A 115,343-nucleotide genomic window follows, 5' to 3' on the forward strand; every position below is an offset into this window, starting at 1 on the left:
CAAAATAAAATGAATGTAATGAATAGTATAATATATGACATAAGGATGAAGATTATAGAAGGCTATTCATTTTCAGATTCACTTTCAAATTTTTCAAATGTTTTTAATCCATTATATAGGTCAATGATCACTGCTGGTGAACTATCGGGGCATTTAGGTATGGTGTTGTCTCGACTTGCAGACCATATAGAACAAGCGCAGAAAGTGAAACGAAAACTTGGACAAACACTTATATATCCGATTATTCTAATTTTAATGTCTCTCAGTATGATTATTATCCTTTTATCGGTAGTTGTCCCTAATATAGTAGAGCAGTTTTACTTAGAGAGTAATGCATTGCCTTTTTCTACACAAGTTCTCATGACAGTTAGCAACGTGATAAAAAATAACATATTGACTATTTTAATGTTAATTTCTTCTGTGTTAATTGTAATTAATAGAATATTGAAAATAAAGAAGGTAAATAAACTCTTTGAATATTATTATTTGAAGATCCCTCTGGTTGGAGAGGTAATTATTAGGTTGAACATATCCCGTTATTTAAGAACATTAACTATTTTAAACGGCAATAACGTTGATTTAATCCAGGCAATAAAAATAAGCAACTCTGCATTGACAAATGAATATATTAAATCACAGTTAAAAAGCACCGCTAAGTTAATTAACGAAGGCAGTAGTCTATCGTCTTCTTTAACTATTAGCCGAGTATTCTCACCTATGATAATACATATGATTGCATCAGGTGAACGAACTGGGACATTGGATGTTATGTTGGAAAAAGTGACTGCTGTCCAAGAAGATGAACTGATGGTTAAGATAAATATATTTATAACAATACTAGAGCCAGCAATAATGATTTTCATGGCTGCATTTATCTTTTTTATTGTTGTGTCAATATTTCAACCAATATTGCAGATTAACAGCCTAATTTCATAATATATATCGAGGATGGATGATGAAGGAGACGAAATCGGATGGATTTACATTGCTGGAAATTATGGTGGTTATCATGATTTTGGGTGTTTTGGCTAGCTTAACGATACCCAGTCTGATGTCTAATAAAAACCGAGCTGACCGGCAAAAGACATTAAGCGATATTGTTGCTTTAGAAAATGCATTGGACATGTATAAGTTGGATAATGGCCATTACCCTACAGAGTTACAAGGTATTCATTCATTGGTTGTCAAACCAACAGAGGTACCCATCCCGAGAATTTATCCTCAATATGGTTATATTCGGCGATTACCGCAAGATCCGTGGGGAAACGCTTACCAAATGAGTAATCCCGGAAAGAATGGAGAGATAGATATATTTTCTGCAGGACCGGATAGAGAAATAGGTAGTGAAGATGATATTGGCAACTGGAGTGTATCATCATAATTAAAACAGATATACGTAGTAACTTGAGTCCCGACAACGCATAGGTAATTACTTGCGATATTATACAGGTTTTACATTGTTAGAGGTTATGATCTCATTAGCTATTTTTGCTATTGCGGGTATCAGCATTATGAAAAATATTAGTGAACAATTAATTTTGACCAAAGCGTTAGAAGATAAGATGGCATCTTCTTGGGTTGCAGATAACGTTTTAGCTGAAATTAAAATAATGAATGTTACACAAAGCGGAGATTTGGCGAAGGGACGTCATTTTATGCTTAACCAATTTTGGTATTGGCAAACGAAGGAAGTATATAATCATAGTAAAGGATATCATGAAGTTATCGTTGAAATTCGTAGTCAGGAAAATAACGAACATCCTAATTATATAGTGCAAAGACACCGGATTACTAATGACTAAACGTTTATCTTATGGCTTTACATTGTTAGAGGTACTACTTGCTGTTATTATTTTTACCATGATGAGTTTAACTATCTATCAGGCTGTTATTGTTATTGCGAAAGGAAGTGCCGCCGCGAGTAGTAAGGCAAAAGTATTATATAGAATATACCAAGTAATAGAAAAACTTCAAGATGATATATCTCACGCGATAACATATCAAAATCTTATTTCAAATGATTACCAAGGCGTTTCCTTCCAAATAGGGAAGGGGCTTTTGGGAAGTGATGATTTTGGGGTTTATTTCTTACTAAATAATAATTATAATTTAAAATACGATTTTGACTATATGCCAGAAAGTATAGGCTATAGGTTGAAAAATAAAGTTTTACAAAAATTATCTTATACTAAAATTGGTTGCATAGCAGATCCGGAATACAAGATTTTAGATGCTATAGATGGAGTCTCAGCATTTAGAATGCAGATATATCATGAAAGAAAATGGCTAAATGAGTGGCGGAGCGACGTTGTCTTACCTCACGCCGTTGAATTTACCATAGAATTGGAAGGTATTGGCATGGTAAGACGAGTTATTATTTTATTGAATAGTGGAGTTTTATAATTGTGGATAGTTTAGAGACACAGCATGGTGCTGCACTATTGCTAGTATTATCTATTCTATTATTGATTAGCGCAATGGCTTTCACATCACTTTATCACTGGTCTGATTTGTATAATCTATTTAAGATAAGTGAAATAAGAAAGTCACAGAAATGGATATTATTAGAAAGTGAAGGTGAGATGTTAAACAGAATCATTGGGCCTCTATTAAATTCTAAATATGTAGGTGATGAGTTAGGTCACAGTTTGCCCCATCCCAAAACCATTAAAATAAACGAGAATGATATATATTATAATTTGATTGATAGAACTAACTGCTTAAACATTTACTCTATTAAATATAAGTCATGCAACAATACAGTAGAATCTTATGCCAGGACGGTTTTTAAAAATATGTTAATTAACTCAGGGGGAGGGGAAAAAGAAGTAAATAATATTATGGAATATATCTCTGGCTTTATTAACCGTGATTGTTGCGAAAATAACAAGTATAATATCTATACTGGTTCAATACTTAGGCCAAACTATACTAATTCCAATGATTATTTAGCTGTTTTTTTACCCGATAATAGTAATAAGTTACTTTTACAACTGACACCACTGATCTGTACTAGAAATGACAACGTATTATTAGTTAATATAAATACGCTTGAAATACAACATGCCAAGCTCGTTCAGGCAATGCTCATGAATACTCTTAGTGAAGAAGATATTGTCAGGGTTATATTATCCAAACCAGCAACTGGCTGGGGTAATGTTGAAATTTTCTTTGATTCGATGTTAAATAATTCAGTGGTGGCAATCAATGATAGACAAAAGATAAGAGATATTTCCATGTCAAACTTTGCAACAGATGAGTATTTTATCTCATTATCATTTGGTCTTGATGGTAAGGATGAATATTATCAATTAAGTAACTTTCTTCATATTAAAAAGAAACAAGTTACGGTATTGCAGCGGATGTATGGCATTGGCGAACCATATAATGAATAGTGTTGCCTCTCGGGCTACTCTATTGATTAGACTCGGGAATTATGAGCGCGATTCTGTTTATTGGTATATCAAAACGCATGATGGTAAAAAGAGTAGTTATGGTAAGCTCAAGAGTCATACTGAAATTAAAAATCTAAAATTAGATCCTAAATATACTGTTAAAATATTAGTTCCAGCAAGTTGTATAATATTCAGACGAATTGATATCAAAGGAGTGGCAACAAGTAAAAATATGAAAGTTATTTCTTTTTTACTTGAGGAATCAATTGTGGATGATATAGATAAATTTCATACTATTAATTTAAAATGTGATGATGATTTCTGTTATGTAGCCGCTGTCGAACATCAATTAATGAATCGCTGGATAGGATGGTTAAAGGATGCTGATATCACTGCAAAAACTATTGTGCCTGATGTATTGGCTCTACCATTTAGTCTTGGACAATGGTTTGCGGTAAAATTAGACCATGAATGGTTGATCAGAGATAGTGAAATGTCAGGCTTTTCAATTTGTAGTGAAATATTAGAAAAAATATATGCTTCAAGGTTGTCATCTGTTCATATAAATACCTTTTATCCGGCTAGCAGTAAAGCTATCAATTGGCAATCAACACAATATTGCGATGTGCTCCGAGTTATGGCTGAAAATGTCGCTCATACTGATGTTAATCTTCTCTGCGGTAAGTATAATGACTTCTTTAAAAGAATTATTAATTGCCAACCTATTTTTAAACCTGTTTTTCTGTGTTTGCTTCTATCTATTTTTGTATGCCTAAATTATGGGGTTGATAGATATAAAATAATGAAGGATATTGATATGCTAAATGTAGAATCTACATATTTTTATACTAATTTTTTTCCAGTTAATGAAAGTGACATTGATGATATAAGTCATTTTAATGATTACATCGGTCATCATAGAGATATGTTATCAAAAACCAGCTTTCTTGATTTAATGCACAAATCAGGTGTTGTTATTGATAGGTTTAATTTGCATGTAAATAGTGTTAATTTTAATAGAGATACACAAATGATGTCATATAATATCTCCACAAGTGAACCTGATGCTATAGCACTTGAATTAAACGAAGGAAATGAAAGTCTTAAAGGAGTGATTTTAAATAAAATAGCCAATGGCCATAGTACGCATGATATTATTTTTAATAATACACCATGAAGTTAAATTCACATTCTATTCTATACTATTTTTGGCAATTAAGAACCATCCTATCATTCTTATTGATGGTTATTGTGGTACTTTATTCAATTAAAATTTTGGTGGATTGTAATATATTACGGCAGAAACAGGTGCTATTAAGGGATGAAATTCTTCATTATTCTACAGAATCTAAAAATCTAAATCTACGTCGGCAGTATAAGGTATGGCATGATTATTATTCACATGACAAATTTGATAAAGAGATTATTAATATTTTTAACGGCGGGAATAACATCTTGCAGATATCGACATTATCCGATGGAACTGCTGCTATAAAATTTGATGGGGTTAAATTTTCTAACGTACTAGATGTGATTCATTTTATGTCTCACTACTATAATATTTATATTAGTGATGTGAATATTTATCGTAATGACAGTGAAAGTGGTGAGTATGTAATGGGGAATATTTATTTTGTAAAGCGAGAATCAAAAGGAATATAATTAAATTATGATTGATACTTATAGTCTGGTCGGTGTTTTATTTTATACTGTTGTTGGGCTATGCATAGGGAGTTTTTTGAATGTTGTTATCTATCGGCTACCAATTATGCTTTCTGCTACTGCACCCAAACATAGGGTCGTCAGTCGACGAATTAAGGATGATAGCCTCAAAGACAACATTAATTTATGTTTTCCAAAATCATTTTGCCCAAATTGCAATAGCCAGTTACTTATTAGGTACAATATTCCCGTAGTCAGTTGGTTATTATTATGTGGTAGATCCCGGTGCTGCCATCAGAGAATTAATCCTCGTTATCTAATTGTAGAGTTATTGACGGCTATTTTAACCTTACTTGTTGCCTTTTGGGCTGAAAGCGATTATTCAACAGTTGCCTGTTTACTTTTAATTTGGTCGCTGATTACGTTGTCTTTTATCGATCTTGATTGTTACTTACTTCCAGACTGTATTACATTGCCATTATTATGGATAGGACTTGTTTTTAATATAAACAATGTTTTTTGTTCTCTGTCATCTGCAGTGCTAGGTGCTGTAGTGGGTTATGTTTTTTTGTGGTTACCCTATTGGTTATTTAAGTTATTTAAGGGTGTCGAGGGAATGGGATATGGTGATTTTAAATTAATGGCAGCTATGGGAGCTTGGTTTGGTGTATCAGCAATACCCATGTTGATATTGTTATCCTCTAGTTTAGGTATCATTATCTCTATGGTGATTTCTCTCTTGTCAAAGAAGAAAGTAAAACACATCGCCTTTGGCCCTTATATTTGTCTGGCTAGTGTGGCTCATCTATTTCTAGGGGAGGTTATTAGCTTATTTTAATAATGAATTTATTTAATATTTCGCTCAACTCTTTACATTTGTAATCGTTATTCATACCGTCATTTTTTAATTTTTCATATCTTACCTCTGTTAGTTCTGACCGCGAATGACTACTCTGCTGTAAACTGAGAGAGTTATCAGAATTCATCATAGTTATGGCATTACTCACTATTTTCTCTTCACTTGGTAACTTTTCCATACCACATATTTCTTTTAGATAACGCATCCCAGCCGTTAATGCAGTTAATTGTTCTATTTTTACTTTTTGAGTTAAATTTTCATTTTTGTGTGTTTGGCATCCAAAAATAATTGGTGTGAAAAATAAAATCACCCTGAGTTTCATTATGATCATTCACCTTCTTGATTTTTCATTGTTACTAATAATATCTCAAAAATGTAATTTTCATGGTGGATATTTTTTGTTGGTTATCAATATTTATTGATAGACTTTCACCTTTGCTATTGATTTTTATGTTCTCTATCATTTTTCGCTTAAAACTAATGAATTTAACTTTATTAATGTTTGAAGGAGACTGTCAGGTAACACTATTTCTGCTATTTTATTTAGTGATGACTACCATGTGGGGAAGGAAATGGATGAAATAATGATTGGAGATATTCTCTTTACTCCACAAAAGAGAATAATCAATAAAGGGGGTTCTTTCATAAAAATGAGGAATAAAGAGTCTGAAGTGTTATTTTTATTATGCCATAATTATCCAGACTCTCTCACCCGCGATGATATTGAGAAGGAGATATGGGGAGGTAGCTATGTAACAGATAACACACTAACACAAACAATTAGTAACTTGCGTAATGCATTAGATGATAAAGCACATGAATTAGTGACGACTATCCCCAAAAAAGGATATTGCATTGGTATTAAACCGATTTTTATTTCAAGTAAAGAAAAAGAAAAAGAAAAAGAAAAAGAAAAAGAAAAAGAAAAAGAAAAAGAAAGAGGTGGTGGGGGAGGAGTAGATTGTCTTGATGTTGTTAAAAATAATAAATATATTTTATCCGGCGTTGGTTTTCGTTATAAAGTTGTTTTACTGGCAGTGTTTATAAGTTGTTTTTTTACTTCGTTATATGTGACATTAAATTCCCATACAATTAAGATATTACATCCTACAATCATGCCTATATTGATAGGTTTGGATAACACGCTAGATGAAGTTTTCTTATCCACATACCGCAAGGCACCCTACGTTTACTTAAAGAAAACAAAACAGGGGGAGTATATTGCTTGTAAATATCAAACTGGGGAGCTGATATGCGAGCGAAAATAATATTTATTTTGATCTTTAGTGTTTTTATATCAATAGGGCTAGGGTATGGCGCTGGGCGTATATATTCTTATATTCACCCAATGAAAGAGATTGAAGGCTATTGGGAGGTTAACTATTGTTTTAATCATTCACCTAACACTTATCATGTTTACTCCAGAGTTAATATTATGGGAAGAGAGATAAACTCATCTGCCGATGTGTATGGTGAAAATCATGATTTGAAAGCACGGCGTAATATTGTCTTTCGTGTGGTTGATGCGAGTAAAGGGGTTTTTATCGGTGATGTGTTATCTCTATCAATATATAATAATGACGATAATTGTTTATATGATTTCCTTAATACACCCTATGCAATAAGTTACCCTGTTTTCTATAAATTAGATGAAAATACTATTTTGATTGAACAATCCCAGGGGCATCCTATTCATAATTTTCGCTTATTAACACGCAGTGATACATGATGTAATCTCCTGAAATATACTTGTAATGTTTGGCGAGTAATGTTGGTATATTAATTATCGTCGGTGTAAAAATAATGTTATATCACATCAGGTTGTTTGTTATAAGGCTTCTCTCGCATGTTAAAGGATTAGGCCCAATCTCCGATGGAAAAATCGGTATATTGTTTGGTCTAATACTCGTTATTAGCCTTTTCTCCTTATTGCAGTTATTTTCCATCGGGTATTTATCTCATATATTGGATAGTACCACCGTTAATGTTGAAAAAACGCACTATAGCCATCAGCAAGAAGTGTTGATGGATCGCGCCAGAATGGAGCTATTAATTGCTAGCGACAAATTCAATCGGGCCGGTATCTATTATATGGAGGACAAAGAGACCGGTTCTGAGGGGAGCTGGCATAGTCTTTTGAATGAAGCACTGCAATCTATGCAGCAGTCACAGCAAAATTATCGTGAGTTATTACTTCTTTCTGTTCACGATAAACGACCAGAATTCATTGCATTAAAGGAAAGTTATCAGCAGTTATATCAAGGTTTGACTGAGCTTGGGCAGGGGTTGTCAAAGAACAGTAATATTGATCGGTTTTTTGAAGTCCCGATACAAGGCTTTCAAAGTGATTTTACCGAAAAGTATTACCACTATTTGCAGCAAAGTGAGAGTAATCGGGCTGTAATGGATAGCCAGCTATTATCGTCCTTATCGTCAGCAAAGCAGGGGGTTATTACAGCATTGGCGGTATTGCTGTGCCTTGCCTTTTCGGTTTGGCTCGGTGTTACACGCTTAATTATCCGGCCACTTAATGACCTTATTTCCCATATTAACATTATTGCCGCCGGTGATTTATCACGCCAGATTACATATTCATCGTTTACCAGCCGCGAGGCTCGTCAATTGGCTGATAGCATATGCCAAATGCAACAAGGCTTAATTGTCTTGGTGAGTCAGGTTCGCGCAGGTGCAGAAATCATCCTGACAGGTGTTAATCAAATCGCCGCAGATAGCCATCGTCTTGCTGAGCAAACACAGTCGCAAGCACAATCACTGGCCGCAACAACACAAAGCATGTATCAGCTCACTACCCGGGTAAAACAGAACACGATGAGTGCCGATCAAGCCAATCTTCTGGCTAATGAAACCGGCGTTATCGCCCGTGAAGGCGGGGAAATGATGTCTAGCGTCGTGGTATCAATGGCTGATATTTCTGCCGGTTCGCAGGAAATAACGGCAATTATTACGCTCATCGAATCGGTGGCTTTTCAGACCAATATTTTAGCATTAAATGCTGCCATTGAAGCAGCGCACGCCGGTGAGCATGGGCGCGGTTTCTCCGTTGTAGCACGAGAGGTTGGCTTGTTGGCACATCAAAGTGGCAATTCCGCGCTGAATATTAAGCGGCTTATTCATAATTCATCCAGCTCTATCTCCACAGGGAGCGGTTTGGTAGCGCGGTCAGGTGATAACTTACGGGCTATTATTGATGCAGTTAAAAAGGTGACTGATTTGATGGCGGAAATATCTGCTGCATCACACGATCAGAGTCAAGGTATTGAGGGGATAACCACACAAGTGGGGATGATTAATGAAGTGACAAAATTGAATGCTGAGTTAGCCCAGCAATCCACCGGTGCATCGGAGGTATTACAAAAACAAGCATTCCAGCTCAATCAATCTGTTGCTCGTTTTTGTTTACCGACTACTGGGCGGTCGGCTCAAGGTTGTTATGAAGCGGCCCCTGCCAACTTTTAGTGCACCAGCATGCTTTTCAGCATCTTGGTCCATCCAATTGGATCACCGTAATATTCATTTGCGGGTAGGGCGGACAGTTTTCCCTGCCTATCTTGTAGCACAAAGGTTGGGAAGCCGTGTCCATGCACCCTCGCCAGTAAGGCGCGGCTATCAGCAATATGCTGAGTCGATGCTGTCTGGGCGGAACTGAATGCGTTGATAAATGCTGTCCGGCTTAACCCAATATCAGTGGCAAGTTCAATTAATACCGAGGTGTCGGCGATACGGCGGCCCTCTACGTAATGAGCTTGCTGGATGTGATGGAGCATATCCGCGCCTTGTCCGGCCAATTGTTCAGCCGCTAAAATGGCGGCAATAGGTGGCGTGGAATCCATAATCGCTGAAGTATCATTCAGCAAGTGATTAAAATAAGCCTCACCAAACGTTTGTCCGGTGAGTTCGGCAATACGTTTGTCATGAGGCATCACATAACCACGCCATTGGCTATCTATCTGGCGACGATTCGGTCCAGACATCATCCCACCACCGTGCAGTACCAGTGTCAGATCAGGAATGCTTTGTGCGGCTTGCACCAATGGCGCTGCGCCATAGCACCAACCGCATAAAGGGTCGAAAATGTAATGTAAAGTTAGCGGGGTCATTATGTTCTCCTCTTAGTCCCCGTCACCATTCAAGTTACCGCCTTCTGGCACTTTGGTTGATGACAGGGTAATGCCGTACTGATTCATTTTAAGCGCCGCTTATTGCGGCCATTTCATCTCGTTTTTCAGTACCTTAGCACTTAACTCCAAGCTAGATTCATCTTTCAACTCTGGATAGTGTTTTTTCATCGCCGCAATCAGTGCTGCGGAATCCTTCGCCTTAGGAATCTCTGTATTCAGTGTGGTTAAATAGTTCTGAGTAAAGGTCACTGATGCCAATGTTTGTGGCGCGTTATCGAGATAATGCCCAGGAACCACGGTCACTGGTTTGAGTGCTTTAATCTTTTCCAATGTTGTTAGCCAGTGCTGGCGTGATTCTGCGGTTTGAGTATCCGCGACCCATAAATGGATATTACCGGAGACAGCGACACCGCCAACAACAGCTTTCAAGGATGGGATCCAGACAAATGTCTTTTCAGGTGATGGGCCGTCTAGCCCTTCAACATCAATGTTTTGCCCATCGATAGTGAAACTCTTGCCCTGTAGTGCTTGCGGAACAATTATCCGGGTAGGCGCATTTTCTTTTAGAATCGGTCCCCAATAGGCCATTTTGCCGTCTTTGGTCGCTTCTATTTCTTCAATGGTCTGGGGTGTGGCTAGTACCTTGGCTTGTGGGAATGCTTTTGTGATGACATCCAGACCGAAATAGAAATCAGGATCGGCTTGGCTGATATAAATGGTGGTCAGTTTTTTGCCACTTTGCTGGATTTTCTTCACCAGTGCTTCGGCGTCATTGCGCTGAAATTGCGCATCAATCAGAACCACTTCGGTTTTGCCGCTGATAATCTCAGAAGAGACTGGGAAGATGCTCTTTTCGCCTGGATTATAGACTTCCATTTTGAGTTGTTCGACAGCACTTGCGTTTGCTACGGCTGCGAAGGTTGCCAGGCCGGCAAAGGTCATTTGTAATAGCGTTTTGTTAAACATATCGGTTTTCCTGAGGATGACTGGGGTATGGGTTAGATAATAGATTGCATCGTTCGATAGAAAAACCTGATAATGAGCAACTGTTTGTTGCTTAAATCGAGCTAATAATGGATAGGATCACTGCTGCTGAGGTTTTTGTCGCGATTGTCGAGCGTGGCAGTATGATTGCTGCCGCCGAAGCATTAGAGATGTCACGGGCGATGGTGACACGCTATCTGGCTGAGATGGAGCAGTGGGCGGGGGCGCGGCTGTTACATCGGACAACACGAAAACTGAGCCTGACCCATGCTGGCGAAACCACCCTTGAACGTTGCCGACGTATGCTTGAGTTTGCCCAAGAGATGGATGTGATTGCAGGGCAAGGCAGTGATGAATTGCGCGGTTTATTGCGAATCAGTTGTTCTCAGTCTCTTGGGCAGAGTGCTTTGGTGATTGCTGTCACTGACTATTTACGCCGTTATCCCCAGGTCGCGGTTGATTTACAAATCAATAACCGGGCAGTCAATCTGGTAGAAGAACGCATTGATTTAGCATTGCGTATAACCAATGAGTTAGACCCGAATTTAATTGCACGGCCACTTTCCATGTGCCATTCCGTTGTCTGTGCCTCTCCGGCCTACCTGTCAGCCAACGGAATACCCAAAACACCCTATGATTTGGCAGTACATAACTGCCTGACATACTCATATTTTGGCAAAAGTTTGTGGCATTTTGATTTACAGGGCGAAAAATCAGCCGTTGCAGTCAGTGGCAATTTGAGTGCCAATGAGTCAGTAGTTTTGCTAAGTGGTGCGTTGGACGGGGCCGGGATTACTCTGCAACCCAGTTATTCTGCCGCCCCCTATATCGCCCGAGGCGATTTGGTCAGCTTATTACCGGGTTATCAGCCGCAAGCAATGGGTATTTACGGTATCTATACTTCACGGCGGCACATGCCAGCAACATTAAGGACAATGTTAGATTTTCTCGTGGAGTGGTTTGCAACCAATCCCCATTGGCTTAACTCTGCTTTCTTGACGCTATAGCGGTGAGTTACATTCTCAAACATATTTTTGTGATCGGTGATGCCTATAAATTACTTTTTATTTCATAGCATTATACGTAGCAAATGCTGCCTTTTTAGTTACTCCGCTATTTATAACCTTGTTCACTACTAGTCAGTATTCCTCAACTCATGCTATTTCTATTTAGTTAGTTAAGAAAATAAACAATTATAATTTATAAGGTTATTACTGCGTTTTTGGCGATGCTCACGGTTTCGCCTCTTCTGTGACTCACTACATGGTGCCGGTTAATTAACCATTATCGGCAACAATTTGTTTTGCCCGCTATCTACTGCGAGCTGATATTGTCTGACTGGGAGCTGGTATTATGCCTGTTGCGCTGCTGGCATTGGCACTGAGTGCTTTTGCTATTGGTACCACCGAATTTGTCATTATGGGGCTGCTACCTCAGGTGGCGGGTGACTTACATATCTCGATTCCAACTGCCGGTTGGTTAATCAGTGGTTATGCGCTGGGAGTTGCAATTGGCGCACCTATCATGGCAGTTCTGACCGCAAAGTTGCCACGTAAAAAGACATTATTACTATTAATGGTGATCTTTATTATCGGTAACCTGATGTGTGCTCTGGCATACAACTATGATTTCCTGATGCTGGCCAGAGTGATAACGGCGCTGTGTCATGGTGCTTTCTTTGGGATTGGTGCCGTGGTTGCCGCCAATCTGGTGGCGCCGAATCGACGAGCTTCGGCGGTGGCACTGATGTTTACTGGCCTGACGCTGGCCAATGTGTTGGGCGTGCCCCTAGGGACCGCGCTGGGGCAGGCCTTCGGTTGGCGCTCAACATTCTGGGTGGTTTCAGTCATCGGTTTATTCTCACTGGCCGCCCTTTACAGCAAATTACCTTCTTCTCAGGAGGAGGCCCCGACCGAACTGCGTAAAGAGATAGCCGCATTGCGCGGAGGGGGAATCTGGCTATCTTTATTGATGACGGTCTTTTTTGCCGCCGCTATGTTTGCTCTCTTTACTTACATCGCCCCCATTCTGACAGAAGTGACGCAGGTTTCAGAACATGGTGTCAGTTGGACATTGTTGCTGATGGGGGTTGGTCTGACATTGGGCAATATTGTCGGGGGGCGGCTGGCCGATTGGCACCTTTCCGTCAGTCTGACGATGACTTTCCTGTTAATCGCGCTGTTTTCTGCCTTGTTCAGTTGGACCAGCTATTCATTATTGGCAGCAGAAGTGACGCTGTTTCTATGGTCAGCGGCAGCTTTCTCAGCAGTACCTGCACTACAAATCAATGTGGTTACCTATGGTAAAAAAGCACCTAATCTGGTGTCGACCCTGAATATTGCCGCCTTTAATGTCGGCAATGCTTTAGGGGCATGGGTTGGTGGTGTGGTGATTGCTCGTGGGTTAGGTTTAACCGCAGTGCCCTTTGCCGCCGCAGCACTGGCGGTGATGGGGCTGCTACTGTGTCTGTTTACCTTCTCCCGGGCGCGGGCCGGTAAGGTGAAAGCTGTTTAGGCCCGTTGCGAAAACTTAATATTGTTGGGTAATCACTTGGGTTAGGCGCTGCTGGAAAGTGATGGCCTGCTGCTTTAAATGCTCGATAAACGTATCTACCAAAGTAGATGATGGGCGATGTTTCGGTTGTATCAAACTGATAGTAAAAGGGATTTCGACGCTGAATGGCCGCACGCACACACCTTCAGCGCCCCCTTTGCTAATATAGTCTAATGCCGTGAGTGGATTGACAATCGATACCCCCACCCCTTCCCGTACCATGGCGCAGACCGATGCAGCACTGTGGGTTTCCAGCACTAACCTTCGGCTAACGCTTTGTTCAATAAATAGTTTATCCAATAATTGGCGATAACTGTCGGTAACGGACAAGCTGATAAAGTTTTCACCCTGGAAGTCTTGTGGTGTCAGTAGTGATTTATCCCGCAACGGATGGTCACTGGGCAATACGCAAATCTCATTCACGGTCATCAGAGGATGGCGCAACGTACCGGCAGGAGTCTGGGTGTTTTCTGTCAGACCAAGGTCATGACGCTGAGCTGAAAGCCACTCTTCCAGTAGGGGCGATTCCTGCGGGATGATGCTCAGACTGACTTCCGGGTAGCGGTCAATAAAGGGTTTGCACACGGCGGGTAGCAGCGATTGAGAAAAGACCGGTAGGCAGGCAATAGAAAGCTGCGCCTGTTGGAATTGACGAATACCCTCAGCAGCTTGTCGGATGCGATCAAGACCGTAATAAGAGCGTTGTACCTCTTCAAATAGCCGCAAGCCTTGTACTGTGGGATAGAGGCGGCCACGTACACGCTCGAAGAGTGTTAATTGGACTAATTGCTCAAAGCGGGCCAGTTCACGGCTAACGGTGGGTTGGGATGTCTGGAGTAATAAGGCGGCTTCAGTCAGGTTACCGGTGGTCATGACACCATGAAAAATCTCGATTTGTCGTAGGGAAATGGTGGGCATCACAACACTCCTGAAGTGGCGACGGTTTACTGAAAGCCATATCATAAATGAATAGACTCACGGTAAATAGATATTTTCCTAACAGGTATTCAGTTGCTAATAATGAGGTATCAGCGAAATCATTTTTTTCGCCCAACATATTGATGAACAATTATTAGGAAAAACCTATGCCGCGCACACTTTATGACACCACTTCGGCACTGACTGCCCACAATCTGCTGGCTCTGCCTGAGCAATTTGGCTGCCCGGTGTGGGCGTATGATGGTGAGATTATTGTTAAACGAATCAACCAATTACGAAACTTTGATGTTATTCGTTTTGCCCAGAAAGCCTGTTCGAATATTCATATTCTCGGTTTGATGCGTGAGCAGGGTGTCAAAGTCGATTCAGTCTCGTTGGGTGAGATAGAACGTGCGATACATGCTGGCTTCCAGCCGGGGCAGGAACCGGCCGAGATCGTATTTACCGCAGATCTGCTGGATCAGGCCACGTTATTACGGGTGACTGAATTAAACATTCCGGTCAATGCCGGTTCAATCGACATGCTAGATCAACTGGGGCAACATGCCCCAGGGCACCCCGTTTGGTTGCGGATAAATCCGGGTTTTGGCCATGGTCATAGCCAAAAAACCAATACTGGCGGTGAGAACAGCAAACACGGTATCTGGCATCAAGATTTACCACAAGCTATTGAGAAAATTAAAAAATATGGTTTAACGCTGGTGGGTGTTCATATGCATATTGGTTCTGGTGTTGATTATCAACATCTGGAGCAAGTTTGTGATGCCATGGTTCAGCAGGTGATTGCACTGGGGCAGGATATCAGCGCTATCTCTGCCGGTGGTGGGTTATCGATCCCTTATCAATTTGGTGATGATGAGATTGATACCGAACATTATTATGGCTTATGGAATAAAGCCAGAGAGCAAATTGCTGCCTATCTCGGTCATCCGGTTAGTCTGGAAATTGAGCCCGGCCGCTTTCTGGTGGCAGAGTCAGGTGTTTTGGTGGCGCAGGTGCGGGCTGTTAAAAATATGGGCCGTCGCCACTATGTGTTGGTGGATGCCGGATTTAACGATTTGATGCGGCCAGCAATGTATGGCAGTTATCACCATATTTCGTTGCTGCCTGCTGATGAGCGCGACCTCACATCGGCACCGTTGATTGATACGGTAGTTGGCGGCCCGCTGTGCGAGTCAGGTGATGTATTCACCCAGGAAGCGGGTGGTGGATTGGAAACCCGCGCATTGCCAGCCGCTAAAATTGGTGATTATTTGGTATTCCACGATACCGGGGCTTATGGTGCGTCGATGTCTTCGAACTACAACAGCCGCCCATTATTGCCGGAAGTGCTGTTCGAACAGGGGCAGCCACGCTTAATTCGCCGTCGGCAAACCATTGAAGAACTTATTGCATTAGAGCAGATTTAACGACTTTGTTATCAAAAGGATAGGTTGAATTAGCTTATACAAAAAAGTCCTCAGCCGATAGCCAGAGACATAACTCAAGGCTATCGGTTACCTGCATTTGATCCTATTTGCATTTGATACAAACGTCCTCAGCGGTAATAGGGCCCTGGTACCACCGAATCACGTAATTTTAACTCACCGATGAAAGGGGGCAGCGGTAGCACCGGTTTGCCCGCAATCAGCTTCAACGCCTGAGTAATGGCGGCTTCAATCATCGCATCAATTGGCAGATACACAGTTGAGAGTGCCGGTTGCAGGTAAGGTGCGGTAGGTTCGTCATCAAAACCAAATAACGAAACATCTTGTGGTAGCTTTTTCCCCGCCTGATTAAGGGCTTTCATCGCCCCGATAGTCATATCATCATTGTAGATAAACAGCGCGCTGAAGCTAATATCGCGTGCCAATAGCGCCTGACATCCTTGATAACCGTCAGGTACGCCACTATCGCCATGGATAATCAGATCTTCATTCAGCGCGATTCCGTGCGCCTCCAGCGCTTGCTGATAACCGGCAAGGCGGGATTGGGCCGTGGAGGTGGTGATTGGCCCGGTAATATAGGCAATATCACGATGCCCTTGCTGTATCAGATAATTAACCGCATTAAATGCAGCTTGTTGCTGTTCGAAGAACACACAGCGCTCACGGGCTTGGGGTAAATCACGATTAATAACCATCAAGGGGGCGGCAACGTTGGCAAGCAATTGCATTAAATCAACTTCAGACATTGAGCGAGTGTAAAGAATAATGGCATCACAGCAACGGTCAGCCAGTAACTGAACTGCCTGCTGTTCGCCTTGTGGCGTATCGTGGCCATCTGTCACGATCAAATGCTTACCACTGGCTTCAATCAGTTTCGCAGCCTGCTGGAGTAAACGGCCAAAGTAGGGGCCTTCAAAGTTCGAAACCACTAACCCGATGCTGTTGGAGCTTCTGTTGGCCAGTGATTGTGCTAGAAAATTAGGGCGGTAACCCAGTTCGTCCATCGCCTTAAACACCGCCTCACGGGTGCTTTCCTTCACCTGCCCGGTGCCGTTTAATACCCGGGAGACAGTGGCCTTGGAAACACCGGCGCGCAAAGAGACATCCAACATGGTAATCATCAATCGTAAACCTCTTGGCTGGGTAGCTATTGCCCCAGTCGGCCCGTGTCATAACACGATAACTGCCGTGCGTGGCACTCTCGTTGGGTGCGGCGTAGTGGGCGATTTTTGTGGCATAACTGCCGGATATCGCGGCAGTTTAGCATAGCGCAGGCGGGTTGCAGCTCTTTGTTATCGACAGTTCTCAGTCATCTGCGGGCGTTTGCGGGCTGGCGACAGAATGGCGGCGGACCAGCGTTGGGCTGAACATATTGGTGATTTCTGGCAACGGGGTATGGTTGGCCAGCGCCAGCGCCAATTCTGCGGCCTGTGTCGCCATCGCAACGACCGGGTAGCGGATGGTGGTCAGCCGGGGGCGCAGATAACGAGAAATTAATACATCATCAAAACCAATCAGTGAGATCTCTTGCGGCACTTCGATGCTGTTGTCGCTGAGAACAGACAATGCGCCAGCAGCCATGGAGTCGTTATAACAGGTAACTGCCGTGAAGTGTCTACCACGGCCGAGCAGGTCGGTCATGGCCTGTTCGCCGCCAATCTCATCTGGCGTACCGTAGGATATTAAGCGGTCATCAACCGGAATCTCAAACTCTTTTAGTGCGTCCAAATAGCCTTGTAGGCGATCAATGGCATCGGAAATTTGGTGATTAGAGCAAATAATAGCGATGCGTTTATGCCCTTGCTGAATCAGATGGCGGGTTGCCAACCAGGCACCATAACGGTCATCTAATGCGACACAGCGGGTTTCGAAACCCGGTAATGTGCGGTTAATCAACACCATACCGGGGATCTGTTCCATTAATGATGTCAATTCTTCATCGGACAGTTTTTTGGCATGAACCACCAGGGCGGCACAACGATGGCGAATCAGTTGTTCGATGGCCTGACGCTCTTTCTCTTCGTCATGGTAACCGTTACCAATCAGCAAGAAATTTCCGGTGGCATAGGCCACTTGTTCGACAGCTTTGACCATCGATCCAAAGAATGGATCTGACACATCAGAAACAATCATGCCTACCGTTTCAGTTGATTGCTGGGCCAGTGCCCGCGCATTGGCGTTTGGGTGATATTGCAGTTGTTCCATGGCGTTACAGACCGCCATACGTGATGTCTCACTGGCCTTGGGAGAATTATTGATAACACGAGATACCGTCGCGACGGAAACACCCGCCAGCTTGGCAACATCCTTAATAGTGGCCATTTTTCTTCCAGAGATTTTCAGGGTAATCGCTTACATCCCTCAGTTTTGCGGAAAACGGTGTTGCCCGCAAGGGGGGAAGATCGCAACTTGGTGAGAAAAAATCACAGAAACAGCAATTAGCACGATTACCTGTGGTTTTCGCAAGCCACAGGTTTCGATTTGACCTGCCTTGGTTAACCCAGCGCATCAAATGAAACGGTTAGTACAAAACGATTATGTTTAGTCTAAATTGTGCTTTGGTCTTACTGCCCGCTGAATGTTATTTTTATGATCTATTTAATTGCCTGAGATAGCCATGTCCATCATCCGTTACCCCCAGCTTGCCCACTGGGGCGCTTTTACCGCTGTTGTTGAAGATGGCAAACTGATCCGTTGCGAGCCATTTGCCAATGATCCCAACCCTTCTCGGTTGTTGGAATCCATTACACCCATGGTTTATTCCGATAAACGTATTCGCAAACCGGCGATACGCCGATCGTGGTTACAGCAGCGAGAGAAAAGTGATCGAACTTTGCGTGGTCGGGAAGACTTTGTTGAGGTGGAGTGGGATGTCGCGCTGGATTTAGTGGCGCAAGAGAATCGCCGGGTCAGGGACCGTTATGGCCCGTCAGGGATATTTACCGGCTCCTATGGTTGGTCTTCTGCCGGGCGTTTACATCACGCGCGTTCATTAGTCCGGCGTTTCTATTTCAGCGGCGGCGGCGGGGTTGATCAACTGGGCAACTACAGTTGGGGCTCGGCACAGTTTTTTCTGCCTTATGTGATTGGTACTTTTAGCCCGTTGACCGGCAGGGTGACATCATGGCCGAGTGTGGTTGAGCATTGTGAACTGTTTATTGCGTTCGGCGGGTTGGCACTGAAAAACGCTCAGGTCTCTTCCGGTGGCTCGGCGGAACATTCATTAAAACCCTGGTTGGAAAAACTGGCACAAAAAGGCACGCCAGTGATTAACATCAGCCCGATGCGGGATGATTGCCCGGCATTTGTGAATGCCGAATGGATACCGATTCGTCCCAATACAGATGTAGCACTGATGCTGGCGCTGGCTTATGAAATCCAACGTGTTGACGGGCAGGATGAGGCTTTTCTGGCTACTCATTGCGTGGGCTATGAGCAATTAGCTGATTACATTCGTGGGGTGAATGACGGTATTGCTAAAACCCCTGAGTGGGCCAGCGAGATTACCGGTATTCCCGCACCAAGAATTACCCTGTTAGCCCAGCAACTTATCGGTGTTCGCAGCTTTATGACCTGTTCCTATTCAGTACAGCGCGCGCACCGTGGTGAGCAACCTTACTGGATGGTGATTGCCTTATCAGCCATGCTGGGGCAAGTGGGGCTGCCCGGCGGTGGCTTCTCATTTGGTCATGGATCGATGAACGGTGTGGGTAACCCGCGGATAGACACGCCGGGGCCAAGCATGCCAGTGGGTAAGAACCCCTCTGGATTGGCTATTCCAGTGGCCCGCATTTGTGACATGTTGCTGCAACCGGGGCAGCCGTATCAGTTCCAAGGGGAAACCCATACCTACCCCGATATTCATTTAGTGCATTGGGCTGGCGGCAATCCATTCCACCATCATCAGCAATTGAATCGGCTGGTGGAGGGGTGGCAAAAGCCGGACACCGTGATTGTGCAGGATATCTGGTGGACACCTGCGGCTAAAATGGCCGATATCGTGCTGCCAGTGACCAGTTCGCTGGAACGTAATGATATTGGTGGCTCGTCACGGGATCGCTATGTATTGGCGATGCATCAGGCGATTGCGCCACAACATCAGGCCCGTAACGATTTTGATATTTTCGCTGATCTGGCCGAACGACTGGGTTATCGCAGTGAATTTACCGAAAATAGAGATGAAATGGCCTGGATTCGGCATATCTACCAGGAGTGCGGAGTGGCACAACAGCCACACGGGGTGGAATGGCCTGATTTTGAATCTTTCTGGCAACGGGGCCATGTTGATTTACCTGCTCCGCCAAAGGAGTTCGTGTTCTTTGATGCTTTTCGCGAAAACCCACAGACTAATCCGCTGCAAACGCCAAGTGGCAAAATTGAGCTGTTCAGTGAGAAAATCGCCAGCTATCACTATGAGGATTTTGCGCCCCATGCCGAGTGGCAACCACCGGTTGAGTGGTTAGGGGCACCACAAGCTGAGCAGTGGCCGCTGCATCTGATCTCTATTCAACCCGAGGATCGTCTGCATAGCCAACTTGATCCGGCACCATTGGCGCAAGGGAATAAAACTGCCGGCCGTGAAACGCTGTATATGCACCCACAAGATGCAGCCAAACGTGACATTACTGAGGGCAGTCAGGTTCAGGTCAGCAACTTACGGGGTCATTGTCTGGCGGGAGTGCGTATTACTGATGGTGTTACTCAAGGGGTAGTGTTAATGGCAACAGGGGCCTGGTTTGATCCCGGTTTCGGCGGCAAGCAGCATAAAGTTGAACAATCAGGTAACCCCAACGTTCTGACGCTAGACATTGGTACCTCGCGTTTAACTCAAGGCCCGAATGCAATGAGTTGTCTGGTTGAGGTGGCGCGGTACTAATTTTATCTTAGCCAGGCTTAGGGTGTTGCCGGTGGGATAGCGGCAGCACCCATTATTTTGGCAATGCACCTCAATGAATTACAAACCTATTTCGTCTTTCTGACAATGTTCACTACTGGTTACACTTTGCACGTAAATGTTGCGATTGCTTGCTGGCTGTGGCTTCACTGAAACGGATACAGTGTTCATCCCAGAGGTATTAATTGGTGAGTAATCAACATACGCTGTGTGTTAAAAGCCAGTTTTTTATTTGCACCAACCTACGCAGATGCGTAGGTTTTTTTTTATTTCTTCCTGCTGTTGCGATTATCAGCCCCCTCTTAGCAATATTTTAGCCACTATTATAGTATTCTCTCTTTTTCATATTCATTGTCTTATAGGGAAATAAACATGGGTTATCGCTTATTGCGTGCTCTTTTTCGTCGATTATTTCGTGTCACCATTGATGGTGTGACGGATCAGTTTACCCATCAAAAACTGATAATTACGCCGAATCATGTCTCTTTCCTTGATGGGGCTTTGCTCGCATTATTTCTGCCGATCAAGCCGGTTTTTGCGGTCTATACCAGTGTTTCTGAGAGCTGGTATATGCGCTGGCTAAAACCTTATATCGATTTTGTCGCACTTGATCCTACCAAGCCAATGGCTATCAAACATTTGGTCAGGATGGTGGAACAAGGCAGGCCAGTCGTGGTGTTCCCTGAAGGGCGTATTACCGTGACCGGCTCATTGATGAAAATCTATGATGGTGCTGCATTTATTGCCGCCAAATCAGGCGCTACGGTCGTCCCAATCCGTTTGGAAGGGCCAGAATTTACTCATTTTGGGCGTTTGGGTGATGTGCTCAAACTCCGCTGGTTCCCAAAAATCAGCATTCATGTTTTGCCTGCGACCACGTTACCCATGCCGCAAGCGCCGCGTGCCCGTGACCGTCGGGTGTTGGCGGGTGAACACTTACACGCCATTATGATGGCCGCGCGTATGGCTATCGTGCCACGGGAAACGCTGTTTGAAGCGTTGTTATCGGCACAAACTCGTTATGGGCGTTTTAAACCCTGTATTGAGGATGTTTCATTTAAAGAAGACAGTTATCAAACGCTACTGAAAAAAATCCTCGGTGTCAGCCGTATCCTGCAACGCTTCACCGCGCAGGGCGAGCATGTTGGGATGTTATTACCGAATGCGACGATTACTGCGGCGGCGATCTTTGGTGCTTCTCTGCGTGGCCGTATTCCGGCAATGCTTAATTATACTTCGGGTGCCAAAGGGTTGAAGAGTGCAATTACTGCGGCGTCGTTGAAAACCATCGTCACCTCGCGCCAGTTTTTGGAAAAAGGCAAACTGACACATTTGCCCGAACAGGTTACTGAGGCAAATTGGGTCTATCTGGAAGATTTAAAAGACACGGTTACGCTGACCGACAAATTGTGGATTTTATTCCATTTATGTTGTCCGCGCCGGGCGATGTTGCCACAACAGGCGGATGATAGCGCACTGATTTTGTTCACTTCCGGCTCGGAGGGGAACCCAAAAGGCGTAGTACATTCTCATGCAAGTATATTGGCTAACGTTGAGCAGATCCGCACCATTGCTGATTTCACCCCGCGTGATCGCTTTATGTCTTCGCTGCCGCTGTTCCATGCTTTCGGCCTGACGGTGGGGTTATTCACTCCGCTGATGACCGGTAGCCGAGTATTCCTTTATCCCAGCCCGCTGCATTATCGGGTGGTGCCAGAATTGGTGTATGACCGTAACTGCACCGTGCTGTTTGGCACGTCAACTTTCTTGGGCAACTATGCTCGCTTTGCTCATCCTTATGATTTTGCTCGGTTGCGTTATGTGGTGGCTGGGGCTGAAAAACTGGCTGATAGCACCAAACAGATTTGGCAGGACAAATTCGGTATTCGTATTCTGGAAGGGTATGGCGTCACCGAATGTGCGCCGGTAGTGGCGATTAACGTGCCGATGGCAGCGAAAGTGAATACCGTTGGGCGCATTCTTCCTGGTATGGAGGCGCGCTTGATAACTGTGCCGGGAATCGAGCAAGGTGGGCGTTTGCAATTGCGCGGCCCCAATATTATGCGCGGTTATCTGCGCGTAAAGCATCCGGGGGTGTTGGAACAACCGGCGGCGGAGAATGCTCAGGGTGAGCGTGAGGAGGGTTGGTACGATACCGGTGATATTGTCACCCTCGATGAGCGGGGGTTCTGCGCCATTCGCGGGCGGGTGAAGCGTTTTGCCAAATTAGCTGGTGAAATGGTATCACTGGAGAGTGTCGAACAACTGGCATTACGTATCTCGCCCGAGGGGCAACATGCCGCAGCGGCTAAAACCGACAGCGCCAAAGGAGAAGCACTGGTGCTGTTTACCACTGACAGTGAAATTACCCGCGAACGGCTGATTAAAGCCGCACGTGAGGGTGGGGTGCCAGAACTGGCAGTTCCACGTGATATCAGAGTGGTGAAAGCATTACCCCTACTGGGGAGTGGTAAACCTGACTTTGTTACGTTAACTAAAATGGCACAAGATGCGGAGATGAGCGAATGAGTCAGCAAGCATTGTCAGATAAGCCTTTGCTCTCCAGAGGAATGATCGCTGTACTTGGCGCTCAGTTTTTCTCAGCTTTTGGTGATAATGCACTGCTTTTTGCCACCTTGGCATTAATTAAGCAGCAGTTATATCCCGACTGGAGCCAGCCTATCTTGCAAATGGCCTTTGTGGCCACTTATATCATCTTGGCTCCGTTTGTCGGGCAAGTGGCTGATAGCTTTGCCAAAGGGCGTGTGATGATGGTCGCGAATTGCCTGAAGTTGGCTGGTGCATTAGTTATCTGTTTTGGTCTGAATCCATTTCTTGGTTACAGCCTGGTTGGAGTCGGGGCCGCGGCTTATTCACCAGCTAAATATGGCATCTTGGGAGAAATCACTTCCGGCGAGCAGTTGGTTAAAGCCAACGGTATGATGGAGGCATCAACCATTGCGGCTATTTTACTCGGTTCAGTCGCCGGTGGGGTGCTGGCTGATTGGCATCTGATCGCGGCATTGAGTGTCTGTGCGCTGGTGTATGCCATTGCGGTGGTGGCTAATCTATTTATCCCACATCTGGCTGCTGCCCGAACCGGCAGCTCATGGCGGCCACGGGCCATGACCGGCAGTTTTTTTGCCGCATGCCGCATTCTGTGGCGGGATGGCGAAACTCGCTTCTCACTGGCGGGGACCAGCCTGTTCTGGGGCGCAGGGGTCACGTTGCGCTTCCTGCTGGTGCTATGGGTGCCGGTAGCATTGGGGATTGCCGATAACGCCACCCCGACGCTGTTAAATGCCATGGTGGCGATTGGGATTGTGATTGGCGCGGGTGCTGCGGCACGTTTCGTGACACTTAAAACAGTAAAACGCTGTTTACCGGCGGGGGTATTAATTGGTGTGGTGGTGGCGGCATTCTCACTGCAACACAGTATGCCAATGGCCTATTTACTGTTGATTATTATCGGGATCTTAGGCGGTTTCTTTGTCGTACCGCTCAATGCCTTGTTACAAGAGCGCGGCAAACAAAGTGTGGGCGCCGGGAATGCCATTGCAGTGCAAAATCTGGGTGAGAATACCGCAATGTTGTTGATGCTGGGGCTGTACTCGGTGGTAGTAAAGCTGGGCGCGCCGGTCGTCGCGGTTGGCGTTGGTTTCGGTGTGCTCTTCGCGCTGGCGATTGCGTTGCTATGGGGCTGGCAGTGGCAGCAACTGCGCCGTAAAGCGGCTAAGTGATGGAATAATAGTCAATATCAATGCCGCCGAGTGCGGCATTATTTATTGTCAGTAGTCTAAGGCCGCATTAGCGGCCTTTTTGCTATTTGAACTCAACTGAATTTAAGGTGCAGGGAAGGTAAAGCGGGTGTGGATTTCTTCCAATGCATTAAGCACCTCCTGCTCCAGAACGACATTCTGGCTATCAATATTACTTTTCAGTTGTTCCAGTGTGGTTGCACCTAACAGTGTACTGGCCACAAACGGTTGCTGGCGAACGAAAGCCAGCGCCATCTGTGCGGGGTCCAGCCCATGACGTTTTGCCAGTGCCACATATTCCGCTACCGCTAACTCGGATTGTGGCCCGGTATAACGTGTAAAACGGCTGAACAATGTATTCCGTGCGCCGGTAGGTTTTGCGCCATTAAGGTATTTGCCGCTCAGGGTGCCGAAGGCCAGGCTGGAATAAGCCAATAGCTCAATGCCTTCATGTTGGCTTATCTCGGCCAAACCAACTTCAAAGCTGCGGTTAAGCAGGCTGTAGGGGTTCTGTATTGAGACAATACGCGGTAAATCATGTTTTTCTGCCAGTTGCAGATAGCGCATCACCCCCCATGGGGTCTCATTTGATACACCGATATAACGGATTTTCCCTGCCCGCACCTGCTCGTTCAGGGCTTCCAGTGTTTCAAGCAAGGTGACCACTGCAGTATGTTCGCTGTAGCGATAATTCAATTTACCAAAACAGTTGGTTTCACGTTGTGGCCAATGTAACTGATAAATATCGAGATAATCAGTATTGAGGCGTCTAAGGCTATCTTCCAACGCGATGCGGATATTTTTCCGGTCCAGTGCCATATTGGGGCGAATCGGTTGATCGCTGCCGCGTGATGGCCCGGAGACTTTACTGGCTAAAATGATTTTGTCACGCTCACCGCGTGCTTTTATCCAGTTACCAATGTATTGCTCAGTTAACCCTTGGGTTTCTGGCCTTGGGGGCACTGGGTACATTTCTGCGGTATCGATCAAGTTAATACCGGCCGCAACGGCGTAATCCAGTTGCGCATGGGCATCGGCTTCACTATTTTGTTCACCAAATGTCATGGTGCCCAGACCCAGCAGGCTGACTTCTAATGAACTGTGGGGGATACGATGATATTGCATTGCCGACCTTCCTTAATGTCTGAAATTATCAGGCCATACCTTTGGTAGTTGGTATTGCAGCGTCGTTAGCTACGCCCACGCACCCGAATTTTCTATTTGAATAACTGCTTCAGGATGTGTTCGTTTGGCCTTACTGAAACACCAATTTTTTGGGTATAAGTAAAACTTGCCTTATTCGACTATATCGAAGCACCGCAGTTGGGGGAAGCGTGTAAGGGAAAAGTACAGAAAAAAGTGGGAAACGGGGCCGTGAACTGCTCCTGGAAGGTGTTGAACCCGCTATCTTGCAAGTGTATTGCTCGGCCCATCCTTGGGCCTCTCTATTGCAAGCAGCCTTCTCGCACCTTTAAATCTATTGAGTAGATGTTTTTTTATCAGTTGGCTTACTCTTTTTTCCGCGCATCAAATTCAGGGTTTCAACCCCCATTGAGAAGAACATAGCGAAGTAAATGTAGCCTTTTGGAATGTGGATCTGGAAACTTTCCAACATCAGCGTGAAGCCGACCAATATCAGGAAAGAGAGCGCCAGCATTTTGACTGATGGATGGCGATTAACAAACTCACCAATTGGTCTGGCAGCAAACATCATCACGCCGACAGAAATAACCACGGCAGCCATCATAATAAACAGATGATCTGACAGCCCAACTGCTGTTATCACTGAATCCAGACTAAAGATGATATCCAACAGCATAATTTGCACGATAGCCGCAAAGAAAGAGCTGACATTACTGGTGTGTTCAGTATCGCTCCCCTCAATGGTTTCATGAATTTCCTTGCTGGCTTTCCAGATAAGGAACAGCCCCCCTAACAACAGGATCAAGTCCCGCATAGAGACACCGTGGCCTGCCACTGTAAACAGAGGTTCGGTCAGGCGGATAACCCAGGCAATAGAAGCAAGTAATGCGAGACGCATTAACATGGCCCCAGCCAAGCCAATACGGCGGGCTCTGTTTTGTTGCGCTTTAGGTAATTTTGCGACCACCAAAGAGAGGAAAATAATATTGTCTATCCCAAGAACAATCTCCAGGATAGTCAGCGTGCCTAGCGCCAACCAGGCATTTGGATCGGCAACCCATTCAAACATTGCGCCTATACACCTTACGGAAACACAAAAATACAATTATACGCTTTTATTTATTAATCGGAACAGAGTCAAAGTAATTGGTGTTGTAGTAGGGAGTCTAGCGCACTGGTTACAACAAGAAATGACGGGCCAGCATCGGGCCAGTAAAGGTCTTTTTCAGATAAAAACCACGGGGTAGTGTCATGATCGGTTGCCCTTTTTCACCGATGGCTTCAGTTAACGCACGGCTATTGGCGGCCTTCGGGCGCAATTGGAGTACCTCACCGTGGCGAGCGGTGATGGTTTCTACTTTGCCAAGAACGATAAGGTCCATTAACTCTTCCCAGTCACGCCGCAGTAGTTCTTCTTCTTGCGCATTCGGGCTCCATAATAAAGGCGCGCCGACTCTACGTTCCGCGAGCGGGATCTGCCGCTCTCCTTCTACGGGTACCCACAATACTCGGGCCAGTTTATGCCGCACATGACTGCTTTCCCAAGTGATGCCACTGTTGCCGGTCAGGGGGGCGACACAAACAAAGGTGGTCTCCAATGGTTTGCCCTGAGCGCTGATAGGTATGGTTTTCAGCTCAATGCCGATGTCGGCAAAGTCCTGTTCAGGTTTACTGCCAGCACTGGCCCCCAAATAAAACTCCAGCAACATACCAACCCAACCTTTTACCCGCTTTAAGTCCGCCGGAATAACCCATTGAGCACGCGCTGCCAATTCGCCAAGGGTAAAACCTGACAAAGCTTGAGCACGTTGAAAAAGTTGATGTTCATCAGTGGGTGGTGCCGGTGGCAGTGAATAAACAGACATGGGGATAAACCTGCTAAAGTCGGTTAAAAAACAAGCTGAATTAAAAGTGACGCTAGATGTATTGTTATGCATTGTGGATGGAATGAATAATAGCATGATTTAACGGAAGTTTTCTTTCCTCTCATGGATGAAATACTTTTATTCTAATTATCTTGTGCACCTACTGACAGCGATAATGAACAGGATCTTACACCTATTTATCCACAGATTTATGGGATAACCCCAATAAATCCCGATCACTGGTTCAATTTACAGCCTTGACGACGGCTTTTTTTGCGAGTTTTACTCTTTTTTGCATAACTTTGACGCATTATCTGTGGATAAAAACTACATTGATGGATCTTTAGCCAGCTACAGATCCAAAACGGAGATAGATCACATATTACTGCCGTGAAAACCTGTGGGAAACCTGTTATTTTGTTGAAATTAATCATTTATTTTTTTAGATATTTTTGTCGTATAATTGCGTTAAAATGAGTTGTACCTACTTTTCCCTAGAGTTCTACACACCTATATCCACAGAAAAAGTGAATAAAATGTCGTGCGTAGCCCTGAGGGTGTTCATAACTTTGCTTATATCTGTGAGTTATCCCCGAGTTATCAGGTTTAGCTGGCTGATAAGCAGTGGTTTACCGCCTGTTGCTAGTGTGAAACAATCAGAGCATCTTTGAGTTTTAAGCTTATCGAGGTAGTCCGGTGATCGATGATGATGGCTACCGCCCGAACGTGGGTATCGTAATTTGTAATCGGCAGGGAGAAGTGTTGTGGGCCAGGCGTTACGGTCAGCACTCTTGGCAGTTCCCACAAGGGGGAATAAACCCCGGTGAAACACCAGAGCAGGCAATGTATCGCGAACTTTTTGAAGAGGTAGGACTTAACAAAAAGGATGTCCGAATTCTGGCTTCAACCCGTAACTGGTTACGTTACAAATTACCAAAGCGTTTGGTGCGTTGGGATACAAAGCCGGTGTGCATCGGCCAAAAACAACGATGGTTTCTACTACAGTTAATGTGTAATGAAGCCGATATCAACATGCAACGTAGCAGTACCCCGGAGTTTGATGGCTGGCGCTGGGTCAGTTATTGGTATCCGGTGCGTCAGGTGGTCTCTTTTAAACGTGATGTTTATCGTCGTGTGATGAAAGAATTTGCTGCAACCGTAATGCCTGTGCAGGAGGTTATTCCACCACGGGTACCGCCCGCTTATCGCCGTAAAAGAGGTTAAGTTAAGCCGATCATGCTCATGCGTTTGCGAGAAATAGTTGAGAAAGTGGCGATGGCAACCAGCCTGACGGATGCGTTAGAGCTGTTGGTCAATGAAACCTGTCTGGCGATGGACACGGAAGTCTGCTCGATATATCTGGCAGATAATGACCGCCGTTGTTACTACCTGATGGCGACACGGGGTTTGAAAAAGCCCCGTGGTCGCACCATTACGCTGGCTTTTGACGAAGGTATCGTCGGGCTGGTGGGGCGTTTGGCCGAACCCATTAACCTGGCCGATGCTCAGAGTCATCCCAGTTTTAAATATGTACCACAAGTTAAAGAGGATCGCTTCCGGGCGTTTCTCGGGGTACCTATTATTTATCGTCGACAGTTGCTGGGTGTATTGGTGGTACAGCAGCGCGAGCATCGCCAGTTTGATGAGAGCGAAGAGTCGTTCATGGTTACGCTGGCCACACAACTGGCGGGGATCCTCTCCCAATCGCAACTGAATGCGATTTTTGGCCAATATCGTCAAACACGAATCCGCGCGCTGGCGGCGGCTCCTGGCGTGGCAGTGGCGGAAGGTTGGCAGGATACTTCACAACCGTCCCTTGATTTGGTTTATGAGGCCTCAACGCTCGATACTGTTCAGGAGCGTGAACGCCTGACTCAGGCATTGGAAGAGGCTGCGGCAGAATTCCGTCGCTTCAGTAAGCGTTTTGCTGCCAGCTCACAAAAAGAGAGCGCGGCAATTTTCGATCTCTATTCGCACCTGTTAAATGATGCTCGCCTGAAGCGTGAGCTTTTCGCGCAAATTGACGCCGGTTCGGTGGCTGAATGGGCCGTTAAACAAGTGGTTGAACAATTTGCCGCCCAATTTGCCAGCCTGCAAGACACCTATATGCGTGAGCGAGCCAGTGACCTGCGGGCATTAGGTCAGCGCTTGTTGTTCCACCTCGATGATAGCACCTCTGGGGCCAGCCAATGGCCTGAGCGTTTTATCCTGGTTGCCGATGAGTTAACCGCCACTCTATTAGCCGAGGTGCCACAAGATCGTCTGGCGGGGGTGGTGGTGCGTGATGGTGCCGCTAACTCGCATGCCGCGATTTTAGTGCGCGCCATGGGCATCCCAACGGTGATGGGCGCTGATATCCAGCCTGCTTTGCTGAACCAGCGGCTATTGATTGTTGATGGCTACCGTGGTGAGGTGCTGGTTGATCCCGAACCGGTACTGGTCAAAGAGTATCAGCGGCTGGTTACTGAAGAGATTGAGCTCAGCAAGCTGGCTGAAGACGATGTCGAACAACCTGCGGCCCTGAAAAGTGGTGAGCGGATTCAGGTGATGCTGAATGCGGGTCTTAGCCCGGAACATGAGCAATTGCTGGGTGGGCGGGTTGATGGTGTTGGTCTATACCGCACTGAAATCCCTTTTATGTTGCAAAGCGGCTTCCCATCGGAAGAGGAACAAGTTGCGCAATATCAAGGCATGTTACAGCTTTATCCCAACAAACCCGTCACGTTACGTACCTTGGATATCGGTGCCGATAAACAGTTGCCCTACATGCCCATCAGCGAAGAAAACCCATGCCTGGGTTGGCGCGGGATCCGTGTAACGCTCGATCAGCCAGAGATCTTCTTGATCCAGGTTCGAGCGATGCTGCGTGCCAATGCCGGAACCGGTAATTTGGGTATTCTATTGCCAATGATCACCAGCCTGGAAGAAGTCGATGAAGCTAAACGCCTGATCGATCGTGCTGGGCGTGAGGTTCAAGAAGTCTTGGGCTATAAATTGCCACAGCCTAAATTGGGGGTAATGATAGAAGTACCCGCGATGATCTTTATGCTGCCCTACCTCAAGTCGCGAGTAGATTTTATCTCAGTTGGCACCAATGATCTGACCCAATATTTGCTGGCAGTAGATCGCAATAATACTCGCGTTGCGTCGCTGTATGACAGCCTGCATCCGGCGATGCTACAGGTGCTTAGCCATATTTTGACGCAGGCGACACAAGCGGGTTTGCAGGTGAGCCTTTGTGGTGAAATGGCGGGTGACCCGATGGGCGCATTGTTGCTGGTCGGGCTGGGTTATCGCAATCTCAGTATGAACGGTCGCAGTGTGGCACGAATTAAATACCTGCTGCGCAATATCGATTTAGCAGATGCGGCAGCATTGGCCGAACGAGTATTGAGCGCCCAAATGACCACTGATGTGCGTCATTTAACAGCCGCGTTTATGGAACGCAGGGGCTTAGGCGGCTTGATCCGCGGCGGGAAGTAAGCGTATCCCGTTGGCCCTTGGCGCTATAGCGTTGTTAGTGCCAGTCACTGGCGACTATTCCAAGGCTTTTTGGTTTGTTTGCGAGTGACATTCACTTTCTGGGGTTGTGTTGTTTACAGAACTTTTCTGTTTGGTGCAGCCCAGACCGGCCTAAGCCTATGCTATTATGCGCAACCTGTAGCCCTAACCGGGCAAGAACATTAATTTTCTCAAAATATGAGACATTTCGTGGTGATAGATGAGCAATAGCTATCTGGCGTTTCCTAAATTTGATCCGGTCATTTTTTCCATTGGCCCGGTTTCCCTTCATTGGTACGGTTTAATGTATCTGGTGGGTTTTGTCTTCGCCATGTGGTTGGCGGTTCGTCGGGCAAATAAACCGGGTAGTGGCTGGACCAAAGAAGAAGTCGAAAACCTGCTGTATGCGGGGTTCCTCGGGGTATTTGTCGGTGGCCGTGTCGGTTATGTGCTGTTTTATAACCTGCCGATGTTCCTCGATAATCCACTGTACCTGTTTAAGGTATGGGATGGCGGTATGTCATTCCATGGCGGTTTGATTGGTGTCATCTGCGTGATGTTGTGGTTTGCCCGCCGCACTAAACGCAATTTCTTCCAGGTCGCTGACTTTATTGCTCCCCTTATTCCATTTGGTTTAGGCGCGGGCCGGCTCGGTAATTTTATCAACGGCGAGTTGTGGGGCCGTGTGACTACCGATACCCCGTGGGCGATGTTATTCCCAACCTCTCGTGGCGAAGATATCGCCATCGTTGCTGCTGACCCGGCGAAATGGCAGGCGATATTCAATCAATACGGTGTACTGCCGCGTCATCCTTCGCAACTGTATGAAATGATTCTTGAAGGGGTGGTGTTATTTATCATCCTGAACCTATTTATCCGTAAGCCGCGTCCTATGGGCAGTGTTTCTGGCCTATTCCTGATTGGTTATGGTGCGTTCCGTATTATTGTGGAGTGTTTCCGCCAGCCAGATGCTCAACTCGGCTTGTTCGATGGCGTGATCAGCATGGGGCAGATACTCTCTGTACCTATGATTCTGGCCGGTATCATTATGATGATTTGGGCGTATCGTCGTCCTGCGCAACAACTTTCGTGAGGTAACATGAAACAGTATCTGGATTTGATGAAAAAAGTGCTGGAAGAAGGCACTCCAAAAGCTGACCGTACCGGTACCGGTACTGTGTCGATTTTCGGGCATCAGATGCGTTTCAATTTACAAGACGGTTTCCCACTGGTAACCACTAAGCGCTGCCATTTGCGCTCCATCATCCATGAGCTGTTATGGTTCCTCAATGGCGATACTAATATTGGCTATTTGAAGGAAAATAATGTCTCAATCTGGGATGAATGGGCTGACGAAAACGGCGACCTTGGCCCGGTTTACGGCAAGCAATGGCGGGCTTGGGGGGCTGCAGATGGTCGTAAGATTGACCAACTCAGCAACGTGGTAAAACAGCTTAAGCAGGATCCCGATTCACGCCGTATCATCGTCTCAGCATGGAATGTGGGTGAACTGGAGCAAATGGCACTGGCGCCGTGCCATGCTTTCTTCCAGTTCTACGTGGCAGATGGCAAGCTTTCTTGTCAACTGTATCAGCGCTCTTGTGATGTATTCCTCGGCTTGCCATTTAACATTGCCAGCTATGCTTTACTGGTACATATGATGGCGCAGCAATGCGATTTGGAAGTGGGTGATTTTGTCTGGACAGGGGGGGATACACACTTGTACAGCAACCATATTGAGCAGACAAATCTGCAATTAAGCCGTGAGCCACGTGCATTGCCGAAACTGATTATCAAACGGAAACCTGACTCTTTGTTTGATTACCGTTTTGAGGATTTTGAAATTGAGGGGTACGATCCTCACCCAGGAATTAAAGCGCCGATTGCTATCTAATCTTTAGACCGGAGCCGCAATGGCTCCGGTTTTATACCCGTCACCTTTCAAGTTTCAGGGGGCTGCTCCTGTTTACTCGGTCCATTCCCATTCCCATTCCCATTCCCATATCCAGCTCTTGCCTCTGCTTGTTGCCTCCCTGCATCTGGAAAGCTATTGGGTATATTTTCGTCAACCCCTTTTCTTTGCTACCAGCATCCTTCCTGCAATAAAAATGCGAGCTGCGCCGCACTCTTTTCTGCATTTATGTCGTCGTAGATAAAATTTTGCGCACCGTTTCCAGCCCTGATAATTCGTCACTCGACCTCAAATTTCAGCCACGTAAACTTACGCCATGGACACCAATATAAGATTAACGAAAACTTACCTGACTCGTAGGAATTCTCTTAAAAAACAAAAAGGTATCAGCCTGATTGAATTGCTGCTGGTGATTGTATTAGTGGGTATAACAGCACTTTGGGGGGCGCAAAGTTGGCATCATTACCGGCAGCGGGAACGGCTCGCAGACAGTGCTCGTCAGTTACTCGCCTTCTTAACACACTTACAAGCACAGGCTAATCGTCGCAATGACACAGAATTGCTGTGGATACAGCAGAATGGCCAGGGGTGCCTGGGAAGTGGTGATAAACCTACGGCTCGCTGTTCGGCACTTACCGACGGCGTGTTTATTCCACCTTACCCAGATGTCGCTATTGCGACTTCATTGCAAAAAGAGATGGGCTTCTTTGGTGTGAGGAATACGGCACAGGCAGGAAATATCATGCTCAGTAACCCGGCAGGGTCTATCCGGTTAGTTATTTCCAGTCGAGGGCGCTTAAGACTGTGTAGTGAGGGCCAGCCAATGTCAGGTATTCATATATGCTAATAATGGTCAAAAATATGCCAGCATCGGTCTGTTCTGGGCGGAAACGTATAACAGGTTTTACGCTACCGGAAATGATGTTGGCATTGAGCATTGGTAGTTTGATTATGCTTGGTGCCGCAGAGGTTTTCCCTAAGCTACGCAAACAAATATCAATTTTGCAGCAGCGCTATTATCTGGAGTTGGCACTGAGTCAGGTTATGGTTGTGCTAGAAAAAGATCTGCGGCGTGCAGGATTTTGCCATGGCGAGTGTCAGGGAAAAGCGGTTACAACCCATCATTATCCCGCAGAAGCGACAAATTCGTGTCTGATAGTTGCTTACGATCTCAATCGAAATGGTCGATGGGAAGGGGAGAAACATCAGGAGTCCGAATACTTTGGCTACCGCCTGCGTAATAAAGCATTAGAGGGCCAACGTGGTGAACTGAATTGCGCTGGCCGTGGGTGGGAAAAGCTGCTTGATCCACAAGAGATAACGATAACCCATTTTTCTATTAGTCGGTTACCTCAGCAAACATCAAATCAGGTTTATCGGGTGCAATTAGCGGGGCAAAAAACAGGTAATCCGGTAATCCATCATCAGCTTACTTATACGATACGCGGGAACAATCTATGAAGCTGAATCATCAACGGGGGACCAGTACATTGGCAGCCGTCGCTACACTTTTCGCTCTTGGTTTATTTCTGCTGTCAGCACTACACCGTCAATTGGATAATATTCAACAGATTACATCTGAAGAACAGCACTATTTACGTGCTTTTAATCAGGCAACATCATCACTGAACTGGGGGATACGTCAGGATTGGTCGTTCAGTTTGCCATGGCGGACAGGTTCAACATGGTATTGCATTCAGCAGCAGCAATATGGCTTAAAGGCCTGTGTTAAACCAGCATCACTAAGCGGTTTTTTTATTCTCAGAGGGGAGAGTTACCTCCTCGGTTCACAGCCACCCTTGATGCTATATCAACGGGTCATGCTGAATATTGGCAAAGGGTCTGTGGGTCACTATCAACTGGTTAAGGCAGCTCATGGCTGGTTGGATTTCTGTCCTGATAAGGATGCACAGTTTTGCGATTACTAAAATGCTGCAATAGGTGCTTGTTGATGAAACGGAGTGACCAATGCGATCCTCGCAACCAACGAGGGTTTAGCCTGCCTGAAGCCTTAATTGCGGCACTGTTTTTCTCTGTCTCGTTACTGGGGTTGTTGCAATACCATCAGACTCTTTTACAGGGTTTCTCTTCTGTGTGGCAACAGCGTCAGGCTTGGTTTCTGCTTCATCAACATATTGACAGCGCAGGGGAGGCTAGACCTGATAGGGGATTCATATCGGGAATGAAACCTAACTGGTTATATCGTCAGTCCATTAGCCGAATTGAAGGGGAATGCGCCGAGCTTAATTTCACTCTTGCGGTACGGAAAAACCTGTCAGCAGAGTTAACCCGTTGGTTTTGCTCTACGAATGGAAGTGGCTAACGGCATAGTTATCCCCCATAGATACGACGTTGCTGAGGCGGCAAACAAGGGGACCCTGATTGATGAACCGCCGAGGTATACAGATGAGCGACTATATCGGTCTTATAATAGAGATAACCTATTGCGCTCATTCATTATCAAGTTAGAGTATTAAGCCTCAGGATTTACCCACAAGTGATAATAAACTGGTTTAATCACTTATGGCTATTTTCCATAGTGCCTTAAGGGAGTAATCATGTTCACGGTTTATCATTCTAATCAATTAGATTTACTCAAAGCGCTAACGACTGCGCTGATAGAACGAGAGCCGTTGGATAACCCTTTCCAGCAAGAAGTGGTGCTAGTTCAAAGCCCAGGAATGGCACAATGGTTACAAATGCAACTGGCACAACAATTTAGTATTGCAGCTAATATTGAGTTTCCGCTGCCCGCAACCTTTATCTGGGATATGTTTACCCGTGTTTTGCCCGGAATCCCAAAAGAAAGCGCATTTAGCAAAGACGCCATGACATGGAAACTTATGTGGTTGCTGCCAGATTTACTGGAAAGCCCGGTATTTTCTCCCATGAAACGCTATTTAAGTGACGATAATGATAAGCGCAAAATCCATCAACTTGCAGCACGGGTTGCTGACCTTTTCGACCAATATTTAGTGTATCGTCCTGAATGGCTTGCCAGTTGGGAACGGGGCCAACTCATTGACAATCTGGACGATGCTCAACTGTGGCAAGCCAAGTTGTGGGTGGAACTGACCAATTATACCCGCCAATTGGAACAGCCCGAATGGCACCGTGCCAATCTCTACCAGCGGTTTATCCGCACCCTGCTTGAAGCGAATGTCTGCCCCGTTGGGTTACCCAAGCGGGTATTTATTTGCGGCATATCGGCATTACCTCCTATCTATTTACAAGCTCTACAAGCGCTGGGTAAACATATTGATATTCATCTGATGTTTACGAATCCTTGCCGCTATTTTTGGGGCGATATTCAGGATTATGCTTTTTTGGCTAAATTGCAAAGCCGCAAACGTAGACATTATCGCGAATCAATTGAAGTCAATCTGTTCCGCCAGCCAGAGCAGGCTGAACAGCTCTTTAATGCGAATGGTGAACAAGAACTCAGTAACCCATTATTAGCCTCGTGGGGGCGGCTCGGGCGGGATCATATGTATTTATTATCTCAGGTTGATGATATTCAAGAGGTCCACGCTTTTGTTGATATTGACCCTGACAATCTACTACATGGTATTCAGCACGATATGTTGGAGCTGGAAGACCACGCAATTATTGGCACCACGGCGGAATCCTTAGCGCGTAGCGACCAAAAGCGTCGATTAGATCTCAGTGATCGATCTCTTAGCCTGCATGTTTGCCATAGTCCTCAGCGAGAAGTTGAGGTTTTGCAAGATAACCTATTGAATTTATTCTCAACTAATCCTGAACTTACTCCACGCGATGTCATTGTGATGGTTGCCGATATTGACAGCTATACCCCTTATATTCAGGCCACATTTGGTAATGCGACAGGGGAGCGCTATCTGCCGTTTGCGATTTCTGACCGTAAAGCCAGTCAGGCCCATCCGGCGCTACAGGCTTTTATTACCTTACTTGATCTCCCCCAAAGCCGTTTCACCTCTGAGCAAGTGTTGGCGCTGTTGGAGGTACCTGCTTTAGCCAGTAAGTTTGGTATTACTGAAGGTGGCTTGCGCCGCTTACGGCAATGGGTGGGGGAATCGGGTATTCGTTGGGGGCTGGATGATGACAATGTACGGGAACTCTCCTTACCCGCAACGGGTCAGCATACCTGGCACTTTGGTATCACCCGCATGTTGCTGGGTTATGCCATGGATAGCACCGCCGGAGATTGGCAGGGTGTTCTGCCATATGATGAGTCGAGTGGCTTAGCTGCTGAACTCGCAGGGCAATTGGCAGATATGTTGATGCAACTAAGCCAATGGCGGCAGCAATTAAGTGAACCCCGAGCACTCAGCGAATGGTTACCCCTGTGCCGCCAATTATTGGATACCTTCTTTGAACCCGATAATGACACTGAAGCGGTGTTGGTGCTGATTGAACAACAGTGGCAGAAGGTTATCAGCTATGGTATTGCTGCCCAATATCCCGATGTGGTGCCACTTAATCTGTTACGGGATGAACTGGCTTCGCGTTTGGATAATGAGCGCATCAGCCAGCGTTTCCTTGCCGGGCCAATCAACTTCTGTACTCTAATGCCTATGCGCTCGATCCCATTTAAAGTTGTTTGCTTATTGGGGATGAACGATGGCGTTTACCCACGAACGCTGCCGCCGCTGGGATTTGATTTGATGGCAAAGCAGGTTCGCCGTGGTGACCGTAGCCGCCGTGACGATGACCGCTATCTGTTCCTCGAAGCGCTACTTTCGGCTCAGCAACAGCTCTATATCAGCTATATCGGGCGCTCTATCCAGGATAACAGTAAGCGTTATCCATCAGTGTTGGTCAGTGAACTGATTGAATATATCTCACAAAGTTATCATTTACCGGGTGACGAAATGCTCAATGCTGATGAGAGCGCTCAGCGGGTGATTCAGCACTTACTCTGCTGGCATGCGCGGATGCCGTTTGCGGCAGAAAATTTTATTCAGCATAGCGAGTTACAGAGTTACGCTGCTGAATGGCTACCCTCTGCTGAGTCCAAAGGGCGACCGCATCCAGAGTTTAATCAGCCATTATCGCCTGAACCTTTATCTGAAATTACATTGGATGAGTTAATCCGCTTCTATCGCCACCCTGTGAGGGCATTCTTCCAACTCCGGCTAGGAGTGAATTTTGTTATTGAAGAAACAGAATTACCTGATGAAGAGCCATTTACTTTAGATAACCTCAACCGCTATCAGTTTAATACTCAGTTACTGAATGCATTGATAGATGAGGGAGACATCAATAGCGTGTTTACCCGAGCTCGAGCGGCCGGTAGCCTGCCTTATGGATCGTTCGGTGAGCTTTATTGGGAAAGCCAGCAAGAGGAAATGGTGCCATTAGCTGAACAGATTCGTAGCGAGCGCCTTGAGCATCATAGCATTGAGCTAAATATCGAATTGGGTGACATCACCCTTACAGGTTGGATTCATCAGGTTCAGGAAGATGGATTAATTCGTTGGCGTCCCGCGGCATTAACGGCGATAGACGGGCTTTTATTATGGATTGAACATCTGGTCTATTGTGCTGGTGGAGGTGATGGGCAAAGCCGGATGTATGGTCGCAAAGGAACTGCATGGCGCTATGATTCTTTGGGCCGTGATGAGGCTCATCACTATTTACAACAGTTAATCAGTGGGTATCAGCAAGGAATGTGTGAACCACTGTTATTGCTGAGCAAAAGTGGTTGGGCATGGCTGAGCCAGTGCTTTGAACGCGAGTCAGGTCAGATTTTGTGGGATGAAGAAACACAAACTAAAGCCCGCATGAAACTTTTACAAGTTTGGCAGGGTGATCAGCGAGTTGCAGGTGAAGGTGAGGATAGCTATGTGCAAAGGGTGTTCCGCCTGATGGATAATCCACATCTCGACAAGATATTACATGAAACGGAACGTTATTTATTACCGATTGCCCGCCATAATAAGGCGTGAGAACTGCTGATGGCCAAACCAGGCTTTCATACATATCAATACCAGAAAGTTGGCTGCGGCTTTAAGCGGTAATTTTTAAGGGGTTAGGGGAGAAACGGAATGCATAAACAGTTTGCTCGCATCATGGGTATATTTTTCTTATTAGGTTTGCTGGCACCTCTCAGTTGGGCTGCTGCGCCTGCGTGGCAACCTCTGGCAGAAGCCATTCACAAAAGTGAACATGACCTGCGTAAATACCAGGCAATAAAGTTGCCTAATGGTATGACGGTATTGCTAGTTTCTGATGCGCAAGCACCTAAATCCTTGGCAGCACTGGCGTTGCCTGTCGGATCATTGGAAGATCCCAATAACCAGTTGGGTTTAGCTCATTATCTGGAACACATGTTATTGATGGGTTCTACGCGTTTTCCTGAACCAGGCAGTTTTGCCGAGTTTCTGAAAAAGCATGGCGGTAGCCATAATGCGAGTACGGCTTCTTATCGAACCGCTTTTTATTTTGAAATTGAAAATGATGCATTAGCTCCGGCAGTTGAGCGTTTAGCCGATGCTATTGCACAGCCTTTGTTAGACCCTATCAATGCTGATCGTGAACGTAATGCGGTCAATGCTGAATTGACGATGGCCCGCTCGCGCGATGGGATGCGCATGGCGCAGGTTAATGCTGAAACGCTTAATCCAGCACACCCTAGTGCGCGTTTTTCGGGGGGTAATCTTGATACGCTGAAAGACAAGCCTGATGGCAAATTACATGATGAGCTGCTGAGTTTTTATCATCGTTACTATTCTGCCAATTTGATGGTGGGGGTGCTGTATAGCAATCAGTCTCTGGAGCAGTTGGCACAATTAGCGGCTGATACCTTTGGCCAGATTCCGAATCGGGAGGCAAAAGTCCCTCCAATTACGGTACCTGCTGTAACACCGGACCAAACCGGTATTATTATTCATTATGTTCCAGCCCAACCGCGTAAACAGTTAAAAATAGACTTTCGCATTGAGAACAATAGCGAAGAATTTCGCAGAAAAACAGATACCTATGTTAGCTATTTGATTGGTAATCGCAGTAAAGATACGTTGTCCGACTGGCTACAAAAACAGGGGCTGGCAGATGCTATTAATGCCGGTGCCGACCCAATGGTAGACCGTAATGGTGGGGTGTTCTCTATTTCGGTATCACTTACGGATAAAGGTTTGGCCAAACGTGACGTCGTGGTGGCCGCTATCTTTGATTACATCAAAATGTTGCAAAAAGACGGCATTAAACAGAGCTATTTCGATGAGATAGCCCATGTTTTAAATCTGGATTTCCGTTATCCCTCAATCACGCGAGATATGGATTACATCGAGTGGCTGGTGGATATGATGTTGCGAGTACCTGTCGCACATGTGCTTGATGCGCCCTATCTGGCGGATCATTATGATCCCAAGGCCATTGCTGCCCGGTTGGCTGAAATGACGCCAGAGAATGCGCGGATCTGGTTTGTCAGCCCTGAAGAGCCTCACAATAAAGTGGCCTATTTTGTTGATGCCCCTTATCAGGTCAATAAAATTAGCCCACAAGAGATGAAAGACTGGCAACAACTTGGGGAGAATATCACTCTGAGCCTACCGGCACTTAACCCCTATATCCCAGATGACTTTACGCTGATCAAAGCAGATAAAAATATCACCCGGCCACAGAATGTTGCGGAACAACCGGGGTTACGGGTGTTTTACATGCCAAGTCAGTATTTTGCTGATGAACCGAAAGCCGATATCGCGCTGGCTTTCCGCAATCCTCATGCGTTGGATACCGCCCGCCATCAGGTACTATTCGCCCTGACTGATTATCTGGCCGGCCTTTCACTGGATGAACTGAGCTATCAGGCTTCGATCGGCGGAATCAGCTTCTCAACCGCCCCTAACAACGGTTTATATGTCAGTGCTAATGGCTTCACACAGCGGATGCCACAATTGCTAACCACGCTGGTTGAAGGTTATTCCAGCTTTACGCCAACAGAAGATCAATTAGTGCAGGCTAAATCTTGGTATCGCGAGCAGTTGGACGTGGCTGAGAAAGGCAAAGCTTATGAACTGGCGATTCAGCCAGCGAAATTGCTGTCTCATGTTCCTTATTCTGAACGCAGCGAACGGCGCAAATTGCTTGATACTATCAGCGTGCAAGATGTGCTGACTTATCGTGATAGCTTGCTGAAGCAATCTGCGCTGGAAGTATTGGCAGTGGGTAATATGACTACCCAGCAAGTTACCACTCTGGCGGAATCGTTGAAAAAACAATTGGCTTTGACGGGAACTACTTGGTGGACCGGCGAGGATGTTGTTGTTGATAAGGCACAACTGGCCAATATGGAGCGGCTTGGCAGCAGTTCTGATGCTGCGCTGGCGGCAGTCTATGTTCCAACCGGTTATACGGAAATTGATGGTATGGCGCGTAGTGCTTTGCTGGGGCAAATTGTTCAACCGTGGTTCTATGATCAATTACGAACCGAAGAGCAACTCGGCTATGCAGTATTTGCCTTCCCGATGTCGGTTGGCCGACAGTGGGGCTTGGGGTTCTTGCTGCAAAGTAACAGCAAGCAACCTGATTACCTTTATCAACGCTATCTTGCCTTCTATCCACAGGCAGAAAAGCGCCTGCGTGAAATGAAACCTGCTGATTTTGAACAATATAAACAAGGGCTAATTAACCAATTACTGCAACGACCACAAACTCTGGATGAAGAGGCTAGTCGTTACAGTAATGATTTCAATCGTAATAATTTTGCGTTTGATAGTCGCGAAAAAATGATTGCTCAGGTGAAGCAACTTAATAGCACTGTATTAGCTGATTTCTTCCAGCAAGCGGTTATTAAACCGCAAGGTCTGGCACTGCTTTCTCAAGTTAAAGGTCAGGGGCAAACGGCTGGCGGATATGCGGTGCTTAAAGGATGGACGACCTATCCGACAACATCTGCCTTGCAGGCTACCCTGCCGCAGAAGGTATTAGCTCCATGACATCAATGACTCCCCAGCGGCTGGAGCCGCTGACGCTCCCCTTATACGGTGAGAGGCTGATTGAAGCCTCTGCCGGTACTGGTAAGACCTTTACCATTGGGGTTCTTTATCTGCGATTGCTGCTTGGTTTGGGAGGGGAGGCAGCATTCAGTCGTCCCCTGACAGTAGAGGAAATCCTGGTGGTGACCTTTACTGAGGCGGCAACTGAAGAGTTGAGGGGGCGAATTCGCGACAATATCCATGGGTTGCGTATTGCTTGCGTACGGGGAGTCAGTGATGACCTAATGCATAAGGCTTTATTAACTGAAATTAGTGATCTGGGCGAGGCCGCAGCACAGTTACTTACTGCTGAGCGTCAGATGGATGAAGCCGCAATTTATACTATTCACGGTTTTTGTCAGAGAATGCTGACGAACAATGCTTTTGAATCTGGCATCTTGTTTGAACAAACATTGGTTCAGGATGAACAGCCCTTACGCAGACAGGCCTGTGCCGATTTTTGGCGGCGTCATTGCTATCCGCTTCCGTTGGCTGTTGCACGCGCAGTCAGCCAGGAATGGAGCGGGCCGGAGGCATTGCTCAAAGACCTTGCTGCTTATTTACAAGGTGAAACACCAAAATTTCGGCAAGCACCAGGTGATGATGAAACGATACTCAGCCGGCATCAGCAAATAGTTGTGCAAATTGATGCTGTCAAAGCGCAATGGCGTGCGGTGGCTCATGAGTTGGAAGCTTTAATTAGTGCATCTGGCGTTGATAAGCGCAGCTATAGCAGCCGATATTTACCTAACTGGCTAGAAAAGGTCGCTATATGGGCAGAGCAGGAAACCGGTGATTATCAGTTACCTAAAGAGCTAGAAAAGTTTCGCCAATCGATATTATCTGAGAAAACCAAAAAAGGTGCGATCCCCCAACACTCGGTGTTCAGTGCGATAGACCGCATCTTCGAACAACCTTTGACACTAAGAGATTTGATTTTAGCCCGCGCAATTAGCGAGATACGAACTTCCGTCCAGCAGGAGAAACGGCAGCGGGCAGAATTGGGTTTTGATGACTTGCTCAGTAAATTGGATGTGGCATTACAGCAGCCAGGTGGTGAGTTGTTAGCTCAATCTATTCGTACCCGTTATCCAGTTGCAATGATTGATGAGTTTCAGGATACCGATCCTCAGCAATACCGTATTTTCCACACGCTTTATGGTAACCAAGGTGAGTGTGGTTTATTACTGATTGGCGACCCTAAACAGGCTATTTATGCTTTCCGTGGCGCAGATATCTTTACCTATATTCGTGCTCGTTCAGAAGTAAGTGCCCACTACACGTTAGAGACCAATTGGCGTTCCTCTTTCCCGATGGTTCAATCAGTAAACAGGCTTTTTAGTTCGGTTGAGGTTCCTTTTCTGTTTGAACAAATCCCTTTTATCAAGGTGGCGGCGGCTGAAAAAAATAGCTGTCTATCTTTTGAAATTAAAGGGAAAAAACAGCCAGCCATCTCTTTTTGGCTGCAACCGGGTGAAGGGGTTGGGGTTAGTGAATACCAGCAATTGATGGCCAGGCAGTGCGCCAGTCAAATCCGTGACTGGCTGGTGGATGGGCAGAATGGGCTGGCGCAATTAGTGACAACGACAGGCTCAAGGCCGGTTCAGGCATCTGATATTACTATTTTGGTTCGTAGCCGGGCAGAGGCTGCGCTGGTTCGAGATGCACTGAGTGCCTTAGCTATTCCATCGGTTTACTTATCCAATCGCGACAGTGTTTTTGATACTGCAGAAGCCAAAGATCTATTGTGGTTATTGCAAGCTGCATTGGCCCCTGAGCAGGAAAGAGCCTTACGCAGTGCGATGGCTACCGGGATGCTAGGGTTGGATGCACAGATGCTGGATGCATTGAATCACGATGAACGGGCTTGGGATTCTCTGGTCGATGAATTCGATGGCTATCGCCAACATTGGCAGCGCCGTGGTGTGCTTCCTATGCTGCGAGAAATAATGGCACAGCGTCATTTAGCTGAAAACTTGTTGGCGACCCCTGGTGGGGAGCGTCGGCTGACAGACTTACTGCATTTGGGAGAGTTATTACAAGAGGCCGCATCACAGCTTGATAGTGAGCACGCACTAATCCGTTGGCTGGCACAACAAATAGCACAACCAAATCATCAGTCAGATAATCAACAATTGCGTTTGGAAAGTGATCGCCATTTGGTTCAGGTGATTACAATTCATAAATCAAAAGGGTTGGAGTATCCGTTGGTTTGGCTCCCTTTTGTCGGCAATTTCCGTCAGCAGCAGGACGTGCTATATCACGATCGTCATAGCTTTGAGGCTCTGCTTGATCTGAATGCTGATGAAGAGAGCCAGGCTTTGGCGGAAGAAGAGCGGTTGGCAGAAGACTTACGGTTACTCTACGTTGCGCTGACCCGCGCGGTTTATCATTGCAGTATCGGTATTGCGCCGCTGATTAAAGGCGGGCGGAAAAAACAGGGCGAAAGCGACATGCACCTTAGCGCTTTAGGCTATTTGGTTCAACATGGACAAGCTGGCGACGCGCAATATCTGGCGGATAAGTTGGCGGAGCTAACCACATTTTCGGGCGGTGATATTTCGGTCTCACTGGCGGAACGTCCTGACGCTACAGCTTGGCAGCCACGGCCTGAAGTTTTGCCAGAACTCGCCGCGCGCCAGTTTAACCGACAAATGCACGACTTTTGGCGGGTTACCAGTTATTCCGGCCTACAGCAGCATGGTGCCAAATCGCAGGTTCTGAATCTCCCTTTACAGGAGCTATTGCCACGGCTAGATAGTGATGCCGTCGGTGAGCAGGCACTCATCACCGCAGCTGATTTAACGCCCCATACCTTCCCGCGGGGGGCGGCACCGGGGACTTTCCTGCATGATTTACTTGAGCCATTAGATTTTAGCCAACCTATTGAGCCAGGCTGGCTGGCGCAGCAACTACAGCAACAGGGCTTTGGTGAACAATGGTCGCCAATGTTGTATCAATGGCTAAGTGACATTATGCAAGTCCCCCTTAACGATGCGGGCGTAACTCTGGCGGGATTGACGCCGGAGAGTAAGCAGGCGGAACTACAGTTTTATTTGCCTATCGATACTTTGTTACGCGCTAATCAATTAGATGCCTTAATCAAGCATTATGACCCGCTCTCACGTCAGTGTCCGGTGTTAGATTTTCAGCAAGTCAGAGGGATGCTTAAGGGCTTTATTGACTTGGTTTTCTGCTGGCAGGGTAAGTATTACTTATTAGATTACAAATCTAACTGGCTGGGAGAAGACAGTAGTGCTTATACCGTACAATTGATGGCCCAAGCGATGGCTGAGCATCGTTATGATCTGCAATATCAGCTTTATACCTTGGCTTTACACCGTTATTTACGTCATCGCTTGGGCGATTATGACTATCAACGGGACTTCGGGGGTGTCATTTATCTCTTCTTGCGTGGTGTCGATAAACAACATCCGGGTAATGGTATCTTTAGTTGTCGCCCTGAACAGGAGCTGATTGAAGGAATGGATTGTTTATTCAGTGGCAATGAGGTCGTTCTACTTTCAGGTCATGAAAGTGGTACAGCTCAGGCAGATGAGGATTCATCAAGATGATGGTTCTACTGGACCAAGCGGTTCGTGACCACTTACTACGCCCTCTGGATGTTCAATTTTCTCGCATGATTGCAGGGGATGATGAGCCTATGCTGCAATTGGCGGCGGCTATTCTCAGCGCCGAGGCGGGAGCCGGGCATGTGTGCCTGCCATTAAGTTATCTGCAACCAGAACAACTGTTTGGTGGGCGGCAGGCTGGGTTATCTCAAGCATTATGGCTGGCTGCTGGTGCTCCAGAGCTGTCGCGTTGGATACAAGGATTAAATAATTCTCCAGCGGTCAGTGATGGCTCATTACCAACGCCGTTGGTGTTGCAAAATGAACGTTTGTATCTCCAACGGATGTGGCAGTACGAGGGTGATGTGGTGCGGTTTATTGCCAGTGACAATACCGCTTTATTCGTTAATGAGGCCAGGGGGATTAACGAAAGCCTATTAACAGAGACACTGGACCGCCTATTTGGTCGATCAGACACGGAGATTGACTGGCAAAAGGTGGCCGCCGCAGTAGCCGCTACTCGCCGTATCTCGGTGATTTCTGGTGGGCCGGGAACGGGGAAAACCACCACAGTAGCCAAGCTATTAACTGCGCTGATACAGCTTAGCCAAGGGCAGCGTTTACGTATCCAGCTTGCTGCCCCAACGGGTAAAGCCGCTGCGCGGCTGACTGAGTCATTGGGGAATGCCATCGGCCAACTTACACTTACAGACGCCGAGCGCAAGTTATTCCCAGATCAAGCATCCACTCTGCACCGTTTATTAGGTGCTCAACCAAATAGTCAACGTTTGCGTTATCACCGAGGTAATCCACTAAATCTTGATGTGCTGGTGGTAGATGAAGCGTCTATGGTGGATTTACCCATGATGGCGCGGCTAATTGCCGCTTTGCCCGCTAAAGCTCAAGTCATTTTCCTCGGGGACCGAGATCAGTTAGCTTCGGTTGAGGCCGGGGCGGTATTAGGGGATATTTGTCGCTTTGCTGAGTTGGGTTATAGCAAGGCTCGTGCAGAACAGTTAGCACGGCTGACAGGATGCACATTGGCCGGAAATATACCGATTGGAGCAGTCTCTACGGATACGGTCAATGTGCGTGATAGCCTGTGTTTATTGCGTAAGAGCTATCGGTTTGATGAGAAATCGGGTATCGGGCAGCTCGCTTTAGCGGTTAATGCAGGCAAGTATCGGGATGCATTATCAGTATTAAAGGGGGCCTATTCAGATGTTGAACATTTTTCTCTGACGGATTCAGATGACTACCAACGGTTGCTGGAGGATTGCGTTGCGGGCTATCAGCATTACCTCCAATTGGCAGCTACAGGTGCGCATGCTGTGGATGTGCTGGCGGCATTTGGTCGTTATCAATTGTTGTGTGCATTGCGAAGTGGGCCATTTGGTGTCAGTGGCTTGAATGAACGGATTGAGCAGTTGTTGCATCGCAAGAGGTTAATTGAGCGCGCACCTGGCCCATCTGGGCGTTGGTATGCCGGTCGGCCGGTGATGATTGGGCTTAATGACAGTGCGTTAGGTCTCTTTAATGGCGATATTGGTATCGCGTTATATGACGATGAAGGAGAGCTACGGGTGCATTTCCAGTTGCCGGATGGCAACATAAAATCGGTGCAACCCAGCCGTCTTCCCAGCCATGAAACGGCTTATGCCATGACAGTTCATAAGTCGCAAGGATCAGAGTTTGAACATACCGCCCTGGTATTACCGAATACTTTTATGCCGGTATTAACGCGCGAATTGGTTTATACCGCGATCACTCGCGCCCGCCAGCGTTTAACTCTGTATTGTAGCGATACGATATTGGGCAATGCGATACGCACACCGACTCTTCGTCTGAGTGGGTTAGTGGATCGTTTGAATGCATTGACGTGAGTTATACGCTGCTGCTTGAAGACACAAGGAACACGTTACACGGACCATTCCTTGGTCTGGCAAGGGGGGCCGCTGCTTGCGGCCTCCCTATAACGCTAATTATGTTGGGAATAAATTAAATAAAACCCTGATAAAGCATTTGGTCGCAATATTTATAATCAATACGGCTACAAATCAGCCAACAGAATCTTTGAGCGCCGCTGATAGTTATACAGTTCCTGCTTCTGAATCGGTAAAACCTCTACTTCGGCAGGTGTAAAACCGCGTTCTTGGAACCAGTGAATACTGCGGGTGGTGAGTACAAACAATTTTTTAAGCCCCATCTGTCGCGCTTGATTAGCAACGCGCTTTAATAGCATTTCTCCCCGAGAAGAGCTGCGATAGTCAGGATGTACTGCCACGCAGGCCATCTCACCTATTTGTTCTTCAGGGAACGGATAGAGCGCTGCACAGGCAATCGTCAAATTATCCCGTTCAATAATCGTGAATTTGTCGATTTCCATTTCAAGCTGTTCCCGCGAACGACGCACCAGAATGCCTTGTTGTTCCAGCGGGCGAATCAATTCAAGTATGCCACCAATATCATTGATGGTAGCGCGGCGCACTTGTTCAGCACTCTCCATAACAATCTGTGTACCGATACCATCGCGGGAGAATAGCTCTTGGACTAGCGCTCCATCCTCCTGATAACTCAGTAAATGGCTCCGGCGCACACCGCTACGGCAAGCTTTCACTGCACCACGTAGGAAGCGTACCGTACCGGAGTTGTAATCACCCTCTTGTTCCAGATCTTCAATCCGTTTTTGAGCATCATTTGGGAACAGCTCTGAAATAATGTCACCTTCACTGTCAGTCACCCCTTGGGATGAACAGAAACCGATCATCTTTTCTGCTTTCAGTTTGATAGCTAACTGGGTGGCAACTTCTTCTGATGTGAGATTAAAGCTCTCGCCGGTCACCGATACAGCAACCGGGCCTAGTAACACGATTGCGCCATTATCTAATTGACGGTGAATTGCCTCTTCATCGATACGACGAATACGCCCGCTATGACAATAATCCACACCATCATCCACCCCCAGCGGCTGAGCAATAATGAAGTTGCCACTGACTACATTAATATGCGCGCCTTGTAGCGGGGTATTATTGAGACTCATTGATAGTCTTGCAGTGATATCCAACTGCAATAGGCCGGCTGCTTGTTTCACCATTTCCAGAGTTCGGGCATCTGTTACCCTGGTATGCTTGTGATAAATAGGTTCGTAATGATGCTGTGCCAAATTGCTGTCGATCTGTGGGCGCGCACCGTATACCACGACCAACCTGATCCCAAGGCTATGCAACAAACCGATATCATTGACGATATTCGCGAAGTTTTCATGCTCAATCGCCTCGCCACCCAACATGACAACGAATGTCTTGCCACGGTGCGCGTTGATATAGGGAACTGAGTGGCGAAATCCCTGGACCAGTTCAGTACTACGTTCCTTCACGGCAGACCCTCTTTGAATTTTTATTCGGTATTTTTGTATTTTTATTCTTTTTTGACCAAGATGGCAAGCACCAAATTACTATCAAATGCATATGTATGGCGTATCTGTATTAATAAATTGAATAACATAAAAATGTTTTTCTAATGACAGCGTGGGATTGATTCGTTAAAGTTTTTGCACATAAATTTTTTTGTGCGCTTTTTATTCATATTTTGGTAGTTACTTTGGAGTTACATGGCAGATTCAAATCATAATCCTGGGCGTCGTCGTCTGTTGCAAGGTGCTGCGAGCGCCTGGATGCTGAGTGTTAGTCGAGTTGGATTTGCTGCTTCCTCACATATTATTGCAGTCCGGGTTTGGCCCTCTTCAACCTATACCCGAGTCACGCTGGAATCCAATACTCCGCTGAAGTATCGTCAGTTCGCTCTTACCAATCCTGATCGTATTGTGGTTGATATTGAAGGGGTACATTTAAATAGCGTCCTGAAACAGATAACTAATCAGGTTCAGTCCGGTGACCCTTATCTGAAGCAAGCCCGAGTAGGGCAGTTTGATAAAAATACCGTCCGTTTGGTTTTGGAGTTGAAGCAGAGCATCAGCCCCCAGCTATTTACTCTAAAACCTTTTGCTGAATTTCGAAATCGTTTAGTGGTGGATTTATATCCCGCTCAGGGCAACAACTCTGCTGAGGACGATCCATTGTTGGCATTATTGGAAGATTATAATAAAGGCGACGTGGAGCGTAGCTTACCCGCAGAGACACCAAAAGCAGGCAAAGCAGGGCGCGATAGACCGATAGTTATCATGCTGGATCCTGGTCACGGCGGAGAAGATCCCGGTGCTATTGGTAGAAATAAAACCCGTGAAAAAGACATCGTGCTACAAATTGCCCGTCGGTTACGGGCGTTAATTCAAAAAGAAGCCAATATGCGGGTGTTTATGACCCGTAATGAAGATGTTTTTATCCCGTTGAAAGTGCGGGTAGCGAAGGCGCGCAAACTGCGAGCAGATTTATTCATTTCAATTCATGCGGATGCATTTACCAGTCAGGCGGCCAGAGGTTCCTCCGTTTTTGCGCTATCAACCAAGGGCGCAACCAGTACCGCCGCGCGTTTCCTGGCCCAGACACAGAATGAGGCCGACCAGATTGGGGGGGTTAGCAAAAGTGGTGATCGCTATCTGGACCATACCATGATTGATTTACTGCAAACGGCGACGATTAATGACAGCCTGAAGTTTGGTAAAGAAGTGCTGAATCGCATGGGGAAGATTAATACGCTGCATAAGAACCGTGTCGATCAGGCGGGGTTTGCTGTATTGAAAGCACCTGATATTCCTTCAATTTTGGTTGAAACAGCATTTATCAGTAATCTGGAAGAAGAGCGCAAACTACGTACCAGCCGTTTTCAGCAACAAGTCGCAGAATCTATTTTTGCTGGCATCAAAGCCTATTTTGCTAATGGTGGGGCGATGGCCCGACTTTAACGCGTAGGGCATTGTTATTGATTGAGATATATACCCTAAATAATTCGAGTTGCAGGAAGGCGGCAACTGAGATAATCCCGCTGAGTTGACGTTAGTCAATTATTCGGGTGAACGAAAGCAACCAACACACATGCGGTTTGAAATATGACGGGTATAAAGCCAGAAACAAAAAAACACCCTTGAGGGTGTCTGATGTTGATATGAAAATGATTAAGAATTGGTTGCGGGGGCCGGATTTGAACCGACGACCTTCGGGTTATGAGCCCGACGAGCTACCAGGCTGCTCCACCCCGCGTCCGTCTTAATACTATTTTCTATCTTACTACTTAGTCGTGTAATTGGTTGCGGGGGCCGGATTTGAACCGACGACCTTCGGGTTATGAGCCCGACGAGCTACCAGGCTGCTCCACCCCGCGTCCGTCACTACACTTTATTTGCTTCTCACTACTATTCTACCTAATTCGTCTTAACTTTCAAGACTATCGAACGACATTTGATACTGCTGGTAGCCAGTATCGGTTGGTTGCGGGGGCCGGATTTGAACCGACGACCTTCGGGTTATGAGCCCGACGAGCTACCAGGCTGCTCCACCCCGCGTCCGATTGAGCGCACTATACTCTGGATGAGATCTGTTGCAAGTATTTTTGCCACTTAATTAGGGTAAATAGGTTTTTTCGATTAATTTATCAACTATCTGTTTCCTTTTTCCCCATAACGGGGTCAGGAGGATTTTTTTCCACCTGCCGATTCCTTTATCTATAGGCGTTTGTTATCGTTCGCCAGTAGATAAAATGAGTAAAAGAAGGCGTGAAATGACAAGTCGTTGGGGCAAATACCTACTAAGTGGAATAATGATTGCTGTTCTGGCGGGGTGCCAATCGCGGCCAACCGATCGTGGGCAGCAATATAAGGATGGGCGTCTGGAGCAATCACTGGAACTGGTGAATGAACCAAATGCAACAGGTAAGCCAGTTAACGCAAAAGATTATTCTGATCAGGTGAAAGTGATTAACCAATCTTCACCGGGTCTCTATAACCGCAATAGTAATACATTCAATGCGGTCGAAAACTGGATGTTGGCAGGGGCCGATACCAGCAAGCTAAGTTTATTTGGTTTGAATGCCTATCAGATGGAGGGGGTCGATAATTTCGGTAACGTACAGTTTACTGGCTACTACACTCCGGTGCTTCAGGCCCGTTATACGCCACAAGGTGAATTCCGCCACCCACTTTATCGGATGCCTGCTAAAGGAAAGCGCCGTTTACCCGATCGCGCTGCTATCTATGCAGGTGCATTGGATAACCGCAGTTTAGTTATCGCATACACCAATTCGCTGGTGGATAACTTTATGATGGAAGTGCAGGGCAGCGGCTATGTTGATTATGGCGATGGGCGACCACTGACCTTCTTCGGTTATGCAGGTAAAAATGGCCATGCTTACCGTAGTATTGGCAAAGTGCTGATTGATCGTGGCGAAGTCGCTAAAGCAGATATGTCGATGCAAGCCATCCGCCACTGGGCTGAAACCCATAGTGAAGCTGAGGTCAGAGAGCTTTTAGAGCAGAATCCGTCCTTTGTGTTCTTTAAACCAGAAATGTACGCGCCGGTGAAAGGGGCCAGTGCGGTTCCATTGATTGCCAAAGCGTCAGTTGCATCTGATCGTTCCTTGATTCCGCCAGGCACCACATTACTAGCTGAAGTGCCTTTGCTGGATAATCAGGGCAAATTCACGGGTCAATATCAGATGCGCCTGATGGTGGCATTGGATGTTGGTGGTGCGATTAAAGGTCAGCACTTTGATATCTATCAGGGGATTGGCCATGAAGCTGGGCAGGCTGCTGGGTACTACAATCATTATGGTCGGGTTTGGGTACTGAAAAATGCCCAAAGCAGCGGACCGCTATTTACCGCTTATCAAGGTGGCAAAACAGTCGCGCCAGCGGGTAATGGTTCATCATTACTGGTAAATAATCAGGGTCAGTAAGTTTCCTTATTACCTGCAATTGCCGGTATACGGTCGGTTTCACTCTTTATCAGGCGGCCAATTGGCCGCTTTTGTCTTCATATCATCGATATTATTAACGTCATTTCGAAGCAATTAAGGTAACACATTGATGAACACAGCCTTTTCCGAAGCTTACCAACAGCGGTTTGGTGGCATAGCGCGTCTATATGGTCAGCAGGCGCTGGAACTGTTTTCGCAGGCGCATATCTGTGTCATTGGTATTGGCGGTGTCGGCTCTTGGGCAGCGGAAGCGCTGGCGCGCACTGGTATCGGCGCGATTACGTTGATTGATATGGATGATGTTTGCGTAACCAATACTAATCGTCAGATCCATGCCTTACGGCACAATGTCGGCCAAGCTAAAACCGAAATGATGGCGGAACGTATTCTGGCTATCAATCCTGAATGCCGCGTGACGTGTATTGATGATTTTATTACTGCGGATAATGTCGCGGAGCTTTTAAATAACAATTTTAGCTATGTCATTGATGCAATTGATAGTGTACGGCCTAAGGCGGCACTACTCTCTTATTGTCGCCGCTATAAAATCCCAGTAGTCACCACCGGTGGTGCAGGTGGGCAGTTCGATCCAACACGTATTGAGGTAGTAGATCTGGCAAAAACCATTCAGGATCCGCTGGCGGCTAAGCTACGTGAAAGGTTGAAAAGTGACTTTAATGTGGTGAAAAACAGCAAAGGTAAACTGGGGATCGATTGTGTTTTTTCCAGCGAACCACTGGTTTATCCCCAGGCTGATGGATCAGTTTGTGCTTCGCGCAGTACAGCGGAAGGACCTAAAAAAATGGACTGTACTTCAGGTTTTGGCTCGGTAACCATGGTTACTGCGACCTTTGGTTTTGTTGCTGTGTCCCATGCATTGAAAAAAATGATGGCGAAAGCAGCCCGTCAGATGAAATAACCCCTACTCTATATATTGGGCGGCGATAGCCTTTACACCTTGTGCCAGCGCCAGTAAACCGCTGGCGCGCGAGGTGCTTAGCTGCTGGCGTAGCCCTAACTGCTCAAACAGCGCCAATGGGTCTTCTGCTAATACCTGCTGTGGGGTTTTCCCCTCCACCGCAGTTAAAATAACCGCCAGTAATCCACGAACAATGCGGCCTTCGCTATCACCATAAAAATGTAAGCTACCATCCGGCAGGCGTTGATGCCCCAGCCACACTCGATTTTCACATCCAGTTAGCTCCAGTTCATTCTGTTTTAGTGGCTCCGGCAATGACGGAAGCTGTTTTGCCAGCAAAATCAACTGACGATAACGATCTTCCCACTGTTTATGAACGCTGAATGTCTCCAGCAGTTTAGCAGCAGTAATATCGTGACCAAAAGGGTGTGGGGCAATCATCATCTTCTCAATTAGACCGGTGGTTATTGGGCGAAATTATTATCTGTTAGTTCTTAATCTTGCAATAGTTCCAGAGCCTTAGCTATCGCGTTACACAATATATCAACATCGTTCGCGGTATTGTACGGTGCGAATGAGGCACGCAGGCTGCCACTCACCCCTAATGCTGCCATGAGTGGTTGTGCGCAATGTTGCCCGGCGCGCAGTGCGATGCCCTGTTCGGCCAATAACGTTACTAAATCGCTATGGTGCACACCATCGAAAGTAAACGCCAATAAACTGGATTGCTGGCAACGGAAGCTGCGAAAACCCGGTAATTTAGCCAGTTTATTCTCTGCCAATGTGGCTAAATCTTGGCTATAGGTTTCTGCTTCTGTCAGATCAATATGTTCGAGCCAACTAAGAACGGCAGAGAAACCAATGACGCCAGCAATATTTGGCGTACCAGCCTCAAAACGGTATGGCACCTCATGGGACGTAAATCCACCGAAGGAAGCATGAGTGAGCATTTTACCGCCACCGTGCCAGGCTGGCATCTCGTCGAGTAATTCAGACTTGCCGTACAGCACGCCTATGCCGGTCGGCCCATAAAGCTTGTGGGCTGAGAAAGCGTAAAAATCAATATCTAGCACTTGAACGTCTGCCGGGTTATGCACAACACCTTGCGCCCCATCTACCATCACTACACAGTTATATTGATGGGCAAGTTCGATTGCCTGAGCTAACTCGGGGCTACCACCCGTGACGTTAGACATCTGGCCCAGCGCCAATATGCGTGTTTTATCATTAAGCAATTGCGGTAATTGCTGTAAATCGGGGAGATGATCAAGGCCGATGGGTAATTTAACCATTCTGGCCCCTGTCTGCTCTGCAACCATAAGCCAGGGGATTAAGTTGGCATGATGTTCAGCTTCACTGACAATAATTTCATCACCCGTTTGCAGACGAGGGCGGGCATAGCTTTGTGCTACTAAATTAATGGCTTCGGTAGTGCCTTTGGTCCAAATGATATTTTCTGCTGCGGGTGCATTGATAAAGTCGGCCACTTGTTGGCGGGTTTCCTCAAAACGAACCGTCAATGACAATGCTGATTGATGTTGGCTGCGATGTACTGTTGCGGAGTCCTGCTGATAAAACTGTTGTGTCGCCTCAATCATGGCGCGGGGTTTCAGCGCAGTTGCCGCACTGTCCAGATAGGTTATCTCATCACTAATAGCCGGGAATTCCTGACGAAAATCCGTGGGATTAAAAGCTTTCATACTGTTGTTCTCATCCTTTGGGTTACTTCGGAACTGTCTCATTTTGACTCATTTTGTTCATAATTTGCCCGCTAATGGCTCGGTTCACTGGAAATATGTCATAAGTGAGTTATGCTAAATAGTAACGGACATAACCATTTGTCTGGTAATGAAAATGAGTTTTTTAGCATTTTAATCTGCAAGGAGTCACCCATGAAAAAGACAGCTGCCGTAATTTCTGCACTTATGCTCACTTTTACCTTAGCAGCCTGTTCAAGCAACTATGTTATGCATACCAATGATGGTCGCACTATCGTTGCTGATGGTAAACCTAAAGTAGATGATGAAACTGGGATGATAAGCTACACCGATGCCAACGGCACCGAGCAGCAAATTAACCGTTCAGAAGTAAAAGAAATGGCTGAGGGTAAGTAGTTTAACGCGAAGTCACCGTTCAAAAGATGCCTAATACGGCAATCAAACCCTCTGCAACAACTTAAATTTAAGCTCTGACTATGTGCAATGCAAAGTCGCGTTTAAATTTAAGCGCTGAAAATAGGGTAAAAAAAAGCACCGCTAAAATAGCGGTGCTGCATAAAATCACTATGGACAGACAGGGTAAATGTACAGGAAGTGAAAAAAAACAGTAGCTTAGCTACTATGTCTGGACTACCAGACCATTTGCAAACACAACATCACAACCACAAAGCCAAAAGCATTTCAGTACCTGGATACTAAACCTACTTTTCGTTCCGGCTTGGGAAGTGCCGCCACTATAGGTATTTGCTGGCGCATCATCAACGGACAATTTATAATGTCTCGGATTATAAAAACTAATAAGTAAACAAAGGGTTTCATCTAAGGATGAGCCGTTATAAAAAAGTATCCAATTCATGTCAAAACGATTACCACCCCTGAACGCCTTGCGGGTTTTCGATGCGGCCGCACGCCACTTGAGTTTTACTAAAGCTGCTGATGAATTATTTGTCACGCAAGCGGCTGTTAGTCACCAGATAAAGTCCCTGGAGGATTTTCTCGGGCTAAAACTGTTCCGCCGTCGTAACCGCTCGCTGTTACTGACTGAGGAGGGGCAAAGCTACTACCTCGATATTAAAGAGATTTTTACCTCCATCAATGAAGCAACTCGTAAATTGCAGGCGCGTAGCGCGAAAGGCGCGCTCACTGTAAGCCTCCCTCCTAGCTTTGCTATTCAATGGCTGGTCCCTCGTCTATCTGGATTTAATGCGGCTTATCCGGGGATCGATGTCAGGATTCAGGCGGTAGATCGGGAGGAGGACAAACTTGCTGATGACGTTGATGTGGCTATTTTCTATGGCCGGGGTAATTGGACTGGTTTGCGTACTGAGCGTTTGTATGCAGAATTCTTACTTCCTGTTTGTGCGCCTACTTTATTAACGGGTGAGCATGGATTAAAAGTACCGGCAGATCTGGCTAATCATACGTTGTTGCATGATACTTCCCGCCGGGATTGGATGGCCTATACCCGTCAACTGGGTGTTCCTCAAATTAATGTGCAACAAGGTCCGATATTCAGCCATAGTGCGATGGTGGTTCAGGCTGCCGTTCACGGCCAAGGTATTGCGTTAGTGAATAACGTCATGGCTCAGGCAGAGATTGAAGCAGGGCGCTTGGTGTGCCCGTTTAATGATGTTTTGGTGAGTAAAAATGCTTTTTATCTGGTTTGTCATGACAGTCAGGCAGAACTAGGTAAAATAGCCGCCTTTCGTCAGTGGATATTGGCAAGAGCTGCCAGCGAGCAAGAAAAGTTACGCTTTCGCTATGAGAACTGATTAATCACCCTATTCTGCGTAGTAATGACAACCCATTCACGATGGTAACCCGCTACGATAAAATGGGCTATTGTCGGGCGATATAACGATATACCCACGTCATTGGAATCGCAGCTAGCACTTCTGCAATGTCGAGTACGAAGGGTATAACTCTATCTAATTTAAGGTTAATGACGATGAATGGTCGTTTAATGCTGATATTTGCCGCACTGAGCGGTTTTTTCTATGTCGCTTTTGGTGCCTTTAGTGCTCATGTATTGAGCGCCTCACTGGGGCCGAATGAGATGGCCTGGGTTCGTTCTGGGCTGGAGTACCAAGGGTTCCATACGCTGGCGATTCTGGCGTTAGCTGTTGCGATGCAACGGCAAGTAAGTATTTGGTTTTACTGGAGTGGTGCCTTGTTAGCGCTCGGAACGCTACTCTTTAGCGGCAGTTTATATTGCCTGGCTCTATCGCACCTGAAACTGTGGGTATATATCACGCCAATCGGCGGCGTATGTTTTCTGGCGGGATGGATTTTGATGTTGATTGGCGCGCTGCGTCTAAGAAAAAGGGCAGAACGCCATGAATAATAAAATTGCTTTATATTGCCGCTCTGGCTTTGAGAAAGAGTGTGCGGCAGAAATTACCGCGAAAGCGGCACAGCTTGAAATCTTTGGTTTCGCTCGAGTAAAAGAAAACAGCGGTTATGTGCTGTTTGAGTGCTATCAGTTGGAAGATGCCGATCGCTTGATTCGTGAAGTGCCTTTTCGTGAGTTGATTTTTGCCCGCCAGATGATGGTGGTGGGTGAGTTATTAAAAGATTTGCCGCCGGAAGACCGTGTTTCACCGATTGTGGGGATGTTAGTCGGTGTTATTGAAAAAGCCGGTGAGTTACGTGTTGAAGTTCCTGATACCAATGAAAGCAAAGAGTTGCTTAAGTTTTGCCGTAAGTTAACGGTACCTTTACGCAGCGCAATGCGGGAACAAAAAATTCTTTCTGCCCGTGAAAATCCTCATCGGCCAGTGGTACACGTGTTCTTTATCGCGTCTGGCTGCTGTTATGTTGGCTACTCTTACAGCAATAATAACTCGCCGTTCTATATGGGTATCCCCCGTCTTAAGTTCCCATCTGACGCACCAAGCCGTTCAACCTTAAAACTGGAAGAAGCTTTTCATGTGTTTATCCCTGCGGATGAATGGGAGGAGCGTTTGGCCAGTGGTATGCATGCAGTTGATCTAGGTGCTTGCCCCGGTGGTTGGACCTACCAATTAGTGCAGCGCAGCATGATGGTTCAGGCTATTGATAATGGTGCGATGGCACAAAGCCTGATGGATACCGGACAGGTAACCCATCATCGCGTCGATGGTTTTAAATATGAGCCAACGCGTAGCAATATCTATTGGTTAGTATGCGATATGGTAGAAAAGCCGGCTAAAGTGACGCAACTTATCATCAAGTGGTTGGTAAACGGTTGGTGTCGTGAGGCAATTTTCAACTTGAAATTACCGATGAAAAAACGTTTTGAAATCGTTTTGGAAAATATGGAAATGATGGATGAACAGTTGAAAGAAAACGGTATCAATGCCCATATTCAAGCTAAACAGCTCTATCATGACCGTGAAGAAGTGACGGTGCATGTGCGTCGTATTTGGTCCGGTGTTCCGGGGCGTCGGGATGAGCGTCAATAGTCATATATATTTGGTACTTGCAGCCGCAGTGGTTTAGCGGTGGCTCCAATTACTGGAATATGAGTATCGTGTTATCCGCAAGGGGCCATTTGGCCCCTTAATTTTAAGGTAACCTAAGTTGTTGCAAATTACCGCTTAATGTCAAATCGGTTTTCAGTGTAGCGATTTGCTTACAGATAAATGCCATATCTTGGTGTTGCTGCAATTTCTTCCGCCATTTCTCCGGCACTGATTCCAGATCTTGATAAAGCACTTCAAGGTTGCTGGCATGCTGCAATAGCAGTGCGGCAGTTTTGGCACCTATCCCCGCGACGCCTGGAATTTTGCTGCTGCTGATGCCCGCAAGCCCCCAATAGTCAGGCAGTTGGTGTGGCAATACACCAAACTCTTGTTTTACAAATGGCATATCCAGCCAGCGTTTTTGGAAGTAATCGCGAATCTGTACATTTGGCGCTAACAGTTGGCAGTAACCTTTGTCGGTGGAAACGATCGTCACTTGATGGCCAGCTCTACCAATTTTGGTCGCCAAAGTTGCCGCCAGATCATCGGCTTCATTGCCAGGAGAATGCCAGCAAGCGACCCCGAGTGAACTAAACGCCTCACGGATCTGCGGCATTTCTTGTTGCAGGTTGTCCGGCATCGGTGAGCGGCCAGCTTTGTAATCAGGCAAGCATTGATGACGCCAACTATCGGAACGATCATCCTCATCAAACACGGCGACAGCGTGGGTGGGTAAACTATGTGAAATAAGCTGTTGCAACGCATGCTGGCAGGCATTAATGCAAGGTGAACCTTGTACTGCATGGATGCGACGAATCAGATTAAGTGCATCAACGATAAGAAGATGGATTTGCATAGCCTGTCTTATATAGTCATTAAGCCAGATTAATGTCGGGCAGCCACACGACTAAGTGCTGGCGCTGCCCGGTGAGGTATTACTATTTAAGGCTTAGCTGCAAATTTCGTAGCAAGGGGTATAAGCAGTGCCAGGCAGTTTCATTCGATGCTGTGCAATAAATCCTTGCAGTAAGCTATCCATTTGTTTCATCAATTGTGGATCGCCATGCAATTTATAAGGCCCATAGGCTTCGATGGCATGAATTCCCACTTCTTTTACGTTACCCGCAACGATGCCTGAGAATGCACGGCGTAGTGCCGCAGCCAGTTCTTCAGGGGGCTGGTTATGAGACAGATTGAGATTCGCCATATTTTCATGACTCGGTTCAAACGGATGCTGTAAATCTGGCTTGATACGGATAGACCAGTTGAAGCTATAAGCATCCCCCGTATTACGGCGGTTTTCTTTCACCAGTGGCATCGCTTTCTTCATTTGACGGGCGACTTCAGCCGGGTCATCGATAATTATCTTGTAGTATTTGCGCGCGCCATCACCCAGAGTGTTCATGATGAACTCATCCACCACTCGGAAATAATCCGCGCTCTCTTTTGGCCCGGTTAAGATAAGTGGCAGTACCTGCTCACTGTTCTCTGGATCCATTAATATGCCTAGCAGATAGAGCAATTCTTCCGCTGTCCCTACGCCACCTGGGAAAATAATGATGCCATGCGCGATGCGGACGAACGCTTCAAGCCGTTTCTCAATATCCGGCATGATAATCAATTCATTGACCAGCGGATTAGGTGGCTCTGCTGCAATGATGGAAGGCTCAGTCATACCAATAAAACGGCCATTTCTGTAACGTTGTTGGGCATGGCCAACGGCGGCACCCTTCATCGGTGCTTCCATCGCTCCTGGCCCACAGCCAGTGCAAATATTTAACTCTCGTAAACCCAGTTGGCTCCCCACTTTACGGGCATACAAGTATTCAGTTTCATTGATTGAATGGCCGCCCCAGCACACAATCATATTGGGGTCTTCATCAAGATGGAGGGCTCGGGCATTACGTAAAATAGAAAAGACCAGATTGGTCAAATGGCTGGAGCTTTCCATATCGAGATGTTGAAAACGCCCAGCGCTAACAATTTGACCATTCACAAACAAAATATCGCGTAACACCGCAAACAGATTTGCCTGTAATGAACGAATAATTTTGCCATCAACAAAAGCATGTTCTGGTGGATTTACCAGTTCGAGTTTTACACCTCGTTCACGGCGCAATACATTGATATCAAAAGTTTCATAACGCGATAAAAGCTCTTTGCTGTTATCGGTTAGGCTGCCTGAATTGAGAACTGCCAAGGAGCAGTTACGGAATAAACGGTACAGATCACTGCTGGCTGTACGTTTGAGCATATCCACTTCGAGCTGTGATAACAGATCCATTGAGCCGAGTGGGCTGACATGTGTAATCAAAGTTACTCCTTTACACCCCGGAGGGTGGTAGTGTCCGTGTATACCCTTCGTACTTAACGTTGCTGGGTGTTGGCTGCCTACCAGCAACACCAATTACTTTGGGTATATCAGAATGCTGCTTTCTATTTTGCCGTGGAATATCATAGAGATCTTTAAGTATCTATCCCTGATTTCTCTACTGAAAAATAGCGTGAAGATACGGTAATTAACCTTAACGTTGTCCCTCGGTTTTTGCCAATACTAACGTGCGTTGTGCTTAAATGTTGCGTACATGTACGCATATATTTATTGCCGGGCCATACGGCCAGTTGATGGAACAAAATCAGTATTGGAGCGCCAAGGGTTGATATCCAGTCCGCCACGGCGGGTATAACGAGCATAGACCGACAGTGTTTCAGGCTGACAAAAACGCATTATGTCGTTGAAAATACGCTCTACACACTGTTCGTGAAATTCATTATGGTGCCGGAAAGAGACCAGATAGCGTAGCAGTGCCTCTCGGTTAATCTGTGGGCCACTGTAGCTGATTTGTACTGATCCCCAATCTGGCTGGTGGGTAATCAGGCAGTTGGATTTGAGCAGATGGCTAACCAGGCTCTCTTCTACTCTGTTGGCCGTGGTAGCCCCTTGCAGATAATCGGCGCTAAATTCATAGCTATTGATACGAATATCCTGTTGGTCGAGACATTCGCCCGAGAAATCGGCAATGGATTGATGTGTTATTTCATTGAGTTGATATAGCGTGACACTGACATCACCTTGAGCGCAGGCCGCCAAATCGCGTTGCAATGTGGCGCGAACACTTTCCCAATCAGCAAACACGGTTTGGTTAAAACTGTTGAGATAGAGTTTAAAGCTTTTGGATTCAATCAGATTAGTACTATCCGCATTCAGGCTGATTTCACCCACGGCAACTTGTGGCAGGCCATTACTGTTTAGCCAAGACAATTCATAGAGCGTCCAGATATCTGCACCATGAAAGGGCAGGTTATCTGGATATAAACCGAGAGGTTCACGGTTCATGCTGCGTGGCACAGCTTGCAACAAGGTGACGTCATAGTGATCGCGATAAGCGGTTGGTTTGCCCAGCGTCAGTTCCGCCAGAGCCTTATGGTCTTGATATGAAGACATGCTGTTCCCATGATGAGAGAAAGGTACAATAGCTTTAGTTTATCAATTTATGCCGCGTTTAACTGCATTTCTGAGTGGGGGTAACACTCAGAAATGCAGCGCAAGCCGCCGCGATACTGAGAATCGAGAATGGACCAGAATGTTTCAACGGCACTGAATAGCTTTACCCAACGTTATATCAATCTATGGCAGCAGCAGACCGGGCATCTGCCCGCCAGTGAAGAACTTTATGGTGTTCCTTCACCTTGCATCGTGGAAACTCAGGACAGCCAGGTATTTTGGTTGCCACAGCCAGCGGTTGCCGATGCCACATTGGCTAATATTGAACGGGCGTTGGAGATTCAGCTTCACCCGGATATTCATGCGTTTTACACTTGCCAATATGCTGGCGACATGATGGCTGATTTAGGTGATCACCGTTTTACGCTGCTACAAGTGTGGAGCGAAGATGATTTTATCCGTTTACAGGAGAATCTAATTGGTCATCTGGTCACGCAAAAAAGGCTGAAACTCTCGCCAACGCTGTTTTTAGCAACCACCGAGTCAGAGATGACAATGGCTTCATTGTGCAATGTCACAGGTAATGTGGTGTTAGAGCAATTTGGTAGTAGTAAGCGCACCCTGCTGGCATCGACTCTCATACATTTTCTTGATGCATTGCGTCCAGTATTACCTGAATAAGCGAGTGGTTATTGTTTATTCTGGTCAAGTCGGTGTGCGAGATCTCTCACACCGGCTGTGAGACATCACTTCTATTCTTTAACTGTAAAGTTTTTGTGTCAAATTTATCTTCAATAAAATCATTTTGTTATAAACGTTCATTTTTTATATGTAAAAGTATCAGCATCATTATTCTTACAGTGCCTTGCCACCCTTTGTCGATTAAGCGATCCTTCTAATCGCCGGATAGGATCTGGCGGAGAAGGACGGTATCTGGATGCTACCACTTCAGGATGAAGAACACTGGGACTGCTTAGGACGAGTGAAGGGATGTTTCAGGATGGAACAAAGGACACCTCCAGGATGGAGATTGAGAGCCGGTTCAGGATGAATGGTGGGTTAGGATAACCTCAGGATTAGCATCGGGATGGTGTAGGACACTGCGACGGATTGCTGGTTAGGATAACCACACGGAAAAGTTTTCATGGATTGAGCAGGGAGCATCACTTTTAGCGGGATAGCTATGAAACGAATTGAGGGGTACTGGTAAAACAGTACCCCTTTTTTTATGCTTATTTTGCCCAATATCCTTCTGTTGTCTATGGCGTGAGTTTGGGCATCGCCTTCTTCAATGGTATGCTTGGCCGCCGTTGGACCAGCCCGGCGAATGGCTGTTTTTTGGTTGAGAGCATAATCATGAGTATAGAAAATCAGGTGCGTCAGAACTTACGGGATATTGAGCTTGCCATGCGAGCAATTGATCTTTGGCAAGTTGTTCCACCGCCAGCGGCAGCCTTCGAAAGTAATGAGCCTTTCAGTATCGATACCATGGATGCCGAGCAGTGGTTGCAATGGGTACTGATTCCCCGAATGTATGCATTGCTGGAATCGAATAACCCACTTCCGACACGTTTCGCCATTACGCCATACTTTGAAGAGGCATTAAGTGGTGATAGTCGGCCAGATTGCACCATACTGCTGGCACAATTACAGTGTCTCGATGATCTGTTGAATAAAGAAAGTAACTAATGCTGGAAATAATTTACCAAGATGAATATATAGTTGCGGTGAATAAACCCGCCGGTTGGCTGGTTCACCGTAGTTGGTTGGACAGTAATGAAACCGTATTTGTGATGCAAACGGTGCGCGACCAGATTGGCCAGCATGTTTATACCGTCCACCGTCTGGATCGCCCAACATCAGGTGTGCTGCTGATGGCGTTATCCAGTGATGTTGCCCGTGCTCTTTCGGCGCAGTTTGAACAGCACCAGATTCAGAAAATATACCATGCGGTGGTTCGTGGCTATGTGCTGGAAGGTGGTACGGTTGATTACGCGATGAGCGAAGAACTGGATAAAATCGCGGATAAACATTCCAAACAAGATAAAGCACCACAACCGTCAGTTACCCACTATCAGCCTTTGGCTCAAGTGGAAGTTCCTGTTGCTATTGGGCGCTATGACACATCACGCTTCAGTTTATTGGAGCTGAAACCGGAAACAGGGCGTAAGCATCAGTTACGGCGACATATGGCACATATACGCCACCCAATTATTGGTGATAGTGCCCACGGTGATTTGCGTCAGAATAGAGGCATTGCCCAACACTTTGATTGCTCACGGCTCATGTTGCACGCTAGCCATTTACAATTGAATCATCCAGTTACTGGTGAGGTGCTTTCGCTTACGGCGCGTTGGGATGAATCCTGGCAAGGCTTGATGTCACACTTTGGCTGGTTGGGTATTACCCCTCATCTTGAAAGGGTTGAGTTTCCGGCGACCGAAGGTCAGGATAGTGAATAATTTTTTCTGGTTAAAAGGGAATATCTTTTATGGCTCAGGTCGGGATTTTTGTCGGCACTGTCTACGGTAATGCGTTGTTAGTGGCGGAAGAAGCTGAAAACATACTGAAAGAGCAGGGGCATGAGGTAACACTGTTTGAAGAGGGGACTTTAGAAGCCTGGCAGTATTATCGTCAACATTATGCACTGGTTATCACATCTACTACCGGACAAGGCGACTTCCCTGACAGCATAGCAGCACTGTTCGTCGCTGTTCGTGATCAGGTAGGGTTTCAGCCAGAGCTACGTTATGGCGTCATTGCACTAGGTGACAGCAGTTATGATAATTTCTGCGGCGCAGGGCGAGCATTTGATGAACTGCTGCAAGAGCAAGGGGCGACCCGGATTGGTGAACGACTGGATATTGACGCGATGGAACACCCTGAGCCAGAAGTGGTTTCAGCGTTGTGGGTAGAAAAATGGGGCCGTTTGCTTAAGTAACATAGCTTCTGCTCAATGACGTATTGTGGCGTGCAGTGTGCTGCCACAATACGTGCTCAGCTAGATTTAGCGGCCGTTGGTCAGTTTTTCTAAATCTGATTCAATTTCTGAAATCTTATTGGCGACAACGCTTTCTAAATGGCGTAAGTCATCCAGGATTTTGCGTTTCAAATCCACTTCAATCTGATCGCGCTTACACAGTTGATCCAACTCATCAATGACGTAACGGAGATTAGGATTGATTTCATTGATTTCTTTGTAACCATGTCCAGCGTTATCCGCCACTACAGTTTTGCGTTGGCGTGGATATTTGAATTTCACACTCTTAGCAAAAAACTCGCCTTTATCTTTGCGGAAATAAATTTTCAGAATGTCGTTATTGGCCTCCTGACGCAGGCTATAGCGATCGACATCTTCTGGTTGTGTGATTCCTAAGCTTTTCAGATTGTCATACATAGCGCCACCTTTTTGATTTTATATTCCACAGTTTATGATTATGACGGTAAATTTCGCCAAAGTATGTGATTGCAGGCGATAACTTCACAAAGCAAAAAAATAGCGGGTGATTAGCCCGCTATATTCATCTTAGTCGATGGTGCGTAATAACTCATTAATACCGACTTTTCCACGGGTTTTCGCGTCAACTTTCTTCACGATAACTGCACAGTACAGGCTGTAGCTACCGTCTTTCGAGGGCAGGTTACCGGAAACGACAACAGACCCGGCCGGAACGCGGCCATAGTGAATTTCACCAGTTTCACGATCGTAAATACGGGTGCTTTGCCCAATAAATACGCCCATAGAGATAACGGAACCTTCTTCGACGATAACCCCTTCAACCACTTCTGAACGCGCACCGACAAAGCAGTTATCTTCAATGATGGTTGGGTTGGCTTGCAGTGGCTCAAGCACGCCACCAATGCCGACACCACCGGACAAGTGCACATTCTTACCAATTTGCGCGCAAGAACCGACAGTTGCCCAGGTATCGACCATGGTGCCTTCATCAACGAAAGCGCCAATATTCACATAAGAAGGCATCAGTACGGTATTACGAGCGATAAATGCGCCTTTACGTACGGTTGCTGGTGGTACGACACGGAAGCCTTCACGTTGGAACCGCGCTTCATCGTAACCGGCGAATTTCATTGGTACTTTGTCGTAGTAACGCGTTTCTGCGCCTTCCATGACCTGATTATCATTGATACGGAAAGACAGCAGTACCGCTTTCTTCAGCCATTGATGGGTAACCCACTGGCCGTCAATCTTTTCTGCCACCCGTAGTGCACCGGTATCAAGCAGATCAATCACGTGGTTAATCGCTTCGCGGGTTACGGTATCAACGTTGGCCGGCGTGATATCTGCACGGCGTTCGAAGGCGGTTTCAATAACGTTCTGTAGTTGCTGCATCCTGTTCCCTTCAAAATGGGTTGTAAGAAAAATTAATGACTAAAAAGTTATTTGTATCACAGTTTATCGTTCGGATTGAGGGTATCTGTCAACCGTTGTGCTAATTCGCGGCGGGTTTCAATACTTAAAGCGCGGCGATCTTTGTCTGCTAATACAAATAAATCCTCCACCCGCTCGCCAATAGTTGTGATACGTGCGCTATGCAGCGATAACCCTAAATCTGCAAATATCCCACCTACCCGAGCCAGTAAGCCCGGCTGGTCCAGTGCAATTAGCTCCAGATAAGTACGGCGCTCGTTATGGGTTGGCAAGAAATTGGTTTCAGTCGGTACACTGAAATGCCGTAATTTAGGTGATAACCGCCTGACGCGCGGATGTTGATAATTCGGCTGGGTCATCGCTTGTTCTAAGGCATGACTAATGATGGGATGTCTATCTTGAGCCAGTGGGCTGCCATCTGGCTCCAATACGATAAAGGTATCCATCGCCATACCATCGCGGTTGGTGAAAATCTGTGCATCATGAACACTCAGATTGCGGCGATCCAGCTCACCGACCACCGCAGCAAACAGTGATGGGCGGTCAGGGCTCCAGATGAATATTTCGGTTCCCCCCCGTGTTGCCTGACGGCTAACTAACACCAGTGGCTTGGTTGAGTCATGCTCTAATAAGTGGCGGGCATGCCAGGCTAATTGATTGGGTGAATGACGCAGGAAATAATCAGCCCGGCAGCGGCTCCAGATGCGGTGCAATGCTTCTTCATCGATATTATCCATCCGCAGCAGCGCCAGAGCTTGTAGCCGGTGGTGACGGACACGTTCGCGCAAATCCGGGCTGTTTTGCATACCACGGCGTAACTGTTTTTCTGTAGCGAAATAAAGTTCGCGTAACAGGCTCTGTTTCCAGCTATTCCACAAATTTTCATTGGTGGCGCAAATATCAGCCACCGTCAGACTGACTAAATAGCGCAAGCGAGTTTCGCTTTGTACTTCGGCGGAGAATTGCTGAATAACCGCAGGGTCCTGAATATCCCGACGCTGAGCTGTCACTGACATCAAGAGATGGCAACGAACTAACCAAGCCACAAGTTGAGCTTCGCGCGAGTTAAGGCCGTGCTGCTCGGCAAATTCCAATACGTCGTGAGCGCCCAGTATTGAATGGTCGCCCCCACGCCCTTTGGCAATATCGTGGAACAGCGCTGCTAGCAACAATAATTCAGGTTGAGGCAGGCGTGGGTAAAGCTCGACGCAGAGAGGATGGCGTGGCCGGGTTTTTTCATCGGCAAAGCTTTCGAGTTTAAGTAACACGCGGATAGTGTGCTCATCTACGGTGTAGGCGTGAAACAGGTCAAACTGCATCTGGCCAACGATACTGCCCCATTGTGGCATATAGGCCCACAGCACGCTGTGGCGATGCATCGGTAATAATGCTCGGGAAACCGCACCTGGGTGGCGCAAAATGGCCATGAATAGCTTGCGGGCTTCAGGAATGTTACATAAAGGCTGTTTCAGATGCCGCCGGGCATGGCGTAAGCGGCGTACTGTGGTGGAATATATGCCTTTGATATCCTGATTGCGCACCATCAGATAGAACATGCGCATAATAGCTTCAGGCTGCTGGATAAATAAGTTCTCATCACGCAGATCTATCAAATCCCCGCGTAACTGAAATTCATCATCCAGTGGACGTGGTTTTTCATTGGTACCCAGCGCCAATATGGCTTCGTCAAACAGTTGTAGCAGCATGTTGTTCAGTTCGCTGACCCGGCGCGTCATACGATAAAAATCTTTCATCATCCGTTCGACCGGTTCATTGCCTTCGCCCTGATATTGCAAAAGCTGAGCCACACTCAGTTGGCGGTCAAACAGCAGGCGGTTATCGTAGCGAGTTAATACCAAATGCAGCGCGAAACGGATGCGCCACAGAAAACTCTGGCTTTCAATCAGCTCATTGCGCTCAGCTTTGGTCAGAAAACCGAAATCAACCATCTCACTTAAGGATGTGGCACCAAAATGGCGGCGGGCTACCCATTGTAGGGTGTGGATATCCCGTAACCCACCAGGGCTACTTTTAATATCAGGCTCTAGGTTATAACTGGTGCCATGGTAGCGTTTATGCCGTTCTTGTTGTTCGGTGATTTTGGCATGGAAAAATTGCGGAGAGGGCCAGAAATTGTCGCTGAAAATGTGCTTCTGCATCTGTAAAAACAGGGCTACATCACCGCAAATCAAGCGTGACTCAATCATATTGGTGGCGACAGTGAGGTCGGCTAACCCCTCGAGCAAACACTCTTCCAGTGTGCGCACGCTGTGGCCGACTTCCAGTTTCAGGTCCCATAGCAAAGTGATCAACTGGCCGACGCGTTGCGCATCTTCATCGCTTAGACGCTGCCTGCTGAGAACCAATACATCAATATCTGATAAGGGGTGTAGTTCACCACGGCCATAGCCGCCCACAGCAACCAGCGCGGTTTCAGCCACATCATCAAAGCCATAGAAGGTCCACAGCCGCCGTAACAGGCGGTCAATGTAATCACTGCGCGCAGCAATTAATATCTCGGCACTGATTCCGCCATTGAATGCTTCCGCCTGCCAAAGTTGGAAAGTCTCAAGCCGCTGCTTGAGAATCGGGCAATTAAGGTCACTATCGAGATAAGTGCTTGGTGGTGCGGGCTGCTCAGGAATGACCTTCGGTACCGCAGGGGATACAGAGTGCTCGGTGTGATTGTCAGACATATGTTTACCCGATAAATGCGACCTGATAAAAAGACGCAGCCCATAAAAAAGCCGGCGGCTGCCGGCTTGTCATTATTACTCGTGCGTTATGATGTTGGGGATGGTGTCATCCTTTCGCAACGTCATTATTTCGCAGCCGTTATCGGTTACCACAATAGTATGCTCATACTGTGCCGACAAGCTGCGATCTTTAGTTTTTACCGTCCAGCCATCTTTCATGGTACGAATTCGGTAATCCCCTGCGTTGACCATAGGCTCAATGGTGAAAGCCATACCCGTTTGTAGGATTACGCCACCGTCGTCTGCATCGTAGTGCAGCACTTGTGGTTCTTCATGGAAACCTTCGCCAATACCGTGGCCACAATATTCACGCACCACAGAAAAGTTCTCTGCTTCCACAAATTTTTGGATCTCTTTACCCAGAGTGCGCAGGCGGATACCCGGTTTGACCATTTTGATTGCCAGGTACAGGCTCTCTTGAGTGACGCGGCACAGGCGCTCACCTAAAATGGTAGGTTTGCCGACGATAAACATTTTTGATGTATCGCCATGGAAACCGTCTTTAATAACAGTCACGTCGATATTGACGATGTCACCGTCTTTCAACACTTTCTCATCACTTGGAATGCCGTGACAAATAACTTCATTAATGGAAATACAAACCGATTTAGGAAAGCCGTGGTAACCCAGACAAGCAGAGATAGCCTGCTGATGGTTGGTGATATGATCGTGGCAGATACGATCGAGTTCACCAGTGGTTACCCCCGGTTTTACGTGAGGTTCAATGATCTCCAGCACTTCAGCAGCCAGGCGGCCAGCAACGCGCATTTTTTGAATATCTTCAGGTGTTTTTATTGAGATTGCCATGCAAAAGTGTCCGTAGGGGCTGTGAATACCAACCAGCCGCCGTAATATGAATAAGCAGGTAATAAATATCATATACCCTAAATAACCTGTCGCTAATGGTACCAGCCCTGCAATTAGCTGCCAAACTTTCGTTTGCAGTGACGACACTAAATGCAACAAAAGTTGGTGTGTTGCGGCTGTTTATGGTATAAAGCGCGCCGGCAAACCGCACTATTATGTTGTCGTTTCAGGTCCGATTTCAGGGCATGTCCTGATGGCAGGTAGCTGTTTAGCTGAGTAATACCAATCGCACTCATATGTGTAAATAACACACACGTGTCGACACATACGCCGGGGTGCCCTAAAGTTTTTGATGATTATCAATTTCTTATGGGGTCGGCGTTATGGGGCACGTGGAGGCATAACCCCAACTGATACTATAGAGGTTTTAATCATGGCAACTGTTTCCATGCGCGACATGCTCCAGGCCGGTGTTCACTTCGGTCACCAGACCCGTTACTGGAACCCGAAAATGAAGCCTTTCATCTTCGGCGCACGTAACAAAGTTCACATCATCAACCTGGAAAAGACCGTACCAATGTTCAACGAAGCTCTGGCTGAATTGAAAAAGATCTCTTCCCGTAAAGGTAAGATCTTGTTCGTTGGTACTAAACGCGCAGCAAGCGAAGCGGTAAAAGACGCTGCCAACAACTGCGACCAGTTCTTCGTGAACCATCGCTGGTTGGGCGGGATGCTGACTAACTGGAAAACTGTTCGTCAGTCCATCAAACGTTTGAAAGATTTGGAAATCCAGTCTCAAGACGGCACCTTTGACAAGCTGACCAAAAAAGAAGCGCTGATGCGTACTCGTGAACTGAACAAGCTGGAAAACAGCCTGGGCGGTATCAAAGACATGGGCGGTTTACCAGACGCTCTGTTTGTTGTTGATGCTGATCACGAACACATCGCTATCAAAGAAGCTAACAACCTGGGTATCCCGGTATTCTCTATCGTTGATACTAACTCCGATCCAGATGGCGTTGACTTCATCATCCCAGGTAACGATGACGCGATCCGTGCAGTTAAACTGTACCTGAACGCCGTTGCTACTGCCGTCACTGAAGGTCGTTCTCAAGATCTGGCCGTTCAAGCGGAAGAAAGCTTCGTAGAAGCTGAATAATAAGTCAGGCTCGTTGGAGCCCTTATTAACCAGGTATTGAAATATGTTGGTTAGGGGGCCTTTATAGGCCCCCTTTGCGTATCTAATGTGAGATCTTGTTTTCACAAGAGAACCGAGGAAATTTAAATGGTTGCTATTACCGCTGCTTTGGTAAAAGAACTGCGTGAGCGTACTGCCGCAGGCATGATGGAATGTAAAAAGGCGTTGGTTGAAGCTAACGGCGACATCGAGCTTGCCATCGACAATATGCGTAAATCTGGTCAGGCTAAAGCTGCCAAGAAAGCAGGCCGTATCGCTGCTGAAGGCATCATCCTGGCTCAACTTTCAGCCGACGGTAAGTTCGGTGTGATTCTGGAACTGAACTGCGAAACTGACTTTGTTGCTAAAGATGCTGGCTTCAAAGCATTTGGCGAAGAAGTTATCAACGCAGCTCTGGCTGACAAAATCACTAATATCGACGTTCTGAAAGCTAAGTTTGAAGAGCAACGCGCCAATCTGGTAGCTAAAATCGGCGAGAACATCAATATTCGTCGTATTGCTGCTCTGGAAGGCGATGTTCTGGGTACTTATCTGCACGGCGCTCGTATCGGCGTTATGGTTGCAGCAACTGGCGCTGATGAAGAGCTGGTTAAGCACATTGCTATGCACATTGCTGCAAGCAAACCAGAATATGTTAAGCCAGACGATGTTCCTGCTGAAGTTGTTGCTCGCGAGCACCAAATCCAGTTGGACATTGCTATCGAATCCGGCAAACCACGTGAAATTGCTGAGAAGATGGTTGAAGGCCGTATGCGTAAGTTCACCGGCGAAGTTTCTCTGACTGGTCAGAACTTCGTTATGGACCCAAGCAAAACCGTTGGTGATTTGTTGAAAGAGAACAAAGCTGACGTAACAAACTTCATCCGCTTCGAAGTGGGCGAAGGCATTGAGAAAGTTGAGACTGACTTTGCTGCTGAAGTTGCAGCAATGAGCAAACAGTCTTAATGCTAAAAATGGGGCCGCCAATCGGCGGTTCCATTTTATCCACACGATACCCGTCATACTTCAAATTACAGGTGCGTTGACTGCTTTCGTTCACTTCAGTCACTTACTTATGTAAGCTTCTGAGGATTCGCTCAGTTGTCGTCTTCCTGCAACTCGAATTATTTAGGGTATAAGCTTAGTCCTGTCAGTTTTCAGCGCACGGTATTGCTTTGAACATTTGACGGTCAAGTTCCCAATATTTATTACTGCTGCTTAGGACAGAACACCATGGCAACCAATGCAAAACCCGTATATCAGCGTATCCTGCTTAAGCTTAGCGGCGAAGCCCTGCAAGGCGCGGAAGGTTTTGGTATCGACGCAAGCGTTTTGGATCGCATGGCTCAAGAAGTTAAAGAGCTGGTCGAATTGGGCATTCAGGTCGGTGTGGTCATTGGCGGTGGTAACCTATTCCGCGGTGCCGGTTTGGCACAGGCTGGGATGAACCGCGTAGTGGGCGACCACATGGGAATGCTGGCTACCGTAATGAACGGCCTGGCAATGCGAGATGCACTGCACCGTGCCTATGTGAACGCCCGCCTGATGTCTGCTATTCCACTTAATGGTGTGTGTGATAATTACAGTTGGGCTGAAGCTATCAGCTTGCTGCGTCATAACCGTGTGGTGATTTTTGCCGCAGGTACAGGTAACCCTTTCTTCACCACCGATTCCGCGGCCTGTCTGCGTGGTATCGAGATCGAAGCTGATGTGGTGCTGAAAGCGACGAAAGTTGATGGAGTTTACTCCGCAGATCCGGTTAAAAACCCTGACGCAACACTGTTTGAGCAGCTAACCTATCAGGATGTTCTGGAGCGCGAGCTAAAAGTTATGGATCTGGCGGCCTTCACTTTGGCCCGTGATCATAACTTGCCAATTCGTGTTTTCAATATGAACAAACCTGGCGCTCTGCGTCGCGTGGTGATGGGTGAGAATGAAGGGACGTTGATCACTAAAGAAGTGACAGCGATCGCTAAATAAGCGGCAGCCTGTATTGTCAGGGGCATGCGGCTTTCAGATATGCCCCCAATGCCTGCAACTGTTGGTTTGTATATTCACCGGCTATACTCATGCTATGGCCTGCCAAGTAACCAGTTTCCAAGGGTTCACAACGTGATTAACGAAATTAGAAAAGATACTGAAGTGCGTATGGAAAAATGCTTTGAAGCTTTCCAAAACCATATCAGTAAGATCCGTACCGGTCGTGCTTCTCCAAGTATTCTTGATGGCATTCAGGTTGAGTATTATGGCACTGCTACGCCATTGCGCCAGTTGGCTAACATTGTGGTTGAAGACTCCCGTACTCTGGCATTGACCGTGTTTGACCGCAGCCTTAGCGCCGCGGTTGAGAAAGCGATCATGACCTCCGATTTAGGGCTGAATCCTTCTTCCGCGGGTACCGTTATTCGTGTTCCACTGCCAGCATTGACAGAAGAGCGCCGTAAAGACTTGATCAAAGTTGTTCGTGCAGAAGCAGAGCAGGGCCGTGTATCGATTCGTAACGTGCGCCGTGATGCTAACGAAAAAGTGAAAGCTTTGCTGAAAGATAAAGAGATCAGTGAAGATGAAGACCGCCGTTCTCAGGATGATATCCAAAAACTGACCGATGCTTTTATCAAGAAAGTTGATACTGCATTAGCGGCTAAAGAAGCTGAGTTGATGGATTTCTAATTCTGACTGACAAAAAACAGAGCGTCGCTTAGGTGGCGCTTTGTTTTTAGCAGGATCACTATTTTGCCGATTCACTAGGTTAGTAGAGTCATGCGATATCGGCAGTAATACGCTATAAAATTGGGCCGAGGATCTTTATTAGACCACCTGTTATTCGGGTCGGTTGCGCTCTCGCCTATCATAAAAACAGTTATTCAGAGCACTCTCATGAAGCAACTGACTATTCTTGGTTCTACTGGCTCCATCGGTAACAGCACTTTGGGTGTTGTCCGCGCTAATCCCGAATTATTCAACGTTACTGCACTTGTGGCTGGTCGCAATGTCGAGCAGATGGCAATGCAATGCCTCGAGTTTTCTCCTCGCTATGCCGCGATGTCAGATGAAATATCGGCCAAAGCGTTGCGCCAGTTATTGGCTGAGCACGGTTCGAAAACCGAAGTTTTTCATGGTGAAAAAGCGGCCGGTGAACTGGCTGCGTTAGACGATATTGATCAAGTGATGGCGGCAATTGTCGGTGTGGCAGGCCTGTCTTCAACGCTGGCGGCTATTCGTGCAGGTAAACAGGTATTACTGGCTAACAAAGAGTCACTGATTACCTGCGGCAAGCTTTTCATGGATGAAGTGAAACACAGCCATGCACAACTGCTGCCAATCGACAGCGAACATAATGCGATTTTTCAGAGTTTACCTGAGAAAATTCAGCGTAAACTAGGCTACTCTTCACTAAGTGAGAATGGCGTCTCGCGCATTATTTTAACTGGCTCGGGTGGCCCACTACGTGAAATACCTTTATCGCAATTTGCCGATGTCACACCAGATCAGGCTTGTGCTCATCCAAACTGGTCTATGGGGCGCAAAATTTCAGTCGACTCTGCGACTATGATGAATAAAGGGCTTGAATATATCGAGGCCCGTTGGTTATTTAATGCCAGCGCGGAGCAGGTAGAGGTTATTTTACATCCTCAATCTGTCATTCACTCGATGGTGCGTTATCACGATGGTAGTGTACTGGCCCAGATGGGGACCCCAGACATGCGTACCCCGATTGCACATGCGATGGCGTACCCTATGCGAGTAAGTTCAGGTGTCGAACCACTGGATTTCTGCAAGATACATGAATTGACTTTTGCTGAACCGGATTATCAACGTTATCCATGCCTGAAGCTGGCTATTGATGCTTCTAATGCAGGCCAGGCAGCAACGACGGCACTGAATGCCGCGAACGAAATATCCGTTATGGCATTTTTAGCTTCACGCATTCGTTTCACTGATATTGCAGCCATCAACCTTAGGGTTGTGGAACAGTTATCATTGGCTGAACCCACTAGTGTGGATGAGGTGCTGATCATTGATCGTCAAGCCCGTGATACGGCAGCTCAAGCAATAGAAAAATTGAATCATTAAGTTGTATTGGCTGTTTTGGGAATTTGTTAGGGCAAGGCTGAGATGGTATAGTCTGCACCGTCAATGGATAGATAGACTGTTGATTAGTGGCCCAATAGGTATTTAAACCGTCTATTTTGGCTGTCACTTAAGAAGCCGTGACTTGGTACACGGCTTTTTTTGTGGGCTTACTGCCTAATGTTCGGGACGAACAATTGATTTATTGAGGAAATGAGTTCGCATTATGTCGTCTGTAAATGAAGATAGGGCTAACTTGTGCCCCCTGATTCCGCGTCATGTCGCTATCATTATGGATGGTAATGGGCGTTGGGCTAAAAATCGGGGTAAATTAAGGGTCTTCGGTCATAAAGCGGGAGTGAAATCAGTTCGTCGTGCAGTAAGTTTTGCTGCCAATCATCATTTGGATGCGCTCACGCTTTATGCTTTCAGTAGTGAAAACTGGAATCGCCCTGCTCAGGAAGTCACCGCTCTGATGGAGCTTTTTGTTCGTGCGCTGGACAGTGAAGTAAAAAGTCTGCATAAACATAATGTTCGTTTATCTGTTATTGGTGATATCAGTCGATTTAGTGAACGTTTACAACAACGGATCCGTCGCTCAGAAGCGCTAACTGCCGACAATGACGGTCTGAAACTCAACATCGCTGCCAATTATGGTGGCCGTTGGGATATTATTCAGGGTGTGCGCCATCTAGCTGAGCAAGTACAGCAAGGTGAGTTGCAGCCCACAGATATCAGTGAAGAATCGCTAAACTCGCATATCTGCCTGCATGAGCAATCTGAGGTGGATTTAGTGATCAGAACCGGTGGTGAACATCGCATCAGTAATTTTTTGTTATGGCAAATTGCCTATGCTGAACTTTACTTTACTGATGTACTCTGGCCTGATTTTGATGAACATGTCTTTGAAGGTGCGCTGAATGCATTTGCACAACGCGAGCGTCGCTTCGGGGGAACTACACCTATCGATGCCACTGCATCCTAGGGGGAACTTTTGCTGAAGTATCGTCTCATAACTGCTTTGATTTTGATTCCGGTTGTCATTGGTGCCCTGTTCCTGCTTCCGCCGGTTGGTTTTGCTATTGTCACTCTCTTTGTCTGTATGCTTGCAGCCTGGGAGTGGGGGCAATTAGCTGGGTTCGCCAGTCGTTCTCAGCGTATTTGGTTAGCCATACTTTGTGGTTTTCTACTGATCTCAATGCTGCTTAGCCTTCCTGCCTATCAGCATTCTGCTCATCTACCACAAGTGAGTGTCCCTCTCTGGCTCTCTATGGGCTGGTGGGTCGCAGCATTGCTGTTGGTGCTTACTTACCCACGCTCTGCGGCGTTGTGGCGCGATTCACGTCTGTTACGTATAATTTTCGGCGTTCTGACTATTGTTCCCTTTTTCTGGGGCATGGTGGCATTACGTCAGTATGGTTATGAGCAGAACCACCATATCGGCGCCTGGTGGCTGCTGTATGTGATGCTTTTGGTATGGGGTGCGGATTCTGGCGCTTACATGTTTGGTAAATTATTCGGTAAACATAAATTAGCGCCTAAAGTATCACCAGGTAAAACCTGGGAAGGATTAATTGGCGGTTTACTGACATCAGCTCTGATATCATGGTTGTTCGGTCGTTATGCTCCGTTGGATATCATCCCGGAAAAACTGTTAATCTGTTCCGTGGTGGCTGCATTGGCCTCAGTACTTGGCGATTTGACCGAAAGTATGTTTAAACGTGAAGCGGGAATCAAAGACAGTGGTCATCTGATTCCTGGTCATGGTGGGATACTGGATCGTATCGATAGCCTGACCGCAGCTGTGCCGGTATTTGCCTGCTTAATGCTGTTAGTGTTTTAATCCGTCACTGACGGGGAGTTTAGGGAATATGATGAGCATACTCTGGAGCCTGGCCGCGTTTATTATCGCACTGGGGATCTTAATTACAGTGCATGAGTTCGGTCACTTTTGGGTGGCGCGGCGCTGTGGTGTCCGTGTCGAACGCTTTTCGATTGGTTTCGGTAAAGCGCTGTGGCGTCGGACGGATCGTCAAGGTACCGAGTATGTTATCGCCCTTATCCCGCTGGGCGGCTATGTTAAGATGCTAGATGAGCGTGTTGAAGCTGTTGCTCCTGAGCTTCGTCATCAATCTTTTAATAATAAAACTGTTTTGCAACGCGCGGCAATCGTCAGCGCGGGCCCTATTGCCAACTTCCTTTTTGCTGTCATTGCTTACTGGCTGGTGTTTATCATTGGTGTGCCAAGTGTGCGCCCGGTAGTGGGTGACATTTCGCCACAATCCATTGCTGCACAAGCCAATATTTCTCCAGGAATGGAACTTAAGTCTGTAGATGGTATCGAAACGCCTGACTGGGATTCTGTTCGTTTGGCCCTCGTCGGCAAAATCGGTGATAAACAAATACAGGTGGGTGTGGCACCATTTGGTTCTGCTAATGTGGTGCAAAAGACACTGGATCTGCAACAGTGGCAGTTCGAGCCTGATAAGCAAGATCCTGTCGTGGCGTTGGGTATTATTCCACGAGGCCCGCAGATTGAATCTGTCTTGGCTGAAGTTCAAACCGGGTCTGCGGCACAAAAGGCAGGTTTACAAGCAGGGGATAGGATAGTTAAAGTTGGTGGTCAGCCACTGGATCGTTGGCAAACATTTGTTTTACAGGTTCGTGATAACCCCGGTAAGCCACTGGTGTTAGATATTGAAAGGGGTGGTACCCCCTTGTCTTTAACCTTAATACCAGATACAAAATCGGTTGGAGAAAACCGCAATGAAGGTTTTGCGGGTGTAGTGCCGAAAGTTATACCGCTTCCGGATGAATATAGAACGATTCGCCAATATGGCCCGTTCACGGCACTCTACCAAGCTGGGGATAAAACCTGGCAGTTGATGCGGTTGACGGTAGGCATGTTGGGTAAACTGATTACTGGTGATGTTAAACTGAATAACTTGAGTGGCCCGATATCTATTGCACAAGGCGCTGGGGTTTCAGCTGAGTACGGATTGGTGTATTACCTGATGTTTTTGGCACTAATCAGTGTCAACTTGGGCATTATCAATTTGTTCCCGTTACCGGTATTAGATGGTGGACATCTGCTCTTCCTGGCGATAGAAAAGCTGAAGGGTGGGCCGGTTTCTGAGCGAGTACAGGACTTCAGTTATCGCATCGGCTCGATTTTGCTGGTGTTATTAATGGGGCTTGCACTTTTCAATGATTTCTCCCGTCTTTAACGGCTGGGGATAGGTTAGGAAGAACGCATAACAACGATGGCGATGAAAAAGTTGCTCATAGCGTCGCTGCTGTTTGGCAGCGCCACCGTATACGGTGCAGACGGGTTCGTAGTGAAGGATATTCATTTCGAAGGCCTGCAACGGGTCGCCGTCGGTGCGGCGTTACTTAATATGCCGGTTCGCGTAGGCGATACCGTCAGTGATGATGACATCGGTAAAACTATCCGTGCGTTGTTTGCTACAGGCAACTTCGAGGACGTTCGTGTCCTGCGCGATGGTGATACGCTGATTGTTCAAGTCAAAGAACGCCCAACGATTGCCAGCATCACTTTCTCCGGTAACAAAGCGGTGAAAGATGACATGCTTAAGCAGAATCTGGAAGCCTCTGGCGTCCGGGTTGGCGAAGCCCTGGACCGTACCACTATATCCAGCATTGAAAAAGGACTCGAAGACTTCTACTACAGTGTGGGTAAATACAGCGCTTCAGTGAAGGCTGTTGTTACACCGCTACCGCGTAATCGTGTTGATATCAAACTGGTCTTTACCGAAGGTGTCTCTGCAAAAATTCAGCAGATTAACATCGTAGGTAACCACAGTTTCACAACTGATGAGCTTATCTCACGCTTCCAATTGCGTGATGAAGTGCCATGGTGGAACGTGGTTGGTGATCGTAAATATCAGAAGCAGAAGCTAGCCGGTGATCTCGAAATCTTGCGCAGCTTCTACTTAGATCGCGGTTACGCCCGATTTAATATCGATTCTACTCAGGTGAGTTTGACGCCAGATAAAAAAGGCATCTATATCACCATCAACATTACCGAAGGCGATCAATACAAGCTTAATAGCGTTGTTGTGAGCGGTAATCTTGCAGGGCATCAATCTGAAGCGGATAAGCTGGCAGCGATTGAACCGGGTGAATTGTTTAACGGCAGTAAAGTCACACGCATTGAAGAAGACATCAAGAAGATGTTGGGCCGCTATGGCTATGCTTATCCGCGTGTGGTCTCTCAACCAGAAATTAACGATGCTGATAAAACAGTCAAACTGCATATCAACGTAGATGCGGGTAACCGTTTCTATGTCCGCAATGTTCGTTTCGAAGGTAATGACACCAGTAAAGACTCCGTATTGCGCCGTGAAATGCGCCAGATGGAAGGTGCATGGTTGGGTAATGATCAGGTCGAAGCGGGCAAAGAACGTTTAAACCGTCTGGGCTATTTCGAAACCGTTGATGTTGAAACTCAACGTGTTCCAGGAACTGCTGATCAGGTCGATGTCACTTATAAAGTCAAGGAACGCAATACCGGTAGTTTAAACTTTGGTATTGGTTACGGCACAGAAAGTGGTGTCAGCTTCCAGGTTGGGGTTCAGCAAGATAACTGGTTGGGTACTGGTAATACCGTCGGTATTAATGGTACGAAGAACGACTATCAGACTTATGCTGAATTTACCTTAACTGACCCTTACTTCACCGTTGATGGTGTAAGTCTGGGCGGGCGTATCTTCTATAATGATTTTAAAGCAGATAACGCAGACCTGTCTGGCTATACCAACAGCAGTTATGGTATTGACGGTACTTTAGGCTTCCCAATTAATGAGAATAACTCATTACGGGTTGGTTTAGGTTACGTCCATAACTCCCTGTCTGACATGGAACCACAAGTCGCGATGTGGCGATATCTTGACTCTGTTGGTCAAGATCCTAATCTGACTGATCGTGCCAGCTTCACAGCGGATGACTTCACACTGAATCTGGGTTGGACTTATAACAACCTTGACCGTGGTTTCTTCCCAACGTCAGGGGTTAAATCATCAGTTAATACCAAAGTGACGGTACCTGGCTCTGATAACGAGTTCTATAAAATCACTTTCGATACATCTGCTTACCAACCGTTAGATGAAGATCATTCATGGGTGCTCTTAGGCCGTGGTCGCTTGGGTTATGGCGACGGTATCGGTTCGAAAGAGATGCCATTCTATGAGAACTTCTATGCCGGTGGTTCCAGCACTGTCCGTGGTTTCCGATCAAATAATATCGGTCCTAAAGCGGCATACTATAATGCTAATGGGACCATCAGAGATTCAACCGATGCGGTTGGTGGTAACGCGATGGCGGTGGCCAGTTTAGAACTGATTACACCGACGCCGTTTATCAGTGAAAAATACTCAAACTCTGTACGGACCTCCTTCTTCATTGACTCAGGTACTGTATGGGATACTAACTGGGAAAATACCGCACTGACGCGTGCTGCTGGTGTACCTGATTACAGTAAGGCGAGTAATATTCGTGTGTCTGCCGGTGTGTCATTACAATGGATGTCGCCATTGGGTCCATTAGTGTTCTCATATGCTAAACCGGTTAAAGATTACGAAGGTGATAAGTCAGAGCAATTCCAGTTTAACATTGGTAAGACTTGGTAATTGATTGGCAAAGTAGTTCTGAATTTTAAAGACAGCACTGGTAGTTGAAATAACCTAAGGTAGCGCTAGTGAGTTTGGCGCTATTTTAGGCACTATTCAGTATTAAGTGCACTTCAAGGTGTCTCTGACACAAACGGGTAATGGTAAGGAGTTTATAGTGAAAAAGTGGTTGTGTGCCGCAGGTCTTGGTTTAGCATTGGCAGCTTCTGCCAGCGTTCAAGCCGCTGACAAGATTGCTATTGTTAACGTTTCCAGCATTTTCCAACAATTACCTGCGCGTGAAACCGTAGCTAAGCAGCTGGAGAATGAATTCAAAGGCCGTGCAACCGAACTGCAAGGAATGGAGCGCGACCTGCAAACTAAAATGCAGAAGCTGCAACGTGACGGTTCTACCATGAAAGCCAGTGATCGTACCAAGCTGGAAAGCGACGTAATGAAACAGCGTGAAACTTTCTCTACTAAAGCCCAGGCTTTTGAGCAAGATAATCGCCGTCGTCAGATGGAAGAGCGTAACAAAATTCTGAGCCGTATTCAGGATGCTGTTAAATCTGTTGCTAGCAAAGGTGGTTATGATGTGGTGATTGATGCAAATGCTGTTGCATATGCAGACCCTTCTAAAGATATCACTGCTGACGTGCTGAAACAGGTTAAATAAAACATGCCTTCAATTCGACTGGCTGATTTAGCTCAGCAGTTGGATGCACAGGTGTACGGTGATGGCGATCTCGTCATCACCGGCATCGCTTCTATGCATTCCGCCGAGCCTTCGCAAATCACGTTTTTGTCAAATAGCCGCTATCAAGAACAACTCGCTACTTGTAATGCAGGTGCGGTGGTATTGACTGAGGCTGACTTACCTTTCTGTAAATCTGCAGCTCTAGTGGTTAAAAATCCGTATTTAACCTATGCACGTATGGCTCAGATAATGGATACCACACCTCAACCGGCCCAGGATATTGCACCGAGTGCAGTTATCGCTCCACTGGTAACGTTGGGAGAGAAGGTTTCTATCGGTGCAAATGCAGTGATAGAGTCCGGTGTTGTGCTAGGCGATAATGTGGTTATCGGTGCTGGCTGCTTTATTGGCAAGAATACTCACATTGGTGCTGGTAGCCGTTTGTGGGCCAATGTTTCCGTTTATCATGAAGTTGTTATTGGGCAGAACTGCTTGATTCAATCCGGTACGGTCATTGGTGCAGATGGTTTTGGTTATGCAAATGATCGTGGTAATTGGATAAAAATTCCACAGCTCGGTTCAGTGCATATTGGTGACCGTGTTGAGATTGGCGCTTGTACCACGATTGACCGTGGTGCACTAGATAATACCATTATTGGTAATGGCGTCATCATTGATAACCAATGTCAGATTGCACATAACGTTGTGATTGGCGACAATACCGCAGTTGCGGGTGGTGTTATCATGGCAGGCAGTCTGAAAGTTGGCCGCTATTGTATGATAGGCGGCGCGAGTGTGATCAATGGTCATATGGAGATTTGTGACAAAGTCACCATCACCGGAATGGGAATGGTGATGCGCCCAATCACTGAACCTGGGTTATACTCCTCCGGCATTCCGTTACAACCAAATAAAGTTTGGCGCAAGACCGCTGCTTTAGTGATGAATATCGATGGAATTAATAAACGCTTAAAAGCTATTGAGCGTAAAATCGATAAAGAGTAGTCACTCAAGACTGATACTCTGAGTCAATAATTAAGCTTATTGGCAAGTGATGCCAAAAGTAGATACTTAAAGAAATTGGTGTCGCAGCCTGACAAAATAAATCAATCTTGATGAACTTATGTGGTCAAGTGATTCAGGTAAATACGTGCAGTTACGCCGTTGTTGCGTCAAGTTCGAAGGGTATACAGAGTTCCTAATTTGCGGCCTGCCTAATGCCTCCCTTTTGGGGCAGTGCAGGCCGTGTTGTTGATAGCATTAGTTTTTTAGACAGGAAGAGTATTTTGACTACTGACACTCATACTCTGCATATTGAAGAGATTTTGGATCTACTCCCGCACCGTTTTCCGTTCTTGCTGGTAGATCGTGTCCTTGATTTCGAAGAAGGAAAATTTCTGCGTGCAGTGAAGAACGTCTCTTTCAACGAGCCATTTTTCCAAGGCCATTTCCCGGGTAAACCTATCTTCCCAGGCGTGCTGATTTTAGAGGCGATGGCGCAGGCGACCGGTATCTTGGCATTTAAAAGCCGCGGTAAACTTGAGCCGGGTGAACTTTATTATTTTGCTGGCATTGATGAAGCTCGCTTCAAACGTCCGGTAGTGCCTGGTGATCAAATGATCATGGAAGTTCAGTTCGTTAAAGAACGCCGTGGTCTGACCCGTTTTACTGGTGTTGCGAAAGTCGATGGTGAAATCGTCTGTACTGCCACGATGATGTGTGCTCGTAGCAGACCAGTAACCCCACCAGCAGAAGCTGTTGTTGCAAAGTCTGTTGTTGTCGAACCCGCAGTTAAGGAGTCCTGATACGTGATTGACAAAACCGCCATTATCCATCCAAGTTCTATCGTCGAAGAAGGTGCCATTATTGGTGCCGGCGTTCGTATTGGCCCCTTCTGCTTTGTCGGATCTCAGGTGGAAATTGGCGCTGGCACGGAACTGAAATCCCATGTCGTCGTTAATGGTGTAACCAAGATTGGCTGTGACAATCAGATTTACCAATTTGCCTCCATTGGTGAGGCGAATCAGGATCTGAAATATGCAGGCGAGCCTACTCGCGTTGAGATCGGTTCGCGTAACCGTATCCGTGAAAGCGTATCTATCCACCGTGGTACGGTCCAAGGTGGTGGATTAACTAAAGTAGGCAGCGACAATTTGCTGATGATTAATGCCCATATCGCCCATGACTGTATCATTGGTGATCGTTGCATTCTTGCGAACAATGCAACTTTGGGTGGTCATGTGGAAATTGACGATTTTGCCATCATTGGCGGAATGACGGCTATCCATCAATTCTGCGTGATTGGTGCGCATGTGATGGTGGGCGGTTGTTCAGGCGTTGCTCAGGATGTGCCTCCTTATGTCATTGCTCAGGGCAACCATGCAACACCATTTGGTATCAATATTGAAGGGTTAAAACGTCGCGGTTTTGACAAAGAATCACTTCATGCGATCCGTAATGCTTACAAGTTGTTGTACCGCAGTGGTCGGACGCTGGATGAAGTGAAACCAGAAATTGCCGAATTGGCGGAGCAGGTTCCGGCGGTTAAGGCATTCAGTGATTTCTTTGCGCGCTCTACTCGCGGCATTATTCGCTAACTTATGCAAAATAGCCCATTAGCTGTTGATTGTCCGTCGAATACCGGGCGTCCTTTAACTATCGGTTTAGTCGCCGGAGAAACTTCTGGCGACATCTTAGGCGCTGGGTTGATTCGTGCGCTGAAAGCTCAGGTTCCCGATGCCCGCTTTGTTGGTGTTGCTGGGCCGTTGATGCAAGCTGAGGGATGTGAAGCCTGGTATGAGATGGAAGAGTTGGCAGTGATGGGCGTTGTTGAAGTATTAGAACGCTTGCCACGGTTACTCAAGATCCGCAAAGATCTGACCCAACGCTTTAGTGAACTCTCCCCAGATGTTTTCGTGGGTATCGATGCGCCTGATTTCAATATCACCCTCGAAGGGCGTTTGAAACAGCGTGGCATCCGAACCATTCATTATGTCAGCCCCTCTGTTTGGGCCTGGCGACAAAAACGCGTTTTCAAAATTGGTAAAGCGACCGATATGGTGTTGGCTTTTCTTCCTTTTGAAAAAGCGTTTTACGATCGTTTCAATGTTCCATGTCGCTTTATTGGTCATACCATGGCTGATGCCATGCCTTTAATCCCTGATAAGCAAGCGGCAAGAACAGAATTGGGGATTGCGCTACATGCGCCATGTCTGGCCCTGTTGCCGGGTAGTCGCCATTCAGAAGTGGAAATGCTCAGTGCCGATTTTCTGCGTACTGCTGCCATCTTGAGGCAACAACTGCCTGAGCTGGAAGTGCTGGTTCCATTGGTTAACAGCAAGCGTCGTGAGCAGTTCGAACGAATTAAAGCTGAAATTGCCCCTGACTTATCCGTCCATTTATTAGATGGCAATGCCCGGGTGGCGATGATTGCCAGTGATGCTACCTTGCTTGCCTCGGGTACTGCGGCGTTGGAATGCATGTTGGCTAAATGCCCCATGGTGGTAGGTTATCGTATGAAACCCTTCACTTTCTGGTTAGCAGAACGATTAGTTAAAACACCTTATGTCTCATTACCGAATTTGTTGGCAGGCGAAGAGCTGGTGACAGAATTGTTGCAGCAAGAGTGCCAACCACAAACATTAGCCGATGCATTGTTACCGCTATTACAAGGTGGTGATGCAGTTGAGGCGTTAAAAGAACGTTTCCTGATTTTGCATCAGAGCATCCGTTGTGGCGCGGATGAACAGGCAGCACAGGCGGTATTGGAGTTAGCAGGTCGATGACAGATATTTTTATATACCCGCAGGCGAATTTGATTGCCGGTGTGGATGAAGTTGGCCGTGGCCCATTAGTGGGGGCTGTTGTCACTGCGGCGGTTATTCTCGATCCGACACGGCCAATTGTCGGTTTGGCAGACTCGAAAAAACTGAGTGAGAAGCGGCGTCTGTCACTTTATGACGAAATTACGGATAAGGCCCTGTCCTGGAGCCTTGGTCGCGCTGAGCCAGAAGAGATTGATCACCTAAATATATTGCATGCAACAATGCTGGCAATGCAAAGAGCGGTAGCAGGATTACATATCACACCCGATTATGTGTTGATTGATGGTAATCGCTGTCCAAAACTGGCGATGCCGTCATTAGCCGTTGTAAAAGGGGACAGCCGAGTTGCAGAGATCAGTGCCGCCTCTATTCTGGCTAAAGTGACCCGTGATCGTGAAATGACTGAACTGGATCTCATTTTCCCCGAGTATGGTTTTGCGCAGCACAAAGGCTACCCGACAGCATTCCACCTGGAGCGGCTGGCAGCACTAGGCGCAACTGAGCACCATCGGCGCAGCTTTGGCCCGGTTAAGCGCGTGCTAGGGCTGATATAAGCCGGTATTGTCGCTGAAAGACACTCATAGTTATGATGCCCTCAGACACTCTGTTCTGCGGGTGTGATTCAATCCACTAATTTCTGGTATCTGGATATGGCCGAACCTCGTTTTGTCCACCTGCGTGTTCACAGCGATTACTCCATGATCGATGGATTAGCCAAGATTGGACCCTTGGTGAAGAGAGCTGCTGCATTAGGTATGCCCGCTCTGGCCATTACTGACTTCACTAACCTTTGTGGTTTGGTGAAATTCTACGGTAGCGCCCACGGTGCTGGGATTAAACCCATCATTGGCGCAGATTTCTACGTGCAAAGTGAAATCTTGGGTGATGAGTTGGCTCACCTTACTGTGTTGGCACGCAATAATGAAGGTTATCAAAACCTTACCTTATTGATCTCCGAAGCTTATCAACGTGGTTATGGCGCAGCTGGTCCGATAATTGATCGCGATTGGCTGATAAAGCATAAAGAGGGACTGATTCTGCTATCCGGTGGCCGGATGGGGGATGTCGGCAAGTTTATGCTGCGCGGTAATCAGACTCAGGTTGATCAGTGTCTTGAGTTTTATCAAGAGCATTTCCCTGACAGTTACTATTTGGAGCTAATCCGTACCGGTCGGCCAGACGAAGAGAACTATCTTCATGCGGCAGTCGCGCTAGCGACTGAGCGCGGCCTGCCCGTTGTTGCGACCAATGATGTGCGTTTTATCGTTGAGTCTGACTTTGACGCCCATGAGATCCGCGTTGCTATTCATGACGGTTTTACATTGGTTGATCCTAAGCGGCCTAAAAATTATAGTCCTCAGCAGTTTATGCGCGATGAAGAACAGATGTGTGAGCTGTTCGCGGATATTCCTGAAGCGCTGCTCAACAGTGTTGAAATAGCCAAACGTTGTAACGTCACCATCCGCCTTGGGGAATACTTTCTACCGCAGTTCCCTACCGGTGAGATGAGCACGGAAGATTTTTTGGTAGAAAAATCAAAGCAAGGTTTGGAAGAACGGTTGGAATTCCTCTTCCCCGACTCGCAAGTGCGGGCGCAAAAACGGCCAGAGTATGACGAGCGGCTCGATATTGAGCTAAAAGTTATCAACCAGATGGGATTCCCTGGTTACTTCTTGATAGTAATGGAATTTATCCAGTGGTCTAAAGATAATGGTGTTCCGGTAGGGCCAGGGCGAGGCTCAGGTGCAGGTTCTCTGGTGGCATATGCGCTCAAGATTACCGATCTGGATCCGCTGGAATTTGACCTGCTGTTCGAACGTTTTCTCAACCCTGAACGTGTATCAATGCCCGACTTCGACGTTGACTTCTGTATGGAGAAACGTGATCTGGTGATTGAACATGTGGCCGAAATGTATGGCCGCGATGCGGTTTCTCAGATTATTACCTTCGGTACGATGGCTGCCAAAGCGGTTATCCGCGATGTGGGTCGCGTGCTGGGCCACCCTTATGGTTTTGTCGATCGCATCTCAAAATTGGTGCCACCAGATCCTGGAATGACGCTGGAAAAAGCCTTTGCCGCTGAACCGCAACTTCCTGAAATTTATGAAGCCGATGAAGAGGTTAGGGCGCTGATTGATATGGCGCGTAAGCTGGAGGGGGTAACACGTAACGCTGGGAAACACGCCGGTGGGGTGGTTATTGCTCCGACCAAAATTACTGATTTTGCACCGCTATATTGTGATGCGGAAGGCAAAAACCCGGTTACTCAGTTCGATAAAAATGATGTGGAATATGCCGGTCTGGTGAAGTTCGACTTCCTCGGTTTGCGTACGCTAACTATCATTAATTGGGCGCTGGAGATGATCAATGCCAAGCGCGCCAAAACTGGGCTAGAACCGATAGATATCGCCTCTATTCCGCTGGAAGATAAGCAAAGCTTCGATATGCTGCAACGTTCGGAAACGACAGCAGTATTCCAGCTTGAATCCCGAGGTATGAAGGATCTTATCAAGCGGCTGAAGCCAGACTGCTTCGAGGATATGATAGCTCTGGTGGCATTATTCCGCCCCGGTCCGCTGCAATCAGGGATGGTAGATAACTTTATTGACCGTAAACATGGTCGTGAAGCACTGTCCTATCCTGATATCGAATGGCAACATGAATCCCTGAAGCCTGTACTGGAGCCGACCTATGGCATCATCCTGTATCAGGAACAGGTTATGCAGATTGCGCAGGTTCTGTCTGGTTACTCCCTTGGCGGCGCGGATATGTTGCGTCGAGCTATGGGTAAGAAAAACCCAGCAGAGATGGCAAAACAGCGTTCGGTATTCGAAGATGGGGCCAAAAGTCAGGGTGTTGACGGTGAATTGGCGATAAAAATCTTTGACTTGGTAGAGAAGTTTGCCGGTTATGGTTTTAACAAATCTCACTCCGCTGCTTATGCTTTGGTGTCCTACCAGACGTTGTGGTTAAAAGCACATTATCCGGCTGAATTTATGGCTGCGGTAATGACCGCCGATATGGATAACACCGATAAAGTCGTTGGCCTGGTTGATGAATGTTGGCGTATGGGGCTGAAGATTCTGCCACCAGAAATTAACAGTGGCCTGTATCACTTCCATGTAAATGATGAGGGTGAAATTGTTTACGGGATTGGTGCTATCAAGGGGGTTGGTGAGGCGCCGATCGACGCGATACTGGAGGCGCGTAAAGAGGGCGGTCACTTCAAAGATTTGTTTGATTTATGTGCCCGCGTCGATACGAAAAAGCTGAATCGGCGGATATTAGAAAAGTTAATCATGTCCGGTGCTTTTGACCGTTTGGGACCGCACCGTGCCGCATTAATGAGCTCCTTAGGCGAAGCGTTAAAAGCCGCAGACCAACATGCGAAAGCAGAGGCCATTGGTCAGGCCGATATGTTTGGCGTATTGGCTGATGCACCTGAGCAGGTTGAGCAATCTTATGCTAATGTGCCGCGGTGGCAGGAACAAATTGTTTTAGACGGTGAGCGGGAAACGCTGGGGTTATACCTAACCGGCCACCCGATTACTCAATATCTAAAGGAAATCGAACGTTATGCTGGCGGGCTGCGTTTGAAAGATATGCATCCGACGGATCGGGGCAAAATGACCACTGCGGTAGGGCTGGTAATCGCTGCAAGGGTTATGGTAACAAAACGCGGGAATCGCATTGGTATTTGTACTTTGGATGACCGCTCCGGGCGTCTGGAGGTGATGCTATTCACCGATGCATTGGAAAAATATCAGCATTTATTGGAAAAAGACCGTATCCTGATAGCCACTGGACAGGTCAGCTTTGATGACTTTAGTGGTGGACTTAAAATGACCGCCCGTGAGTTAATGGACATCAGTGAAGCTCGTGAAAAATATGCCCGTGGGCTTGCTATATCGCTGACCGACAGGCAAATTGATGACCAGCTTTTGAACCGTCTCCGTCAGTCGTTGGAACCCCATCGAGCGGGGACGATCCCAGTGCATCTTTATTACCAACGGGAAGATGCTCGCGCCCGGCTGCGGTTTGGAGCCACATGGCGCGTGACGCCCACCGATCGCTTATTGATAGATTTGCGAACGCTGGTAGGTAATGAGCAGGTGGAACTGGAATTTGACTAAAATAGGAATGCTATGAGTCTGAATTTTCTTGATTTTGAACAGCCGATTGCAGAGCTGGAAGCGAAAATTGACTCGCTGACTGCAGTCAGCCGTCAAGACGAAAAATTAGATATTAATCTGGATGAAGAGGTCCAGCGTCTGCGTGAGAAAAGTGTTGAGCTGACGCGGAAAATTTTCTCGGACCTCGGCGCATGGCAGATTGCCCAACTGGCACGCCACCCTCGTCGTCCTTATACCCTGGATTATATCGCTAATATCTTTACTGATTTCGAAGAACTGGCGGGTGATCGCGCTTATGCCGACGACAAAGCTATTGTCGGTGGTATTGCTCGTCTGGATGGTCGCCCGGTGATGATCATTGGTCATCAAAAAGGCCGTGAAACCAAAGAAAAAATTCGCCGTAACTTTGGTATGCCAGCGCCTGAAGGTTATCGTAAGGCACTGCGTCTGATGGAGATGGCTGAGCGCTTTAAGCTGCCAATCATTACTTTCATTGATACACCGGGGGCATATCCTGGTGTTGGCGCAGAAGAGCGTGGTCAATCTGAAGCCATCGCACGTAACCTGCGTGAGATGTCACGCCTGAGTGTTCCTATCGTTTGTACCGTTATTGGTGAAGGTGGCTCAGGCGGCGCATTAGCCATTGGTGTTGGCGATAAAGTGAATATGCTGCAATACAGCACCTATTCCGTTATCTCCCCAGAGGGCTGTGCATCTATTCTGTGGAAAAGTGCTGATAAAGCACCGTTAGCCGCAGAGGCCATGGGTATTACGGCTCATCGTCTGAAAGAATTAAAGATGATTGACTCGGTTATCCCTGAACCTTTAGGCGGCGCACACCGTGATTACATCACTATTGCTGCTGCTTTGAAGGCGCAACTGTTGGCTGATCTTAGTGATCTGGATGTTTTGAATGACGAAGAATTATTGAATCGTCGTTATCAGCGTCTGATGAATTACGGTTATTGCTGATTAAGCATGCCCGATTTATTGGGCATCGCAGAGAAATATTGAAATCCGGCTCATATATTATGAGCCGGATTTTTTACTTATAGATTCTGAGTCATAATATCTAACCCCATAATAATTTTGGCAAAAATTTAATTTCATGTTGTTATAGGTAATTGGCGAACAATATGAGGATTCACCGATGAATATCATCGCAATCATGGGGCCGATGGGGGTTTACTACAAAGATGAACCTATTCGTGAGTTAAACGATGCCCTGCTGGCTAAAGGTTTTCAGTTGATCTACCCTCAGGATCGTGGTGATCTGCTTAAACTGATCGAGCATAATGCGCGGATTATTGGTGTGATTTTCGATTGGGACCAGCACAGTAATGAGCTTTGCACTGAAATTAATGATCTGAACGAATATCTCCCACTTTACGCATTTATCAATACGACCTCCTCATTGGATGTCAGTTTGAATGAAATGCGCATGGCTCTTTATTTCTTTGAATATACGTTAAATGCGGCAGATGATATTGCCCAGCATATTGAACAATATACCGCTGAGTATATGGATAGCATCACTCCGCCGCTAACCAAGGCGTTATTTAATTACGTCAAAGAAGGGAAATATACCTTCTGTACGCCGGGGCATATGGCGGGGACGGCATTTCAAAAAAGCCCGGTAGGCAGCTTATTCTATGATTTCTTTGGTGCTAATACCCTCAAGGCTGATGTGTCGATTTCAGTGACTGAACTCGGATCACTATTAGACCACAGTGGCCCGCATCTGGAAGCCGAAGAGTATATTGCCCGTACTTTCAATGCTGAGCAGAGTTATATGGTGACGAACGGGACATCAACGGCAAATAAAATCATTGGCATGTATTCGTCCCCTTCGGGCAGTACGGTATTGATTGACCGTAATTGTCATAAGTCTCTGACACATCTTTTGATGATGACCAATATCATTCCGCTATATTTGCGCCCGGCCCGTAATGCTTACGGTATTTTGGGCGGCATCCCGCAGCACGAATTTACGCGCGAATCTATTACTGAGAAAATTGCACAAACCAAGAATGCCAGCTGGCCAGTGCATGCGGTGATAACGAACTCGACCTATGATGGGCTGCTCTATAATACTGATTATATTAAGCAGACACTGGACGTCCCTTCAATTCACTTTGATTCCGCCTGGGTGCCTTATACCAATTTCCATGAGATCTATGAAGGGAAAAGTGGCATGAGCGGGGAACGGATTGCGGGTAAAGTTTTCTATGAAACGCAATCGACACATAAATTGTTGGCCGCATTCTCTCAAGCTTCGATGATTCATATTAAAGGTGATTACAATGAAGGCACTTTTAACGAAGCTTATATGATGCATACCACCACCTCTCCGAATTACGGCATTGTGGCATCAATGGAAACTGCCGCAGCAATGATGCGTGGTAAACCGGGCAGGCGCATGATTATGCGCTCCATTGAGCGTGCGATGCATTTTCGCAAAGAAGTTCGCCGTTTACGTTCACAAAGTGACAACTGGTTCTTTGATGTCTGGCAGCCAGAAGATATTGACGAAATAGCCTGTTGGCCGTTGCAACCGGGGCAAAAGTGGCATGGCTTTAGTAATGCGGATGCAGACCATATGTATCTGGATCCGATCAAAGTGACCATCCTGACGCCGGGTATGAGCAGTGAGGGGGAACTTGAAGACGAAGGGATCCCTGCGGCATTAGTCGCTAAATTTCTCGATGAACGCGGCATTGTGGTAGAGAAAACCGGGCCATATAATTTACTGTTCCTGTTCAGTATTGGCATTGATAAAACCAAGTCGATGAGCTTATTACGCGGCCTCACTGAATTTAAACGCGCTTATGATCTTAACTTGCGGGTTAAAAATATGCTGCCGGATCTGTTTGCTGAAGATCCCGATTTTTACCGCCATATGCGCATTCAGGAGTTGGCCGCCGGTATCCACCAATTGATCCGTAAACACGACTTGCCCCGTTTGATGCGTCAGTCTTTTGATGTACTGCCAGAGATGAAACTCACGCCGTATGACATGTTCCAACAGCAGATTCGCGGTAATATAGCGGCCTGCGAAATGTGTGATTTGAAAGGCAAAGTCGTGGCCAACATGATCCTGCCTTACCCACCGGGGGTACCGTTGGTTATGCCAGGTGAAATGATCAGTGAAGAGAGCCGCGCAGTCTTGGACTTCCTGCTGATGCTGTGTGCCATTGGCGCGCATTACCCTGGGTTTGAAACCGACATTCACGGAGCTAAACGTGATGATGATGGTCGCTATTGGGTCAATGTGCTGAAGACAAATGATTAAACTGGAGTAATACATGTTAGCAATACGTCAGATACATCATATTGCAATCATTGGCTCAGATTATCAGATCAGTAAAAAATTCTACTGTGAGGTGCTGGGGTTCAGCTTGATAAGCGAGGTCTATCGTGAAGAACGCGACTCATGGAAAGCTGATTTAGCCTTAAATGGGCAATATACTATCGAGTTGTTTTCTTTTCCCTCCCCGTCAACACGGCCTAGCCGCCCAGAGGCTTGTGGTTTACGTCACCTGGCTTTTCAGGTTGATAATATTGAGCAGGCAGTCAGTGAACTGGGGGCTACCGGTGTGATTTGCGAAGCGGTTCGCATTGATCCCTATACCCAATCACGTTTTACTTTCTTTACTGATCCAGATGGTTTACCTCTGGAGCTATACGAAATAACGCTGGAATGACATGAACTCAGCCACCTTTATGCCTAATGTGTTACTCAATCCTTTGTTCGCACAATTGGGTGATCATCGCCATGTGCTGGTGGGGTTCAGTGGTGGGTTGGATTCCAGTGTATTACTGCATTTATTGGTTAGCCTGCGCCAACAATTGCTCCCTGAGCTGAAAGTTCGTGCGATTCATATTCATCACGGATTAAACCCATTGGCAGACAGTTGGGTAAAACATTGCCAGCAGCAGTGTGATCAATGGGAAGTTCCACTTGAAGTGGTGCGAGTGAAGATTGATCCGCGACACAATGGAATAGAGGCTGCCGCCAGAACGGCTCGCTATCAGGCATTTTCCTCACATTTAGCTGCCAATGAAGTGCTACTTACGGCTCAACATCTGGATGACCAGTGTGAAACCTTCTTACTGGCACTTAAGCGGGGCAGTGGTCCGGCGGGGCTGTCCTCAATGGCAGGCAGAATGCCGTTTGCCCATAGCCAGTTGTTGCGACCATTGTTGGCCTTTTCCCGCGCAACGCTTGAGAACTATGCTCAAGCACAACAACTACGGTGGATTGAAGATGACAGCAATCAGGACCATCGTTTCGATCGTAACTTCTTGCGATTAAATGTGTTGCCTCTGCTTCATCAGCGCTGGCCGCATTTTGCTCAAGCGACGGCGCGCAGTGCAAGTCTGTGCGCTGAGCAGGAACAATTATTGGATGAGTTGTTGGCAGATAATCTGCAACAACTGCAAAGTCTGGATGGCGCGCTTTCTATTGAGGGGTTATTACTGGCCTCAGAAGCCAAACGGGGGGCGATATTACGCCGTTGGCTGGCTAGATGGGGGGCAGTGATGCCATCGCAAAACCAACTGCAACGTTTGTGGTTAGAAGTTGCTATGGCAAGGCAAGATGCAGAGCCTCAGCTTACTTTGGGGGCACATCAGGTTCGCCGCTTCCGGCAATATTTATATCTATTGCCACCGCTGGCTGAAATAAATATACGGCATCTACCTTGGGCCAACATTGAGGCTGGGCCTAATCATGTCGCAATCCCCCCTGGCCCTTTGATTCTACCTGCCAATCTGGGGGTATTGAGTTTTATTACTGAAGGGGGGCAAGCGGTCAGGGCTGCGGCAACCGGCGAGGTAATCAGCATCCGTTTCGGTTTACAAGGTGATATCAAGATTGTCGGGCGGCATCATTCGCGCCATAGCAAAAAGATTTGGCAAGAGTTGGGGGTACCGCCGTGGCAACGGGAGCGTATTCCGCTACTCTACTTTGGCGAACAATTAATTGCTGCGGCTGGAGTGTTTGTGGCTCAGGCAGGCCAGGCAAAAGAAGGCGAACCTTGTTGGTACCTAAATTGGACCAACGCGGAATAATAAAATAACAACACGCAGAACAGTCTATTTTGAGGAGCAATGATGAAATTAGTCGTCAGTATAATGATGTTATGGGGATTGAGTAGTTTCTCGGCGTTGGCAAAAAATGATATCGAAGCGGGGCGAGTTAAGTCTGCCAGTTGTGTGGCTTGTCATGGTGCACAAGGTAAGGTTTCGGTGCCGATGTATCCTAATCTGGCTGGGCAAAATGCCATGTATTTAGAACAATCATTAAAAGCGTATAAAAAAGGAGAGCGTACTGGTGGGCAAGCTGGAGTGATGCAGGCTTATGTTGTGCCTTTAACCGACGAGGATTTCTCTGATTTGGCGGCTTACTATGCCAGTTTAAAACCTTGATTCGGTTTGGTCTGCCCTGAATGCAAAACGGGCCACTCTTCAGCGGCCCGTCATCAATATAATGGGATGAAGCTATGATGCACTCACCACAACAGTCCCTATCTCGGGGTGACTGAAGCTGGCAATATAGTCCAGACGCAACTCGCGCATTGTTCCTTCTTGCTCGATAATTAGGTATTCGACCTTTTTTCTCAGCAGCAGATCGCTGGCTTTACCTTCTACGATCTCACCGCCTCTCAACTTCAACGTCAGTATCAGGTGATGTTGGCAGGCGAGCTCTAGATTATCGTAGTCATCACAATTGATGGGTTGATACTCTTCACTCATCGACATAATCGCTCACCAATAAGTTAGCGGCGGCAAAGGCCGCCTGTTCTCTAACGGAGGACGGTAGTGCGTCGTTAGCCGCAACTTCGTCCAATGCTTTCAATACACAGCGCAATGCGTCTGGTACGTAACCCAGATCGCCACTTCCAATTTGGGCATAAAAACGGCGTACTAATTCACAGTATTGCTGCACAGTAATCCTCCTGGAAAAGTTTAACCCAGTAGATTCTCAGCGGAAGCGACACACTGTCAACCTACGAAGATAAACTCTGAACTTATAAGGACTATAGCACAGGAGTGATAGAGATATTAGAGTGTGGCACAAGGTTTCTTTTTCGCATTGATGCCACTAATCGTTCTCTTTATGCAGGGTTGGCTGGCTGCTGGCAGACTGGATCAAGTACACTGTCTGCCAGATAATTAAGAGGTCACCCATGGCACTAAAAGCAACCATCCATAAAGCTGCTGTTAACATTGCGGATATGGATCGTAATTTTTTTCAGGATGTTAACCTGACTATCGCGCAGCACCCCTCCGAAACTGACCAACGTATGATGCTGAGGTTACTCGCATGGATCTGCCATGCTGATGAGCGTTTGCAGTTTACTAAAGGTCTGAGCGCTGACGATGAGCCGGAGATTTGGCGTCATAATGACCATAACGGTATTGAATTGTGGGTTGAGCTGGGGTTACCAGAGGAGAAACGTCTGCGTAAAGCCTGTAATCAGTCACAGCAAGTGGTGCTGTATGCCTACAGTGAACGCGCCGCCAAGGTGTGGTGGCCACAAGCCCGAGATAAGTTATCCGGGCACCGTAATTTGCGGGTGCGCTTCTTGGGTGATGAACAAATGGCCAAGTTGGCGGCACTTGCGAATCGTAATATGTCGTTACAGGCTACGTTGCAAGAGGGAACTATTTGGTTGTCGGATGCTCAGAATAATCTGGAAATTAGTTTTGATGAATGGCAAGGCGACGGGCAATAAGCGTGCTGATTATATCTAATTATGTCAGTCTACCTGACAGTGAGATTGAGCTGACGGCGATCCGGGCGCAGGGCGCGGGGGGACAGCACGTCAATAAAACCTCAACTGCCATTCATTTGCGCTTTGACATTAAGGCTTCAAGCCTGCCAGAGTACTATAAAGAAAGGTTATTATTGCTAAATAGCCATTTGATGACGGCAGAGGGTGTCGTTATCATCAAAGCGCAAGAATACCGCAGTCAAGATATGAACCGCGAAGCGGCATTGGCGCGGCTGGTGGCATTAATCCATCAGGCAATGGTGGTAGAAAAGGCTCGTCGGGCGACAAAACCGACCAAAGGCTCAAAAATAAGGCGAGTCGAGGGCAAAGTCCGCAAAGGTGCGACCAAAGCACTGCGCGGCAAAATACATCAGGAGTGATGCCATTATTTAGCCTGTGATTTATACATTGTGACTAATGTGGCTTCATTCCTTATATATCGGACACAGTATGGGAGAATGACTGTGAAAAAATTAACAATAACGCTATTTTTGGCAGTAGGTGCACTGTCATTATTAGGTTGCAACAATCGACATCAACCGGTTGAACAGGCTTTACAACCTATGCAGCAAAGCTATCAGGGCGTATTACCCTGCGCGGATTGCAGTGGTTTGGATACCTCACTGTTCCTTGATAGCGATGGGACTTTTATCCTGAAGGAAATTTATCGTGGCACTGCTCATGCTGGCGATAACAACGAGAGCGATCAAACCTTTGCTGAATACGGTCAGTGGGCGCGTACTGCTGATAAGTTGGTACTTACTAATGGGCAAGGGGAGAAACGCTACTTTCGGCCGGTAGGTAAAAATCTGGTGATGCTCGACCAACAAGGATTGGCGATTCAGTCAGCATTGAATTATCAGCTTACCCCGAGTGATCAGCCGTTACCCAAAACGCCGATGCCGTTGAGCGGTATGTATAAGTATTTTGCTGATGCTGCCGTATTTACCGATTGTGCTACCGGCCGAACCTTCCCAGTCGAGAATAATATTGCACTGGAAACCGGATATTTAAAAGCCCGTAAAAAGGTCGGTGAACCGGTATTTTTAACCCTTAATGGCCATTTTGATGTGCGACCATCGATGGAAGAAGGGCAATCAGACAAAACGCTGATTCCGGCTGATAACATTAAGTTTAATGCCAGTAAGAGTTGCGGCAGTAAATAGAATCTATCCGTTGCTGCAATAAAAAGCCGCTGGTAGTGAGTTAACTATCCAGCGGCTCAGCGGTTTACTTAGGCTCAATTAGCGCTTGATTTGGCCCAGCAGGAACTCAATGATTTCGCTGGTTTTAATCATCTGCTTCTCACCAATACGGCGGTTTTTATATTCCACCTCTTCGCTGTCGAGATTGCGGTCACCAATCACGATATTGTGTGGCACGCCAATCAGCTCCATATCGGCAAACATCACGCCTGGGCGTTCTTTGCGGTCATCGAGAATCACGTCAATACCATGGGAACGCAGAGTGGCATACAGCTCTTCCGCCAACTCTTTCACGCGGAAAGATTTGTGCATATTCATTGGCAAAATGGCTACCTGGAACGGTGCAATCGCATCCGGCCAAATAATGCCACGGTCGTCATGATTCTGCTCAATGGCCGCTGCTACTACACGGGATACGCCAATACCGTAACAACCCATGGTCATCACTTGGTTACGGCCATCTTCGCCCTGAACCGTGGCTTTCATCGCTTCCGAGTATTTAGTGCCTAGCTGGAAGATATGACCGACTTCAATACCACGCTTGATAAGTAATGTGCCTTTGCCATCAGGGCTGATATCGCCTTCAACCACATTACGTAAATCGGCAATTTGTGGCAGCGGTAAGTCACGCTCCCAATTAATACCAAAGTAGTGTTTGCCGTCGATATTCGCGCCAGCACCAAAATCACTCATCGCTGCCACACTGCGGTCAATCACGATTGGCAACTGCAAATTAACCGGGCCTAATGACCCTGGACCTGCGCCAATCACTGCACGAATCTCTTCTTCGCTGGCAAAGGTCAGTGGTTTGGCGACTTGTAGCAGTTTCTCTGCTTTAATCTCATTGAGTTCATGATCACCGCGAACCAGCAACGCAACCAGCTTGTGACCACTCTCTTCGTGAGCATGCACCAATAAGGTTTTCACTGTTTTCACTATTGGAAGGTTGAACTGCTCGACCAATTCAGCGATGGTTTTTGCATTCGGGGTATCAATGATACGCAGCTCTTCCGTGGCGCTAGCCCGTGGTTCACCAGGAGCCACTGCTTCAGCAAACTCAATATTAGCGGCATAATCAGAACCGGTTGAGAACACAATGTCGTCTTCGCCACTCTCGGCCAGCACTTGGAATTCATGCGATGCACTGCCACCAATTGAACCGGTATCTGCCAGAACTGCACGGAAATTCAGATCCATACGAGAGAAAATCTTACTGTAGGCCGCATACATCGCGTCGTAAGTTTCCTGCAACGATTCCTGAGTGGTATGGAAAGAGTAAGCATCTTTCATCAGGAACTCGCGAGCACGCATCACGCCGAAACGTGGGCGAACTTCATCACGAAACTTGGTCTGGATTTGGAAAAAATTCAGCGGCAACTGTTTGTAAGAGTTGATCTCACCGCGAATCAGGTCAGTAATTACTTCTTCATGAGTTGGACCGAGCACAAAAGGGCGTTCGCCGCGATCGACAAAACGCAATAGCTCAGGACCATACTGTTCCCAGCGACCACTCTCCTGCCACAAATCAGCCGGTTGTACGACGGGCATTGAAACCTCAATAGCACCGGCGTTATTCATTTCTTCTCGCACGATGTTTTCGACTTTCTTCAACACCCTAACTCCGGTCGGTAACCAGGTATAAAGACCTGATGCCAGTTTACGGATCATCCCGGCACGAAGCATCAGTTGGTGACTGATCACTTCAGCATCGGCAGGTGTCTCCTTTAGAGTGGAGAGCAGATATTGGCTAGTACGCATGATGTTTTGGTTCCATTAGCACTGCAACAAGTAGAGGCAGTCCAAAAAGTAAAAAGTGGTTTAGTTTACCAGCGAGTACGGGTTGTCAAAAGAGAACTGGCTGAAATTTAGCGTGGGTCGAGCGACAACACTTCTGTTTGCTGGCCCATAACCCGCCAACGCACATTAAATTCCAGCAACAGAACCGCGTATTCACGACTTTCATTATCGTCTTTACGGTAGGCTGGGCGGGGGTCTTGTGCCAAAACCTGGCTGATAAAACGCCGCAAATGTGGATAACGCGTCTGCTGCTGTACTAACTGTTGCTCAGCGGTGGCGGAGAAACACACCGGCATATCTGCATCTGGGGCTGTCTGCGCAAAACCAGCGCGCGCCAGTGGCTGGCTCTCTGCAAAAGGCAGATAGGGTTTAATGTCAATCACCGGGGTACCATCAACCAGATCCAGACTACCCAACTCCAGAATCACCTCTGCGCCCTGGCAACGTATCCCTTTCAGCTCAATCAACGACATGCCGATAGGATTTGGCCGGAAAGTGGAGCGAGTGGCAAATACGCCCATCCGTGTATTACCGCCTAAACGTGGCGGGCGAACCGTCGGACGCCAACCCCCCGCCATGGTTTGATGGAAAACGAACATCACCCATACATGACTGAAGTCAGATAACCCACGCACGGCTTCCGGCTGATTATAGGGAGCCACTAACTGTAACTCACCACCGCCATCTTCAATTAGACCGGGCTGTCTTGGCACCGCAAACTTTTCTTTATAGGGTGAGCGAATCACCCCGATCTGATTGAAGGAAAATACACTCATTTTGATGAAACGTTCAGTGCAGAACCTTGGCACACCGCTTGTTGATAGCAGCCAGGAACGCCACTTTGTATTTCACATCCGTGTAGCAGCACCGCATTGGCTTTCATATAAGAAGCACGGGTCTGCATTCTCTTACGGGCGGTGGCGATACTGGCTGGAGAGTCCTGAACGGTAGATTGGCAAGACTCACCGGATACTTCGCCTAAGTCGCGGAAAGGCTTGCCAACAAGTTCTTCAGCACTTTTATAAAGTTTTACCGGTGCCGGACGAGGGGCTGCCGTTGGGCTGGGTTTAGTCACCGGAGGTGGTTGCTTAACCGGACTTTCTGTGGTGGATGGCTTTGATTGAAGCATGGAGCATCCAGTTAGCGAAAGTGCTAACAGACACAGAGGTAACGCACGCATAGAGATTCCTCAGCCTTTTTTATTTAAGAGGCGCTATTGAAGCAATCTATGATGCAAATAACAAGACGGGCCATAGCCCGTCTTGCAATATATTTAGCAAACACTGATTTTAGCTAACGCCATATTCAGCAAAATAGCCAATTAACACTTACCAGCCTTTTACTGCACCACCGTTGAATGCTTTGTTTGCTGCATCGTAAACTTCATCAGACTGATATGCCTGAACGAATTTCTTCACGTTTTCCGCATCTTTATTGTCTTCGCGGGCTACGATCAGATTGACGTAAGGTGACTCTTTATCTTCCACGAACAAGCCATCTTTAGCAGGTGTTAAGCCAATCTGGCTGGCGTAGGTGGTATTGATAATCGCCAAGGCGATTTGTTGGTCATCCAAAGAACGTGGTAACTGAGGGGCTTCCAGTTCAACCAGTTTCAGGTTTTTAGGATTCTCAACCACATCCAACACGGTTGGCAGCAGACCAACGCCGTCTTTCAGTTTAATCAGACCCACTTTTTGCAGCAGCAACAGAGAACGGCCCAGATTGGTCGGGTCATTTGGCAGTGCAACCTGAGAACCTGGTTGTAACTCTTCCAATGATTTGATTTTCTTAGAGTAACCAGCAATTGGATAAACGAATGAGTTACCCACAGACACTAACTTGTAGCCACGATCTTTAATTTGCTGATCCAGATAAGGCTTGTGCTGGAAGGCATTCAGGTCAATATCACCTTTGCTCAATGCTTCGTTTGGCAATACATAGTCGTTAAAGGTAACCAGTTCAACATCCAGACCATATTTATCTTTTGCCACTTTTTGAGCAACTTCAGCAACTTGTTGCTCGGCACCCACAATGACACCAACTTTAATGTGGTTTGGATCTTTCTCTGCCGGGCCGCAACCCACCAGAGCCAAGGTACCAATCAGTGCACTGACTGCCGCGATAGATTTGAATTTTAAAGACATATCCCTTCCTCTATAGACATTCGTTAAGATGCGCCGCTGTGTGAGGCAGTCGCTATACCCTTGGTACTTGGCGCTGCAGGGTTGTTAGCAACTTTCACTTACCTGAATCACTTACTTGAATAAGCTTATCGGGATATGTTCGCTTGCCGCCTACCTGCAACATCAATTCCTTTGGGTAATTGATGTGTTAAGAACTATTTGTGGGTAACGGCTTTTACGATCCGATCGCCACTGAACTGAATCAGGTAAACCAAAATTACTAATAATACTAATACAGTATTCATTACCGTGGCGTTATAGCCAATGTAACCATACTGATAACCGATCTGGCCTAAGCCACCGGCACCGACTGCACCACCCATCGCGGAATAACCGACCAGGGTAATTAATGTAATAGTGGCGGCATTCACCAAGCCGGGTAGGGCTTCGGGCAACAACACCTTTTTAATAATTTGCATTGGGGTCGCTCCCATCGCACGGGCAGCCTCAACCAAACCAGATGGAATCTCTAGTAGGGCATTCTCCACCATACGAGCAATAAAGGGGGCTGCACCGACCGTTAGTGGCACAATCGCCGCCTGTAACCCAATCGATGTACCGACAATCATTCGAGTGAATGGAATCATCCACACCAATAAGATAATAAAAGGTATGGAACGGAAAATATTCACAACTCCAGACAGGGTGCGGTAAATCTTATTGTTAGCGATAATTTGCCCTGGGCGGGTGACATACAGCAGCACCCCAACCGGTAGCCCTAGCACAAAGCCAAAGAAACCAGACACAAAAGTCATCATTAGAGTTTCCCAGACGCCTCGGCCCATTAACCACATCATTGCCTCAGACATAACCCAGAACCTCTACTTTTACATGATGATCTTGCAAAAACTTGATGGCAGCGAGGCCATCCTGATCGTCGCCATGCAGTTCTGCTAACATGACACCAAACTTAACGCCACCGGCATAATCCATCTGCGAACTGAGAATCCCGATATCAATATTGAAACGGCGCACCGCTTGTGAAATGAGTGGTGCGTCAACGGACTGACCGGTGAACTCCAATTTCAGCAGTGGAACGCGATCTGCAGTTGGTTCCTGCGTCATACGCTGGGCGTAATCTTCTGGAATATCCAAATGGAGTGTTGATTGGATAAATTGTTGCGCCAGCGGAGTTTTCGGATGCGAGAACACTTCACTGACACTGTCTTTCTCAATCAATTTGCCTTCACTTATTACAGCAACCTGATCACAGATGCGTTTCACCACATCCATTTCATGAGTAATAAGCAAAATAGTCAGCCCCAGACGACGATTAATGTCCTTAAGTAGCTCCAGAATCGAACGAGTGGTTGCCGGGTCTAATGCGCTGGTGGCTTCATCGCACAACAAGACTTTTGGATTACTGGCTAAAGCACGCGCGATAGCAACACGCTGCTTCTGACCGCCCGACAAGTTAGCCGGGTAAGCATCTTGCTTATCCGCTAAACCGACCAGATCCAACAGTTCGGTAACTCTCTTCTTTATATCTGCGCGTGACGTGTTATCCAGCTCAAGAGGCAACGCAATATTGCCATACACCGTGCGAGATGACAGTAAATTGAAATGCTGAAAAATCATGCCGATTTGACGACGCGCGCGCGTCAGTTCACCTTCAGATAAGGTTGTCAGATCTTGCCCATCAACCAGAACCTGGCCGCTGGTAGGGCGCTCTAACATATTGGCACAGCGAATCAGTGTACTTTTACCCGCACCTGATGCACCGATAACGCCATAAATTTGTCCAGCAGGGACGTGTAGACTCACGTCTGTAAGTGCGGTAATAGTGTGCGAACCCTGTTGGAACACTTTGCTGATGTGAGAAAGTTTAATCATATTATTCTTATTTTATCGTCGTTTCCGTGGCTAGATAAAAAGTAAACTTCAGCGGAACCAAAGTATAGATTGGATGTTAAGGCGTCTAGACGGCCAAGTCAACTGGCAACACCGATTCTCTTCCATTCTCAATCGGTAATGAAACATGCGATACTAGTGGGGTTTACAGCCCTCAGGAGCAGATAAGTGACTCAGCCCGTCCCCGCAATATTTTTAGATCGTGATGGTACAATTAATGTTGATCACGGTTATGTCCACGAAATTGATAACTTCCAGTTTATAGACGGTGTTATTGATGCTTGTCGTGAATTGAAAGAAATGGGTTTCGCTTTGGTATTGGTAACCAATCAATCAGGTATTGCACGCGGTATGTTTACCGAAGAGCAATTTGTAAGTCTCACCGAGTGGATGGATTGGTCTCTGGCTGACCGTGGTGTTGACCTGGACGGCATCTACTTCTGTCCGCATCACCCCGATGGCAGTGTAGCGGAGTTCAGTGAAACATGTGAATGCCGTAAACCGCTGCCTGGCATGTTACTGCAAGCACAAAGCGAATTGAACATTGATATGGCTTCTTCTTATATGGTTGGTGACAAAATTGAAGATATGCAGGCAGCATTAGCGGCTAATGTCGGCACTAAAGTGTTAGTTCGCACTGGTAAGCCTGTTAGCGCAGAAGGAGAGGCGCTAGCTGATTGGGTGCTAAATAGTCTGGCTGACCTGCCAAAAGCGATAAAAACGCGTCATAAGTAGTCTTTGCGTTCAAATAATCAGCAGTTGGAAAAAACTTTAAGATAAACTCTTGCCATTCTGAGGCGGCTCCCTATAATGCGCATCCATCGACACGGCGCTGTGAGCAACTTCACAGAGTGGCCGGGAAGAACAGAGAAAATTAACTGATTAAGTGGTTGACTCTGTAGTGGGAAAGCGTATTATCTGCCTCCCGCGTTACCGTAAGATTCGCCGAAAGGCAAACGGGTAACGAACGCTCTTTAACAATTTATCAGACAATCTGTGTGGGCACTCGCAAGACGATATCGAAGCCTGTTTCGGCAGGCAGAAGAAATATCAAAGTCTTGAAGAGTGACCAAAGCAGTACACATTTGAACTTCGGTTCGAATGCTTATTTGCAGAAAGTAATCTTTGAGCATCGCTGCTTTTATTAGCAGCAAATCAAACAAATCTTAAATTGAAGAGTTTGATCATGGCTCAGATTGAACGCTGGCGGCAGGCCTAACACATGCAAGTCGAGCGGCAGCGGGAAGTAGTTTACTACTTTGCCGGCGAGCGGCGGACGGGTGAGTAATGTCTGGGAAACTGCCTGATGGAGGGGGATAACTACTGGAAACGGTAGCTAATACCGCATGACCTCGCAAGAGCAAAGTGGGGGACCTTAGGGCCTCACGCCATCGGATGTGCCCAGATGGGATTAGCTAGTAGGTGGGGTAATGGCTCACCTAGGCGACGATCCCTAGCTGGTCTGAGAGGATGACCAGCCACACTGGAACTGAGACACGGTCCAGACTCCTACGGGAGGCAGCAGTGGGGAATATTGCACAATGGGCGCAAGCCTGATGCAGCCATGCCGCGTGTGTGAAGAAGGCCTTCGGGTTGTAAAGCACTTTCAGCGAGGAGGAAGGCAATCGTGTTAATAGCACGGTTGATTGACGTTACTCGCAGAAGAAGCACCGGCTAACTCCGTGCCAGCAGCCGCGGTAATACGGAGGGTGCAAGCGTTAATCGGAATTACTGGGCGTAAAGCGCACGCAGGCGGTTTGTTAAGTCAGATGTGAAATCCCCGCGCTTAACGTGGGAACTGCATTTGAAACTGGCAAGCTAGAGTCTTGTAGAGGGGGGTAGAATTCCAGGTGTAGCGGTGAAATGCGTAGAGATCTGGAGGAATACCGGTGGCGAAGGCGGCCCCCTGGACAAAGACTGACGCTCAGGTGCGAAAGCGTGGGGAGCAAACAGGATTAGATACCCTGGTAGTCCACGCTGTAAACGATGTCGACTTGGAGGTTGTGCCCTTGAGGCGTGGCTTCCGGAGCTAACGCGTTAAGTCGACCGCCTGGGGAGTACGGCCGCAAGGTTAAAACTCAAATGAATTGACGGGGGCCCGCACAAGCGGTGGAGCATGTGGTTTAATTCGATGCAACGCGAAGAACCTTACCTACTCTTGACATCCACAGAACTTAGCAGAGATGCTTCGGTGCCTTCGGGAACTGTGAGACAGGTGCTGCATGGCTGTCGTCAGCTCGTGTTGTGAAATGTTGGGTTAAGTCCCGCAACGAGCGCAACCCTTATCCTTTGTTGCCAGCACGTAATGGTGGGAACTCAAGGGAGACTGCCGGTGATAAACCGGAGGAAGGTGGGGATGACGTCAAGTCATCATGGCCCTTACGAGTAGGGCTACACACGTGCTACAATGGCAGATACAAAGTGAAGCGAACTCGCGAGAGCAAGCGGACCACATAAAGTCTGTCGTAGTCCGGATTGGAGTCTGCAACTCGACTCCATGAAGTCGGAATCGCTAGTAATCGTAGATCAGAATGCTACGGTGAATACGTTCCCGGGCCTTGTACACACCGCCCGTCACACCATGGGAGTGGGTTGCAAAAGAAGTAGGTAGCTTAACCTTCGGGAGGGCGCTTACCACTTTGTGATTCATGACTGGGGTGAAGTCGTAACAAGGTAACCGTAGGGGAACCTGCGGTTGGATCACCTCCTTACCTAACGATACGCATTGCGCAGTGTCCACACAGATTGTCTGATGAATGTAAATGAGCAAGAGCACCTGTTGATGTTGTGAGTTTCGACTCATGCTGATGCGAAACGGTTAGATCTCGGTTTAATCGGAACTTCGTGTCCCCATCGTCTAGAGGCCTAGGACACTGCCCTTTCACGGCTGTAACAGGGGTTCGAATCCCCTTGGGGACGCCACTCCGATAATGTGTGAAAGACATTATCAACTGAATATCTTAAAGATGACTTTAACGAGTCGTGTTTAAGATATTGCTCTTTAACAATCTGGAACAAGCTGAAAATTGAAACAATACAGCTGAAACTTATCTCTCCGTAGAATGACTGAGGTAAGGATTAACCTGTATTAGAGTCTCTCAAATAATCGCAATGCCAATGTGCATTCTAATGAAGAGAGTCGCGTGAGCTAAGTGAAGGCAAGGCGTACGGCACAGAGGAAGCGGAGTGAACTTCATGTTCATGAGCATTCCGAGTACCGCACAACGCTGTATTCACGACGCGCAACCGACTTGAACATAAGAAACACCTTTGGGTTGTGAGGTTAAGCGACTAAGCGTACACGGTGGATGCCTAGGCAGTCAGAGGCGATGAAGGGCGTGCTAATCTGCGAAAAGCGTCGGTAAGCTGATATGAAGCGTTACAACCGACGATACCCGAATGGGGAAACCCAGTGCAATTCGTTGCACTATTGCATGGTGAATACATAGCCATGCAAGGCGAACCGGGGGAACTGAAACATCTAAGTACCCCGAGGAAAAGAAATCAACCGAGATTCCCCCAGTAGCGGCGAGCGAACGGGGAAGAGCCCAGAGTCTGAATCAGTTTGTGTGTTAGTGGAAGCGTCTGGAAAGTCGCACGGTACAGGGTGATAGTCCCGTACACCAAAACACACTTGCTGTGAACTCGATGAGTAGGGCGGGACACGTGACATCCTGTCTGAATATGGGGGGACCATCCTCCAAGGCTAAATACTCCTGACTGACCGATAGTGAACCAGTACCGTGAGGGAAAGGCGAAAAGAACCCCGGCGAGGGGAGTGAAATAGAACCTGAAACCGTGTACGTACAAGCAGTGGGAGCCTACTTTGTTGGGTGACTGCGTACCTTTTGTATAATGGGTCAGCGACTTATATTTTGTAGCAAGGTTAACCGAATAGGGGAGCCGTAGGGAAACCGAGTCTTAACTGGGCGTCTAGTTGCAAGGTATAGACCCGAAACCCGGTGATCTAGCCATGGGCAGGTTGAAGGTTGGGTAACACTAACTGGAGGACCGAACCGACTAATGTTGAAAAATTAGCGGATGACTTGTGGCTGGGGGTGAAAGGCCAATCAAACCGGGAGATAGCTGGTTCTCCCCGAAAGCTATTTAGGTAGCGCCTCGTGAACTCATCTTCGGGGGTAGAGCACTGTTTCGGCTAGGGGGTCATCCCGACTTACCAAACCGATGCAAACTCCGAATACCGAAGAATGTTATCACGGGAGACACACGGCGGGTGCTAACGTCCGTCGTGAAGAGGGAAACAACCCAGACCGCCAGCTAAGGTCCCAAAGTCATGGTTAAGTGGGAAACGATGTGGGAAGGCATAGACAGCCAGGATGTTGGCTTAGAAGCAGCCATCATTTAAAGAAAGCGTAATAGCTCACTGGTCGAGTCGGCCTGCGCGGAAGATGTAACGGGGCTAAACCATGCACCGAAGCTGCGGCAGCGACACTTAGGTGTTGTTGGGTAGGGGAGCGTTCTGTAAGCCGTTGAAGGTGACTTGTGAGGGTTGCTGGAGGTATCAGAAGTGCGAATGCTGACATAAGTAACGATAATGCGGGTGAAAAACCCGCACGCCGGAAGACCAAGGGTTCCTGTCCAACGTTAATCGGGGCAGGGTGAGTCGACCCCTAAGGCGAGGCTGAAAAGCGTAGTCGATGGGAAACAGGTTAATATTCCTGTACTTGGTGTTACTGCGAAGGGGGGACGGAGAAGGCTAGGCTAGCCGGGCGACGGTTGTCCCGGTTTAAGCATGTAGGCGGAGTGACTTGGTAAATCCGGTTGCTTATCAACGCTGAGGTGTGATGACGAGCCACTACGGTGGTGAAGTAGTTGATGCCAAGCTTCCAGGAAAAGCCTCTAAGCATCAGGTAACATTAAATCGTACCCCAAACCGACACAGGTGGTCAGGTAGAGAATACTCAGGCGCTTGAGAGAACTCGGGTGAAGGAACTAGGCAAAATGGTGCCGTAACTTCGGGAGAAGGCACGCTGGCATTAGGTAATGGGACTTGCTCCCGGCGCCGAAGCCAGTCGCAGATACCAGCTGGCTGCAACTGTTTAATAAAAACACAGCACTGTGCAAACACGAAAGTGGACGTATACGGTGTGACGCCTGCCCGGTGCTGGAAGGTTAATTGATGGGGTCAGCCGCAAGGCGAAGCTCTTGATCGAAGCCCCAGTAAACGGCGGCCGTAACTATAACGGTCCTAAGGTAGCGAAATTCCTTGTCGGGTAAGTTCCGACCTGCACGAATGGCGTAATGATGGCCAGGCTGTCTCCACCCGAGACTCAGTGAAATTGAACTCGCTGTGAAGATGCAGTGTACCCGCGGCAAGACGGAAAGACCCCGTGAACCTTTACTATAGCTTGACACTGAACATTGAGCCTTGATGTGTAGGATAGGTGGGAGGCATCGAAGTGTGGACGCCAGTCTGCATGGAGCCAACCTTGAAATACCACCCTTTAATGTTTGATGTTCTAACTCGGCCCCGTGATCCGGGGTGAGGACAGTGTCTGGTGGGTAGTTTGACTGGGGCGGTCTCCTCCCAAAGAGTAACGGAGGAGCACGAAGGTTAGCTAATCACGGTCGGACATCGTGAGGTTAGTGCAAAGGCATAAGCTAGCTTGACTGCGAGAGTGACGGCTCGAGCAGGTACGAAAGTAGGTCTTAGTGATCCGGTGGTTCTGAATGGAAGGGCCATCGCTCAACGGATAAAAGGTACTCCGGGGATAACAGGCTGATACCGCCCAAGAGTTCATATCGACGGCGGTGTTTGGCACCTCGATGTCGGCTCATCACATCCTGGGGCTGAAGTAGGTCCCAAGGGTATGGCTGTTCGCCATTTAAAGTGGTACGCGAGCTGGGTTTAGAACGTCGTGAGACAGTTCGGTCCCTATCTGCCGTGGGCGTTGGAAGATTGAGAGGGGCTGCTCCTAGTACGAGAGGACCGGAGTGGACGAATCACTGGTGTTCGGGTTGTCATGCCAATGGCATTGCCCGGTAGCTAAATTCGGAAGAGATAACCGCTGAAAGCATCTAAGCGGGAAACTTGCCTCGAGATGAGTCTTCCCTGGGGCTTTAAGCCCCCTGAAGGAACGTTAAAGACTATGACGTTGATAGGCTGGGTGTGTAAGTGCAGCGATGCATTGAGCTAACCAGTACTAATGATCCGTGAGGCTTAACCTTACAACACCAAAGGTGTTTTAGATTTGAGAGATAGAAATTTTCAGCGAAGTTCCGAGATTGGGCTGGCTGGCTGTGTGGAGACATATAGCGGGTTTAGTTTAGACAGAATTTGCCTGGCGGCCTTAGCGCGGTGGTCCCACCTGATCCCATGCCGAACTCAGAAGTGAAACGCCGTAGCGCCGATGGTAGTGTGGGGTCTCCCCATGCGAGAGTAGGACACTGCCAGGCATCAAACACGAGTTACCAGAGTGACATCTGGTAACTAACAAAATCGCTTAGAGCGGTTTTTCACAGCGCGGAGCGCTGGCCCTGTCAAGGGTAAGTATCGGGAAGATACGCGTAAAAGAATCGGTGGAGCGGTAGTTCAGTTGGTTAGAATACCTGCCTGTCACGCAGGGGGTCGCGGGTTCGAGCCCCGTCCGTTCCGCCACTTATTGCAAAACCCTGGATCTCTGATTCAGGGTTTTTTGCATTGTAATTTTTATATATTGTTGATCTGCTGGATATATTTCTGCGACAAAACCCAACCACAACTCTCTTATTGTCAGTTTGCGACTCCACCATCTGGCTCTCTGTGCTATTTATAATTTTAATTCAATGGGTTATTTACCACACTTTTAACAGAACAGAATGGTTAAGAGCAGCCTGGATACACTATAGGAATAAGGAAATATCGATTCTTGATGGGGTAAGCCCTCAGACAGAGGGCTTAATGTTATGCGGGTTCTTTACGGCAAATTAATAATGTATGCCCAATACCAAGACCATCAATATCTTTCTCAACGTAGAATCCAGCGGTAGATAAGCACTGGTAAAAAGTATCTGAATGATAAAAACGGCTATTACCGTTAGCCATACATGTAAAATAAAGAGATGAGGCATTCAAACTGAATGCACCAGCTTCAAATTGTTGCCTATCCCAAAATATCTCCATGATGCATACGTAACTATCGGGCTTCATTGCATGATGAATAAGCTTAAGAATATGGACGATTCGTTCTTCACTAAAGCAGTCTAGAAACTGACTCATCCACCAAACGTCTGCTTCTGCTGGCAATCGATCAGCTAATAACAGATCCACAGGATATGTACTGATACGGTCTCTATAGCCTTTGCTTTTGACGTTCTCGTTAGCTAAGACTAACTGTTGTGGCAAATCCAGCAATGTTATTTTCACATCAGGGTCATAGGCCGCACACTGTAAAGCCCACTTCCCAGTATTTGCACCAATGTCATATATATGTTTTGGTTCAAGATCAAAAATAGCTTTTAGCGCAAGCTGAAAGGCATTATCGGAATAAAAATGATCAAAGGCGAACCAACTTTCACGTGCGGCAGTCGGCAACTCGCTTAGTGCAGGGTAAATAGTAGGCCATTCACCAAATACGGATAATCCGGCTGGCTTTCCTGTCTCTAGTGCTTCTTTTAGATTGAATAAACCCTGATAACAAACGTCCTGAGTGAAGTCCATATTTACGCGGGTCATTTGATCATGCAATAAGTAGTGACCGACCTTGCCCAGATAAAATCGGTTTTCCTGTTGGTAGAGGATATTACCGCTAAGCCCCATGTCTAGCAGGATGCTGATTGCATATCGGCTTAGTGTGCAATGAGTCTGAAGCTCATCGAGTGTAATACCACCTTTACCTGATTTATCTAATGCAGCTAAAATTCCTGACTCTCTCAGGTTAAGCGCAGCTTGAAATAGCATAGGGGCAAAAGCTATTTTCTGAGCTTCAGTGATTGCCGCCAAAGCACTAATTTGGTCTTTATCATATCCGTAGCGCAAGCTTACGTCCTCGTAATTCAGGTAATAGCTCACCATTTAGCATTATTCAGCTTTAATGGTGAGCATAAAATTAAGATAACTATTTGTTATATAATGTTTTTATATTGACAGGCGATTTAGTTGAATCTGGATATCTTTATTCAAGTTAGCGATCCAGCGATTATATTTTGAGTGTATTTTCCCATTTTTGGCATCCATGTTAGTACTGCCAATATATTTGATTTGGTAATTATTAGCATTGTAATTAATTTGGATTTCAACAGTGTGATCGCGATTTATTAACTTCCCGTTAATCACGCCTTCAGCGCCAGGTATCATTACCCAACCACGGTTTATCCCACCAGCCAGAATCGCTTTTTGTACTTCTGAAGTCGTGTGACTACCAATTATCGTTTGGTTAACGTTTTGGATAGGCGTCGTACCTGCACATCCAACAATAAATGTGATAGATACCAACCCGACCAAGAGTGCTTTTAATAGTTTCATGATGATCCAATTAATTAATGATTTTCATGTTAACCCATGATAGGAGTAACGGAAGAATGCTAAATAGCAGAGATAAAATACTCTGACTTATTCTAATACACAAATATTCTTATGTTTGTTTTGTTTTAAATAAATGTAAAATTTATATTGTTATTTTGCGTCATTTTTTATTTTAAAATAATAATTATTTTTATTAAGTTTTTATCTAAAGAATGTTGAAGTTATGCCGATAAATAAAATATTTTACTTTTTAATTTTTTTAAAAATGCGATATGAATGGCCGATAATTAAACCAAAAGATAATAGATAAAGTTTTTAAATGCTTTTTACCTAAAAATAGAATAAATTATCTCGCTTTGCTGTCTGGAAGTTCTGATATCGTGGCTCATTCATTGAATGTATTGAACTGGCGTGCTTTGGCTCCTGGTATGGAGTCGCAAGAGCACTGGCTTGCCTGGGCACAGGAGGAGGCACTCTCGGCGACATGGCAAGGGGATTTACCCAAGTCATCGCATATCCCTATGATGTCCGCTAGAAGAATGAGTACAGGCAGCCGACTAGCTGTTGAAGCGGGGCTTTCGTTACTAGAGGAAGACACGGCTGATATGGCGATATTTACCAGTCGCCATGGGGAATTAGAGCGCACTTATAAAATATTGCAATCCCTCCATCAGCAGCAGAATATTTCGCCAACAGATTTTGCTATGTCAGTGCATAATACTGCCTCCGGCTGGTTAACTATCATGGCGAGCAATACCATGCCAGTGACGTCTCTTGCCGCAGGCATAGATAGTTTTCAACAAGGTATAGTCGAAGCTATGGGGATGCTGGCTTGCGGCGCTGAGCGTGTGTTATTGGTCGATTTCGATGGAGTAATGCCTGATTTTTATCATTCTCAGACTTCTCCAATAGGGTTGCCCTATGCCTTGGCATTAGTGTTAACCACCGGCGATGATTTACAGTGTGAACGTATTTCTAAGATTGATGTTAATAATTCTGAATTGCCTCAGGGTCTTAGTTTTTTACGTAATTGGTTGAGCAAAAAGGGTTCTTTCGTTATACAAGGCCAGCATAATAATTGGCACTGGAGTCAGTGATGGACAGTTCTCTTGCAGTACAAACTGCACCCCAACATTCTTCTTTGCTAAATCGGTTATGGCGAGTGGCTGCAACCGGTTTTTGTTTTGCACTTTTTGGCCTAGGTGGGCTGTTATTATCTATTCTATGGTTTACCTCTCTGCGCCTAATTGTTCGCTCTGAAGTAGTGCGTAACCAGATCACTCAGCAAAGTATTCGTTATAGTTTTCAACTGTTCTTGCGTATTGCTAAATTTCTGGGTGTTTTTGATTATCAAATAGAAAATAATGAGCTGTTTTGTGAGGACTCGGGGTGTCTGATTGTTGCTAACCATCCTAGCTTATTGGATTATGTGCTGTTGGCAGCACACATGCCAAGATGTGATTGTATTGTCAAAGAAGCGTTGTTAAATAATATATTTGTTTCCGGTGTGATTAAATCCGCAGGATACTTAGTTAATGCTGAATCAGATAAATTATTAGCACACTGTAAAGCGCGTTTAGGCCGAGGAGGAAGTATCCTTATATTTCCTGAAGGGACCAGAACAACCGCAGGTTGTGCACTGAATTTGCAACGAGGAGCGGCGAATATCGCGCTACATAGTGGGTGTGATATTCGCGTAGTATATATTGATTGCAACCCACCAATGCTGACGAAAGAACTAAAATGGTATAATATACCGCCGGTAAAACCTCAATTTAATATTATTGTTCAAAATAAAATCAATAGTAATGACTTTATTCAAGATGGCGATTTATCGTTAGCACTTGCTGCACGACGACTTACTAAACATTTAACCTGTGCATTAATGCCTGAATCTAAGAGAAAGAGTTAATGGAATTACTAAGTTGTGAGATTAAACAGCTAATTATTGATGCCCTAAATCTGGAAGGTATGTCGGTGGATGATATTGACTCACAGGCTGCATTATTTGGTGACGGTTTAGGTTTAGATTCAATCGATGCGCTAGAACTGGGATTAGCACTCAAAAACCGATATAGCGTTGTACTCTCTGCTGAGAGTGAAGATATGCGTCAGCACTTTTATTCGGTAGAAACGCTCGCGAAATTTATTTCTCAACAGCGTAACTAACAGGATATTGTCATAATGGAAAAACAAGAAATTTATCAGCAAATTACAGCTCTTCTGGTTAAGCTATTTGAAATTGATGAAGCTGACATCAAACCAGAATCACGGCTTTATGAAGAGTTAGAGCTAGACAGTATTGATGCTGTCGATCTGGTTGTACATTTGCAGAAAGTGACGGGTAAAAAAATAATGCCGGAAATGTTCAAATCCGTTCGAACGGTTCAAGATATTGTCGATGCCGTCGATAATTTATTAAACACCAAGTCGTAAATGGTGAAATCAGGTGACAGCTAATCAGCGTAATTTATTCATTGGTCGCCTGACTGTTTTGCTCAAAATCCTCACCGTTATTGCACTTACAGCCTACCCACTGGCGGTATGGTTTGGTTTATCGCGCTGGGGAATGCAGGTATTAGCGCCAATATTGTTATTAATGTTTACATTGCGCCTCTTTGCCGTGCGCAGCAAAATTAAGCAACAACTTTGGTTAGGTAAAGCGCTGGCGCTTGCTGGCATTATTCTGTCTTTGGCAAGCTGGGGTTTAGGCAAGGCGCAGTGGTTGTTGTTTTATCCTGTCGCGGTAAACATCATTTTACTGGTGCTGTTTTCCTATTCTTTATTTCGCCCCCCACCCATCATTGAAAGATTGGCAAGGCTGTCCGAGCCTGAATTATCTTCCCGAGCGGTGGCTTATACCCGAAAGGTGACACAGGTATGGTGCGGATTTTTTGCAGTAAATGGCACTATTGCTCTGGCGACCTGTTTATACGGCAATATGCATATATGGGCTTTATATAACGGTGGCTTGAGCTATTTACTTATTGGTTCTTTGATGGGTCTGGAATGGATAATCAGGAAAAGGGTTCAACAGCAGTAAATCTACCCATGGCGAATTGGTTGGATCATTCTCGGGATGATGACCAGGTTATCGCCATGTGTGGCGCAAAGACCATAACCTTGAGTCAATTCAGGTGCGATGTTACCTATCTATTTAATAAAATTAATTTTTTACCCAATCAGTGCTGGGCATTATGTTTTGAAAATAGCTATTGGTTTACTGTTGCGCTGCTGGCTACGCTGTATTGCCAAAAAACGCCGGTAATTTTCGGCCATGCACGTGAGGCCGTTCTCAAAGAGCAATTGCATGAGTTTGATGGCCTGCTGACGGATCAATTACTGAATCTTGCCTGTCCAAGCGTTATAGTCGCAAGCCATGCCTCTAGTGAGACTGCCTATCATCCATTACCTGATTGGCCTTCTGCTGCGTCATTAATCCTCTTCACCTCGGGTTCTACGGGGGCTCCAAAAGCAGTCGTTAAATCTGTTGCGAGTTTGGATACCGAAAGCCATTGGCTGGCTGTTCAATGGGGAGGGCGCTTTGATAGAAAGAATAACCCATTAATTGTTGCGTCGGTGTCTCATCAACATTTATACGGGCTGACTTTTCGTATCTTTTTACCC

The 115,343-nt window shown here is 46.8% G+C and carries 100 protein-coding genes, 5 tRNA genes and 3 rRNA genes (2 of these 108 only partly in view); 76 read left to right on the forward strand and 32 right to left on the reverse strand.

Features of this window, described 5'->3' with window-relative positions; translation table 11 throughout:
- The 8 genes in view from V1953_RS03970 to V1953_RS04005 are tightly spaced (at most 52 nt apart) and all read left to right on the forward strand, a layout consistent with a single transcriptional unit that may run on beyond the window.
- On the forward strand, positions 1-936 hold the 3' portion of the coding sequence (locus V1953_RS03970) for a type II secretion system F family protein (RefSeq protein WP_442850676.1). The gene continues 273 nt to the left of window position 1, outside the view; 936 of the gene's 1,209 nt are visible here — the last part of the coding sequence; the start codon falls outside the window, past its left edge; the stop codon is at positions 934-936.
- A 19-nt stretch (positions 937-955) separates the two neighbouring features.
- Complete coding sequence (gspG, locus tag V1953_RS03975; RefSeq protein ID WP_083162807.1) at positions 956-1,381, forward strand: type II secretion system major pseudopilin GspG; 426 nt, start codon at positions 956-958, stop codon at positions 1,379-1,381.
- A gap of 52 nt (positions 1,382-1,433) precedes the next feature.
- The gene (gene gspI / locus V1953_RS03980) at positions 1,434-1,802 is read left to right on the forward strand and encodes a type II secretion system minor pseudopilin GspI (protein ID WP_442850677.1); all 369 of its coding nucleotides are present in this window, start codon (positions 1,434-1,436) and stop codon (positions 1,800-1,802) included.
- Complete coding sequence (gspJ, locus tag V1953_RS03985; RefSeq protein ID WP_442850678.1) at positions 1,795-2,403, forward strand: type II secretion system minor pseudopilin GspJ; 609 nt, start codon at positions 1,795-1,797, stop codon at positions 2,401-2,403. The genes gspI and gspJ overlap by 8 nt, the downstream gene beginning before the upstream one ends.
- Before the next feature lie 2 nt (positions 2,404-2,405).
- The gene (locus tag V1953_RS03990; RefSeq protein WP_442850679.1) at positions 2,406-3,395 is read left to right on the forward strand and encodes a type II secretion system protein GspK; all 990 of its coding nucleotides are present in this window, start codon (positions 2,406-2,408) and stop codon (positions 3,393-3,395) included.
- Positions 3,388-4,572: a type II secretion system protein GspL gene (gspL, locus tag V1953_RS03995; protein ID WP_442850680.1), complete on the forward strand. Its 1,185-nt coding sequence runs from the start codon at positions 3,388-3,390 to the stop codon at positions 4,570-4,572. The genes V1953_RS03990 and gspL overlap by 8 nt, the downstream gene beginning before the upstream one ends.
- The gene (locus tag V1953_RS04000) at positions 4,569-5,057 is read left to right on the forward strand and encodes a hypothetical protein (RefSeq protein WP_442850681.1); all 489 of its coding nucleotides are present in this window, start codon (positions 4,569-4,571) and stop codon (positions 5,055-5,057) included. The genes gspL and V1953_RS04000 overlap by 4 nt, the downstream gene beginning before the upstream one ends.
- 7 nt (positions 5,058-5,064) lie before the next feature.
- On the forward strand, positions 5,065-5,895 hold the full coding sequence (locus tag V1953_RS04005) for a prepilin peptidase (RefSeq protein WP_372569564.1): 831 nt from the start codon (positions 5,065-5,067) through the stop codon (positions 5,893-5,895).
- Here V1953_RS04005 and gspS read toward each other — a convergent pair.
- Complete coding sequence (gene gspS / locus V1953_RS04010) at positions 5,882-6,238, reverse strand: type II secretion system pilot lipoprotein GspS (protein WP_442850682.1); 357 nt, start codon at positions 6,236-6,238, stop codon at positions 5,882-5,884. The two genes, V1953_RS04005 and gspS, sit on opposite strands and share 14 nt — an antisense overlap.
- A gap of 250 nt (positions 6,239-6,488) precedes the next feature.
- Between gspS and V1953_RS04015 the strand changes: the two genes are divergently transcribed.
- The 3 genes from V1953_RS04015 to V1953_RS04025 all read left to right on the forward strand — a co-directional run bounded on the left by V1953_RS04015 (position 6,489) and on the right by V1953_RS04025 (position 9,393).
- Positions 6,489-7,184, forward strand: coding sequence for a winged helix-turn-helix domain-containing protein (locus V1953_RS04015; RefSeq protein ID WP_442850683.1), 696 nt, complete (start codon positions 6,489-6,491; stop codon positions 7,182-7,184).
- On the forward strand, positions 7,169-7,645 hold the full coding sequence (locus V1953_RS04020) for a hypothetical protein (RefSeq protein WP_083162827.1): 477 nt from the start codon (positions 7,169-7,171) through the stop codon (positions 7,643-7,645). Before V1953_RS04015 ends, V1953_RS04020 begins: the two co-directional genes overlap by 16 nt.
- Positions 7,646-7,719: 74 nt before the next feature.
- Positions 7,720-9,393 carry a methyl-accepting chemotaxis protein gene (locus tag V1953_RS04025; RefSeq protein WP_083162830.1) on the forward strand — a complete coding sequence of 558 codons (1,674 nt, stop codon included), beginning with the start codon at positions 7,720-7,722 and terminating at the stop codon, positions 9,391-9,393.
- Here the strand turns inward: V1953_RS04025 and V1953_RS04030 are convergent.
- On the reverse strand, positions 9,390-10,034 hold the full coding sequence (locus V1953_RS04030) for a DsbA family protein (RefSeq protein WP_442850684.1): 645 nt from the start codon (positions 10,032-10,034) through the stop codon (positions 9,390-9,392). The two genes, V1953_RS04025 and V1953_RS04030, sit on opposite strands and share 4 nt — an antisense overlap.
- A gap of 99 nt (positions 10,035-10,133) precedes the next feature.
- A complete protein-coding gene (locus V1953_RS04035; protein WP_083162834.1) occupies positions 10,134-11,021 on the reverse strand; it encodes an MBL fold metallo-hydrolase in 888 nt (295 codons plus the stop codon).
- Between the two features lie 107 nt (positions 11,022-11,128).
- On the opposite strand from V1953_RS04035, the gene V1953_RS04040 reads away from it, so the two are divergent.
- Both V1953_RS04040 and V1953_RS04045 read left to right on the forward strand, forming a co-directional pair.
- Positions 11,129-12,046, forward strand: coding sequence for a LysR family transcriptional regulator (locus V1953_RS04040; protein WP_372569560.1), 918 nt, complete (start codon positions 11,129-11,131; stop codon positions 12,044-12,046).
- A 346-nt stretch (positions 12,047-12,392) separates the two neighbouring features.
- Positions 12,393-13,553, forward strand: coding sequence for an MFS transporter (locus tag V1953_RS04045; RefSeq protein WP_083162838.1), 1,161 nt, complete (start codon positions 12,393-12,395; stop codon positions 13,551-13,553).
- Positions 13,554-13,568: 15 nt separating this feature from the next.
- Here V1953_RS04045 and V1953_RS04050 read toward each other — a convergent pair whose 3' ends face one another.
- On the reverse strand, positions 13,569-14,510 hold the full coding sequence (locus V1953_RS04050) for a LysR family transcriptional regulator (protein ID WP_083162840.1): 942 nt from the start codon (positions 14,508-14,510) through the stop codon (positions 13,569-13,571).
- A 167-nt stretch (positions 14,511-14,677) separates the two neighbouring features.
- Between V1953_RS04050 and lysA the strand changes: the two genes are divergently transcribed.
- A complete protein-coding gene (gene lysA / locus V1953_RS04055) occupies positions 14,678-15,940 on the forward strand; it encodes a diaminopimelate decarboxylase (RefSeq protein ID WP_083162844.1) in 1,263 nt (420 codons plus the stop codon).
- A gap of 128 nt (positions 15,941-16,068) precedes the next feature.
- Here the strand turns inward: lysA and V1953_RS04060 are convergent, their stop codons facing one another.
- The gene (locus V1953_RS04060) at positions 16,069-17,079 is read right to left on the reverse strand and encodes a LacI family DNA-binding transcriptional regulator (RefSeq protein ID WP_372569558.1); all 1,011 of its coding nucleotides are present in this window, start codon (positions 17,077-17,079) and stop codon (positions 16,069-16,071) included.
- Positions 17,080-17,263: 184 nt separating this feature from the next.
- Complete coding sequence (gene galR, locus V1953_RS04065) at positions 17,264-18,280, reverse strand: HTH-type transcriptional regulator GalR (RefSeq protein WP_083162848.1); 1,017 nt, start codon at positions 18,278-18,280, stop codon at positions 17,264-17,266.
- A gap of 295 nt (positions 18,281-18,575) precedes the next feature.
- Between galR and V1953_RS04070 the strand changes: the two genes are divergently transcribed.
- From V1953_RS04070 to lplT, 3 genes are all read left to right on the forward strand, one after another.
- Entirely contained in the window at positions 18,576-20,834 is a 2,259-nt protein-coding gene (locus V1953_RS04070; protein WP_083162850.1) for a molybdopterin guanine dinucleotide-containing S/N-oxide reductase, read from the forward strand.
- Positions 20,835-21,224: 390 nt separating this feature from the next.
- The gene (gene aas / locus V1953_RS04075) at positions 21,225-23,381 is read left to right on the forward strand and encodes a bifunctional acyl-ACP--phospholipid O-acyltransferase/long-chain-fatty-acid--ACP ligase (protein WP_442850685.1); all 2,157 of its coding nucleotides are present in this window, start codon (positions 21,225-21,227) and stop codon (positions 23,379-23,381) included.
- On the forward strand, positions 23,378-24,592 hold the full coding sequence (gene lplT / locus V1953_RS04080; RefSeq protein ID WP_442850686.1) for a lysophospholipid transporter LplT: 1,215 nt from the start codon (positions 23,378-23,380) through the stop codon (positions 24,590-24,592). The genes aas and lplT overlap by 4 nt, the downstream gene beginning before the upstream one ends.
- Before the next feature lie 102 nt (positions 24,593-24,694).
- Here the strand turns inward: lplT and V1953_RS04085 are convergent, their stop codons facing one another.
- The 3 genes from V1953_RS04085 to mutH form a co-directional block, all read right to left on the reverse strand.
- Positions 24,695-25,735, reverse strand: coding sequence for an NADP(H)-dependent aldo-keto reductase (locus V1953_RS04085; RefSeq protein WP_372559792.1), 1,041 nt, complete (start codon positions 25,733-25,735; stop codon positions 24,695-24,697).
- Positions 25,736-26,087: 352 nt separating this feature from the next.
- A complete protein-coding gene (locus V1953_RS04090) occupies positions 26,088-26,822 on the reverse strand; it encodes a TerC family protein (RefSeq protein ID WP_083162858.1) in 735 nt (244 codons plus the stop codon).
- Positions 26,823-26,931: 109 nt separating this feature from the next.
- On the reverse strand, positions 26,932-27,618 hold the full coding sequence (mutH, locus tag V1953_RS04095) for a DNA mismatch repair endonuclease MutH (RefSeq protein WP_050073625.1): 687 nt from the start codon (positions 27,616-27,618) through the stop codon (positions 26,932-26,934).
- Between the two features lie 696 nt (positions 27,619-28,314).
- Between mutH and rppH the strand changes: the two genes are divergently transcribed.
- The 12 genes from rppH (at position 28,315) to recD (ending at position 47,446) form a co-directional block, all read left to right on the forward strand.
- Positions 28,315-28,842 (forward strand): RNA pyrophosphohydrolase, encoded by a 528-nt coding sequence (rppH, locus tag V1953_RS04100; protein ID WP_083162862.1) that lies wholly within the window; start codon positions 28,315-28,317, stop codon positions 28,840-28,842.
- Between the two features lie 12 nt (positions 28,843-28,854).
- Positions 28,855-31,101: a phosphoenolpyruvate--protein phosphotransferase gene (gene ptsP, locus V1953_RS04105; protein ID WP_083162864.1), complete on the forward strand. Its 2,247-nt coding sequence runs from the start codon at positions 28,855-28,857 to the stop codon at positions 31,099-31,101.
- Positions 31,102-31,339: 238 nt separating this feature from the next.
- The gene (gene lgt / locus V1953_RS04110; RefSeq protein ID WP_083162866.1) at positions 31,340-32,212 is read left to right on the forward strand and encodes a prolipoprotein diacylglyceryl transferase; all 873 of its coding nucleotides are present in this window, start codon (positions 31,340-31,342) and stop codon (positions 32,210-32,212) included.
- A gap of 6 nt (positions 32,213-32,218) precedes the next feature.
- Positions 32,219-33,013, forward strand: a complete 795-nt coding sequence (gene thyA, locus V1953_RS04115) for a thymidylate synthase (RefSeq protein WP_083162868.1) — start codon at positions 32,219-32,221, stop codon at positions 33,011-33,013.
- Positions 33,014-33,347: 334 nt separating this feature from the next.
- Positions 33,348-33,878: a prepilin peptidase-dependent protein gene (locus tag V1953_RS04120; protein ID WP_083162872.1), complete on the forward strand. Its 531-nt coding sequence runs from the start codon at positions 33,348-33,350 to the stop codon at positions 33,876-33,878.
- Positions 33,872-34,492: a prepilin peptidase-dependent protein gene (locus tag V1953_RS04125; protein WP_442850687.1), complete on the forward strand. Its 621-nt coding sequence runs from the start codon at positions 33,872-33,874 to the stop codon at positions 34,490-34,492. Before V1953_RS04120 ends, V1953_RS04125 begins: the two co-directional genes overlap by 7 nt.
- A complete protein-coding gene (locus V1953_RS04130) occupies positions 34,489-34,959 on the forward strand; it encodes a YgdB family protein (RefSeq protein WP_083162874.1) in 471 nt (156 codons plus the stop codon). The genes V1953_RS04125 and V1953_RS04130 overlap by 4 nt, the downstream gene beginning before the upstream one ends.
- A 23-nt stretch (positions 34,960-34,982) precedes the next feature.
- Positions 34,983-35,354 (forward strand): prepilin-type N-terminal cleavage/methylation domain-containing protein, encoded by a 372-nt coding sequence (locus V1953_RS04135; protein WP_083162876.1) that lies wholly within the window; start codon positions 34,983-34,985, stop codon positions 35,352-35,354.
- A gap of 235 nt (positions 35,355-35,589) precedes the next feature.
- Complete coding sequence (recC, locus tag V1953_RS04140; RefSeq protein WP_442850688.1) at positions 35,590-38,961, forward strand: exodeoxyribonuclease V subunit gamma; 3,372 nt, start codon at positions 35,590-35,592, stop codon at positions 38,959-38,961.
- A 99-nt stretch (positions 38,962-39,060) separates the two neighbouring features.
- Positions 39,061-41,952: a pitrilysin gene (ptrA, locus tag V1953_RS04145; RefSeq protein ID WP_083162880.1), complete on the forward strand. Its 2,892-nt coding sequence runs from the start codon at positions 39,061-39,063 to the stop codon at positions 41,950-41,952.
- Positions 41,949-45,566, forward strand: a complete 3,618-nt coding sequence (recB, locus tag V1953_RS04150; protein ID WP_442851297.1) for an exodeoxyribonuclease V subunit beta — start codon at positions 41,949-41,951, stop codon at positions 45,564-45,566. Before ptrA ends, recB begins: the two co-directional genes overlap by 4 nt.
- Positions 45,566-47,446 (forward strand): exodeoxyribonuclease V subunit alpha, encoded by a 1,881-nt coding sequence (gene recD / locus V1953_RS04155; RefSeq protein WP_442851298.1) that lies wholly within the window; start codon positions 45,566-45,568, stop codon positions 47,444-47,446. Before recB ends, recD begins: the two co-directional genes overlap by 1 nt.
- Before the next feature lie 167 nt (positions 47,447-47,613).
- Here recD and argA read toward each other — a convergent pair whose 3' ends face one another.
- Positions 47,614-48,939 (reverse strand): amino-acid N-acetyltransferase, encoded by a 1,326-nt coding sequence (gene argA / locus V1953_RS04160; protein WP_083162886.1) that lies wholly within the window; start codon positions 48,937-48,939, stop codon positions 47,614-47,616.
- A gap of 234 nt (positions 48,940-49,173) precedes the next feature.
- On the opposite strand from argA, the gene amiC reads away from it, so the two are divergent.
- Positions 49,174-50,424 (forward strand): N-acetylmuramoyl-L-alanine amidase AmiC, encoded by a 1,251-nt coding sequence (gene amiC / locus V1953_RS04165; RefSeq protein WP_102970539.1) that lies wholly within the window; start codon positions 49,174-49,176, stop codon positions 50,422-50,424.
- Between the two features lie 218 nt (positions 50,425-50,642).
- Here the strand turns inward: amiC and V1953_RS04170 are convergent.
- The 3 genes from V1953_RS04170 to V1953_RS04180 form a co-directional block, all read right to left on the reverse strand.
- Positions 50,643-50,719: transfer RNA gene (locus V1953_RS04170), tRNA-Met, on the reverse strand.
- A 44-nt stretch (positions 50,720-50,763) separates the two neighbouring features.
- Positions 50,764-50,840 (reverse strand) — tRNA-Met (locus V1953_RS04175).
- Between the two features lie 104 nt (positions 50,841-50,944).
- Positions 50,945-51,021: transfer RNA gene (locus V1953_RS04180), tRNA-Met, on the reverse strand.
- A 215-nt stretch (positions 51,022-51,236) separates the two neighbouring features.
- Here V1953_RS04180 and mltA point away from each other — a divergent pair.
- Positions 51,237-52,409, forward strand: coding sequence for a murein transglycosylase A (gene mltA / locus V1953_RS04185; RefSeq protein WP_083162888.1), 1,173 nt, complete (start codon positions 51,237-51,239; stop codon positions 52,407-52,409).
- 130 nt (positions 52,410-52,539) lie between these two features.
- The gene (tcdA, locus tag V1953_RS04190) at positions 52,540-53,349 is read left to right on the forward strand and encodes a tRNA cyclic N6-threonylcarbamoyladenosine(37) synthase TcdA (RefSeq protein WP_442850689.1); all 810 of its coding nucleotides are present in this window, start codon (positions 52,540-52,542) and stop codon (positions 53,347-53,349) included.
- Between the two features lie 3 nt (positions 53,350-53,352).
- On the opposite strand, the gene csdE is transcribed toward tcdA, so the two are convergent.
- Together csdE and csdA are read right to left on the reverse strand one after the other, a co-directional pair.
- A complete protein-coding gene (gene csdE, locus V1953_RS04195) occupies positions 53,353-53,793 on the reverse strand; it encodes a cysteine desulfurase sulfur acceptor subunit CsdE (protein ID WP_083162892.1) in 441 nt (146 codons plus the stop codon).
- Between the two features lie 50 nt (positions 53,794-53,843).
- Positions 53,844-55,049, reverse strand: coding sequence for a cysteine desulfurase CsdA (csdA, locus tag V1953_RS04200; RefSeq protein ID WP_193784868.1), 1,206 nt, complete (start codon positions 55,047-55,049; stop codon positions 53,844-53,846).
- 192 nt (positions 55,050-55,241) lie between these two features.
- On the opposite strand from csdA, the gene V1953_RS04205 reads away from it, so the two are divergent.
- The 4 genes from V1953_RS04205 to rlmM all read left to right on the forward strand — a co-directional run bounded on the left by V1953_RS04205 (position 55,242) and on the right by rlmM (position 58,510).
- Positions 55,242-55,463 (forward strand): YgdI/YgdR family lipoprotein, encoded by a 222-nt coding sequence (locus tag V1953_RS04205; protein WP_005166349.1) that lies wholly within the window; start codon positions 55,242-55,244, stop codon positions 55,461-55,463.
- A 458-nt stretch (positions 55,464-55,921) separates the two neighbouring features.
- Positions 55,922-56,839, forward strand: coding sequence for a transcriptional regulator GcvA (locus V1953_RS04210; RefSeq protein WP_083162896.1), 918 nt, complete (start codon positions 55,922-55,924; stop codon positions 56,837-56,839).
- Between the two features lie 176 nt (positions 56,840-57,015).
- Positions 57,016-57,411: a DUF423 domain-containing protein gene (locus tag V1953_RS04215; RefSeq protein WP_442850690.1), complete on the forward strand. Its 396-nt coding sequence runs from the start codon at positions 57,016-57,018 to the stop codon at positions 57,409-57,411.
- Complete coding sequence (rlmM, locus tag V1953_RS04220; protein WP_083162900.1) at positions 57,404-58,510, forward strand: 23S rRNA (cytidine(2498)-2'-O)-methyltransferase RlmM; 1,107 nt, start codon at positions 57,404-57,406, stop codon at positions 58,508-58,510. Before V1953_RS04215 ends, rlmM begins: the two co-directional genes overlap by 8 nt.
- 103 nt (positions 58,511-58,613) lie before the next feature.
- On the opposite strand, the gene xni is transcribed toward rlmM, so the two are convergent.
- From xni to queF, 3 genes are all read right to left on the reverse strand, one after another.
- The gene (gene xni, locus V1953_RS04225; protein ID WP_442850691.1) at positions 58,614-59,366 is read right to left on the reverse strand and encodes a flap endonuclease Xni; all 753 of its coding nucleotides are present in this window, start codon (positions 59,364-59,366) and stop codon (positions 58,614-58,616) included.
- Between the two features lie 93 nt (positions 59,367-59,459).
- Complete coding sequence (ppnN, locus tag V1953_RS04230; protein ID WP_083162904.1) at positions 59,460-60,824, reverse strand: nucleotide 5'-monophosphate nucleosidase PpnN; 1,365 nt, start codon at positions 60,822-60,824, stop codon at positions 59,460-59,462.
- Between the two features lie 285 nt (positions 60,825-61,109).
- Positions 61,110-61,955: an NADPH-dependent 7-cyano-7-deazaguanine reductase QueF gene (gene queF / locus V1953_RS04235; RefSeq protein ID WP_442850692.1), complete on the reverse strand. Its 846-nt coding sequence runs from the start codon at positions 61,953-61,955 to the stop codon at positions 61,110-61,112.
- Positions 61,956-62,084: 129 nt separating this feature from the next.
- Here queF and syd point away from each other — a divergent pair, with 129 nt between their 5' ends.
- The 4 genes from syd to V1953_RS04255 all read left to right on the forward strand — a co-directional run bounded on the left by syd (position 62,085) and on the right by V1953_RS04255 (position 64,896).
- Positions 62,085-62,636: a SecY-interacting protein gene (gene syd / locus V1953_RS04240; protein WP_083162908.1), complete on the forward strand. Its 552-nt coding sequence runs from the start codon at positions 62,085-62,087 to the stop codon at positions 62,634-62,636.
- Positions 62,637-63,311: 675 nt separating this feature from the next.
- On the forward strand, positions 63,312-63,644 hold the full coding sequence (locus V1953_RS04245; protein ID WP_083164106.1) for a YqcC family protein: 333 nt from the start codon (positions 63,312-63,314) through the stop codon (positions 63,642-63,644).
- Positions 63,644-64,417, forward strand: a complete 774-nt coding sequence (gene truC, locus V1953_RS04250) for a tRNA pseudouridine(65) synthase TruC (protein ID WP_372569538.1) — start codon at positions 63,644-63,646, stop codon at positions 64,415-64,417. Before V1953_RS04245 ends, truC begins: the two co-directional genes overlap by 1 nt.
- 29 nt (positions 64,418-64,446) lie before the next feature.
- Positions 64,447-64,896, forward strand: coding sequence for a flavodoxin (locus V1953_RS04255; RefSeq protein WP_083162913.1), 450 nt, complete (start codon positions 64,447-64,449; stop codon positions 64,894-64,896).
- 66 nt (positions 64,897-64,962) lie between these two features.
- Here V1953_RS04255 and V1953_RS04260 read toward each other — a convergent pair whose 3' ends face one another.
- The 4 genes from V1953_RS04260 to map form a co-directional block, all read right to left on the reverse strand.
- Complete coding sequence (locus tag V1953_RS04260; protein WP_004706707.1) at positions 64,963-65,352, reverse strand: DUF3461 family protein; 390 nt, start codon at positions 65,350-65,352, stop codon at positions 64,963-64,965.
- A gap of 129 nt (positions 65,353-65,481) precedes the next feature.
- The gene (gene dapD / locus V1953_RS04265) at positions 65,482-66,306 is read right to left on the reverse strand and encodes a 2,3,4,5-tetrahydropyridine-2,6-dicarboxylate N-succinyltransferase (protein ID WP_004391708.1); all 825 of its coding nucleotides are present in this window, start codon (positions 66,304-66,306) and stop codon (positions 65,482-65,484) included.
- A gap of 56 nt (positions 66,307-66,362) precedes the next feature.
- On the reverse strand, positions 66,363-69,041 hold the full coding sequence (glnD, locus tag V1953_RS04270; protein WP_083162915.1) for a bifunctional uridylyltransferase/uridylyl-removing protein GlnD: 2,679 nt from the start codon (positions 69,039-69,041) through the stop codon (positions 66,363-66,365).
- Positions 69,042-69,116: 75 nt separating this feature from the next.
- Positions 69,117-69,908, reverse strand: coding sequence for a type I methionyl aminopeptidase (gene map / locus V1953_RS04275; RefSeq protein WP_083162917.1), 792 nt, complete (start codon positions 69,906-69,908; stop codon positions 69,117-69,119).
- A 433-nt stretch (positions 69,909-70,341) separates the two neighbouring features.
- Between map and rpsB the strand changes: the two genes are divergently transcribed.
- The 21 genes from rpsB (at position 70,342) to V1953_RS04380 (ending at position 94,867) form a co-directional block, all read left to right on the forward strand.
- Positions 70,342-71,067: a 30S ribosomal protein S2 gene (gene rpsB, locus V1953_RS04280; RefSeq protein WP_083164108.1), complete on the forward strand. Its 726-nt coding sequence runs from the start codon at positions 70,342-70,344 to the stop codon at positions 71,065-71,067.
- A gap of 126 nt (positions 71,068-71,193) precedes the next feature.
- The gene (gene tsf / locus V1953_RS04285) at positions 71,194-72,051 is read left to right on the forward strand and encodes a translation elongation factor Ts (protein ID WP_005185754.1); all 858 of its coding nucleotides are present in this window, start codon (positions 71,194-71,196) and stop codon (positions 72,049-72,051) included.
- A 267-nt stretch (positions 72,052-72,318) separates the two neighbouring features.
- Complete coding sequence (pyrH, locus tag V1953_RS04290; RefSeq protein ID WP_083162919.1) at positions 72,319-73,065, forward strand: UMP kinase; 747 nt, start codon at positions 72,319-72,321, stop codon at positions 73,063-73,065.
- Between the two features lie 132 nt (positions 73,066-73,197).
- Complete coding sequence (gene frr / locus V1953_RS04295; RefSeq protein ID WP_083162921.1) at positions 73,198-73,755, forward strand: ribosome recycling factor; 558 nt, start codon at positions 73,198-73,200, stop codon at positions 73,753-73,755.
- A gap of 207 nt (positions 73,756-73,962) precedes the next feature.
- Positions 73,963-75,159: a 1-deoxy-D-xylulose-5-phosphate reductoisomerase gene (gene ispC, locus V1953_RS04300; protein WP_372569535.1), complete on the forward strand. Its 1,197-nt coding sequence runs from the start codon at positions 73,963-73,965 to the stop codon at positions 75,157-75,159.
- Positions 75,160-75,382: 223 nt separating this feature from the next.
- The gene (gene ispU / locus V1953_RS04305) at positions 75,383-76,141 is read left to right on the forward strand and encodes a (2E,6E)-farnesyl-diphosphate-specific ditrans,polycis-undecaprenyl-diphosphate synthase (protein ID WP_083162925.1); all 759 of its coding nucleotides are present in this window, start codon (positions 75,383-75,385) and stop codon (positions 76,139-76,141) included.
- 9 nt (positions 76,142-76,150) lie between these two features.
- Entirely contained in the window at positions 76,151-76,999 is an 849-nt protein-coding gene (gene cdsA / locus V1953_RS04310; RefSeq protein WP_083162927.1) for a phosphatidate cytidylyltransferase, read from the forward strand.
- 28 nt (positions 77,000-77,027) lie between these two features.
- On the forward strand, positions 77,028-78,383 hold the full coding sequence (gene rseP, locus V1953_RS04315; RefSeq protein ID WP_442850693.1) for a sigma E protease regulator RseP: 1,356 nt from the start codon (positions 77,028-77,030) through the stop codon (positions 78,381-78,383).
- A gap of 36 nt (positions 78,384-78,419) precedes the next feature.
- Positions 78,420-80,804, forward strand: coding sequence for an outer membrane protein assembly factor BamA (bamA, locus tag V1953_RS04320; RefSeq protein ID WP_083162931.1), 2,385 nt, complete (start codon positions 78,420-78,422; stop codon positions 80,802-80,804).
- 157 nt (positions 80,805-80,961) lie between these two features.
- A complete protein-coding gene (gene skp / locus V1953_RS04325) occupies positions 80,962-81,459 on the forward strand; it encodes a molecular chaperone Skp (RefSeq protein ID WP_032820361.1) in 498 nt (165 codons plus the stop codon).
- Between the two features lie 3 nt (positions 81,460-81,462).
- Entirely contained in the window at positions 81,463-82,485 is a 1,023-nt protein-coding gene (gene lpxD / locus V1953_RS04330; RefSeq protein WP_083162933.1) for a UDP-3-O-(3-hydroxymyristoyl)glucosamine N-acyltransferase, read from the forward strand.
- Between the two features lie 281 nt (positions 82,486-82,766).
- Positions 82,767-83,285 (forward strand): 3-hydroxyacyl-ACP dehydratase FabZ, encoded by a 519-nt coding sequence (gene fabZ / locus V1953_RS04335; protein ID WP_083164110.1) that lies wholly within the window; start codon positions 82,767-82,769, stop codon positions 83,283-83,285.
- Between the two features lie 3 nt (positions 83,286-83,288).
- On the forward strand, positions 83,289-84,077 hold the full coding sequence (lpxA, locus tag V1953_RS04340; RefSeq protein WP_083162935.1) for an acyl-ACP--UDP-N-acetylglucosamine O-acyltransferase: 789 nt from the start codon (positions 83,289-83,291) through the stop codon (positions 84,075-84,077).
- Positions 84,078-84,080: 3 nt separating this feature from the next.
- A complete protein-coding gene (lpxB, locus tag V1953_RS04345) occupies positions 84,081-85,265 on the forward strand; it encodes a lipid-A-disaccharide synthase (protein WP_083162937.1) in 1,185 nt (394 codons plus the stop codon).
- On the forward strand, positions 85,262-85,858 hold the full coding sequence (gene rnhB, locus V1953_RS04350; protein ID WP_372559763.1) for a ribonuclease HII: 597 nt from the start codon (positions 85,262-85,264) through the stop codon (positions 85,856-85,858). Before lpxB ends, rnhB begins: the two co-directional genes overlap by 4 nt.
- Positions 85,859-85,954: 96 nt before the next feature.
- Positions 85,955-89,437, forward strand: coding sequence for a DNA polymerase III subunit alpha (gene dnaE, locus V1953_RS04355; RefSeq protein ID WP_083162940.1), 3,483 nt, complete (start codon positions 85,955-85,957; stop codon positions 89,435-89,437).
- 12 nt (positions 89,438-89,449) lie between these two features.
- Complete coding sequence (gene accA, locus V1953_RS04360; RefSeq protein ID WP_083162942.1) at positions 89,450-90,409, forward strand: acetyl-CoA carboxylase carboxyl transferase subunit alpha; 960 nt, start codon at positions 89,450-89,452, stop codon at positions 90,407-90,409.
- Positions 90,410-90,587: 178 nt separating this feature from the next.
- Positions 90,588-92,729, forward strand: a complete 2,142-nt coding sequence (locus V1953_RS04365; protein ID WP_442850694.1) for a lysine decarboxylase LdcC — start codon at positions 90,588-90,590, stop codon at positions 92,727-92,729.
- 13 nt (positions 92,730-92,742) lie between these two features.
- Positions 92,743-93,141 (forward strand): VOC family protein, encoded by a 399-nt coding sequence (locus V1953_RS04370; RefSeq protein WP_442850695.1) that lies wholly within the window; start codon positions 92,743-92,745, stop codon positions 93,139-93,141.
- A 1-nt stretch (position 93,142) separates the two neighbouring features.
- On the forward strand, positions 93,143-94,510 hold the full coding sequence (gene tilS / locus V1953_RS04375) for a tRNA lysidine(34) synthetase TilS (RefSeq protein ID WP_442820579.1): 1,368 nt from the start codon (positions 93,143-93,145) through the stop codon (positions 94,508-94,510).
- Between the two features lie 39 nt (positions 94,511-94,549).
- Positions 94,550-94,867, forward strand: coding sequence for a c-type cytochrome (locus V1953_RS04380; RefSeq protein WP_083162952.1), 318 nt, complete (start codon positions 94,550-94,552; stop codon positions 94,865-94,867).
- 72 nt (positions 94,868-94,939) lie between these two features.
- Here the strand turns inward: V1953_RS04380 and rof are convergent, their stop codons facing one another.
- A complete protein-coding gene (gene rof, locus V1953_RS04385; protein WP_083162954.1) occupies positions 94,940-95,200 on the reverse strand; it encodes a Rho-binding antiterminator in 261 nt (86 codons plus the stop codon).
- A complete protein-coding gene (locus tag V1953_RS04390) occupies positions 95,187-95,387 on the reverse strand; it encodes a YaeP family protein (protein ID WP_005185672.1) in 201 nt (66 codons plus the stop codon). Before V1953_RS04390 ends, rof begins: the two co-directional genes overlap by 14 nt.
- Before the next feature lie 241 nt (positions 95,388-95,628).
- Here V1953_RS04390 and V1953_RS04395 point away from each other — a divergent pair, with 241 nt between their 5' ends.
- The 3 genes from V1953_RS04395 (at position 95,629) to nlpE (ending at position 97,382) form a co-directional block, all read left to right on the forward strand.
- The gene (locus tag V1953_RS04395) at positions 95,629-96,177 is read left to right on the forward strand and encodes a YaeQ family protein (RefSeq protein ID WP_083162956.1); all 549 of its coding nucleotides are present in this window, start codon (positions 95,629-95,631) and stop codon (positions 96,175-96,177) included.
- 2 nt (positions 96,178-96,179) lie between these two features.
- Entirely contained in the window at positions 96,180-96,596 is a 417-nt protein-coding gene (gene arfB, locus V1953_RS04400; RefSeq protein ID WP_083162958.1) for an alternative ribosome rescue aminoacyl-tRNA hydrolase ArfB, read from the forward strand.
- A gap of 84 nt (positions 96,597-96,680) precedes the next feature.
- Entirely contained in the window at positions 96,681-97,382 is a 702-nt protein-coding gene (gene nlpE / locus V1953_RS04405; RefSeq protein ID WP_193784790.1) for an envelope stress response activation lipoprotein NlpE, read from the forward strand.
- A 78-nt stretch (positions 97,383-97,460) separates the two neighbouring features.
- Here nlpE and proS read toward each other — a convergent pair whose 3' ends face one another.
- From proS to metN, 6 genes are all read right to left on the reverse strand, one after another.
- Positions 97,461-99,179 carry a proline--tRNA ligase gene (gene proS, locus V1953_RS04410; RefSeq protein ID WP_083162962.1) on the reverse strand — a complete coding sequence of 573 codons (1,719 nt, stop codon included), beginning with the start codon at positions 99,177-99,179 and terminating at the stop codon, positions 97,461-97,463.
- Between the two features lie 107 nt (positions 99,180-99,286).
- Positions 99,287-99,994 carry a tRNA (N6-threonylcarbamoyladenosine(37)-N6)-methyltransferase TrmO gene (gene tsaA, locus V1953_RS04415; RefSeq protein ID WP_372559753.1) on the reverse strand — a complete coding sequence of 236 codons (708 nt, stop codon included), beginning with the start codon at positions 99,992-99,994 and terminating at the stop codon, positions 99,287-99,289.
- Complete coding sequence (rcsF, locus tag V1953_RS04420) at positions 99,991-100,398, reverse strand: Rcs stress response system protein RcsF (RefSeq protein WP_083162966.1); 408 nt, start codon at positions 100,396-100,398, stop codon at positions 99,991-99,993. Before rcsF ends, tsaA begins: the two co-directional genes overlap by 4 nt.
- Before the next feature lie 148 nt (positions 100,399-100,546).
- Positions 100,547-101,362 carry a MetQ/NlpA family lipoprotein gene (locus V1953_RS04425; RefSeq protein ID WP_042569242.1) on the reverse strand — a complete coding sequence of 272 codons (816 nt, stop codon included), beginning with the start codon at positions 101,360-101,362 and terminating at the stop codon, positions 100,547-100,549.
- 194 nt (positions 101,363-101,556) lie between these two features.
- Positions 101,557-102,210 (reverse strand): methionine ABC transporter permease MetI, encoded by a 654-nt coding sequence (locus V1953_RS04430; protein ID WP_050078607.1) that lies wholly within the window; start codon positions 102,208-102,210, stop codon positions 101,557-101,559.
- Complete coding sequence (gene metN, locus V1953_RS04435) at positions 102,203-103,234, reverse strand: methionine ABC transporter ATP-binding protein MetN (protein ID WP_083162968.1); 1,032 nt, start codon at positions 103,232-103,234, stop codon at positions 102,203-102,205. The genes V1953_RS04430 and metN overlap by 8 nt, the downstream gene beginning before the upstream one ends.
- 186 nt (positions 103,235-103,420) lie before the next feature.
- Here metN and gmhB point away from each other — a divergent pair, with 186 nt between their 5' ends.
- From gmhB to V1953_RS04465, 6 genes are all read left to right on the forward strand, one after another.
- Complete coding sequence (gene gmhB, locus V1953_RS04440; RefSeq protein WP_083162970.1) at positions 103,421-103,987, forward strand: D-glycero-beta-D-manno-heptose 1,7-bisphosphate 7-phosphatase; 567 nt, start codon at positions 103,421-103,423, stop codon at positions 103,985-103,987.
- Positions 103,988-104,420: 433 nt separating this feature from the next.
- Positions 104,421-105,963: ribosomal RNA gene (locus V1953_RS04445) — 16S ribosomal RNA — on the forward strand.
- Between the two features lie 135 nt (positions 105,964-106,098).
- Positions 106,099-106,174: transfer RNA gene (locus tag V1953_RS04450), tRNA-Glu, on the forward strand.
- Between the two features lie 359 nt (positions 106,175-106,533).
- Positions 106,534-109,441 (forward strand): 23S ribosomal RNA (locus V1953_RS04455).
- Between the two features lie 112 nt (positions 109,442-109,553).
- A 5S ribosomal RNA gene (rrf, locus tag V1953_RS04460) occupies positions 109,554-109,669 on the forward strand.
- The 16S, 23S and 5S rRNA genes sit together here with 2 tRNA genes alongside, the layout of an rRNA operon.
- A 125-nt stretch (positions 109,670-109,794) precedes the next feature.
- A tRNA-Asp gene (locus tag V1953_RS04465) sits at positions 109,795-109,871 on the forward strand.
- A gap of 285 nt (positions 109,872-110,156) precedes the next feature.
- Here V1953_RS04465 and V1953_RS04470 read toward each other — a convergent pair.
- Both V1953_RS04470 and V1953_RS04475 read right to left on the reverse strand, forming a co-directional pair.
- A complete protein-coding gene (locus tag V1953_RS04470) occupies positions 110,157-111,266 on the reverse strand; it encodes a methyltransferase (RefSeq protein ID WP_442850696.1) in 1,110 nt (369 codons plus the stop codon).
- A gap of 63 nt (positions 111,267-111,329) precedes the next feature.
- Positions 111,330-111,716: a hypothetical protein gene (locus tag V1953_RS04475; protein WP_083162974.1), complete on the reverse strand. Its 387-nt coding sequence runs from the start codon at positions 111,714-111,716 to the stop codon at positions 111,330-111,332.
- Positions 111,717-112,096: 380 nt separating this feature from the next.
- Between V1953_RS04475 and V1953_RS04480 the strand changes: the two genes are divergently transcribed.
- The 6 genes in view from V1953_RS04480 to V1953_RS04505 are tightly spaced (at most 15 nt apart) and all read left to right on the forward strand, a layout consistent with a single transcriptional unit that may run on beyond the window.
- Positions 112,097-112,813 carry a beta-ketoacyl synthase chain length factor gene (locus V1953_RS04480; RefSeq protein ID WP_083162976.1) on the forward strand — a complete coding sequence of 239 codons (717 nt, stop codon included), beginning with the start codon at positions 112,097-112,099 and terminating at the stop codon, positions 112,811-112,813.
- On the forward strand, positions 112,813-113,628 hold the full coding sequence (locus V1953_RS04485) for a lysophospholipid acyltransferase family protein (protein WP_442850697.1): 816 nt from the start codon (positions 112,813-112,815) through the stop codon (positions 113,626-113,628). The genes V1953_RS04480 and V1953_RS04485 overlap by 1 nt, the downstream gene beginning before the upstream one ends.
- Positions 113,628-113,885: a phosphopantetheine-binding protein gene (locus tag V1953_RS04490; protein ID WP_083162977.1), complete on the forward strand. Its 258-nt coding sequence runs from the start codon at positions 113,628-113,630 to the stop codon at positions 113,883-113,885. The genes V1953_RS04485 and V1953_RS04490 overlap by 1 nt, the downstream gene beginning before the upstream one ends.
- Before the next feature lie 15 nt (positions 113,886-113,900).
- Positions 113,901-114,152, forward strand: a complete 252-nt coding sequence (locus V1953_RS04495) for an acyl carrier protein (protein ID WP_083162978.1) — start codon at positions 113,901-113,903, stop codon at positions 114,150-114,152.
- 13 nt (positions 114,153-114,165) lie between these two features.
- Complete coding sequence (locus tag V1953_RS04500; protein WP_083162979.1) at positions 114,166-114,759, forward strand: hypothetical protein; 594 nt, start codon at positions 114,166-114,168, stop codon at positions 114,757-114,759.
- Positions 114,760-114,767: 8 nt separating this feature from the next.
- A protein-coding gene (locus tag V1953_RS04505; protein ID WP_442851299.1) for an AMP-binding protein crosses the window boundary here: on the forward strand, positions 114,768-115,343 show its start. The gene runs 774 nt beyond the window's last position; only the first 576 of its 1,350 coding nucleotides appear in the window; the start codon lies at positions 114,768-114,770; its stop codon lies beyond the right edge, outside the window.

The organism is Yersinia sp. 2541 StPb PI (genome assembly GCF_052217145.1).
Taxonomy (GTDB): Bacteria; Pseudomonadota; Gammaproteobacteria; order Enterobacterales; family Enterobacteriaceae; genus Yersinia; species Yersinia enterocolitica_E.

Coding starts and splice junctions, on each gene's coding strand:
- gspG (WP_083162807.1), top strand. CDS start 956: ATGAAGGAGACGAAATCGGATGGATTTACATTGCTGGAAATTATGGTG.
- gspJ (WP_442850678.1), top strand. CDS start 1,795: ATGACTAAACGTTTATCTTATGGCTTTACATTGTTAGAGGTACTACTT.
- gspL (WP_442850680.1), top strand. CDS start 3,388: ATGAATAGTGTTGCCTCTCGGGCTACTCTATTGATTAGACTCGGGAAT.
- V1953_RS04000 (WP_442850681.1), top strand. CDS start 4,569: ATGAAGTTAAATTCACATTCTATTCTATACTATTTTTGGCAATTAAGA.
- V1953_RS04005 (WP_372569564.1), top strand. CDS start 5,065: ATGATTGATACTTATAGTCTGGTCGGTGTTTTATTTTATACTGTTGTT.
- gspS (WP_442850682.1), bottom strand. CDS start 6,238: ATGAAACTCAGGGTGATTTTATTTTTCACACCAATTATTTTTGGATGC.
- V1953_RS04015 (WP_442850683.1), top strand. CDS start 6,489: ATGGATGAAATAATGATTGGAGATATTCTCTTTACTCCACAAAAGAGA.
- V1953_RS04020 (WP_083162827.1), top strand. CDS start 7,169: ATGCGAGCGAAAATAATATTTATTTTGATCTTTAGTGTTTTTATATCA.
- V1953_RS04025 (WP_083162830.1), top strand. CDS start 7,720: ATGTTATATCACATCAGGTTGTTTGTTATAAGGCTTCTCTCGCATGTT.
- V1953_RS04030 (WP_442850684.1), bottom strand. CDS start 10,034: ATGACCCCGCTAACTTTACATTACATTTTCGACCCTTTATGCGGTTGG.
- V1953_RS04035 (WP_083162834.1), bottom strand. CDS start 11,021: ATGTTTAACAAAACGCTATTACAAATGACCTTTGCCGGCCTGGCAACC.
- V1953_RS04040 (WP_372569560.1), top strand. CDS start 11,129: ATGGATAGGATCACTGCTGCTGAGGTTTTTGTCGCGATTGTCGAGCGT.
- V1953_RS04045 (WP_083162838.1), top strand. CDS start 12,393: ATGCCTGTTGCGCTGCTGGCATTGGCACTGAGTGCTTTTGCTATTGGT.
- V1953_RS04050 (WP_083162840.1), bottom strand. CDS start 14,510: ATGCCCACCATTTCCCTACGACAAATCGAGATTTTTCATGGTGTCATG.
- lysA (WP_083162844.1), top strand. CDS start 14,678: ATGCCGCGCACACTTTATGACACCACTTCGGCACTGACTGCCCACAAT.
- V1953_RS04060 (WP_372569558.1), bottom strand. CDS start 17,079: ATGATTACCATGTTGGATGTCTCTTTGCGCGCCGGTGTTTCCAAGGCC.
- galR (WP_083162848.1), bottom strand. CDS start 18,280: ATGGCCACTATTAAGGATGTTGCCAAGCTGGCGGGTGTTTCCGTCGCG.
- V1953_RS04070 (WP_083162850.1), top strand. CDS start 18,576: ATGTCCATCATCCGTTACCCCCAGCTTGCCCACTGGGGCGCTTTTACC.
- aas (WP_442850685.1), top strand. CDS start 21,225: ATGGGTTATCGCTTATTGCGTGCTCTTTTTCGTCGATTATTTCGTGTC.
- lplT (WP_442850686.1), top strand. CDS start 23,378: ATGAGTCAGCAAGCATTGTCAGATAAGCCTTTGCTCTCCAGAGGAATG.
- V1953_RS04085 (WP_372559792.1), bottom strand. CDS start 25,735: ATGCAATATCATCGTATCCCCCACAGTTCATTAGAAGTCAGCCTGCTG.
- V1953_RS04090 (WP_083162858.1), bottom strand. CDS start 26,822: ATGTTTGAATGGGTTGCCGATCCAAATGCCTGGTTGGCGCTAGGCACG.
- mutH (WP_050073625.1), bottom strand. CDS start 27,618: ATGTCTGTTTATTCACTGCCACCGGCACCACCCACTGATGAACATCAA.
- ptsP (WP_083162864.1), top strand. CDS start 28,855: ATGCTCATGCGTTTGCGAGAAATAGTTGAGAAAGTGGCGATGGCAACC.
- lgt (WP_083162866.1), top strand. CDS start 31,340: ATGAGCAATAGCTATCTGGCGTTTCCTAAATTTGATCCGGTCATTTTT.
- thyA (WP_083162868.1), top strand. CDS start 32,219: ATGAAACAGTATCTGGATTTGATGAAAAAAGTGCTGGAAGAAGGCACT.
- V1953_RS04120 (WP_083162872.1), top strand. CDS start 33,348: ATGGACACCAATATAAGATTAACGAAAACTTACCTGACTCGTAGGAAT.
- V1953_RS04125 (WP_442850687.1), top strand. CDS start 33,872: ATGCTAATAATGGTCAAAAATATGCCAGCATCGGTCTGTTCTGGGCGG.
- V1953_RS04130 (WP_083162874.1), top strand. CDS start 34,489: ATGAAGCTGAATCATCAACGGGGGACCAGTACATTGGCAGCCGTCGCT.
- V1953_RS04135 (WP_083162876.1), top strand. CDS start 34,983: ATGAAACGGAGTGACCAATGCGATCCTCGCAACCAACGAGGGTTTAGC.
- recC (WP_442850688.1), top strand. CDS start 35,590: ATGTTCACGGTTTATCATTCTAATCAATTAGATTTACTCAAAGCGCTA.
- ptrA (WP_083162880.1), top strand. CDS start 39,061: ATGCATAAACAGTTTGCTCGCATCATGGGTATATTTTTCTTATTAGGT.
- recB (WP_442851297.1), top strand. CDS start 41,949: ATGACATCAATGACTCCCCAGCGGCTGGAGCCGCTGACGCTCCCCTTA.
- recD (WP_442851298.1), top strand. CDS start 45,566: ATGGTTCTACTGGACCAAGCGGTTCGTGACCACTTACTACGCCCTCTG.
- amiC (WP_102970539.1), top strand. CDS start 49,174: ATGGCAGATTCAAATCATAATCCTGGGCGTCGTCGTCTGTTGCAAGGT.
- mltA (WP_083162888.1), top strand. CDS start 51,237: ATGACAAGTCGTTGGGGCAAATACCTACTAAGTGGAATAATGATTGCT.
- tcdA (WP_442850689.1), top strand. CDS start 52,540: ATGAACACAGCCTTTTCCGAAGCTTACCAACAGCGGTTTGGTGGCATA.
- csdE (WP_083162892.1), bottom strand. CDS start 53,793: ATGATGATTGCCCCACACCCTTTTGGTCACGATATTACTGCTGCTAAA.
- csdA (WP_193784868.1), bottom strand. CDS start 55,049: ATGAAAGCTTTTAATCCCACGGATTTTCGTCAGGAATTCCCGGCTATT.
- V1953_RS04205 (WP_005166349.1), top strand. CDS start 55,242: ATGAAAAAGACAGCTGCCGTAATTTCTGCACTTATGCTCACTTTTACC.
- V1953_RS04210 (WP_083162896.1), top strand. CDS start 55,922: ATGTCAAAACGATTACCACCCCTGAACGCCTTGCGGGTTTTCGATGCG.
- V1953_RS04215 (WP_442850690.1), top strand. CDS start 57,016: ATGAATGGTCGTTTAATGCTGATATTTGCCGCACTGAGCGGTTTTTTC.
- rlmM (WP_083162900.1), top strand. CDS start 57,404: ATGAATAATAAAATTGCTTTATATTGCCGCTCTGGCTTTGAGAAAGAG.
- xni (WP_442850691.1), bottom strand. CDS start 59,366: ATGCAAATCCATCTTCTTATCGTTGATGCACTTAATCTGATTCGTCGC.
- queF (WP_442850692.1), bottom strand. CDS start 61,955: ATGTCTTCATATCAAGACCATAAGGCTCTGGCGGAACTGACGCTGGGC.
- syd (WP_083162908.1), top strand. CDS start 62,085: ATGGACCAGAATGTTTCAACGGCACTGAATAGCTTTACCCAACGTTAT.
- V1953_RS04245 (WP_083164106.1), top strand. CDS start 63,312: ATGAGTATAGAAAATCAGGTGCGTCAGAACTTACGGGATATTGAGCTT.
- truC (WP_372569538.1), top strand. CDS start 63,644: ATGCTGGAAATAATTTACCAAGATGAATATATAGTTGCGGTGAATAAA.
- V1953_RS04255 (WP_083162913.1), top strand. CDS start 64,447: ATGGCTCAGGTCGGGATTTTTGTCGGCACTGTCTACGGTAATGCGTTG.
- V1953_RS04260 (WP_004706707.1), bottom strand. CDS start 65,352: ATGTATGACAATCTGAAAAGCTTAGGAATCACACAACCAGAAGATGTC.
- dapD (WP_004391708.1), bottom strand. CDS start 66,306: ATGCAGCAACTACAGAACGTTATTGAAACCGCCTTCGAACGCCGTGCA.
- glnD (WP_083162915.1), bottom strand. CDS start 69,041: ATGTCTGACAATCACACCGAGCACTCTGTATCCCCTGCGGTACCGAAG.
- map (WP_083162917.1), bottom strand. CDS start 69,908: ATGGCAATCTCAATAAAAACACCTGAAGATATTCAAAAAATGCGCGTT.
- rpsB (WP_083164108.1), top strand. CDS start 70,342: ATGGCAACTGTTTCCATGCGCGACATGCTCCAGGCCGGTGTTCACTTC.
- tsf (WP_005185754.1), top strand. CDS start 71,194: ATGGTTGCTATTACCGCTGCTTTGGTAAAAGAACTGCGTGAGCGTACT.
- pyrH (WP_083162919.1), top strand. CDS start 72,319: ATGGCAACCAATGCAAAACCCGTATATCAGCGTATCCTGCTTAAGCTT.
- ispC (WP_372569535.1), top strand. CDS start 73,963: ATGAAGCAACTGACTATTCTTGGTTCTACTGGCTCCATCGGTAACAGC.
- ispU (WP_083162925.1), top strand. CDS start 75,383: ATGTCGTCTGTAAATGAAGATAGGGCTAACTTGTGCCCCCTGATTCCG.
- rseP (WP_442850693.1), top strand. CDS start 77,028: ATGATGAGCATACTCTGGAGCCTGGCCGCGTTTATTATCGCACTGGGG.
- bamA (WP_083162931.1), top strand. CDS start 78,420: ATGGCGATGAAAAAGTTGCTCATAGCGTCGCTGCTGTTTGGCAGCGCC.
- lpxD (WP_083162933.1), top strand. CDS start 81,463: ATGCCTTCAATTCGACTGGCTGATTTAGCTCAGCAGTTGGATGCACAG.
- lpxB (WP_083162937.1), top strand. CDS start 84,081: ATGCAAAATAGCCCATTAGCTGTTGATTGTCCGTCGAATACCGGGCGT.
- rnhB (WP_372559763.1), top strand. CDS start 85,262: ATGACAGATATTTTTATATACCCGCAGGCGAATTTGATTGCCGGTGTG.
- dnaE (WP_083162940.1), top strand. CDS start 85,955: ATGGCCGAACCTCGTTTTGTCCACCTGCGTGTTCACAGCGATTACTCC.
- accA (WP_083162942.1), top strand. CDS start 89,450: ATGAGTCTGAATTTTCTTGATTTTGAACAGCCGATTGCAGAGCTGGAA.
- V1953_RS04365 (WP_442850694.1), top strand. CDS start 90,588: ATGAATATCATCGCAATCATGGGGCCGATGGGGGTTTACTACAAAGAT.
- V1953_RS04370 (WP_442850695.1), top strand. CDS start 92,743: ATGTTAGCAATACGTCAGATACATCATATTGCAATCATTGGCTCAGAT.
- tilS (WP_442820579.1), top strand. CDS start 93,143: ATGAACTCAGCCACCTTTATGCCTAATGTGTTACTCAATCCTTTGTTC.
- V1953_RS04380 (WP_083162952.1), top strand. CDS start 94,550: ATGATGAAATTAGTCGTCAGTATAATGATGTTATGGGGATTGAGTAGT.
- rof (WP_083162954.1), bottom strand. CDS start 95,200: ATGTCGATGAGTGAAGAGTATCAACCCATCAATTGTGATGACTACGAT.
- V1953_RS04395 (WP_083162956.1), top strand. CDS start 95,629: ATGGCACTAAAAGCAACCATCCATAAAGCTGCTGTTAACATTGCGGAT.
- proS (WP_083162962.1), bottom strand. CDS start 99,179: ATGCGTACTAGCCAATATCTGCTCTCCACTCTAAAGGAGACACCTGCC.
- tsaA (WP_372559753.1), bottom strand. CDS start 99,994: ATGAGTGTATTTTCCTTCAATCAGATCGGGGTGATTCGCTCACCCTAT.
- rcsF (WP_083162966.1), bottom strand. CDS start 100,398: ATGCGTGCGTTACCTCTGTGTCTGTTAGCACTTTCGCTAACTGGATGC.
- V1953_RS04425 (WP_042569242.1), bottom strand. CDS start 101,362: ATGTCTTTAAAATTCAAATCTATCGCGGCAGTCAGTGCACTGATTGGT.
- V1953_RS04430 (WP_050078607.1), bottom strand. CDS start 102,210: ATGTCTGAGGCAATGATGTGGTTAATGGGCCGAGGCGTCTGGGAAACT.
- metN (WP_083162968.1), bottom strand. CDS start 103,234: ATGATTAAACTTTCTCACATCAGCAAAGTGTTCCAACAGGGTTCGCAC.
- V1953_RS04470 (WP_442850696.1), bottom strand. CDS start 111,266: ATGGTGAGCTATTACCTGAATTACGAGGACGTAAGCTTGCGCTACGGA.
- V1953_RS04475 (WP_083162974.1), bottom strand. CDS start 111,716: ATGAAACTATTAAAAGCACTCTTGGTCGGGTTGGTATCTATCACATTT.
- V1953_RS04485 (WP_442850697.1), top strand. CDS start 112,813: ATGGACAGTTCTCTTGCAGTACAAACTGCACCCCAACATTCTTCTTTG.
- V1953_RS04490 (WP_083162977.1), top strand. CDS start 113,628: ATGGAATTACTAAGTTGTGAGATTAAACAGCTAATTATTGATGCCCTA.
- V1953_RS04495 (WP_083162978.1), top strand. CDS start 113,901: ATGGAAAAACAAGAAATTTATCAGCAAATTACAGCTCTTCTGGTTAAG.